The sequence below is a fragment of the Streptomyces thermocarboxydus genome, assembly GCF_024760485.1.
GTDB lineage: Bacteria > Actinomycetota > Actinomycetes > Streptomycetales > Streptomycetaceae > Streptomyces > Streptomyces cellulosae.
Genome location: NZ_CP058273.1, coordinates 3,715,026 through 3,827,399 on the forward strand (window position 1 = coordinate 3,715,026; position 112,374 = coordinate 3,827,399).

Genomic DNA, 112,374 nt, shown 5'->3' on the forward strand with positions numbered 1-112,374 from the left:
GTGTACTGACGGACCCTCCGGCCTGCCGCCGGGGTCAGTTCCGCTACGGCGCACACAGGGCGAGGCCACCCCCTGCCGCCCGCGCGACCCGGGCAAACAAAGAACCCCCGGGTCGAAGACCAAGGGGTTTGGATTGGAGCGGGTGACGAGAATCGAACTCGCGTTCTCGGCTTGGGAAGCGATGGCGCTTGCGTGGCTGTATGGCTGCTGACCTGGGCAGATTCGTTGTGCTGCGGCAGGAGTGAGGGACTGGTGGCACCGCTGTTGACCGTAGTTGCCCGCTCTGAAGGGCACGCTGTGGGCACGAGGTCACGAGGTCACGAGGTGGAGGAGTGTCGTCCCTGCGTCGCCATCTCTGTGCTCGGGGCTCGTCGGCACGTAGGCCGACTGAGGGAAGTCGTCACGACTGCACATGGATGCCGATCCTCTGCCCTGGTTCGGGAGATCACAAAAAGCTGGTTTTACGCTGCAGACTTCGATCTCCATGGCGGGCAGCTTGGTGCCCAGGGTGGTGAGCGCGGCGAGATGCCGCGACTCAAGACCGAGAGATTCACCTTCCAGGTGAAGACTCAGTCCTCAACGTGAGGACCCTGCTGTCCGAGGTGAGGAGGCAGCGCGATGGAGTGGATCACCGCAGGATGCGGCGCCCTCGCGGGACTGTTGGTGATTCGCGTGCTGCTCCACCAAGTGCGAGCACTCCTGATGGACGTGGGTGCCATTGTTCGCGCGTGGCGTGAGCTTCTGAGTGTGGTGAGGATTCAGGACCTCCCACCCGGATTGGTGGTTCAGGAGAGCCCTGTTGGTGGGGTCAACGCCGGAACAGTCGGCTTACCGCTGTTTAAGGAAAACCTTAAACTCATGATGCTGGTGTCGAGGGGAGCCGTCTTGAGCTGGGCGATCAAGGCCACCGATGAGTATTGCGGAACGGTTCAGGCAGCTGATCAAGGAGAATCTCGGTTCCGCCTCCCAGGTCGCCCAGGCCGTTGCCGCTCTGCGTGACGCAGGCCCCACCCTGGGGCGTCCCCTCGTGGACCGGCTGAAGGGATCGGAACTGCATCACCTCAAGGAGCTGAGGCCGGGGTCAGGTGGCCGGTCCGAGATCCGGATCATCTTCGCCTTTGATCCGACTCGTTCAGCCCTGCTACTCCTCGGGGGAGACAAGGCAGGAAACTGGGAGCGCTGGTACCGCGACAACATTCCTCTGGCTGAACAGCTCTACCGCGACTACACCGGTGACACGGAGGACTGAGGAGTAAGCATGCCCAAGAAGACCCCGCAGGACTGGGAGACCCTGGAGCAGGAGCTGTACTCGGCCGGTGTGGATCCCGCTGAGGTGGAAGCCGGTTCACGTCGACTGCTGGCGGAAGCCCGTGGTCATCAACTCGCTGAGACGCGCAAGCAGTACGGGCTGGCCCAGAGGGATGTGGCTGCCCGTATGGGTGTGAGCATCGCTCGCGTGTCCCAGATCGAGCACGGCGAGGGCGCCACTCTCGATGTCATCGCACGTTACGTCGAAGCGCTCGGTGGCAGGTTGGACTTGGTTGCCGACTTCGGTGATCACACGCTGCGGATGCCGGCAAGTGGTGATCAGGGCAGTGCGGCGGCGTAGTCGGACCGAAAGCTTTGTGTGCGGTGCATGCGACGCACCGTCCGGCAGCGTTTCCAGGGAACATCAGGCTGAGGGATCTCCCCGTTCGTTCTTGCATAGCTTGACGTGAAACCGCAGGCCCAGCGGCGTGCACTGGCGTGAGGAGCAGTGGTTGACGGGCCTCAATTGAGCACCCGTTCCCTCCGTGTGCCCCATCTTCGAGTGCACGGCGGATTTGCGCTTCTTCGGTGCCGCGCCGTCCCGTCAGGGGAATGCAAACCTCAGACCACTGACCTGCTCCCGAACCCGGCCGCCAAACGGCGCGCCTGCCACGTCGCCTGAGGTGCGAGCACCCGGCGCACGGGTGGGAACCGTACGTGCCGCGGTGCCAGCCGAAGTCCTGCCTGCGGGGACGGCTTCATTGTCCGGGGAAGAGTCGGGGCTGCCTGCGGCGTGCGATGTTGTGTCCGCCACCTGCGAATGTCGCGACACAGTCGGCCTCTGCGAAGTCGATCAGCCCAGTGATCGCCGAAAGGAGTGACTGAGGGCGGCATTGTTGACGACGGGGTGGAAGCGCCCAGGAAGTGTGGCAGGCACCCAGGTGATCGTTGTGCTCAGATGGGGCGTGCTCGCGTATCGTCCGTGGGGTGATTGATGCCACCGTGGCAGCCCGAAGCGACATCCCCGACAGTGCGCTCTCAGAGTTGATCGATGCCTTCGATCTCGGAGGCGTGCGGGAGCGTCGCTATCTCGCCGATGGGCTGATGAATGCGAACTGGAGGCTGGACACGCTTGCCGGGCAGTTCGCTTTGAAGCGGGTCACGGATGTCTCGCCGGAGCGGTTGCAGCGCAATCTCCGGGTGCTGGCGGCCCTCGCCGCCGACGGAGTCCCGGTGAGTGCCGCAGTACCCTCGGCCTCGGGGTCGCTGGTGGCGCAGGTCGGAGGTGGCGCCTGGTGCCTGTTCCCGTGGGTGGCCGGCTCACATGTCCGAGGTGTCGACCTCGGCCCGGCGCTGGTGAGTGCGCTGGGCGCGCACCTGGGGCGCCTGCACGTGAGCCTAAGCAGGGCTTGTGGCCGAGGGCTGCTGCCAGGGGTGCCCGAAACGATCATCGCGGACATCACCTCGCCGGAGCGAGCGGTGGAGAAGGCCGAGCGGCTGTCCGCAGCCGTACGCGACAAGGGCACCGGCAGCGACTTCGACCAAGCAGCCGCTGCTGCCTTGGACCACCGGAAGGCCCTCATCTTCAAGCACGCCGATCGCCGTCCGCGATCTACGACACCTCAGGGTGACCACGGGTGGACGCATGGCGACGTGCAGTACCGCAATCTGCTCTGGGAAGACGGGGCACTTGCCGCCGTCCTGGACTGGGACCGGATCGCGGTGCGCCCGTACGCGGAAGAGGTCGTACGGACGGCGCAGGTGCAGTTTGGAGTGGGCGGGGTGTTCGACCTGGCGCGGGTGTCTGCCTTCGTCGGCGGGTATCGGTCGGTGGTGCCGCTGGAGCCGTCTGCGCTGGTGGACGGTGCTCGTCGGCTGTGGTGGAAGCGGATGACGGACTTCTGGCAGCTGGAGTTCCACTACGACCGCGGTGACTTCTCCTTCGATGAGCTGTTCACCGCGGACGAGGCGCTGCTGCACTGGTGGACTGACCGGCTGGATCAGGTCGAGGACGCGTTCGCCGCAGGGTAGATCCCGAGGCGTTCGAGGTGCGGCAGGCGGGGGCGGGTGAATGCCATCGCTCGTCGCCGCGCCTGCTCCCCCAGGGTGTGGTGGTCAGCGGTGCGTATGGCCTGCGCCCACTCTTCCACGCCGGCCTCGGCGGGAAGCACGATGCCCGCGTCGCCTATGGCTTCCGGGATGCCGCCCCGGTCGCTGCCGACGCTCGGAGTCCCGTGCAGCGCGGCTTCGATGATGACGCGGGGGAAGGCGTCTCCCACCGCGGACGGCACGAGCAGGAGGCGGTGGCTGCGGTAGAGGGGACTCATGTCGTAGACCCTGGGCACATAGGTCACGTTGGGGTAGCCGGCGAACTGCTCGGCGGTGTTCCACCAGCCTTCGACCAGAGTGAAGTGCTGTTCGGGAATGCGACGGATCAGCTGGTGCAGGAGGTCGGCGCCTTTTGGCGGGATCGGGTTGACCATGAGCACGGCATCGGTTCGCCCACGCCGGTGGTGCCCTGGCTCCGGCAGTGTGAAGGGCGGGTACAGGACGGACAGCCGCGTGCCGTCGGTCGGAGGCGCTTGCCGGAGAACGAATTCGGAGACGGCCAGACCATGATGGGGGCTGCCGGAGAGGACCCCGAGTCCCGTCTTGGAGATCGAGTGCAGGATTCCTGCGACGAGGGCGGCGGGCCGGGCTTGAGCGGCGATGTCGGCCGCGCCTTCCTGTGAGGTGAACACCACATCCGGTCGTGCCTGGGTCAGCAGGCTCCGGAGAGCTGTCGTGATTCTCTGCTGCGGTACGGCGAGGCAGTCCACTCCGTTCCAGCTGTAGCGCAGCTCCTCCTGGGATTCCTCGTACGCGGTGTCGTGCTCGTCCAGGCAGGTCCGCATCTGGGCGGCCTGTGGGGCCTGGTCCCAGGGCGCTTGGTAGGAGCCGAGGTAGATGATGCGCCATCCGGCTACCGCGAGTTCCTCGGCGAGGAGTTGCTGGGTGACCTCGGCTCCGCCGATGAGGAACGGCGGTGGGGTGCGTCGCCACGCGAAGAGGGCTGTGGGCATGAGTCGGTCACCTGGTCCAGTACGTGACGAGGGCCTCCACCGCATGCGCGACCGCATCGGGATTGGTGTCGGCGGGGATGACGGTCACTTCCCTCGACACGGGTGGCTGCCCTGCGGAGACGAAGTAGTCCCGAGCGTGGGCGAGGAACGCTGGCTCGTGAAGGAAGTACTCGGACTCGGCCGCCGTGTGCCCGGCCGCCTTGCGTCGCAGGGCCAGCTCTTCGGCCGGCACGTCGAGGTAGAGGGTGTGGTGGGGGCGCAGGAAAGAAAGCTCCTGGAGGCGGTCGCGCAGACGGTGGTGGACGTCGTAGCCGAACAGGGCGTCCAGCGCGTGCGCGTGGGCCAGGAGGGTGTCCACCGAACGGTCCAGGAGGACGACGGGCTTGACGCTGACGAGTGCCTTGCGCACGCGAGCGCCTTCGATGCCCATGAACGTCTCGAACGCGGCGAGCTGTTCGGCTGCGGATGCGGTGCGGGCGGGCGGGATGTCGGCGCGGCGGTCGATGTGCTGGACGTAGCAGTCCGAGACGAAGGCCCGCTCCTCGATGCCGCGCGTGCGCAGGTGGCCAATGACGGTGGACTTCCCGGCGTACGAGGGGCCTTCGAGCGCGATGATCTTCATAGAGACTCCGTCCGGTAGAAGCGTTCCGCGAACATCCCCGTGCCGCTCAGGAGGCCGGCCGCCGTGGTCCATGCGTGCCGGATCGGCCGGTACATCTTCCGGGCAGGGTGCATCTGAGAGCCGTGCATGTGCAGCACCGTGACCTTGTCGAGCACGACGTCGGTGATGTCGACCAGCTCGGGTACGAGCGCGTGGCCGGTACGCGCTCGGAAGAGGTGCTGGTCGCAGCCGGCCAGGGCGTAGGTGGCCCAGAATCCGAGGTCTTCCCAGAACCAGCGGCATCCGAGTCGTACTGCTGCCGCGTGCACGAGGAGATGGTCGGGGTGGCGGGTGACGGCGGCCGGGGCGAGGAGTTCGGCGTCGGGGTGGGCTTCGACGATCTCGCGGAGTGCGTCCGTGATCCGGTCCAGGCGGTCCTGGTCGAAGGGGTGGTACGGGGGCTCGGCGTCCTTGTGGCCGAGGAGGATCCGGTCGGCGGCCAAGGGTGCCAGGGCAGCCGCGCCTTCCCGGCTGCGCAGGTCGGATACGACGGTCTCGGTGCCGTAGGTGTCCTCCAGGGTCGGGTGGACGCTGGTCGAGCGGGTGAAGACCGTGGCCACGGTGAGCGGCCGGGGATGGCCCAGGAAGGTTCCGGAGGCGGACAGGGCGAAGTCGTCGTGGTGCGGTTCGATGGCGAGCACAGGGCGGCCGGTCGGGCGCCGCATCTCGATGAAGTAGCGGTGCCCGCTGTGCGGCGCCCTGAGCTCGATGATCTGGCGGTCCTGCGCGCGGTGGCGTTCGGACAGGTGCTCGGTCCACTGGTGGTGGGCGTGCATGAGGTCGTCGGGGAAGGTGTAGATCCCCCCTGCATCCGGTACGGGCAGCGTCACGGTCATGGCGGGCTCCGGGGTCATCGGACGGTGGTCTGGTACCAGTGGCGCCACATGTGCGGGGAGTTGAGCCGCAGCCGGGCGGTGACGGGGTTCTGCCACCACAGCATCCGGAGGCTGGACCACTGGTCGTAACGGCGGGTGGAGGGGCGTACGCGCAGCTCATCGAGGATCACGACCGGTGCGTTCTTGATGCGGCCGTGGGCCGTCAGACGGTGGAAGAACTCGACGTCCTCGCTCATGAACAGGTCGTCGCGGTATCCGCCGACCGCGCGGAATGCTGCTGCGGTGGCGAACTGGGCGACGCCCTGTGCGCCGCCGTGGTTGGTGCGGTAGTGGTCCCAGTAGGCGCACAGCAGTCGTGCGCCGAGCCGCTTGGGTGTGTAGAGGGGTGGGATGGCCCCGCCGGCGGCGCCGTTGTCCATGGCGGTGGCCGCGGCGGTGATCGCCTCCATGGGCAGGGCGACGTCGGCGTCCGTGAAGAAGAGCCTGCGGCCTTCGGCGGCAGCCGCGCCGGTGTTGCGTACCCGGCCGATGTTGCGGACGGTCTCGCTGATCACTCGGACGCCGTAGGAGGCGGCCATGTCGGCGGTGGCGTCGGTGGAGGCGTTGTCCACCACGATCACCTCTCCTCGTTCGCCGCTCGTCTCCTGCCATCGTTCGAGGGAGGCGAGGACGGTGGGGAGGTAGCGGGGCAGGTAGGTGGCTTCGTTGTGGGCTGGAATGACCACCGTCAGTCCAGGGCTGGTCATCGAGGTGTCCCTTCGCTGCGTAGCGTGCGGAAGAGGTGCGGTGTCTGACGGGTCAGGTCGGTCAGGCGGTCCGACCACAAGCGGCGGCTGGTACCGGGCGAGGCGTGGACCCAGCAGCGGGCGGTGTGAACGACCACCCAGGCCGAGAGCCGGGTGTTGTCCAGGGGCGCCGCGTAGGCGTCGAGCAGCGTGCGGCGGTCCCATGGGGTGTGGGCCGCGGTCATGACGAGGGCGTGGGCGACGTCTGCCTCCCGCCGGCCCGGCGCGGCATCGGTGAAGTCGACCAGGTAGCGCGTGCCGCGCGGGCCGGAGAGGACGACGTTTTCGAAGTGGATGTCGCCGTGGCACCACACGCTGGGTGCTCGCTCCGGCGTGTCGGCGATGACGGCGAGGGCGGGACCGATCCGGTTCAGCAGGTCGGGTGGGCAGCGGCGGGCCAGGGAGGAGACCGAGTCGAAGAACGGGCGGCGGGGCACCGTCTGCTCGACCGGTGCTCGGTGCAAGCGAGCGAGAAGGCCACCGAGGTCTTTGAGGGCTTGGGCATGTGGGATGTCACCGGAGCGCACGGTGGCACCCAGGGTGTGTCCGCCGAGGTCAGAGGTGATGAGCGCGGTGGTCCCCTCGCTGGAGATGGTGCCGCTGCCGAGCACCTGCGGGACAGGCACAGCGACACCAGCCGCACGGATGGCGGCGGCCTCGGTCAGCGCGTTGCGGCGAGCAGTGTGGTCGTACAGCTTCACGATCACGCTGCGGCCGTCGCGGAGGCCGGCTCGGAACACGGCCGTCCGGGAGGCCGCCGACAAGCGCCCCGCGGTCCGGGCGGGTGTTCCGAGCAGGGTGCTGCACGCGCGGGAGACCATCGCGGGCGGCGCGTTCATCGAAGCCCCGCCGGCTCGGGATGTGCCGCGCCCAGCGCGCGGACGTGCCGCAGGGCCCGCTTCAGGACAGTGCGGTACTCCCGCACGTCGTCCGTATCGGGACAGTCCGCCTGCCAAGGTTTCTCCGGGCCGACGAAGTGGATGAGGCGGGCGGCCGGATCCGGTCGCAGGGGGCGGGTGACGACGCGGCGTACCCAGTCACCGCGTTCGAGGTACCGGCCCACCTCGAACCGGTTGTACGCGGCGTCGACCGCCCGCACGCGGCCGGCGTGGAGGAGCCACAGGTTCAGGGCGTCTTGGTCGTTGTGGAGGATGTGCTGCCGATGTCTGCCCAGGGCCTGCTCGACACCGTGGCGAATACGCGGCAGATCGGCGGTGTGAGCCCACAGGAGACCGGCGTTGTAGTAGGGGCGGTCCCTCAGACGCGGCCAGCGTTCCGCGGCGCCCGGTAGGGCCGGGCAGCGGCCGACTGCCGGGTTGAACTCGTCGCGTACGGCGCCGACCTCGCCGGGGCGGAGAGCGTCGAGCGGGGCGGTCAGGTCGCCGCGGACCAGGACGTCGGCGTCCACGTAGATCAGGTACGGGCGGCGGACGAACTCGGGAGCGAACTCGAAGCGCAGATAGGTGGTGACCGTGATGTACGAGGTGTCCGCCATCCGCGCGGAGCGCAGCGGGGAACGGTGGGCCAGGGCAAAGGAGCCGAAGCCGACCCGTTTGGCGAGGTGGGCCAGGAGCTGCACCTGGGGCGCTCCGAGGTCGAAGGTGAGGAAGCGCAGGGCTGCCGCCTTGCGGGCGCGGGGGCTGAGGCTGTCCGCCAGGGAAGTGATCGTGGCGAGGCCGGGGGTGAGGTAGTGCCGGTCGATGCAGATGCCGAATGCGTACATGGCGGGTCCGCCTTCCGGGCGTGGTCTGGGGAAGTGATCTGGTGATGAGCTGTGAGCCGTCAGCGCCCGCCCAGCGGCTGAGCTGGCAGCGAAGCGCAGGGGGGCTAGAACGCGCGGTCGGCCTCGTCCGGGCTGGCGTCCGGTTGGCTGACCGTCGGTCGCTGGCTGGTGGCGAGGTCCTGATGGTCGTTGGTAATCAGCGTGCTGAGCGTGACTGCGGCAGCGAGGTGGCCGGTGAACCACACGCCGACGCAGAACCGCTCGACGGAGTCAACGGCTCCGCCACGGGGCTTGTGGCGGCTGCGCATCAGGTGGTCTTCTCTCGGCTCAGGCGGTCTGCGCGCGTCTCGATGACGTCGAGGGTGCCGGGCTCGCCCGTCTCCCACTCAGTCGTGGGGCTGCCCGACTCCGGACGCAGGACCCAGTCGGTGCTCTGCCTGATGTCGGTGACGATGGCGCGACGTCCGTTAGCGTCCGAGACCAGGTCACCGACCTCCGCCCGTGCCCGGGTCACGAGGCGGCTCCCGGCACGAGGTCTCCCCACAGCCACCAGCCCGAGGAGACTTCGAGCAAGATGCGGCGGCGTTCGTGCTGCCCCGGCGTCTGGCGGGCCGGCGGTGACGTCGCCTCGGCGAGGAAGCCGCCACGGTCACGGATGAGGACGCCGAGCGCAGCGAACTGACCGGCGTCTTCGGCGAGGTGGGTGATTCCGGCGACGACGATGCCGCGGATCAGACCGGAGGACAGTGCGCTCGTGACGGCCGCCCAAGCCGGGCGGGCGTCCAAGGCCGTGCTCGGGTCGTCATCGGACCAGGTGCCGGCCACATGCCAGTGCCGGGTATCAGCGTAATGGCGTGCACGCCGCTCGGCCTCGCGGATAGCGGCCGACTCGGCCGCACAGGAGTAGACGGCGACCGGCACGTGCCCGATGCCGCCGGATGGGGATTTCGGCATGCGCTCAGCGTGCTGTCGATCCTGTGCGCGGGACAGGCACGGCTCGTGGCGGCGCCAGCAAGTCGTGTGGCGCTGGGCTGCCATGTCCCGTGCTGCTGCGCTGTCGTCCTGCGGCAGGACTGCCATGGAGCGTGGCAGTGGGCCTGATGGCGGCTCCCGGGGCTGCTACGGGGCGTGGCGGTGGGCAGTCAGCGCACGGCGAGGGGTACACCGGCTGCGTGGGCGAGCCCGCGGAGCCGCGCGACGGACACGCCGGCGAGGCGAGAGATGATCACTCCGGGCAGCATTTGGTGCCGTACCCACCCCGGCGCCATGCCGCAGACCTTTTCCAGGGTGTCGGCAGCCTGATCCCACCGACGGCACTCCGCGTGTGTTAACGCCACGTCCAGGCCGTACCTGGCCCGAGTGGCGAGGGGCACCGTGTCGTCCAGCCGGATCGTGTCCATGAGCCGGAGCGCACCGCCGGTGTCGCCGAGGGCGACGGCGATACTCATCGCCTGCGTGGCGGCGTAGAGCGGCCCGAATGGTTGGGCATGCCGACCCCGAGCATGCTCCGCCCCGAGGCGGGCGCCGACTGCGTGCGCCTGGGAGAGGTACTCCCGCGCGGTGTCCGGCGCGGCGCCACCCCGGGACGCGGCCACGGCAGCGTTCGTGACGAGCTGCCCGTACACCGACAGCCGGTCCGGATCGTGCTCGGACATCTTCGGCTCGATCCGGTCGGCCTGGGCCGCGGCGAGCGCGAGGCCCTGCGCGGTCCGCCCATCCCGGAGATTCACCCACGCTGTGGTAGCGGCCAGGTGGGCATCCCGCAGATCGTCGCCGGCCTGGACGGCGATCTGCCGACCGTAGGTGAGCGCCGCATAGGCCAGGTCCCGTGAACCCCACACGTTCGCGGCCATACCGGCAGTCTGGAAGACATCGGCCAGGACGCCGGCCGCGGCCTCCCGCTCATCGGCGTCTGCAGCGTCGTATCGGGCGCGAGCTTCGGGCAGCAAGGCACCGAGCAGCGCGCCGAGCTCGGTGTAGCGGCCGGCCCAATACGCCGCGTCAGCACGACGAACGACACCGCTGAGTTCTTCGACGGTTCCCGGCTCAGTGTCGGTGGGGATGCCGATCGCGGCATCGTGGGTGGCAGCAGACAGCGCGCGCAGCGCTGCACGCTCGTCACGGTCCATGGCGCGACGAGGCGCCTGTTGGCCGAGGAGCACGGCGATGTCCGTCCCAAGCGCAGAGGCGATGGACAGAAGCGAAGGAAGGGAAGCGGTGCCACCCCGTTCCAACTTCCGCACAACACCCACGGAGACGTTTGCCGCTTCAGCCAACTGCTCCTGCGTCATGGCACCGCGCAGCCTCTTGAGCCGTTCAGCGGTGCTGTACTCGGACCACTGCATCGCAGCAACTCCCTCCCCGACCGGCCAGGCACGGACCGTACCCACTGCATTACGACCGGCAACACCCATGGACACCGCCTGCACAGTGAGTTGGCTGGAAGTCGCCGCTAGACGGAAAGCGCGGCGCTCACGCCGAGCAGTGCCTCAAGCTCGGCCACCGTTGTGGATTCATCCGTCGCCAGGACGGTAGTGATGCCCAGGGCTTCGGCAGGTGGCAGATTCCGAGGGTGGTCATCGACGAACACGCACGCCTGCGCAGGAAGCCCGAGACGCTCCAACGTCAGCTCATAGATGGCAGGGTCGGGCTTCGCGATGCGGACCTGCTCGGAGATGACGTGCACATCGAACAGGTCCCAAATGCCTGCCTGCTCGTATGGGTTGAAGGGGTTCGTGCCGAAGCTGTTCGACAGGAGAGCGAGACGGTACCCCGCGCTCTTGGCAGCTCGTGCGAGCGCGGCCATCCGCCGAGCTGGGGGCACCGTGGCCCAAGCGCGCCCCATCAGGTTGTCCGGTGCGACATGCGCACCGAGAAGGGCTGCGGTGCGTTTGTTCCACTCCTCCTGGCCGATCTCACCGATCTCCAGTGCCGTGTAAAGCCGCCGGCCTTCAGGGTCGTCGTTGAGGGTGGCGCGCCATGCTTCCGGGGGAAGCCCTTCCGACTCACACCAGGCGCGGTGCACGGCGAGCGGATTGGCGGTCAGCACCCCGGCGAAGTCCAGGATGAGCCCTTGCTTGGCTTGGCGGTCCGCGGTCTCGACGGGCTGCGGCATGCTGCGTGCTCCCTCTCGCTCGGCCTCTTGAAGACGCTACCGCGTGACGGCCGTACGGATGCTGTACAAGCCGCAGGGCTCGTACGGCGCGCGGGGCCCGCTTCGGGTGGCGTGCAGAAGGACGCACTCAGCACTGCCGGACTCCGGCATGGCCGCACTCTGGGGGTCGGAATCCCTGCCCCTGACGGCTCGGAATCCGTATCCCCCCGGGGGGGCGAATTCCGTTGCCCGGGGCCGAATTCCGGTCCCCCTTTTAGGGGATCAGCAGGGCCGGATTCCCGCCCCCAGTGGGCCGCATTCTGATCCCCCGGCAGGGTCGGATCCTGTTCCCCCGCGGCGGCCTGTTCCGCCAGGTACCGGTCGGCGGCCGGGAGGTGGTAGTACGTCTCTCCACGGGGTCCTTTGCGGCCGGCGAGCTGCACCAGTTCGCCGTCGGCGATCAGCTTGGCCAGGGCGTCGCGTACGGCGGTACGGGAGGCGTTGGCGCGTTAAGCGCACCGTCTATCTGCCGAACTTCCTGCTGCCGGAGCTACGCCGGCACTTTCAGTGGTTCGCGGAGAAGGAGCCGGGCGGCCTGCTCATCGTAGGTGAGAAGGGCGCCCCGTTCCGCCGTTCGACCTTCGGCCGGAAGTGGCGCAAGGCCAGGAGGAAGGTCGGCATGCCGGACACCTTCCGCTTCTACGACCTCCGCCACACCGGCAACACCCTCGCCGCCGACACCGGTGCCAAGCTGAAGGACCTCATGGTCCGCGCGGGCCAGTCCTCGGAGCGGGCGCAGCTGATTTACCAGCACTCGACGGCGAAGCATCAGCGCAGATTGGCTCAGGGGATCGATGCCGAGGTGCGGGCTCAGATGCGTGCGACCGGCACCGATGAGGCGGGGGCCTATGAGGCGTGACGTCGGCCCGTCCGAGTCGACAACGGCCACCATGACCAGCCCTGCTTCTTGATTTTCCACCTCATATGAGGGAGAGTTTCCGGAAGTCGGTAGGGTGAGCCAGGAGGGCTGGTCATGGCTGTCGTGCACGCGGAGAACCCTCGGGTCCGTGATCGGCTTGCCGAGCTCGGGCTGTCGGTCGAGGCGATCGAGGACGCTCTGCGTCGGGCCGAAGCGGAGCGCAGTTTCTGCACGCCGCTGGACCCGGTCTCGCTGCCCGGCAACATCTTCTGGGGCCGCACGATCCGTTTCCTGCGGGAGACCTACATCCCGAAGGGCTGGACCAGTGCCAGCCCCAGCAATGTCCCGCTCCTCGTCGCACCCTCTGGCGAATTCGCGATCACGGCCTCCAGCGGAAGCGCGGAGACGGGGTACGCAGCGCTGACGCCCTCCACGCGTTACCCGAAGGGCAACGCGGTGATGAAGAGGGTGGAGGCCAACCGGCAACTGCTGTTGTTCGGCGAGCGTGATGCGGAGCCTGAGCAGCAGGACGTCGGTGACGGCATCCCGACCTGGTTCCTGCTCTATCACCACGCAAGGACCGACCAGGGGACGCGGCTCCACGCCGAGCTCTCGTTCCCGAACGCTCCAGGCAACCGTGGCAAGATCAGCAGCTGGCACGAGCGGATCATTCTCCCCTGGATCGACTTCGAGGGCTTCACCCCGTTCGTCGAAGACATCGACGACGACCAGGGGGGCATCGACATTCCGATCGAGCGCCTGTCCTGACGACCCAGCACCACCACACCACTTGGCTCCTCCCATGACCACCGCATCCCGGCTGGTCCTGGCGCGCAAGCGTCGAGGACTGACCGTCACCCGGCTCGCCCAGATGGCCGGCCTGACGCCGCGCAGGCTGTCCGACTACGAGAACGGGCGGGCCGCGCCCAGCCCGCCCTCATTGAAGGCGATCGCAGCGGCCTTGGAGTTTCCGCCCTCCTTCTTCGACGCCGACGAGGTCGCCGAGCTGACCGTCGGCTCGGTCAGCTTCCGGGCTCTGAGCAAGATGACCGCCTCACAGCGGGACATCGCCCTCAGCTCTGGACGGTTGGCGCGCGTTCTTCAGGACTGGATCGGCGGACACTTCCGCCTGCCCGCTCCCGACATCCCGTCGCTCACTTCCTTCAGCCGCCTCGGCTTGGGCGAAGAGCAGATTCCCCACCCCGGAGAGGCGGCGGGTGCCGATGTGCCGGCGGAGGAAGCCGCGATGCTGGTGAGGGCTCGCTGGGGTCTCGGCAATGCGCCGATCCCGAACGTCGTGCATCTCCTTGAGGCGCATGGCGTACGAGTCTTCTCGCTGTCCCGCGACTGCCCCGAGGTCGACGCTTTCTCCTTCTGGGATCGCGGGCTACCGTTCGTGCTGCTGAGCACCGAGAAGACCGCAGAACGTGGGCGTTTCGATGCGGCCCACGAACTCGGACACCTGGTCCTCCACGGCGAAGAGCAGATGCCGCACGGCCCTCAGGCTGAAGCCGAGGCCCACCGGTTCGCGGCAGCCCTCCTCATGCCACGAGCGGACGTCCTCGCCCACGCCCCACGCGGCGCGAGCACCAATTGGATCCTTCAGGCCAAGCGCCGCTGGAAGGTGGCTGCCATGGCTCTGGCTCATCGGCTGCACGAGCTTGGCCTGACCACCGAGTGGCAGTACCGGACTCACTGTGTGGAACTCGGGCGCCTCGGCTACCGCAAGTCCGAGCCCAACAGCGGTGTGATCCGCGAGAGCTCCCAGGTGCTCGGCAAGGTATTCACGGCCCTGCGGAGGGAAGGCATGCATCTCACGGACATCGCCCGCGAGCTGCATCTCCAGCCGGCCGACCTCAATGACCTTGTCTTCGGCCTGGTCGTCACCACGCAGGCAGGAGAGGGGCGGCATCGCGTCGGCAAGGCCGACCGATCCCACCTGTCGGTCGTGCGGTGAGTCGTGCGAGCGGAGGCCCAGCCAGCTGACTTGGTAGGGCCTCCGGCACCGTGTCGATACGCCGCGATTCTGGCTGCTGGCCTTACCCGCTGTGGCCGTGAGCGCAATTGCTTTGCGGGAGTGACTTCCCGCCCATGAGCGACACAAGTGGCGCGGATCACACGAAACGCGTCTCCCTATTCGAGACGATGCGACCTCGACTCGGCTGAGCCGGCGCACGAAAGCTTCGACAGGGGCCGTTGGCCTGCACTTAGGGCACGCAGAGGGCCACGCCACCCTCAAATTGGACTGGACAACAAAGAACCCCCGGGCCGATGGCCTGGGGGTTTCGCGTGGAGCGGGTGACGAGAATCGAACTCGCGCTCTCAGCTTGGGAAGCGAGGGCGCTTCACGGGTGAGACCACCTCTCACCTGCGGCTACGTATTCTGGAGCGCGCTTTCGGCTACCTGTTCCGCGCCGCTGTTTACCGTTGTTGTCCGGTCGTATGGGCACGCTGTGGGCACGAGGCTGGTCGGCGCTGCTTCGCGGAGGGCCGCTGGGCACTTGGCGATGAGGAATGCCTGGCGGGGGAGCACTGCTGCCACGGTGACTTGCGTGTGCACACTCCTAACCGAGGATGCCAAGATCACAAAAAGCGTCTCTTTGGGTACAGACTTCGATCTTCGCCGCAGGCAGCCTGGGGTTCTGGGCGAGGAGGCGGCCGATGTGGTGGATCGGGATGGGGCTCGGAAGCGTCGCGGGTGTTGTGGTCCTGCGCGTTCTGCTCCGGCAGGTCCGGGGGCTGTTGCTGGACATCGGTGACTTGGTGTGTGCGTGGACCGAGGTTTTGTCGAGTATCGGCAGCAAGGCGGGCCGAGGGGGTGGATGCTGCGCTGCCCGCTATCGGTGTTCCGGCGTCGCAGAGGCTCCGAGGCGCTTGCGTAGGCTCAGGTAGACGATCAGCGTGATGCCATGGTCGGTCTGAGCGGCCCCGTCTTCGCGTGGTGGACGGTACCGGTGTGACGGTCGACGACGAAGATCGCGCTCCGACCTCGCCCACGACACCGAACTGACCTGGGTGACCCAGCGTCCGCCCCGGTACCTTGCCGACGACATCGACGGCCGCGCCCTGTTCGACGCGGCCACCGCCCGACGCCGTGCCCTCGGCGAGGGCCGCACCGACACGGGAGGCGTCGCCTCGCTGGGGGACATCGTCGCCGTACCGCCGGTGCGCGAGGCCCGGGAGGCCGGGCGGCTCAAAGCGTCGCCCATGTTCGCCCGCATCGACCGTGACGGCGTCGCCTGGGCCGACGGCACGCGCGCGCCCGCCGACGCCGTAATTTGGTGCACCGGTTACCGGCCTGCCCTCTCGCACTTGCCACCCCTGGGTCTGCGCGGCACGCGCGGTTGCCGCCTTCGGCGCGGGGCTGCGGTCCGCGGTTGGTCAGCGCGTTCCTTGCGGTGGGGGGAGTACGTCGTGGTGGCGGGCGTTGGTATTGCGCCGACGCAGGTAGCGGTGCAGTGCCTGGGTTTGTCGCGGGGCGGCTGCGGTGGTGGTGGGTGGGGGAGGAAGCACAGCTCGACCTTGTTCTTCTACGCGTATGCGGCGGTGACGGTGAGTGCCCCGGTGATCGTGGAATCCCGGCCGTCGTCGGCCGAGGAGTACCGTGAAACCAGGAGGCTTTCGGTTTGCCGTCCCCGGTAGGCAGGCGAGTGCGATGTCCGACCCCGACCCCCCGCGGGTGAGCAGGCTCCTGCCCGACGCTGTGCATCAGGCGGTTTCGCGACCTGGAACCGCGGTGGTGCGGCTTGAGACGACGCATGACCGGAAGGGTGCGCTCGACGGGGCGTGGTGGCCACGCTCCCGCGACATCGCCGGTGAACTGCCCGGCCTCGTCTCCGCGCTGTCCGAGTACCTCGGGCCGATCACACGTGTCGGTCTGGACACCGACGCCTGGGACGAGCTGCCGACGCGGCTGACGATCGACGGTCGTGTCGTCCGCATCGACTCCTTCCCGGTCGGAGACGACACCGTTCTCATCACTCGGGGCAGCAATGATCTCTTTTCGCTGCTGGTGGTTCCGCCGCACACCGCGGCCGACGCGGCCCGCGCGGCCATGGCCGCGGCCGTGCGCGCCGGCAGTCAGACGTCGGCGGAACAGATCCTCGTCGACACCGGCACGGAGCGTGTGGGTCCGGGGCATGCACGCGCCGCTGCGCTACGCCACGGCCGCCATGAGCCGGGCTGCTGACGACGCGCTCGTCGGGGGCGGCACCACGAGGAGATCCCAGCGGCCCGCGGTGTAGGACTGCAGCAGGATCCTGTGCGGGTTGAGCACCTCGGTGAATCGGTCGACCGCCACCTCGTAGCCGTTGACGACGACCAGGCCGTGCGGGAGAGGCTGCCAGTGGCGGGGATTGACGGCCACGTGGGTGAGCCGGCCCCACAGCGGATCGATCACGTCGGCCAGTTCGCCGAGTTCTCGTGCCAGGTCGCGGGTCCGTGGCCACCAAGCGCCGTCCGGACGGCCGAAACGGCTGGCGGATCCGAGGACGAGGCGCGCGGCACGTGAGCGGAACGGTGCCGCGTGCGGACGCAGCTGAGTGGAGTTCATGATCATGAGGAAGAAGCCTGACTGCGGGCCTGCGCTGGCTGACGGAGCGCCCGGTGGTTGGGTGACCGAGGACGGGACCGGCGGCGCCGGTGCACGAAAGCCCTCGAAGTCCTCAGGCTACTCCTCGACGAGCCCCGACGAGAGGCTTCGGCCTCATCGGGTGGGCTGCTCCCGGCGTACGGCCTGCTCGGGCGCCGCGAAGAGTAGGCTGGAGGTACCGGGAACACTCCGCGCACGGACATTTCGCGTCTGTGCCGTTTTCGGTGATCGAATACGCCGGGTCGGCTCAGGCCCGCCCGGGGCAGGGTTCGCGTCATGACTGCGACCGTCTCCCCTCCGACGACGTCCGAAGACCGGCGTCCCATGTCCCCCGTACGCCTCTCGCTCGCTCCCGCCGGTTCGGCACCGCTTCTGCTGGACGGCGCCTGGTGGCCACGCTCGCGTGATCTCGCCGCCGAACTGCCTGCCCTGGCGTCCGTTCTCGATCCGCTGTGGGGGCGGGTCACCCGGGTCACGGTGAACCCCGCCCAGTGGCCGGTCGTCCCGCGCAAGGTGCCTGTCGCCGGGCACGTGGTGAAGGTGGGCTGGTTCCGCTTCGAGCAGGACGAGCACGAGTTGCTGCTGCTCTCCTACCACGTGGGCCGCTGGAACCTGCTGGTCGTTCCCCCGCAGACGCCTCCGGCCGCGGCCGCCTGGCTGATGGCCGCTGCGAGCGACCCGCGCCGGATAGCGACCGCGAGCAGCCTGCTGGCGGATGCCGCGCGTCTGACGGTGACCGCCGAGGCCGACCGCACCAGGGAAGCGGTGTGGGAGTCCGAAGGAGGACATGGAGCCGGTGCTTCCGTCACTTCTCCATGGCTTCGAGTCGCCGTCGCCACACCGGAGGACCGGCCGGAAAGGGTGTGAGGGCCATGGACATCCTGGTGACGGTGTTCGTGCTGCTGGCGGTGATCGCGGCAGGCGCGTTCCTCATCCACCGGCTGAACTCTCAGCACGGGGACAGAAGCGCCGCCTTCCACTACGGCCGCAGCGGTGTCGTCGCACCAGACCGGAAGACCGACGAAGGGCCGGCGGTACGCCGACGGTCCCCGGTTGCCAACGACGGCGGCGAGCGCCGGGGCTCCTGGTACGGCGGACGCGGACGGCTGCGTCCTGGACGCCGCCGTACCCACGGCGGCGTCTCGCCCCGCTAGGTGGGGACGCGGGTCCGTCGGAGCGGGGCGCCGGCGTCGTGGAGGCTGGTGAGTGCCAACCGGTAGGAGGCGACCAGGCCCGTTTCCGCGTAGTCGACGCCCAGGTCCCGGCAGTACCGCCGGACGATGGCGCGGGCCTTGCGCAGGTTGGGGCTGGGCATGCTCGGGAACAGGTGGTGCTCGATCTGGTGGTTCAGGCCGCCGAGCGCCAGGTCGGTGAACCGGCCGCCGTTGACGTTGCGTGAGGTCAGCACCTGGCGGCGGAGGAAGTCGGGGCGGTCGTCGGCCGTCAGGATCGGCATCCCCTTGTGGTTGGGTGCGAAGGCCGAACCGAGGTAGACGCCGAACAGGCACTGGTGGACGGCGAGGAAGGCGATCGCCATCCCGGGCGGCAGGACCCAGAACAGGGCGGCCAGGTAGACGGCGCAGTGCCCCAGGAGCAGAGCGCCGTCGACCGCCCGGCGTTTGAGCCGGCGGTTGGCCATGGCCCTGCAGCTCGCCACGTGCAGGTTGAAGCCCTCCAGCGTGAGCAGGGGAAAGAAGAGGAACGCCTGCCAGCGGCCGAGCAGGCGGGGCAGTCCGGTGGCGGCGCGGGCCTGGTCCGGGGACCAGACGAGCAGGTCGGGTCCGATGTCGGGGTCGAGGTTCTCGGTGTTGGGGTTGGCGTGGTGACGGGTGTGCTTGTCCTGCCACCAGCCGTAGCTCATGCCGATCGACGCGCCGGCGATCCGTCCGGACAACTCGCTGGCCCGGCGGCGGCGGAACACCTGCCGGTGGGCCATGTCATGGGCGACCAGGGCGACTTGCCCGTACATCACGGCCAGGAACGCGGCGATCGCCAGTGTCCAGCAGGAGGCGCCGACGAGGACGAACGCGGCCCATCCGGCGGCGTAGAGCCCGGTCACGGCGGTGATGCGTAACGTGTAGTAGCCGGGGCGGCGCCCCAGCAGTCCGGCGTCCGCGATCTTCTTCGACAGCCGGGCGAAGTCGCTGCCGGGAGTGTCGGAGCGCGTGGCGGTGGTGGTGGCCATGGTCATGAGGACGTCTCTCTCAGAAGCGGGCGGATGACTCGGGGCGGCCCCAGGGCGAGTTGGGCGCGGGGAGCGGGTGCGTACATGGACGTGCCCGCGGCGGCTCCTACCACCGAGGGGCCCGGGTGCCCCGCCCGGTGGGCCCCACACGGCCGTGGGGACCTGCCGCCGCCGTCGGGGTCGGGGGCCGGGCTTCTCCGTCGGCGCCGGGCCGCCGGTCGTCCAGGGCGGCGGCCGTGAGGAGAGCGGCTGCTTCCTCCGTCGCGTCCGGCGGGATCACCTGCAGATCCCAACGGCCGAGCCCGGGGGAGAGCAGGACGACCCGGTCCGGAGCGTGCGGAGAGGCGGGGGCCTTGTGCAGGCGGACGACCTGGTTGGCGACGAACATGCGCCCCGGTGCCGCCGACCAGGCCGCGGCGTCCACGGTGACGCCGGTGATGTCGCCCCACGCTCTCGGCAGCGCGGCGAGCATCTTCGGGAGCTGTGTCAGAAGATCGCGGGAGTACGGCCACCACACCCCGTCGATCCGGCGCGGCAGCGCGCCGTGTGGCGCGAGACGCAGGCGGACGAGGGGCAGGGGCGGGGGCGGAGGCGGGGTGGACGGTGCGGTGGGGACTGTGGTGATCACGTGGGTTCTTTCTGACGAGGTGGTTGCCGGCCGGTTCGGCAGGGCACGGCGGCCGACGGTCCGCGGGCTGTCGGGCAGCGCCGGACGTGGCCGGTGGATCCGGGTGCTGGAGGTCGTGCCTGGCCGCTCTTGCCGGAAAAAAACGCCGACGACCGCCGCGAGTTCGCGGGAAGGGAGTTGGCGGGCGTATGCGGGGTGAAGGGGGAGACCCTTCCGCGTGACGAACGCCGGTGGATACCGGGGTGGAGCCGGTCCGCCACCGGCGTGCCTGATGCCCTCGGTCTCCTCAGACTACTCCTCGGCGCGTAAAGGCGGCGTGACAGCAGGTCATCAGTGGCGTGGCAGATGGTGGGCGCCTCCGCGGCACCGGCCCGGTCCGACGGCCACCACGTCTCATGGCGGCGGTACACGCAGGGCGAGCAGAGCCACGTCGTCGGTGCTGCCGGGCGGCAGGTGGGCGAGGACCTTTCCGCACAGCCTGTCCAGCGGTTCGTGGACGAGAGTGAGGGCGTGCCGGAGCAGCCGGTCCAGGCCCGTGTCGAGGTCGCTGCCCGGTGTCTCGACGAGCCCGTCCGTGTACAGCAGCAGGGTGGAGCCGGGCTTCAGGGGATGCGTGGCGTCCGGTCGGTCCGCGTCGCCGACGGATCCGGTGCCGAGGAGCAGCCCCTGGCCGGCTTCAAGAAAGCATGCGGTGCCGTCCGGGGAGAGGAGCAGCGGGGGCGGGTGCCCCGCGCTGGTCCAGCGGAGCGTCCACGGTCCCGTGTCCGGGTCGCCCTCGACGCGGGCGAGGATCAGGGTGGCCAGCGGGACGGTGGTGATGACCGGCATGGCGGCGTCGAGGCGGTCGACGACGGCGCCGGGCGGTCCCGTGTGGTCCCAGGCCAGCGAACGCAGAATGCCGTGCAGTTGGGCCATACCGGCCGCCGCGGTCAGGTCGTGGCCCACGACGTCACCGATGACCAGGGCGAGCGCGCCGTCCTTCAGGATGAAGGCGTCGTACCAGTCCCCACCGACCTGCGAGCCCGCAGGTGCGGGCTGGTAGCGGGCGGCCAGCCGGAGATGGCCGTGCTGCGGCAGCGGGGCGAGCAGGTTGCGCTGCATCGCCTCGGCGACGGCGCGCTGACGGCCGTAGCGGCGGGTGTTGTCGATGACCACGCCGACCCGGCGGCCGACGTCACTCACTGCCGCCAGGTCGTCCTCGTCGAAGGGATGCGCCGGGTCGGTGCGCACCACCGTCAGCGCCCCGGTGATCCGGTCCCGGGCGCCGAGCGGCACCGTGATGGCGGAGCGCGCACCCACCGCGGCCAGGAAGCCACTGTGGAGAGCCACCAGAGGCGGATGTGCGGCGGCCGGGGTGACGGCAGCCACCCGGTCCTGGAGCACGGATTCGCCCCCGGTCAGCGCACGGCCCAGCGGCGAGTCCTCCCCCTCACCGGCTCCCTCCGCGCCGAGTACGCTCCGGCCCTGGAATCCGGCGTCCCGTCCCTCCGGACCGGTCACCGTCACCCGGTGGACCTCGCCGGAACCGGTCCGCAGGTCCACCGCGGCCCAGTCGGCCAGACGGGGCACGAGCAGCCGCACCAGGCGGGCCAGCGCCTCGTCGGTCTCCAGAGTCTGCCCCAGGACGCCCGTGATCTCCGCGACCAGGGACAGCCGCTCGTTGAGGTCCTCCAAGGCGCGCGTGCGCGCCGTTCGCTCCCGATGGACGCGGCGGTCCCCCGTGGCGTCCGTGAACAGCAATGCCATGCCTTGCACGGAGCCGTCCTCCGTCAAGGGGGACGCGGACCAGGAGACAGCCAGCAGACGACCGTCACCGCGCAGATACGTGCCGCCCTCCCCTCGCGCCCCCTGCCCCTCGGCCAGCGCGTGGAGCAGTGGGCACCGGTCTCGCGGCACCTTGTTGCCGTCCGCGTCCCGGTGCAGCAGATCGTGTGCGTCGGCGCCCCGCATCGCGGCGGCGGTGCGGCCCAGCAGCCGCTCGGCCGCCGGGTTCGCGGCGATCACCCGTCCGGCTGTGTCCAGCACCAGCACCGCCGTGCCCAGCCGCTCGACGACCTGCCGCCAGAAACCCGGTTCGTCCGCCGGCCACGGCCCCACGTCATCACCCACCGCATCGCGCACGGACCCTCCAGTGGCTGCCTTCCCGTCGATGGTGCTCCGACGCGGCCCTGCTCGCACGGCACCGGGGCAGTCGGCGCACACCGCGCGGGCACGGCCCACGGGCCAGCCAGGTATGTCCGGACCAGGGGCAGTCGTCATCCCGCTGTCTGTCCAGACGCAGTGTCTCCCGGGCGGTTGGTCGGCTCGTCTCCGGCGAGCCGTACTCAGCGCCGTCCTCGCCCCGGTCCGCGAGGAGCGCAGCTCCGCCCGGGCACGGGCGTCGGATGCTCAGGACCACGGACGCGGCCAGGACCGTGACGAGGACGGCGAGGCCAGCAGGTGGCGGGATCCCCGGGATGCTGCTCGATGAAGGCGTCGTCGCCGACCGTCAGGACGGCGAGCACACTGTTTACGGCTACGACGGTGTTGCAGCGGCTGACGGGCTGGCCACGATGGTGACAGTCAAAGCCTCGGCGGTCGTGGGGGAGGAAGCCCGTCCCGAGTCGGGACAAGAGGTTTGTCCCGAGTCGGGACATGACGCCCGTCCCGAAAAGGGACAACCAGAAACCCCGCAGAACAGTTCGGAGCCGCGCGCATGCTCAGCAGGATCCGCCCGCTGTCCGGCCCCCTCGCCGCGCCGGTCCCACAGGAGCTGAACCGTGACGCGGCGGTCGGAAACGAGCCGCGAAGGGAGGGCCGATCGACGCCGTAGGAAGCCCGGCGGTTGCGCAGGCCGACTTGAATGGCAGTCCCGTGCGACTACTTCAGAGCGTCCTCGATCGCCTCGAAGATGTCCGCGTCGGTCTCCTTCTGCCAGTCGGGCAGGGCAGCCCAGTCGGCGACATAGCCCGGCTTCGGGTTCTCGAAGTGCTTGTACATCTGCGCGGTCCAGCAGGTGGCGACAAAGCGGCTCTTCTGCTCGCGGGTGAGGCGGGAGGCGTGGCGGTCGCTGAGGTCGAGGAACTGGCGCACCTGGTCGTGGACGGCGCCGGCGGCCTGGCGCTCCCACTCGGGTGTCTCTTCCCAGGGGGTGACGTAACCGGGCTTGGGCTCGCCGGGGAAGTGCTTGCGCACTCCGGTGATCCAAGCCTCGCGGAACAGTCGGGCGCCCTCGGACTGCGACATGCCTTCCCCTCTCGTCACGTCGTGCACAGTGCGTCGATCTCGGCGCCCAGCTCCGCCACACGAGCGTCGCGGGTGAGCGGGCCGAGGTCGGTTCGCAACCCCAGAAGCTTACGGGCGACGTAACCCGAGGAGGTCGTGCGGGCGAGTCGCAGCGCCTCCCCGCCGTAGGCGATTACTTGGTCGGGGTCCTGGCGCCGGGCGCCGACGGCCGCGAGGTCGGTCAGGACCGCACCGCGTCGGCGGAAGGACTGGCTGGAAGCGAGGATGTCCTGGCTGAGCGCGCTGCTGAGTGCCTTCTCGGCGAGGTCGAGGCGACCGAGCTGGAGGTAGCGCGCGCCACGCTCTTCTGCGAGGCGGGAGCCGTCGAAACGCAGCCAGCCACCGTTGTGGGCCGCCCCGCTCAGGCCGGTCACCTTCTCCGCCTCGTCCAAGGCGCGTTCGCAGGCGGAGAGGTCGCCGAGGCCGGCGTACGCCTCGGCCTGGACGGCAGCGACCCAGTAGCGGGTGGACAGGGAACCGTCCCCGCGCCTTGCCACCTTCTCTGCGGCCGACAGCGCGCCGACCGCGTCGGCGTACCGGCGTTCGTACAGATCGACGTAGGCGTGGCGGACGAGGGCACACGCCCACAGGTCGTAGGACTTCGCCTCCTGGCTGGCAGAGGCGGCGAGCGTGTAGGAGGCGGCGGCGTCGGTGTAGCGGTTGCCGTCGAAGGCCAGTTCTCCGGCGAGCTGGAAGAGGTCACCGGCCGCGCCGCACAGGGCCTGTGCTTCGACCTCGGGCCGTCCGCCGAGGGTCTCGTTCAGGGCGGTGAGCTGGTCGCGGACGACCGGGTAGACGGAACGCTTGGCGCGGGCGAGTTGGTAGACCTGCCACAGGTGTCCGTTCATGCGCAGGAAGTCATCGGACATCCCGCGCAGCGCGCCCTCCGCGAGGGCTGCGCCCTCATCGGGGGGGCAGGGCCACCAGGGCACTGGTGACGGTGATGGCGCGCAGGAACTGGCGTCGGATCATGTCGTCGAGGTCCCCTGAGCCATGGTGGTCGCGAGGCGGCGGCCCTGCCGACTCCGGTCGGACTGCTTGTGGCTGTCCCACCAACGCGTCGAGTTCGTCAAGGTCGAGGTGGGGCAGCTCGGCCAGCCGTGGTCTCAGCGGCGGCTGCGGCGTGGTGGTGCGGCCTTCCCAGCGGCCGACGGTTCGTCGGTCCACGCCGAGGGCGTGCGCGAGCTCTTCCTGACTGTAGCCCAGCGCCCTGCGCCTCTCCGCAAGCCCCATGCCGCCCCCTTTCCACGCATCAACCCGCGTCTAACCCGACGGCACCGGGCTGTCCCAGAAGTGACCCAGGACTGGCCCGTGGATGCCGTGGTCTGCGCCAACGCGAGCCGCTTTTCTGGACGTTGTCAGAAACGACAACGGTGGAGGCCGGAGAAGGGGTGCGGACATGGCAGCAGGAAGCGTCACGTCGTCCGAGGTGGCTGGAGCGTCGATTGTCCTGGAGGCGGTCGACGAGGCCGTGGAGACAGCGCTGGCCATCCGGCTGTCGATGCCCGAGCGCCCGGTGATCGACGCCACGACCCGAGACCTGGTCAGCCACCTGAGAGTGCTGATGGCCGAGGAACTCGGCTTTGACGAGGACCCGGCCGTCCAGGCGCTGTTCCGGGAGGGCTACCGGGTCCTCGACCTGACGCGTCGGCCGACGGAGCAGTCCCCCCACTTCATCGCCTACCAGTACATGCGCGACGTCGGCGCGCTGACCAGACGCTTCGCCGACGTCTACCGCGCGACCCGGAAGAAGGACCAGAACGATGGCTGACCAAACCCCGGCCGAGCCGCCGGTGTGCCGGATCGGCGCCACCCTGCCCGACCAGGAACGAGCACGACGCGTCTTCGTCGGCCGACCTGGCCTCGCGCCGACCGTGGGGCAACAGTGTGGCAAGGACCAGGGCGCGCGGTGAAAGGCCAGGTCACGGCTCAGGTCATGTACATCGCGTGCGTCATGGTGCTCGGGGGATCGATCGTGGTGGCGGTGTCCCGGGGATGGTGAGCCGGCGGCGCAGCAGGCGAGGTCGCCCCTATGGCTGGCGGCAGTGGCTGCCGTCGGCCCTGATCATCGTCTCTACTACCCCGGTCGCCTGGGCTCTGTGGCACCTCGCCCCCGACTGAGAGAGACCACCGGTCCACTCCGGACCTACCGACTCCCGCTCTGGCCGAGCGAGCCCTCGGGAAGACCCGGTCCCCACCGGGGAAGGGCTCAGCCGCTCTCTCCCCTCGGCCAGAGCGGGCCCCCACCCAACGAGCTCCCGTCCAGTTCGCCGTGAACGCCGGCGGCAGGGACGGGTCCGGGCTCCGCAGCTCGCGGGGCCCGTCCACCCACTCCGCAGGAGGAAGGAACAGCCATGATCATCGACGAACTCTTCACGGGAGACCTGGTCACCGGCGTCCCCAGCATGGACGCGGCGCTGCTCGACAAGATGCCCGGCGGCGGCGACAACAACGGCGACCACTGCAGCTGACCGGCCGGTGAACGCGGCGGAGCAGGGCCTGGCGTCCTGCTCCGCCGCTCCGTAGAGGAGGGGAGCGGAGTGCTCTCGTTTCGTGTGCGACTGGCAGACACCCGGGACGCCGGCTGGCGATGGGACACAGACCGCTGGGTCAAGGGGGAGAGCTGGATCCGACCCGCTCACGCAACCGTCCTGGTCGCGGACCTCATACCGGGCGACGGATCGAGCGTCTGTGTGCTGGTGCGGGAAGACAGAGACGGTGAAGCCGACTACACGTCGCTGCTCGTCCGGCCCGACGAGATCCAGGTCTCGGCGGGAATGCTGGGTACCGTCCCGCTGTACCTCACAGCTGTCGGCGACGAGATCTTCGGGTCCTGGGACATCGTCGACCTCCGGCCGCACCTGCGACCCGACCGGCTCAATCCACGAGCGGTCGCCCGCACCTTGAGCCGCCAACACCGCTACAGCACCGACACCCTCTTCGACGGCGTGTACCGACTCACCGAACGCGCTACCGCGGTCTTCACGCCGGCAGGGCTCTCCATCCTCTACCCCGAGCCCGCCCAACACGTCCTGGAACCCCGCAGCCTCCGTAGCGGAGTGGACCCCGTGACCGTGTTCGACGCACTGCTCACCGAGGCCGTGGCCGAGTGGCGATCGACGGCCGGCCGCGTCGGCGTCGAGGTGTCAGGCGGAGCGGACTCGGCCAACGTGGCACTGTCCGCCGTCGCGGCCGGATTCGGCTCCGTGCACACCATGGGGCTGCTCATGGGCGGCCGGATCGGCCAGCTCCAGCGAGACCGGCGCCGCTCACTGGTGGATCACCTGGGGTTGCGGGACACCGCCGTGCCGGCGATGCAGCACCCGCCCTTCGTGCCTGGTGGCGTGAGGGAACGCAGACAGCCGCACGATCCGGCAGGCGCCTTCTACCAGGAAGCGTTCGACGTCGTGCGCGGGCACGTGGCCGCACACGGCTGCGAGCTGATCTTCACAGGTGGCGGCGGGGACGAGGTCAACGCCCACCACTCGCGTACGGAAGCCGGACTCCCGCCGATGGAGCCGGTGCCATGGCTCGGCGACAAGGCCACCGCGGCGCTGGCCCAGGTGAACGAGAACCTCGCTCCCATCCCGGTCCTGCCTGTGCCGACGCTCATGGCATTCGGCCTGCACAATCCGGCGTACGTGAGACTCGGTATCTGGCCGGTGGCCCCGCTCGTCCACCCCCGGATGATCCGCTTCATGGAACAGCTGCCGTACGAGTACAAACGCGACAAGAGGATGTTCCGCGACCGACTTCGGCGGACGGGTCTGCCCGAGTCCGTCGCGGCTCCGACCGAGCCGGAGAACTTCCTCGCGGTCATGGAGTCGGGACTGCGCACTTACGGGCTCCCTCTCCTGGACGAGATGCTGACCGATTCCCTGCTGATCGATCTCGGCTACGTTGATGCCGACGCCCTCAGCCGGGCCCGCGACCACGCCGAGCGGACTCCCGCGGTGCCCGACCTGCTGTGCGACACACTCGCCCTGGAAGTCGGACTGCGGAGCCTCGCATGAGCGGCCTGGACATCGCCGAACCCAGACACCTGGCAGCCTCCAACCTCTTCTACCGAGACCCCGCCCTGTACGACAGAGTGCAGTCCGACAGCACCAGCGCGAGCAGCTGTCGGGCGCTCGTCCATCGGCACCGCCCGGACGCCCGCACTCTGCTGGATCTGGGCTGCGGAACCGGGAGAGACCTGGAGCTGCTGGCCCGCCACTTCGACTGCATCGGTGTCGAGTTCCAGCCCGGCCTGGTCGACTACGCCCGCCGCACACGGCCCGGCCTCGACATCCGCCTCGGCGACATGCGCACCATCCGACTCGACCACACCGCTGACGTGCTGACCTGCCTGGGAAACTCCCTCTCCTACGTGCACGACAACCAGGACATCCAGGCGGTCTTCCGGACCTTCGCAGCGCACGCCCGTCCCGGGACGCTCCTTGTACTCTGCTGTTCCGTAGCGCCGATCGAGCGTGATGAGCCGCAGGAAGCAGAGGTCGAGACCGGATCGGGCACGGCCCACGTGACCATCAGCTATGAGTGGGACCTGCGGACCCAGATGAACACCATGCGTCGGCAGTGGGTGTTCAACTCTGGTGAAGAAACACGGGACGTGATCCGTCGGCGTGTTCTCGGGCCGCGTGAGCTGGAGCTGTACGCGACGCTCGCCGGCTTCGACGTCCTCCAGATCACCGACGGGATCGGAGCAGGCACCTTGCACGGGCCTACCGCGTACACCGTGGCCCGGTACAGGTGATCAGGACGCGGTCGTCAGCGCCCACGGCGGGGATCATTCCCTGTCGGGCCGGGCACCGACTGCGTGGTGGGCGCCGAGTGCGAGGTGTGCCGGTTGGCTCGGAGGGCCGTGGCGTTGCGGTCGTCGGGTAGTGCGGGCAGGTGAGCGCTGCGGCGCAGGCGCCAGACGAGGACGTCGCTCATGGATCCGGCGGAGCGTAGTTCGCGCCGTGCCGTGGCTTCGGTCAGCAGGGCGGCCGGGTCATGGCCGGCCCTCCGGGCGTCGTCCAGTGTGGCGGCCAAGGCGGGCCAACCGGACTCGGCTTGGATCTGGTCGGCCAGCTCCGGCAGCACTTGGTGGAGCAGGTTCGCCTGCTGTTGCCGAACACGTTGAGTCAGCCGCCGGCCTCGCTGGCTCAGTGCGGTCATGGGCTGGACTGAGGCGGCCTGGTAGGCGGCGCGGAGGTGCTCGGCGGCTTGCTGGGCTGCTGTGGCCTGCTGGGTGTGATGCTTCCTGGCGTGCCACTTTGCCGCGGCGGTCACGACGAAGAAGGCCATGTCGATGAGCATGGCCGTGCAGGCGCCGTCTTCGCCCCGGCCCAGGACCGGCCCGCTGTGGACGAGATCACGGGCGGCTTGTCGCAGGCCCCGGTCGTGCCCGCGTACCGCCTTCACGTGGGAGCGGCTCGCGCGCTCGAACGCGGAGGCTGCCTCGCGCAGTTCGGCCCGGGTGTGGGCGGCGGAGGTCTTGGCCAGCGCGTCCAGGACCTCTCCGGTCGCGGCGATCTGGGCTGCTGCGGTGCCGTCGTCGCCGTGGTCGATCACCAGCAGGGCCTGCCACGTGGCAGCCGCGGCCCGCCGCCGCGCGAACGCGGGGCCTGTCACGGGCGGCAGTGCAGGCTGATCCGGCCATGAACCTCCGATGGCGGTGGGCGTCTCCGAGGGCCGGCTCCAGCGTTCGCGGACACGGGGCAGGGACAGGTCGGGCGCCAGCTTGGAGCCTGAGTAGAAGACCGGCTCGCCGTCCTTGTTCCGGTCATCAGGGAGGGCGACCTTGTACCCGAGGAGATCGCCGGAGGGCGCGAGACGCTTGCGGATCAGCAGACCGGCGGCGGCCAGGCGGTCGAAAAACTCGTCCGTCGAGGCAGCACCGGCCACTGCCCGGCGCACGGACTCACGAAGTTCCTCCCGCGCTGTGCGCTCCCGGCCTTCCCGCTGGGCCTTGTGCCGTTCGGCGCTGGTCGGACGACGGGCTGCGGTGCCATCGCCGGTGGCGAGGCGGCGCAACCCGTAGTCGATCTCGATCACGCGGGCTTCCGCTTGGGAACGCTTACCGTCCTGGCGGATACGGGCTTGGCGGCCGTCCTCTCGTACGACGGTGGCGATGATGTGAATGTGGTCGTCGGCGTGCCGAATCGCTGCCCAGCGGCAGGCGGCGTCGTCACCGTCGGGAGCGATGCCGGTGGCGGCGACCATTCGGCGCGCAATCTCGCCCCACTGCTCGTCCGACAGGACCGGGTCCTCAGGAGCAGCGCGTACCGACAGATGCCATACGTGCTCGGCGGGCCGGCGGTTCTTCGGCAGGGCGTTGACCGGCTGGTCGAGCAGCCGCTGGAGATCGCCGTACGTGGCATCGGAGTCGCGCCCGGGATCAGGGGCGAGGCTGTCCCAGGCGGCCACCAGGTGCGGGTCTGTGTGCTCTTCGTGCGTGCCGGGCCCGTACAAGTAGTGGAGCAGGCCGATGGTGCGCGTGCCTCTTGCGTGGACGCGGGGGATCACCCGGCTGTCCTGTTGTCCAAGTGGTGCTGGGTGAAGGCGTCGACGCGCTTGGCGGCGCGCTGGACGGTGGCGAGGACCGCCTCTGCCTGCGATGCGTCGGCGCCGGAGTTCAGCGCCTTGGCGACCTGGTTGAGGTTGTTGCCGAGTTGCCCGAGGTGGCGCCGCAGCGCGAACAGCTCGTGCAGCATCTCTCGCTCGCCTGCGATGTCCGCGGCGGTACGGCCGAGGTCGTGGGCGGCGTCGAGAGCGGAGCGGGCGAGGAAGCCGGCGATGCTCATGTGGCACGTGGCGGCTGCTCGGGCGAGCAGTTGGTACTCGGCGTCGTTCATGCGGCAGCTGGGCTGGTGCAGGCGCTTGTTCTCGTCGCGCAGGCGTTCGCGCTGCTGTATGCGGGGCTGCGACGGAGAGGTGCGCGCGCAGTCGATGCTGTGGTTCGCGTGTAGCTCTTCCCCGCCGGTTTGCGATCCGTCCTCGGTCGCTTCCGGGCCCGCCGCTCTCGGGGCGGGAGACGCAAGAGCATTGCTCCCGTCGGGAGCAATGCTCTTGCACCAACTTGCTCCGTCGGAGGCTGAGATGGTGGCCCCCTGACGCACGTCGTCAGGAGTGTGCTGATGTGGTTGGTGCATGGGTCGCTTTTCTGGGTGGGTGTTCCACGGTGAGAACCCGTAGCGGCGGCCGTGCGCGGCTGGCACCGGGCGGGCTCGTTACGGGACCGTGTGGGGTGGGCTCCAGGTTGGAGCGGTCCGCGGGGACCTGTCCTCTCTTCCTCTGCGCATCACGCTTGGGGACCGCGGGCCGCGTTGTGCGGGTCTTCGGTCCTCGGCAGGACCGGGACCTGGCAGGGCTCGGTCCTCCCTCACGATTGACTGTCATTCGCGGTGCAGGACCGTTGTTTCCGCCCACCTGGGGGCTGTGACCTGCTGCTTTGCCAGGAGACCGTTTTCGTGTCCGACGGGACCGTCGGGGACCGGTCCCCGAGACGTACGGGACCGGTCCCCGATGTCTGGTGAGGACCGGTCCCCACCTCGGGCGGCCACGGTCCCGGGACCGGGATGCTCGGTCCTCGCATGTGCCATCCGGTCCCCGGCCATTGAGGACTGGTCCCCGACACCCTCGCTCGGTCCTCGACGCGGCACGCGGCCGGTCCTCCTGGTGAAAGGACGCGCGCTCGCAGACTGCCCTTCCGTCGTCCGGTCTTCTTCCTCCATCGTCAGGGGGAGCGGTGACGTCGTCTGTCAGGGCCCTTGAGGATGACGCGGTCGGTCATCTCCGCGAGGCGGGAAGCGACGCGGTCACCGAGGGTGGTGCGCAGCTCGGCGGTGGGGAGGTTGGTCGTGATGAGGGTGGGGAGCATGTGCTCGTACCGGTGGTTGATGAGCCGGTAGGTCAGCTCCTCGGTCCACTCGCTGGTCTTGGCCGCACCGAGGTCGTCCAGGAGCAGCAGTGGGCTGCGGGCCAGGGTCTGCAGGTCGCGTTCGGCGTCGTGGCCGGCACGGGGACGCAGGCGGGCGTACAGGTCGGCGGTGGTGACGGCTTCCCAGCGCAGGCGGACCCCGCGGGTGAGGAGTGCCCGGACGGCGCCGTACGCCTGATGCGTCTTGCCCGTGCCGGTGGGGCCGGCGATCAGCAGGGAGGGACCCTCGGCGATGCCGGGCCCACTGGGGCCGGGGCGTCCGGCATGGGCGATGTGGTCGGCCCAGGTGATGATCTGAGGGTGGTCGGCGAGGGCGCGGCGGTAGCGGGCCGGGATGCGGGCGTCGGCCAGCTCCAAGGCGGTGACGGGTTCGGCGGGCGGCTCCGTGGCTACGGCGCCGGGGTCGATGCCGCGGCCCGCCAGTATGCCGTTCAGACGGTCGGCGAGCAGGCCGACGGGCTGGGGTTCGCGGGTGAGGGTGGAGGTCAGAGCTGTTCTCCGTAGGCGGCTTCGGCGTCGGCGGGGTTTGTCCACGGCCTGTGGATGACGGGCTGGGCGAGGGCGGCGTTCATGGCCTCGTGCACCAGGCTCGGCAGGATGCTGGGGTGCTTGCCCTTGGTCCTGTGGAGGACGAGCCCTGCCCTGATGTGGTCGGGAGCGATGCCTTCGGCGAGCAGCTTGCGCACCTCTCGGCCGAGATGGCCCAGGACGTCCTGGGGCGGGCGGTGGGCGCATGCCGCGCTGTATTCGGCGATGAGCTGCTTGGCCGAGACGGTGCTGGCCGCGGGGGCGCTTGCGCCCCCCGAAGGGGTAGATCCTAGATCCATGATCCTAGGTCCTAGATCCGGACCGTGAGGTGTCACCGCGGCCTCAAGCACGAGTCCATGAGGTTCAGGTGAGGGCTCACTGACTGCCTCCTGACCTGCGGTTTTGTTGGTGGTTTCCGTTTGGTTCGAGGGATCGTGTGGGTTCCGTGCCCCTTCACTGTCACCTCCGTGAGGGTTCGGCGCATGGTCCGCGACGGCTCCGTGCGTTACGGACGGCGCGGGTGCCACGGCCTCGACAGTCTTGGTGCCGCCCGGGGCACCGTTCGGATCGTTGTGGCGAGGGCAGGCCGGGATGCGGCTCTTGCTGGCCCGGTTGATCTTCTGGTGCTTGTGCCACGTGACGATGTGCAGGTAGCGCTTGTCGTCCGGGCCCTTGTACCGGCAGACCAGGCCGGCGTCGGCCAGCTGGGCGAGATCCTTCTCGACCTCGGCGGGAGTGTGCTCCGGACGCAGAACCCACAGCTGACCGGCGATGATCGCCGCGTGGTCGCGATAGCGGCCTTGGTCGTCGGCCTGAGTGAGCAGGCCGAAGAAGGTGCGCTCGGCGGTCAGGGTGACGACGGTGAGGGATTCGGAGACGAAGGCTTCGGGCTTGATGGTGCGGATCCGTGCCAAGAGCGGAGTGTTCCTCACTCGGTGGCCGATGGGCGGGCACCCATGGCTCACCGTCGGTCGTGACGGCAAAGGCGGGGGAGTTGGCCGGCCGTGGACGCGAGGCTGGCTGAGAGCCGGTCGCGCTTTCCGGGGGTGTCGTCAACATAGCCACACCCGAGCGGCACAAGTCCAGCCCTGACCTGTCGAATCTCTGTCGGCAGAAAGGCCGTCGGGAATCGGGGCGGCGAGGGCGGCGTGAAAACGGTAGGTCACGATCGGCGGTTGACCAAATAGTTGTTCTGGGCGTCAAGCCAGAAGGATCACACCGGCAAGGCGTTGACGTCCGGTGAGTGGCGAAGCTACAACACAACACCCCACGTCAGAGACGCTGTCGAGCACTGCTCGGGCCGCCGTCACAGGGAACCCATCGACGAAATGGCCACCCGCCTGCCAAACGCACGGCGGCGCAACATAGCCGACGATCGCCGGTTAACCAAACCGGCGAACACAGCCGAGAATTGGAGTCATGGCAGCACGTTCACTGGAAATCGGCGCAGCCGGGATAAGGGCCGCCCGCACGATCGAAATTCTCCGCACCGAGCGCGGCCTCTCCCAGCGAGAGCTGGCCGCTCGCGTCACCGCCCTTGGCCGGCCAATGTCCAACACGATGCTGTCCCGCATCGAACGCGCTCAGCGCCGCTGCGACGTCGACGACCTGCTCACCCTCGCGCAGGCACTTCGCGTCCCGGCCCGCGCCCTGCTCCAGGACTCCGCGACCTGTTGAAGCCACCACCGGTCCGCCGTGCCCGCTCCAGTTTCGACCTCGGTAAGGAAGTCTCACCGTTGCACCGACTCGCAATAGCCCCGGCCCGTTGCACTCAGCAGCACAGCCGAAAGGGGGCGGTCGCCCATGACTGACCGCCTCCTGACGGTGGCCGAAGCCGCCGAACAGCTCGGTACCGGCGAACGCTTCGTTCGCCGTCTGATCGCCGAGCGCCGCATTCGCTACGTCAAGCTCGGACGTCCCGTGCGCGTCCCCGAGAGTGCCGTCACCGAGTACATCGAGGCGCGCACGGTCGAGCCGACCCGGCGCACCCGCACTCGGTACGGGCGGGCCGCCTGATGCCGACACGCAAGCTCCAGCGTCGTCGGGAGTTCGGTACCGTACGCAAGCTCCCGTCCGGTCGATGGCAGGCCCGCTACCTGGGCCCGGACGGGCAGCGCCACAAGGCCCCCGAGACCTTCGACACGAAGACCGACGCGCAGGACTGGCTGAACCTGGTCCGCGCCGACATCGAGCGTGACCACTGGCGTGACCCGGACGCCGGCGCGATCAACTTCGAGAAGTACGCCCTCCGCTGGATGGAGGAGCGCGGTCTGGCCCCGACCACGGTCGACCGCTACGACGGCCTGCTACGCCTGCACCTCCTGCCGGTCTTCGGCAGCAAGGACCTGGACGAGATCACACCGCCTTCCGTCCGCACCTGGCGAGCCGAGCGGCTCAAGGCAACGGGTGCCACGACGGTCGCCAAGTCGTACCGGCTGCTGAAGGCCATCCTGCAGACCGCGGTCGATGACGACCTCCTGCGGACCAACCCGTGCCGGATCAAGGGCGCCGGTCGGGAGGAAGCCGACGAGCGGCCGACCGCCACCGTGGAGCAGGTCTTCGACCTCGCCGACGCCATGGGTCCGCGCTGGCGCCTGATGGTCCTGCTCGGTGCCTTCGCCTCGCTTCGCCCCGAGGAGCTGGCTGAACTGCGCCGCCGCAGTGTCGATCTCGACGAATGCTCCCTGCGGATCACGCATGCGTCACCGGAGCTGACCAACGGCAGGAGGGTCACCGGCGATCCCAAGTCCCGAGCGGGCAAGCGCACCGTTTACTTGCCCGACTTCCTCCTGCCCGAGCTGCGACGCCACGTGCAGTGGTTCGCCGAGAAGGAGCCGGATGGTCTCCTCTTCGTCGGGGAGAAGGGCGCTCCATTCCGCCGCTCGACGTTCGGACGGAAGTGGCGCAAGGCCAGGACGAAGGTGGGGCTGCCCGACAACTTCCGCTTCTACGACCTCCGGCACACCGGTAACACCCTCGCCGCCGACACCGGCGCCAAGCTGAAGGACCTCATGGTGCGCGCCGGCCAGTCCTCGGAGCGCGCCCAGCTCATCTACCAGCACTCGACGGTCAAGCATCAGCGGAGGCTGGCCCAGGGGATCGACACTGAAGTGCGCGAGCGCTTGCGTGAGGCGGGTGCCGATCGGTCGGAAGCCAATTAGGCGGACCGGTATCGGGGCTACGAGTCCGGCGGGACGGTTCCATCGGCCGGACTCTGGAGGCAGGCGACGGTCTCCGCAGCACCGTGCGCCCCTCGTGCCCCCTTGAGGGATGGCAGCAACTGAGATCAGCTTCTCCCTGTATGCAGTGACAGGGGAGTTGTGGCCGGTCGCGATCAGCCACAGCTGGAGGGGGTAGTAATGGCGATCAAGCTGGTGTCCGTTTCGCCCGCGCAAGAAGAGTTGATCGTTAAGGCCATAGCCCTGGGGGACCGGTACACGAAGACGCTGGGGCTTCTGACGCCTCCTGCCTATGAGAAGGCAGCTGAGGACGGTGGCCTTCTGGTCGCGGTCGAGGCCGGCGAAGTGATCGGCTACGCGCTGTTCGGGCTGCCGAAGAGGAGCGCGCGTATCCGACTCGCGCACCTGTGTGTGGCTGAGGAGGAACGGGGGCGGGGAATTGCGGGCCGTCTGGTGGAGGGCATCAAGGAGCGGTATCCACAACGCCTTGGGATCAAGGCCAAGTGCCGTCGGGACTATGACCTGAGCGGGATGTGGAGGAGTCTGGGCTTCGTTCCGGACGGTGAGGTCCGTGGGCGTGGTCGTGACGGGGAGATCTTGGACGGCTGGTGGCTGGACCTCGGCCATCCGGACCTGTTCACGGAGATGGAGAGCGACGCGCTCCTCGTGGTGACGGTCGACCATGGTGTGTTCGCCGATCTGCGCGGCCTCACGGACACCACCGGTGCCGAGGAGTCCCGTGCGCTCGAAGCCGGATGGATGGCGGATCTCGTTGAGTTTGCCTACACCCCGCAGTTGGTCCATCAGATCCGGGACCTCACGGACACGGCAGAGCGTCAGCACCAGCAGGCGGCGCTGACCGGGCTCCACAAGCTCTCTACCGGCTCCGCGGCCGTGGAGGAGCGAACCCGCGAACTGGTGCAAGCCGCTACGCAGGCGGTTCCCGGCCTGGCTGCCGACCCAGCACTTCTGCGAGGCATGCGGTATGTGGCCGAGACCTCGTGTGCTGGTCTACAAGTCCTGGCGACCCGTGATCCGCTGCTGTCTCGCCTGACAGATGTGGCCTGGGAGGTGGCTCGCGTCCGGGTCGTCTCACCGTCGACCGTGACGCTTCACGTCGATGAGCTGCGGCAGGCCCAGGTGTATCGCCCGGCTGACCTGATGGGGACGGAGTTCCGGTCCGCGGAGGTGGCGCCGGGCGCGGAGGATGAACTGGTCGCCTTCTTCGAGCAGTCGGGCGCTGACGACGGCTCAGCCTTTTCTGAGCGGCTGCGGTCGCTGAACGAGGGCGGGATCGCATGGCGTCGTGAGCTTCTCCGGGACGGCCAGGGCCGACCGGTCGCCCTCTACGCGTGGTCGCTGGACGGCCGAACCCTGGTTGTACCCGTCCTTCGCACAGCTGGCCACCCCCTGGAAGAGACCCTGGCCCGGCAGCTCCTCTTCCTGCTTAAGCGGCTCGGGAGGGATTGCGGGGCCGAGATCGTCCGCATCAGTGATCCGCACCCCTCCGAGGCGGCGCGGGCCGCGGCCGGTGACGACGGCTTCTTCGAGCACAACGGCGAGCTCGTCGCGCTCCTGGTGAACGTGTGCGGGACCGCCGCCGAGGTGGAGGTGGTGGCCGGCGGGTTGGCCCGAGAGCTTGCTGTCGATGCGACCGTGCTCGACGTCGGCATGCCGGCGGAGGTGACCGCCGTGCTGGAGCGTGCGTGGTGGCCGGCCAAGGTCATCGACTCCGAGCTGCCGTCCTTCATGGTGCCCATCAAGCCGCGCTGGTCGACTGAGCTGTTCAACGTCCCGGCCATGCTCATCGCGCGGAGCGACGCCCTGGGCATCAGCAGGGAACACGTCTACTACCGATCTTCGCAGCGTCGAGGAGAGAGCGTCCCGGCTCGACTGCTCTGGTACGTCAGCGACGGCAACTCCACGGGAGAGGGTCAGAGGGTGGTGGGCAGCTCGCGGCTCGACGAGGTGCTCATCGACACTCCGGATGTTCTGTTCTCGAAATTCGAACACCTGGGCGTATATGGTCGGGCTGAGGTCGAGAGGGCTGCAGACGCGTCCGGTCACGCCATGGCGCTGAGGTTCTCGGACACTGAGATCTTCCCGAAGCCGGTGACGCTGCGCCGATTGACCTCGCTGGCCAGGGGCCGGGGGCTAACGTGGTCGCCTGGCTCGCTGATCTCGCTGTCCAAGATCAGCAGTGAGCTGTTCCAGGCGGTTTACCAAGAGGGGCACCGAACGACGTGAGCGATCCGGAACGCGCGATGCTGCTGTCCGTCCACCCGCGCTTCGCCAACGCGATCCTGGCCGGCAGCAAGACGGTGGAGGTTCGCCGCCAGCGCGTCGCCGCGCCTCCGGGAACGCCCGTCCTCTTGTACGCGACCGCGCCCACCATGGCGGTGGTGGGCATGGCGCGCATTGCCGCCATCTACGTCGCCACGCCCAGCGAGGTCTGGTCGGCTCATCGGGGACAGACCGGGATCACCCGGCGGGAGTACGACGCCTACATGAGCGGCGCGAGGCAGGCGAGCGGTCTCACGATGGAGAATCCTGTCTCCTTCGATGAGCCGGTATCGCTCAATGCGCTGCGCTCCGCCGGGTCCTTCCACCCTCCGCAGAGCTACCGCTACATGAAGGGCGACGAGCTTCGACAGGTGGCCGTGGCGGGACCTGTCGTGGGCACGGCGCTTCGCGAGGCGCTGGGAGACCTGGTACCCGCCTAGTGCTGCACTCGCCGCCGGCGGGGCCGAAGCACCGGACGGGGCTTCAACGCAGGGCGTGGCGAATCTTCAAGCGTCCGTATCCCATGACCCCGGAGATTCGAATCGTCGGCCCGCCGGGCCGGGGCTGTCGCGGGATCTTGTAGCGCAGGTCCTTCCATCCCGTGCTCAGTCCTTCGACGTCGACCACCGCGTCCCGGGGCACCGTGATCCGGGCCCCGCCGGTTCCCAGTTGCAGCTCGATGTCGACGATCGGGTGCTCGATGACCGCCCGGGACAGGTCCAGGCGCACCCTTCCATATGCTGACTCGACCTTGAGGACCCGAGGCACCCGCCACGCGCCACGCCGCTTGATCCGCCCACCGGCGGCGGCGATCGTGGCAGTGCTTCCCGGTTGCTCCTCCGGGAGCGCGACCAGAGCGGACGCGAGTTCGCTCCGCGTCTTGGCGCTGAGCACCTGGTGGAGGTGCTCGTCCAACACCTCGTGTGGGATGAGCCCTTCCGCGTACGCCTCCTGCAGACGTCGCACGGCTGCCTCGCGGTCGCCTTCACGGATCAGTGAGGGCGATTCTTCCGGTAAGGAGGTCACGGGTTCACCGTACTGCCGAGTCGGCGAGGTAAACCCGTCAAGGCAGGCCCGGAGACCGGGGCGCCACCCGTCCCGCAAACCACCCTTTGCGTATGCGTCTTGGTGACCCTTTGCGCCCTGTGTGGCGCAGGTCATACGAATTGCGTCTCGCGATATGGGACGCCGGGGCAGGTTGATGCCTGCTGGGCACCCGAATGGCGCTGGTGTGGCGGCCTGGACTCGACTTAGGGCACGCCGAGGGCACGCCGCCCCCTGATTGGACTAGACAACAAGTAAGGCCCAGATCGGTGATCTGGGCCTTCTTCGTGGAGCGGGTGACGAGAATCGAACTCGCGCTCTCAGCTTGGGAAGCTGATGTTCTACCATTAAACTACACCCGCGCAAGATCCAGAACCGCTCCACCGGGAGTGGTCCGGACGCTCGCTCACTGTACCTCATCGCAGGCCCCCGGTGTCCAAGACCCGGGGGCCTGACGGTGTTTCAGGGTGTGGAAGCGGCTGCGGCGGGCACACGGCGGGGCGTACGGTGAAGGCGTTGTGCGCGACCGGGGTGCCGCCTGGAGCGCCGTTCCTTTCATCCCGTAACGTGGCTTTTGTCGTCAGGGCAGCAAGCCAGACGCGGCTCTTGGGGAAGGGACTCTTGGACTTGATGGAGCGCACCGTCGTCCGCTGTGCCGATGGGCACGTGTTCACCGCCGCCTCGTTCCCGATGCAGCAGGCCGAGCGCCTCGGCCCCGGCCGGCTGCTGCGTTGTCCGCGCTGTGCGCGGCTCCGCAGCGTCGTGCCGGTGACCTTGCAGAAGCGGTAGCGGAGACACACGGGGCACAGGACACCCGACGCGGCAGCCAGCGGCAGCGAAGCCGCAGACAGAGGGCACAGGCGCGCGGGGCGGCCGGTTTCGGCCGTCGCGCGCGCCTTGCGTATTCTCGGGGCGTGCTTCTCTCAGACAAGGACATCCGGGCCGAGATCGACGCCGGGCGGGTGCGGATCGATCCCTACGACGAATCCATGGTGCAGCCGTCCAGCATCGACGTACGTCTCGACCGCTACTTCCGGGTGTTCGAGAACCACCGCTACCCCCACATCGACCCCTCGGTCGAGCAGGTGGACCTCACCCGGCTCGTGGAGCCGGAGGGGGACGAGCCGTTCATCCTGCACCCGGGCGAGTTCGTGCTGGCCAGCACCTACGAGGTCATCTCGCTGCCCGACGACCTCGCCTCGCGCCTCGAGGGCAAGAGCTCCCTCGGGCGGCTCGGACTGGTCACCCACTCCACCGCCGGCTTCATCGACCCCGGCTTCTCCGGTCACGTGACCCTGGAGCTGAGCAACCTCGCCACGCTCCCCATCAAGCTGTGGCCGGGTATGAAGATCGGGCAGCTCTGTATGTTCCGGCTCAGCTCGCCGGCCGAGCACCCGTACGGCAGTGAGCGGTACGGCTCCCGTTACCAGGGGCAGCGCGGGCCCACGGCCTCGCGGTCCTACCTCAACTTCCACCGGACGCAGGTGTGAGCGGCATGCGCGAGAACCTCAGCTACGAACAGTTCGGCGTCGCCGTCCGCGAGCTCGCCCAGACCATCGCCGACGACGGCTACCAGCCGGACGTGGTGCTCAGCATCGCCCGCGGCGGCGTCTTCGTCGCCGGCGGTCTCGCCTACGCGCTCGACTGCAAGAACATCCACCTGGTGAACGTCGAGTTCTACACCGGCGTGGGGACCACCCTCGAGATGCCCGTCATGCTCGCGCCGGTCCCCAACGCGATCGACTTCACCGACAAGAAGGTGCTGATCGCCGACGACGTCGCCGACACCGGCAAGACCCTCAAGCTGGTCCGGGACTTCTGTCTCGACGCCGTGGCCGAGGTGCGCAGCGCCGTCATCTACGAGAAGACGCAGTCGCTGGTGAAGTGCGAGTACGTGTGGAAGCGCACCGACGAGTGGATCAACTTCCCGTGGAGCGTCCTCCCGCCGGTCACCCCCTCCGGTGAGGCCCCCGCCTTCAACAAGGAAGCTCTTTAAAGCTCGTCACAGCACCACCACCATCTTCCCCCGCACATGCCCGCCCTCCGAGTGGGCGTGTGCCTCCGCGATCTCCTCCAGCGGGTACGTCCGCTCCACGCGCGGCGTGTAACGGCCCTGCGCGCCGAGCGCGGCCGCCTCGGCGAGGTACGTCGAGTCGTTGACCGCGTCGGCCGCCTGTACGCCCAGGCGCTCCGCGTCCCCGTGGTCGGCGACCGTCACCACGCGGGACGGGTCGCCGGCGATCTCCACCCGTTCCCCGAGCGACCCCGACGCGGCCGTGTCGAGCACCAGGTCGATCCCCTGCGGCGCCACGTCCGCCAGAGCGTCACGGCCCGGGATCGCCGGCAGGTCCACGGGGAGGAAGTCCCGCACCGCGCTGCTGCGCACCTTCCAGTCGACCGGGTTGACGCTCGCCGCGGCGACCCGGATCCGTATCTCTCCGGGGCCCGGAGCCGGGTCCGGGGCCTCCTCGACGGTGAGCACCGTCGGGTCGCCGTACCGGTGGTAGCGGGCTGCGCGCATGATGATCTGCCTCCTGCACACAACGGGACGGTCCCCGGCGTGATGTTCACGCCGGGGACCGTCCCTGTCTTCCGCGCTCGGGTCAGTGCAGGCCCTTGAACGAGTTCCAGCCGCCCGAGCCGACCAGCACCCGGCTGCTGTAGGAGCCCTTTCCTGTGGACGCGTACCGCCACAGCTTCCCGGCGGTGTCGCGGGCCAGCAGGTCGGTGCGGCCGTCGCCGGAGAGGTCGCCGGTGCCGACGAGGGCGGAGTAGGCGTTCCAGCCGCCGCCGACCCGTTCCCGCTTGGTCACGCTGCCGGCGGCGGTGCCGTAGTACCGCCACAGGACACCGGCGGAGTCCTGGCCGAGCAGGTCGCCGCGTCCGTCGCCGTTCAGGTCACCGGCGCCGATGATCCGCTTGTACAGCTTCCAGTTCAGCTGGATACGCACCCGCGCCTTGAGATGGTGGTCCGCCGTGCCCGCGTAGAAGTAGATGTCACCGGTCGTGGTCTGGCGGGCGATCAGGTCGATGTGTCCGTCGCCGTTGAGGTCGCCGGGTGACGTCAGCTGGTCGTACTGGCCCCAGCCCTGGCCGATCACCGTGTACGGCGACGAGGCGCCGACGACCTTGCCGCAGCCGGGGCGGTAGGCCCGCAGCTCGTTGCCCAGCCGGACCAGTACGTCGGAGCACCGGTCGCCGTCCACGTCGCCGACGGGCACGATCACCGCGCCGGCGGGAAACGCCCCTGCGGTCCCGGCGGTGCGGGAGTTCACTCCGCCGGTCCCGGTGCCCCGGTACATCCACACGACCCCGGCGGAGTCCGTGGCCAGCAGGTCGCCGAAGCCGTCGTCGCCCGCCATGTCCCGCCACACGGTGGCGCCGCCGGTGACCTTCACGGTCCCGGAGACGGACAGGTCGGCGCCGGTGCCGTCGGCGGGCTTCGCGGTCAGGGTCCAGGTGTAGGCGCCGTTCGGGACGTACCGCCCGGCCGCGTCCTTGCCGTCCCAGGAGGACGACAGGCGGCCGCGGGCCTCGCCGCCCGACAGGGTGCGCACGGCCTTGCCGCTCGCCTTGTTCTTCCAGGTCAGCGTCCAGGAGGCGGCGGGCTTCGACAGCCACCAGCGGGACGTCCAGGTCTGCCCGGCCTTGATGTCCAGGGCGGACGACGACGTCTCCGCGTCGATGACGGCGAGGGGGGAGGCCGGGACGCCCGAATAGACGATCCGCACCCGGCGGTCCGCGCCCGCGTAGGCGACGTGTCCGCCGAAGCGGTCCACGGTCCATCCGGCCCGGGGCACGGTCCGGGCGCCCAGTTCCGCCGCGGTGACGATGACGCGCTGGGGCAGGTCGGCCTCGGTGGCGCCCGCCGGGAGGCCCTCGTGCAGGTCGACGAGGGTAAGGCCGGTCGTGTCCGACTGACGGACCAGGTAGCCGTCCCCGAGGAGCGCCTTGTCGGTGCCGAGCTCCAGGGAGCGCTTGGCCTGCCGGTCGTAGACGCCGCCGCCACGGTAGTTGGGCCAGGAGTCGTCGCACTGCCAGTACACCCAGCGCCCCACGGCCTGCAGTTCGCGGGGGACGCACCCGGCGTCGAAGGTCTCGCCCGCGGCGCCCGTCGACAGGTTCTTCGCCGTCACCGTGGTCGGGAGGTTCTGACCGGGGTCGTCCCAGCCGGCGGTGGCGCTCCACAGGGTGCTGCCCCAGACGGCCGACGCCACGGTCTTCCGCTTCTCGAGGACGCTTCCGGTGTCGCCGTCCTCGAAGCGCAGGACGGCCTGCGAGCCGCCCCAGGCCTGATTCACCACGCCGTACCGGCCGGACAGGTCGACGAGTTCGGGGGCGCCGAGCCCGGAGGTCACCCGCGGGCCCCAGGCGGAGTCGCCGTTGCGGTAGAGCATGGTGACGTCCTGCTCGGTGCCGGCATGGCGGCCGTGGTGCCCGTCGCCGGAGGCGAACATGGTCACGCAGTAGCCGTTCTCGCTGTCGCCGCAGTCGCTGTCGCCGCCGCTGACGAGGCCGTCGACGGTCGAGTGCAGCTCCTCGGGGCGGCCGGAGGTCTTCAGCCAGGTGCTGCGGTAGGCGCCGACGTAGGTGTGCGGCATGAAGAGCTTGGAGTCGTCGGCCGTGGTGAGGATGCCGCTGCCCAGCGAGATGCCGAACGGTTCGGCCTCCCGGTCCTCGATGTCCGCGACGCGCCTGCGGGTGACGGTGCCGTCGGCGGCGGGCGTGAGGAGGTGGTAGCCCCAGTCGAGCGGGCCGTAGTCGGTGTCCTTCTCGGCGCCGGCCACCAGCAGCGAGCCGTCGGGCGTGCGGTGCACCGAGGGGGAGGCGACGGTCAGCAGCGACTTCCAGTTGCCCTCGGTGTCCTCCAGGGCCAGGTGGTTGCCGCGGTACTCGTTGTCGCCGGGGTTGGGCGGGGCCACGGTGGCGAACCGGCCGGCGAAGGGCAGGATCGTGTAGTCGTGCGCGCCCACCTCCCGCAGGTCCAGGGTGGTCGGCTCCGCGTCCAGGTCGTCCCGCCGGTACACCTGGGCGGCGTAGGGCTCCGGGGCGCCGAGGTGGAAGACGGTGTCCTGGTCGAAGGTGACGCTCTCGCCGTGGGGGGAGAGTGCCGTCACCGTGCCGGTGGCGAGGTCGACGACCCACCACCCCTGGTGCATCGTGGTGTCCTCCCACTTGATCGCGCGGACGGCCACGGACCGGGAGTCGCCGGTGCCGACGGTGAGGTTCCAGCCTTCCGGCAGGCCCTCCAGCTTCTGGTCCCGCACCTGGCCGTTCTCCGTGCGCAGCAGGTGCAGGCTCGTCTCCGCGTTCTCGGCGCCGGTACGGGTGATGACGGTGTCGCCGTACGTGGCGACGTACGACTGGTCCTGTGGGATCGGGACCGTGACCGTCGGTCCGTCGCCCGCCCGCTGCTGGAGCGTCACGTGCGGGGACGGGGACGCCGCGTAGAGGGCGACGGTGTCGGAGCCGTGGCCGAACTCGCCGGGGTACCGGTCGAAGCGGAAGTCGTCGACGTCGTAGGCGAGTGGCTTGGGCAGCCGGTGGTCGAGGACGGTCGTCGTGCCGGTGGCGTAGTCGATCCAGCGCAGGCGGTCGTCGCCCTCCTGCGCGGTGAGGAAGCCGGTCTCGCCGGTGTTGAGGACGAGGGTGGCGCGGGGCACGAAGCGGGCGCCGGGGCTGATGACGACGGGTTCGGCGGACGCCGTGGCCGGGTCGGCGGCGGTGGCCGTCCCCGTGGTGGCGCCGATGCCTGCGGTCACGGCGAGCGTGACGACGAGAGCTGTACGGCCGAGCGCACGCCGACGGCGCACGGCCCGCTTGTCCGGCGGACGATTCACGTGTGAAGTCCCTCCCCAGGGCGCCGCGCAGGGGGGCGTGTCACGATGTCGCCGCTCGTCCTGCGCGAGCAGGGGCGACAGTAGCAGGAGGTGATCACGGCGCGGCAGGGGAAGGACCCCGGCGTGACGCGCACACCGGGGCCCGGCCGGGACGGTCTAGAACGTGCCGAGCTTCACGATCGACAGCAGCGCGATCAGCTGGATGGACGACGCGCCCAGGGCCTTCGGCCAGGGGAGGTCGTGGGAGCGGCTGACCATCAGGGTGAGGAGGGCGCCGCCCGCCACCCAGGTGGCCCAGCCGAGGAGCTGCACGAAGGTCGCGTCGCCGCCCGCGAACATGGCGAACACCAGACGCGGGGCGTCGCTGATGGACATGATCAGCATCGACAGGCCGACCGTGGGCTGCCAGGCGCCGTTGCCGCCGAGCTGGCGGGCCAGCGTATGGGTGACCACGCCGAGGACGAACGCGCTGATCACCATCGCCACGGCCGTCGTCAGCACGATCGGGATCGCGTTGGACAGCGTCGCGTTGATGGCGTCCTCGCGGGCGCCGTCGAAGCCGAACACGGCGAGCAGGCCGTAGAGGAACGTCACGACGAGGGCGGGGCCCCACATCGTGTAGTCGCGCATCTGCAGGAACGTCTGCTGCGGCGACAGGACGATGCCCTTCAGCAGGGCCTTCCAGTGCAGCCGGGGGCCGACCGGGCCGGCGGGCGGCTGGTAGACGTCGTCCTGGTGGTACTGGTCGTCGATCGAGAACGCCTGCGTGTGACCGGGGTTGTTGGCCGCGTACGGGTCGTGCGGGGCGCCCTGCGGTCCGGTGGGGTAGCCGCCGTCGCCGAAGTACTCCGGCTCGCCGTGACCGCCGTGACCCCCGTAGCCGCCCGGGCCGCCGCGGCCGGCGTGCGGCTGCGGCCAGGGGCTTCCGCCGCCCGCGCCCTGCCCGTAGGAGGGCGGCTGCGGTGCCGGCGGGTAGCCGTACGACGGCGCGGGCGGTGTCTGCCGCCCGTGCGGGGGGTGGGGCGGCCGCCCCTGAGGCGCACCGTCGTTGTTCCGTCCGCGTCCGATCCTGAATCCAGCCACGTAACTGAACGTACCTGGTCCGGGGCGGCCGTGTGCCGGGCCCCGGCCACGCGGCCGGGCATTGCTGCCGAGCTGTGACATCCCCTAAGGGGAGTACCCGCATCACCCGGAAGGGGAGTGTCCGGAGCCCTCGGACGGGTCTGCCCGGAGACTCCGGGAACGCCGAAGGGGCCGCCCCTCAGGACGGCCCCTTCACCACTCGGCGTGCCTTACTTCACCGGCTCCGGCTCAGGCGCCGGCTCCGACTCCTCCTCGCCCGCCGGGTCGACCGGGGTCTTGACCGACTCCAGCAGCAGCTGGGCCACGTCGACGACCTGGGTCGACTCCTTGGCCTTGCCGTCGTTCTTCTTGCCGTTGACCGAGTCGGTCAGCATGACCAGGCAGAACGGGCAGGCGGTGGAGATGATGTCCGGGTTGAGGGAGAGGGCCTCGTCGACGCGCTCGTTGTTGATGCGCTTGCCGATCCGCTCCTCCATCCACATCCGCGCGCCGCCGGCGCCGCAGCAGAAGCCCCGCTCCTTGTGGCGGTGCATCTCCTCGTTGCGCAGGCCCGGGACCTTGCCGATGATCTCGCGCGGAGGCGTGTAGATCTTGTTGTGGCGGCCCAGGTAGCACGGGTCGTGGTAGGTGATCAGGCCCTCGACCGGGGTGACCGGGATGAGCTTGCCCTCGTCCACCAGGTGCTGCAGCAGCTGCGTGTGGTGGATGACCTCGTAGTCGCCGCCGAGCTGCGGGTACTCGTTGCCGAGGGTGTTGAGGCAGTGCGGGCAGGTGGCGACGATCTTCTTCGCGGACCGGGGCTTCGCCGACTCCGGCGTCACCTTGCCCTCGTCGTCCATCTCCTCGCCGAACGCCATGTTCAGCGCCATGACGTTCTCCATGCCGAGCTCCTGGAACAGGGGCTCGTTGCCGAGGCGGCGGGCGGAGTCACCGGTGCACTTCTCGTCGCCGCCCATGATCGCGAACTTGACGCCCGCGATGTGCAGCAGCTCGGCGAAGGCCTTGGTGGTCTTCTTGGCGCGGTCCTCCAGGGCGCCGGCGCAGCCGACCCAGTAGAGGTACTCGACCTCGGACAGGTCCTCGATGTCCTTGCCGACGACCGGGACCTCGAAGTCGACCTCCTTGAGCCACTCGAGGCGCTGCTTCTTGGCCAGGCCCCAGGGGTTGCCCTTCTTCTCCAGGTTCTTGAGCATCGTGCCCGCCTCGGACGGGAACGCGGACTCGATCATCACCTGGTAGCGGCGCATGTCGACGATGTGGTCGACGTGCTCGATGTCCACCGGGCACTGCTCGACGCAGGCGCCGCAGGTGGTGCAGGACCACAGGACGTCCGGGTCGATGACGCCGTTCTCCTCGGCGGTGCCGATCAGCGGGCGCTCGGCCTCGGCGAGGGCGGCGGCGGGCACGCCGGCCAGCTGCTCCTCGGACGCCTTCTCCTCGCCCTCCATGGTCTTGCCGCCGCCGGCCAGCAGGTAGGGGGCCTTGGCATGCGCGTGGTCGCGCAGCGACATGATCAGCAGCTTGGGGGAGAGCGGCTTGCCGGTGTTCCACGCGGGGCACTGCGACTGGCAGCGGCCGCACTCGGTGCAGGTGGAGAAGTCCAGCAGGCCCTTCCAGGAGAACTGCTCGACCTGGGAGACGCCGAAGACGTCGTCGTCACCGGGGTCGGTGAAGTCGATCGGCTTGCCGCCGGAGGTCATCGGCTGCAGGGCGCCCAGCGCCGTGGAGCCGTCGGCGTTGCGCTTGAACCAGATGTTGGGGAAGGCGAGGAAGCGGTGCCAGGCCACACCCATGTTGGTGTTGAGCGAGACGACGATCATCCAGACGAACGACGTCCCGATCTTGATCATCGCGGCCAGGTAGACCAGGTTCTGCAGCGTGCCGACGGACAGCCCGTCGAAGGCCTGCACCAGCGGGTACGAGGCGAAGTACGCAGGCTCGTAGCTGTCGACGTGGTGCAGGGCGCCCTCGAGGCCGCGCAGCACGTAGATGGCGAGGCCGATGATGAGGATGACGGCCTCGACGAAGTACGCCTGGCCGGACTTGGAGCCGGTGAAGCGGGACTTGCGGCCGGGCCGGGTCGGCAGGCTGAGCAGGCGGATCACGATCAGCGTCGCGATGCCCAGGATCGTCATGACGCCGATGAACTCGATGTACAGCTCGAACGGCAGGAAGCCGCCGATGACCGGGAGCGTCCAGTCGGCCTGGAAGAGCTGGCCGAAGGCCTGGGCGAGGGTCGGCGGCAGGGTCAGGAAGCCGACGGCGACGAACCAGTGGGCGATTCCGACGATGCCCCACCTGTTCATACGGGTGTGGCCGAGGAACTCCCGCACCAGGGTCACACTGCGCTGGTAGGGGTTGTCGGTCCGGGTGCCGGCCGGGACCGGCTGGCCCAGCTTGAAGTACCGGACGAACTGGCCGATCGCGCGTGCGAGCAGCGCAACGCCGACCACGGTCAGGACCAGCGACACGATGATCGCGGCGAGTTGCATGGGGGCTCCTCGGGCCTGCGAGGGGTTCTGGGGGCGGTTTTTCGGTGGGGCTCACGGGGTGTGCCGGCCGGCCGCCGTGCGGCTTGCGTCCGGCTGCCGTTCGGCTTCCCCGAGATTACTAAGCGGTAACTTATGCAGTCCGTCTGAGACTACCCCCATCTCAGGCCGCACTGTAGCCGGGCACGGGGTGATCTGAATCGCTGAGGGTCGCCTACCAAGGCGCCCTTTCGAGGGTGTCCCGGATGGCGTCCGGGATCCGATCGTGTTATTCACGCCAAATCAGTCCATACGCCCCTAACTTATATCCGTGCTCTACGGGATCGCCGCCGCCGCCACCGCCCTGCTGCTCTCCGCCCTCCTCACCGGGGTGCTGCGGACCCCCGCCCTGCGTCTCGGAATCACCGACCGCAGGCGGCGCCGGCCCTTGCCGCTTTCCGGGGGAACGGCCGTCGCGCCGGCCACCCTCCTGGTCGCGGCCGGCGCCGACCGCGCCGGTCTGCTGCCGCTGGGCGCCGGGGTCGGCCGGGTGCTCGCGGCGGCCGGCTGTGTCGCGCTGCTCGGGCTTGCCGCCGACCTGCGGCGGCTGCGGTGGTGGGTCGCACCGGCCGGCACGGCGGTCGCCGCGGGCTTCGTCGTGCCGTACGAGGAGACCGGCGTCGCCGCCGGAGCGGCCGCCGTGGTGTGGATCGCGGTCGCGACCACCGCCTTCCGGGGGCTGGACCACGCCGACGGGCTGGCCGGCACGGTCGGCGCGGTGGGCGCGTTCGGGGTCGCCGCGTGCGCCACGGCCGAGCTGATGGAGGGCCTGGCCGCACTGCTCGGCGTGCTGGCGGCCGCGCTCATCGGCTTCCTGCTGCACAACTGGTTCCCCGCGCAGGCGGGCCTGGGCGCGGCCGGCGCGCTGTTCACCGGCTTCCTGCTGGCCGCCTCGGCGGTTTTCGTCCGGGCCGGGCAGGGAACGGGAGCCGGGGCGGCCGTGCTGTACGCCCTGACGGCGGTCGCGTGTGCGGACGCGGTCCTGGTGGTACTCGGGCGGCGGCTCGACCGCCGTGGGGTGACCCGTGGACGCCCCGACCACCTCGGGCACCGGCTGCGGCGGCTGGGCCTCGCGCCGCGCGCGGTGCCGGTACTGCTGGGCGCCGCCTCCGCGGCGGGGGCGCTGGTCGCGGTGTGCGTGCACACCGGCAGGCTGTCCCCGGGGGCGGCGTGGTGGGTCGCGGCGGGCGCCGCGGTGCTCGTGCTGATGCTGGTGAGGCGTCCCGTCACCCCTGTTTTCCCTCCGCGTCAACGTGTCGCCAGCGCGTCGCCGCAGGTCAGCGGGCGGTTGCGTGTAAGAAGCGGATAAGAGTTGAGTCTGCTCGACTCAGCTCTGTTGACCCGATGGCGGCCGTCATGCATGCTTGAGTCTGTTCCACTCAAGTCAGTTGGAGGAATCGAAATGGCACGTGCGGTCGGCATCGACCTGGGCACGACTAACTCCGTCGTCAGCGTTCTGGAGGGCGGCGAGCCCACCGTCATCACCAACGCCGAGGGCGCCAGGACCACGCCTTCCGTCGTCGCCTTCGCCAAGAACGGTGAGGTGCTGGTCGGCGAGGTGGCCAAGCGCCAGGCCGTGACCAACGTCGACAGGACCATCCGGTCGGTCAAGCGCCACATGGGCACCGACTGGAAGATCAACCTGGACGGCAAGGACTTCAACCCGCAGCAGATCAGCGCCTTCGTGCTGCAGAAGCTGAAGCGGGACGCCGAGGCGTACCTGGGCGAGAAGGTGACCGACGCGGTCATCACCGTCCCGGCGTACTTCAACGACGCCGAGCGCCAGGCGACCAAGGAGGCCGGCGAGATCGCCGGTCTGAACGTGCTGCGCATCGTCAACGAGCCGACGGCCGCCGCCCTGGCGTACGGCCTCGACAAGGACGACCAGACGATCCTCGTCTTCGACCTCGGTGGCGGTACCTTCGACGTCTCCCTCCTGGAGATCGGCGACGGTGTCGTCGAGGTGAAGGCCACCAACGGTGACAACAACCTCGGTGGCGACGACTGGGACCAGCGCGTCGTCGACTACCTGGTCAAGCAGTTCCAGGCCGGCCACGGCGTGGACCTGGCCAAGGACAAGATGGCGCTGCAGCGTCTGCGTGAGGCCGCCGAGAAGGCGAAGATCGAGCTGTCCTCGTCCACCGAGACCTCGATCAACCTCCCCTACATCACGGCTTCCGCCGAGGGCCCCCTGCACCTCGACGAGAAGCTGACCCGCGCCCAGTTCCAGCAGCTGACCGCGGATCTGCTCGAGCGCTGCAAGACCCCGTTCAACAACGTGATCAAGGACGCCGGCATCTCCGTCAGCGAGATCGACCACGTCGTCCTGGTCGGCGGTTCGACCCGTATGCCCGCCGTCGCCGAGCTGGTCAAGGACCTCACCGGCGGCAAGGAGGCCAACAAGGGCGTCAACCCGGACGAGGTCGTCTCCATCGGCGCCGCGCTCCAGGCCGGTGTGCTCAAGGGCGAGGTCAAGGACGTCCTCCTGCTGGACGTCACCCCGCTGTCCCTCGGCATCGAGACCAAGGGCGGCATCATGACCAAGCTGATCGAGCGCAACACCACGATCCCGACCAAGCGCTCCGAGATCTTCACGACGGCCGAGGACAACCAGCCGTCGGTGCAGATCCAGGTCTACCAGGGCGAGCGCGAGATCGCGGCGTACAACAAGAAGCTCGGCATGTTCGAGCTGACCGGTCTGCCGCCGGCGCCGCGTGGCGTCCCGCAGATCGAGGTCTCCTTCGACATCGACGCCAACGGCATCATGCACGTCACGGCGAAGGACCTCGGCACCGGCAAGGAGCAGAAGATGACCGTCACCGGCGGTTCGTCGCTCCCGAAGGACGAGGTCGAGCGCATGCGCCAGGAGGCCGAGAAGTACGCGGAGGAGGACCACGCCCGCCGCGAGGCCGCCGAGACCCGCAACCAGGGCGAGCAGCTCGTCTACCAGACCGAGAAGTTCCTCACGGACAACGCGGACAAGGTGCCCGGCGAGATCAAGACCGAGGTCGAGGCCGCCGTCGCCGAGCTGAAGGAGAAGCTCAAGGGCGAGGACACCGCCGAGATCCGCACGGCCACCGAGAAGGTCGCCGCCGTCTCGCAGAAGCTGGGCCAGGCGATGTACGCCGACGCCCAGGGCGCGCAGGCCGCGGGCGGCGCCTCCGCCGGCGCCGGTGAGGCCAAGGCCGACGACGACGTCGTCGACGCCGAGATCGTCGACGAGGACCGGAAGGACGGTGCGGCGTGACGGAAGAGACCCCGGGCTTCGACGAACAGCAGCAGCCCGATGTCCCTTCCGGCGCACCGTCCGAGGACGCCGAGCCGCAGGCCGCCGCTCCCTCTCGCGAGGAAGAGGCGGCCCCGGCCGGGGACACCGAGCAGAACGCCGCTCTGGTGGCCCAGCTGGACCAGGCCCGTACGGCGCTGAACGAGCGCACCGCGGATCTCCAGCGCCTCCAGGCCGAGTTCCAGAACTACCGCCGCCGTGTCGAGCGGGACCGGGCAGCCGTGAAGGAGACCGCCGTGGCGAATCTCCTGACCGAACTGCTCCCGGTGCTCGACGACATCGGCCGCGCCCGTGAGCACGGCGAGCTCGTCGGCGGCTTCAAGTCGGTCGCGGAGTCGCTGGAGACCACGGCGGCCAAGCTGGGCCTCCAGCAGTTCGGCAAGGAGGGCGAGCCCTTCGACCCGACGATCCACGAGGCCCTGATGCACTCCTACGCGCCGGACGTCACCGAGACGACGTGCGTGGCGATTCTGCAGCCGGGGTACCGCATCGGCGAGCGCACCATCCGCCCCGCGCGGGTGGCCGTCGCCGAGCCGCAGCCCGGCGCGCAGACGGCTCTGCCGGCCGAGGAGGGCACGGAGCAGGCGGACGGGGAGAACAAGGAGAACGGTGGCCCGGAGGAGGGCTGACGTTACGGCTGACGCAGGAAAGGAGGGACGTCGGGGATGAGCACCAAGGACTTCATCGAGAAGGACTACTACAAGGTCCTCGGCGTCCCCAAGGACGCCACCGAGGCCGAGATCAAGAAGGCGTACCGGAAGCTCGCCCGCGAGTACCACCCGGACGCCAACAAGGGGAACGCCAAGGCGGAGGAGCGGTTCAAGGAGATCTCCGAGGCGAACGACGTCCTCGGCGACCCCAAGAAGCGCAAGGAGTACGACGAGGCGCGCGCCCTCTTCGGCAACGGCGGGTTCCGTCCGGGGCCGGGCGCGGGCGGCGGCTCGTTCAACTTCGACCTCGGCGACCTCTTCGGAGGTCAGGCCGGCGGCCAGGGCGGCTTCGGCGGCGGGCTCGGTGACGTCTTCGGGGGCCTGTTCAACCGGGGCGGCCCGGGGACCCAGCGGACCCAGCCGCGCCGGGGCCAGGACATCGAGTCCGAGGTGACGCTCAGCTTCACCGAGGCCATCGAGGGTGCGACCGTCCCGCTGCGGATGTCGTCGCAGTCGCCCTGCAAGGCCTGTTCGGGCACCGGCGACAAGAACGGCACACCGCGCGTGTGCCCGACCTGCGTCGGCACCGGACAGGTGGCGCGGGGCTCGGGCGGCGGTTTCTCGCTGACCGACCCCTGCCCGGACTGCAAGGGCCGTGGCCTGATCGCGGAGGAGCCCTGCGAGGTCTGCAAGGGCAGCGGCCGGGCCAAGTCCTCGCGGACGATGCAGGTGCGCATCCCCGCGGGGGTCAGCGACGGCCAGCGGATCCGGCTGCGCGGCAAGGGGGCGCCCGGCGAGCGGGGCGGCCCCGCGGGCGACCTGTACGTCGTCGTGCACGTCGGCAGCCACCCGGTGTTCGGCCGCAAGGGCGACAACCTGACGGTCACGGTGCCGGTGACGTTCCCCGAGGCGGCTCTCGGGGGCGAGATCCGGGTGCCGACGCTGGGCGGTCCGCCGGTGACGCTGAAGCTGCCGCCGGGCACACCCAACGGACGCACCCTGCGCGCCCGCGGCAAGGGAGCGGTCCGCAAGGACGGCACCCGCGGTGATCTGCTGGTCACCGTCGAGGTGAGTGTTCCCAAGGACCTGTCGGGGAAGGCTCGTGACGCCCTGGAGGCGTATCGCGAGGCAACCGCGGACCAGGATCCGCGGGCGGAGCTGTTCCAGGCCGCGAAGGGAGCTTGATGCGATGGACGGCCGTCGACGCAACCCGTACGAACTGACCCAGGACACCCCGGTCTACGTCATTTCGGTGGCGGCCCAGCTCTCCGGCCTGCACCCGCAGACGCTGCGTCAGTACGACCGTCTGGGGCTTGTGTCGCCGGACCGTACGGCGGGCCGGGGCCGGCGCTACTCGGCCCGTGACATCGAACTGCTCCGTCAGGTGCAGCAGTTGTCGCAGGACGAGGGCATCAACCTGGCCGGAATCAAGCGCATCATCGAACTGGAGAACCAGGTCGCCACCCTCCAGGCCCGTGTGGCCGAACTGGAGGACGCGCTCGACGGCGCGGCGGCGGCCATGCGTCAGCGCGAGGCCGCCGTGCACGCCTCGTACCGCCGTGACCTGGTGCCTTACCAGGAGGTGCAGCAGACCAGCGCGCTGGTGGTCTGGCGCCCCAAGCGTCAGCAGCAGTCCGACTGACCGCGCGCCGAGGCGAAGAGGGGCCCGTGGGTTCACAGAACCCACGGGCCCCTTCTCTTATGTACGAGCACACCTGTGGCTATGGTATGCCTGCGTGTCCAGGTGATCCCCGCGCGATGTCCGCAGGACTTTCACGAGTTCAGCGCACCGTGTCGTGTTCATCTCGTTAAGTGGCTTCCTCTTGACGCGGTGGGCGCCGAAGCGTTGGCTTTTCAGTCACATGGGCCGCATAGCTGTGCCCACGTCCAATACGCACCTGAAGTGAGCCCTCGCATGCGTCGTTTCGCCATATCCGTGGCCGCCGTCTCCATGTCCGTCACGCTCGCCGGCTGCGGCATGCTCGACGCGACGGGCGGCACCGACGACGCGAGCCCGGCCAAGGGCGACGACATCACGGTGGGCCTGCTCCTCCCGGAGAAGGCCAACACGCGCTACGAGCAGTTCGACTACCCCATCTTCAAGAAGAAGGTGGAGGAGCTCACGAGCAGCAAGGGCAAGGTCGAGTACGCCAACGCCGAGGCGGACGCCGACAAGCAGGCCGGCCAGATGCAGCGCATGATCGACAAGAGGGTCGACGTCATCGTGCTGGACGCGGTGGACGCGCACGGCATCGCGGAGAGCGTCGCCAAGGCGAAGGACGCCGGCATCCCGGTCATCGCCTACGACCGGCTCGCCGAGGGCCCGATCGACGCGTACATCTCCTTCGACAACTCGCTCGTCGGCGAGGTGCAGGGGCGTTCCCTGCTGGAGGCGCTGGGCGGCGAGCTGAGCATCACCGACAAGATCGTGATGATGAACGGCTCGTCCACGGACCCCAACGCCAAGCAGTTCAAGGCCGGTGCGCTGTCCGAGCTCAAGGGCAAGGTCACCATCGCCAAGTCCTTCGACACCAAGGACTGGGACCCGAAGAACGCCGAGAAGAACATGAAGGAGGCGATCGGCGAGATCGGCCTCGACAACATCAAGGGCGTCTACTCCGCCAACGACGGCATGGCGGGCGGCATCGTGAAGGCGCTGCGCGCCGCCGGCGTGACCAAGCTGCCGCCGATCACCGGCCAGGACGCGGAACTCGCCGCGGTGCAGCGGATCGTGACCGGCGAGCAGTACATGAGCGTCTACAAGTCCTACCCGGAAGAGGCCGAGAACGCCGCCGAGATGGCCGTGGCGAAGGTCCAGGGCCGGGACATCCAGTTCGACGCGCTCACCCGCGACCGCGTCGACAGCCCCACCGACCAGGACATCCCGGCGCAGCTGGTGCCCGTGGTCGCGCTGACCCAGGACAACCTGGAGGACACCGTCCTCGCCGACGGCTTCTATGAGATGTCCGACATCTGCACCGGCGACTTCAAGGACGCGTGCGCGGAGATCGGGCTCAAGAAGTAACCCTGTGCACCCTCGTACGCCTCCGTACGAATTCGGCCACCGGCCGGCCCCCGGGCCGGTGCGGTGGCCGGTCCCGTGTTGCACAGCAGGTTCCGGCCGCGCATAGTTGCGCTGCGGAAGACGCTGATACCGGGGGTGGGATGGGCGATGGCCGGGCACGGGGCGGACGAGCATCCGCACGGTGCTGACCGACTGTGCGAGGCCGGGGACCGCGTGTACTCCCGGGCCGTACGGCGCGGACGGCTGCCGCGCCGGGAGGCCGAGCGGGTCCCCTGCCTCATGGAGCTCGCCCTGCTGCACCCCGACCCGGACGACATGGACTGGCTGGTCCCGACCTCCCCGCAGGAGGTCATGACCCGGTTGCTGCGCGGCATGTACGACGAGGTGAGGGCGAGTCAGCGCCGGGTCGGCTCGGCGGTCGCCGCCTTCGAGTGGTACGCCGGTCTGGGCAGCCAGGTGCCGGCCCCGGGCGGCTTCTCGGAGGGCCCCGCGATCCGTGTGCTGGACGGACTGGCCCGCATCCAGGCCGCGATGGACGAGGCGACGCAGGCGTGCACCACCGAGGTGCTGACCGTCCAGCCCGGCGGCATCCGGCGCGAGGCCGAGCTGTCGGAGGGCCTGCACCGGGCGATGGCGCTGCGCGGGCGGGGCGTGCGGATGCGGGACCTGTACACCCATGTCGCCCGGCACGGGCACGGGTTGCTCAGCTATCTGGAGCTGATGGGCGACGCGGTGGAGGCGCGGACGCTGGACGAGGTCATCGAGCGGCTGATCCTCTTCGACCGCACGGTCGCCTTCATCCCCGCGAACTCCGAGCGCACGATGGCGCTGGAACTGCGGCACCCTGCGCTGGTGGAGTACCTGGGCACGGTCTTCGAGCGCCTGTGGCGCCTCGCCATCCCGCTGACCGCGCCGCTCCCCGACACGGGCATCGAGGGCATCTCGCACCGCGAGCAGTCCATCGCCGCGCTCCTCGCGGAGGGCCACCAGGACGCGGTCATCGCGGAACGCCTGGGCATCAGCGTCCGTACCTGCCGGGCCCACATCGCGCGCCTCTCGGAGACGCTGGGGGCGGCGAGCCGGACGCAGCTGGGGGTGCGGATCGCCCAGGCGGGGCTGGACGGCGCACAGACGCCGGTGGTCATCCCCCCTGGTCGAGGATCCCCGACCTCCCGATGAGGTAGCCGAGCTGGGCGCGGCTGCTGCTGCCAAGGACCGCGGCGAGCTTGGCGATGTGCTCCCGCGCGGTGCGGATGTTCATGCCGAGCCGGTCGGCGATGACGGCGTCCGTGTGTCCCTCGACGAGCAGCGCGGCGATGGCGCGCTGGCGCGGGGTGACGCCGTTGAGGGTGGGCTGCCGGTCCGCCTCCGGGTACATGGGCGAGGCGAGGTGCCACAGCCGGTCGAAGGTGGTGACCAGGAACGCCACGATCGCCGGGTGCCGGATCTCCAGGGCGGTGGAGCGTTCGGGGCCGGCCGGGATGAAGGCGACCTCGCGGTCGACGACGACGAGGCGGTCGGTGATCTCGTCCAGGGAGCGCGCCTCGACGTCGCCGCTGAGGCGTTCGTAACGCCAGGCCAGCGAGGGCGCGTGGCGCAGGGTGTGCTGGTACAGGGCGCGGATGCGGCCGCCGCGGTCCAGCAGGGCCTGGTCGCGCCGGACGGCGGGCTCGTGGACGGCCGGGTCGAAGCGGACGTAGCTGCGGTACGGCTGGACCGCGAGGAGTTCCGTCGCGTCGGCCATCGCCTCGCCGATGACCCGCCCGATGCGCTCCATGCCGTTGTGCCGGGTGACGAGGGAGGACTCCTGCTCCGCCGGCTCACGGGCGCGCAGCAGCGGGGTCAGGGTCTCCGCGAGCCGTTCCTGACGCCGCCGCTCCTCGGCGACGCGGTCCTCGGAGGCGCGCAGCAGCCGGTGCAGGGCGAGGTGCGGCGGGACCGGCTCCAGGCGCTCGGGGTCGTCCTGGGCGGGGCGGAGGAGGCCGAGGCGGAGCAGGAGGGGGGCCTCCGCGTCCGTCGCGGCGGGCAGGCGGCCCTCGTCCAGGGCACGGGCGTACAGGTCCAGTGCCTCCGCCCGGAGGGCCTCGGTGGCCTCGTGTGGCGCGTCGCCGCTCATGCTGGTCGCCCCCCGGTCAGTGGTCCTGCTCGAGAATGCCCGACTGTGCGATCAGATACCCCAGTTGGGCACGGCTTCCGCTGCCGAGCGCGGTGGCCAGTTTCGCTATGTGCGCCCGGCAGGTGCGGACGTTCATGCCGAGGCGGCGCGCGATGGCCTCGTCGACGTGTCCCTCGACGAGCAGCTTGGCGATCGAGTGCTGGATGTCGGTGAGGCCGTCCGCCGCGGTCTCGTAGGGGGTGCCGGCGGTGAGCGGGACCGCCCGGCCCCACATGAACTCGAAGACCTTGATGAGGTAGCGGACCAGCCCGGGGTGGCGCAGTTCGAGGGCGACCTGGCGGTCGTCCCGGACGGGGATGAAGGCGACGGTGTCGTCGCAGATGATGAGGCGTTCGACGAGTTCGTCGATGGTGCGGTACTCCACCTTGCCGTCGGCGAACTGCTCGGTCCAGGCGATGCGTTCGGGGTTGTACCGTGCGGTGTGCTGGTAGAGCGTCCTGATGCGCACCCCGCGTTCGATGAGGGGCCGGTCGCGCTCCAGCGCCTCGATCAGGCGCTGCTCCGGGTGACGGTTCTTCGGCTGGACGGTGAGGACTTCGTGCCGGCATTGCGAGGTCGCCAGGTCGAGCGCCTCGTTGATCCTGTCGAGTCCTTCGAGCACGGTGATGGAGTGTGCCGGTTCCGTCAGGGGCGCGCCGAGTCCTATGAAGGGCTCGAACGTCTCCGCCAGTTCCATGGTCAGCCGTCTGCGTTCGGTGATCTCGCGCTCGATCGGGTCGAGGCGCTGCGCCAGGACGACGGACGGCGGGACGGGGCGCAGCCAGTCGGGGTCGTCGGGATCGGGGTGGAGCAGGGAGAAGTCGACCAGGCAGGGTGCGGCTTCGGCCTCCGCCCGGGGGATACGTCCCGTGCGCAGAGCGTTCGCGTACAGACGACTTCCTTCCGCGCACAGCTCCGTCATGGGATGGGGATGCACGGTTTTGGTCCGATTCGTTGACAAATCTCCACCCCCCAGGCTCCTGAACATGCAGGAACATGATGCACCGATCGTGTGGCCATGACGTGCCCGAATGAGCCATCGTCTTACTTGACGGGGGAAAAGGGGACCTTCGAGTGAGGACGAAGCCGACTATGCGTAAGAGAATGCTTCGCTCGGTGCTTGTCGCCGCCTTCTCCGCCGTTGTGGCCTTCGGTGCGCTGAGTGGCCCTGCCGGCGCACAGAGCGGCGTGGAGGGTGACACGGTCTGGTCGAGTGAGGCCGTGGGCGCGGGTGACGGCGAGGACGTGGTCTACCGCCCGGCAGACACTGTCTGGAGCTGACGTGACCACCCCACCTGACGACCGCTCCTTCCGGCGCGAGATGGCCACCGCCTACCGGTCCGGATGGCACTTCATCGACCTGGTCACCGCCATCCCCCACAGCGGTGACTCGTTGATGGTGACCGTCTTCGGTGAGCCCGTGGTCGTCACCCGCGACGAGGACGGCGACGTGCGGGCGTACCGGTGCCTGCGCCGGCCCAGGGGGGCGCCCAAGCCAGTCCGGTGCGCCATCCGGTACGGCATGATCTTTGTGAACCTGGACCAGCGGGACCACCGGCAGGTGGAGTCCGACTCCCCTGCCCCCCGTACCATCTCGGCCACCCCCCGCAGTGCCTGACGCGATTCCCCCGTCGTAAAAGATCGCGCAGGTGCTTCCCCCCGCAGCGGCGTCACCGTGACCTGAACACGGTGACGCCGCTGCAGTTTTGGGCGACATTTCGGGGTATCACCCAGGTCGGCTGATGGCCGGAAGCCATCGCTTTCCGGTGATGATCACACCGCTCCTCACCCCCGCCCCATCGCCCGCGTGAGGGCGATCTCGATGACGACCCGGTCCGGGTTGGGCCCCGGCATCCGCCCGTACCGCTCCGCGTACCGCTCCACCGCGTCCTGAACCCGCTCCGGCTCCGTGCGTACCCGCGCGCGTCCCTCCAGCGTCGCCCACCTCCCGCCGTCCACCTGGCAGACCGCGACGGGCGCGCCCTCGTCCCCGGCCGCCCGGATGTGGCGGACCTTCGCGCTGGTCCGGTTGGTGATCACCCGCGCGAGCAGATGCTCAGGGTCATAGGTGACTCCTACGGGTACCAGATGCGGCGTGCCGTCCGGGCGGAGCGTGGTCAGCGTGCACAGGTGCCGCTCGCGCCAGAAGCTGAGATAGGAGGCGTCCGGATCGCCCGGATCGACCGCGTACGTGAGGGTCATGCCCCGGAACTTAGCCCCGAAGCCCTCGCCGGTACGACCTTGAGTGAACTAGACTCAAGTTTGTGGACGCTGGCACAGTCAGCCAGACGCATGCCGATGGTCGTCGAAGGGCACCAAGGAGGAGAACGGACACGTGGACGCCGAGCTGACCAACCGGAGCCGGGACGCACTGGCCGCCGCCGGCAACCGGGCCGTGACCGAGGGGCACCCCGACCTCACCCCCGCGCACCTGCTGCTCGCCCTGCTCGCCGGGCAGGAGAACGAGAACATCACGGACCTGCTCGCCGCGGTGGACGCCGACCAGGCCGCCGTGCGCGCCGGGGCCGAGCGTGTCCTCGCCGGGCTGCCGAGCGTCACCGGATCGACGGTGGCGCCGCCGCAGCCCAACCGTGAGCTGCTCGCCGTCGTCGCGGACGCGCAGTCCCGCGCGAACGAACTCGGCGACGAGTACCTGTCCACGGAGCATCTGCTGATCGGCATCGCCGCCAAGGGCGGGGCCGCCGGAGAGGTACTGTCCCGGCAGGGCGCCACCGCGGACAAGCTGCAGGAGGCCTTCCAGAAGGCGAGGGGGACGCGCCGGGTGACCACTCCCGACCCGGAGGGCCAGTACAAGGCCCTCGAGAAGTTCGGCACCGACCTGACCGCCGCCGCCCGTGAGGGCAGGCTGGACCCCGTCATCGGACGGGACCAGGAGATCCGGCGGGTGGTGCAGGTGCTCAGCCGCCGTACCAAGAACAACCCCGTGCTGATCGGTGAGCCGGGCGTCGGCAAGACCGCCGTCGTCGAGGGGCTCGCCCAGCGGATCGTCAAGGGCGACGTGCCCGAGTCGCTGAAGAACAAGCGGCTGGTCGCGCTGGACCTGGGCGCGATGGTCGCGGGCGCCAAGTACCGCGGCGAGTTCGAGGAGCGGCTGAAGACCGTGCTCGCGGAGATCAAGGAGTCCGACGGGCAGATCATCACGTTCATCGACGAGCTGCACACGGTCGTCGGCGCGGGCGCCGGAGGCGACTCCGCGATGGACGCCGGCAACATGCTGAAGCCGATGCTGGCGCGCGGCGAGCTGCGCATGGTCGGCGCGACCACGCTCGACGAGTACCGCGAGCGGATCGAGAAGGACCCGGCGCTGGAGCGGCGCTTCCAGCAGGTGCTGGTCGCCGAGCCGTCCGTGGAGGACTCCATCGCGATCCTGCGCGGACTCAAGGGCCGTTACGAGGCGCACCACAAGGTGCAGATCGCGGACAGTGCGCTGGTCGCCGCGGCCACCCTCTCCGACCGGTACATCACCTCCCGCTTCCTGCCGGACAAGGCCATCGACCTGGTCGACGAGGCCGCCTCCCGGCTGCGCATGGAGATCGACTCCTCGCCCGTCGAGATCGACGAGCTGCAGCGCGCCGTGGACCGGCTGCGGATGGAGGAGCTGGCCCTCAGCAAGGAGACGGACCAGGCGTCCAAGGAGCGCCTGGAGAAGCTGCGCCGCGACCTCGCCGACAAGGAGGAGGAGCTGCGCGGTCTCACCGCCCGCTGGGAGAAGGAGAAGCAGTCCCTCAACCGGGTCGGTGAGCTGAAGGAGAAGCTGGACGAGCTGCGCGGCCAGGCCGAACGCGCCCAGCGCGACGGCGACTTCGACACCGCGTCCAAGCTGCTCTACGGCGAGATCCCGGCCCTCGAACGCGACCTGGAGGCCGCCTCGGAGGCCGAGGAGGAGGTCGCCAAGGACACCATGGTCAAGGAGGAGGTCGGCGCGGACGACATCGCCGACGTCGTCGCCTCCTGGACCGGCATCCCGGCCGGCCGGCTGATGGAGGGCGAGACGCAGAAGCTGCTGCGCATGGAGGAGGAGATCGGCAAGCGGCTGATCGGGCAGTCCGAGGCCGTGCGCGCCGTCTCCGACGCGGTGCGGCGTTCGCGGGCCGGCGTGTCCGACCCGGACCGGCCGACCGGCTCCTTCCTCTTCCTCGGCCCGACCGGTGTCGGCAAGACCGAGCTGGCCAAGGCGCTCGCGGACTTCCTCTTCGACGACGAGCGGGCGATGGTCCGCATCGACATGTCGGAGTACGGCGAGAAGCACAGCGTCGCCCGGCTGGTCGGCGCGCCCCCCGGCTACGTCGGCTACGAGGAGGGCGGCCAGCTCACCGAGGCGGTGCGGCGCCGTCCGTACAGCGTGGTGCTGCTCGACGAGGTGGAGAAGGCGCACCCGGAGGTCTTCGACATCCTGCTCCAGGTGCTGGACGACGGCCGGCTCACCGACGGCCAGGGCCGCACGGTGGACTTCCGCAACACGATCCTGGTGCTGACGTCGAACCTGGGCAGCCAGTACCTGGTGGACCCGGTCAGCTCCGAGGAGGAGAAGCGGGAGCAGGTGCTCGAGGTGGTCCGGGCGTCGTTCAAGCCGGAGTTCCTCAACCGCCTGGACGACCTGGTCGTCTTCTCCGCGCTCACCAAGGCCGAGCTGGAGCGGATCGCGGCGCTCCAGATCGACGCGCTGGCCCGGCGGCTCGCTGAGCGGCGGCTCACCCTGGACGTCACGCCCGAGGCGCTTCAGTGGCTGGCCGAGGAGGGCCTGGACCCGGCGTACGGCGCGCGGCCGCTGCGCCGGCTGGTGCAGACCGCGATCGGCGACCGGCTCGCGAAGGAGATCCTCTCCGGCGAGATCAAGGACGGCGACACGGTCCGGGTGGACCGCTTCGGGGACGAGCTGATCGTCGGCCCCGCCACGGGCAAGACACTCTGAGTCACGCTTCCGCCTGCCGGGCCCGATGTGATGTGCGGATCTCCCGCGCGCACGTTGGGCCCGCGGCCTTTCCGGGTACCCCGGACCTGACCGGATCGAGTCAGCCCTCGGCTGACAGGCCCCGTCGGGGCTTGCCACCCCCCTCCCCGCATGGGGGAGGATGGCGGGATCCGTACGAAGGGAAATACACGGTGACCATCGACCCGTCCTCGATTCCGAATTTCGGGGGCCAGCAGCCCGAGCCGCAGCCCCAAGGACCGGCGGGCCCCGTCGTCCCGGATCAGGACCTCGTGAAGCAGCTCCTCGACCAGATGGAGCTCAAGTACGTCGTCGACGACGAGGGTGACCTCGCGGCGCCGTGGGAGCAGTTCCGCACGTACTTCATGTTCCGTGGGGAGGGCGACCAGCAGATCTTCTCCGTCCGGACGTTCTACGACCGGCCGCACCAGATCGACGAGAAGCCCGCGCTGCTGGAGTCCATCGACGACTGGAACCGGCGCACGCTGTGGCCCAAGGTGTACACGCACACCCACGACGACGGCACGGTCCGTCTCATCGGTGAGGCGCAGATGCTGATCGGCATGGGCGTCAGCCTGGAGCACTTCGTCTCCTCGACGGTCAGCTGGGTGCGGGCCGCCATCGAGTTCGACAAGTGGCTCGTCGAGCAGCTCGGCCTGGAGCAGGAGATCAACGACGCGGACAAGCCCGACGACGACGCGTAGGCGCCCACACGCGCGAACGGCGACGCCGGCCAGGCGCCCGCCGCAGGGGAGCCCAGCCCGGCCCGAAGACCGGCCCACCCGGCCGGTCACGGTGCCGGGCTCTCTCATGCCCTGGGTTCAGTCCTGTCCGCAGCGGTCGAGTGCGGCGCGGACCCGGTTGAGGCCCTCCCCCCTCCAGCGGGCCCGGTCGGGCATCTGGTCGTCCCGGCGCCAGCGCCAGGCGGAGAACAGCGCCCAGTTCAGGGCGCGGCACCGGTGGATCAGGTCGTGGTCGGCCCCCTCGTAGTGCTCCGCCACTTCCTCGGGTGCGTGGGCGAGGTCGAACTCGACCGGTCCGCGGCAGCAGGTGGCGAGGTCCACGAGAAGCGGGCCTCGCCTCGTGTTCAGGAGGTTGCCCGGGTGAGGCTCGCCGTGCAGCAGCTGGTCCCCGGCCTTGCCGCCGCTGATCGCGGCGCTCAGCCCGCCGAGTGTGTCGCTGAGGAACGCCCGGTCGTCATCGGTCAGCTCGGGGGACCGCTCCCGGTCGTTCACCTCTCTCAGCGCCGCGGCGACCCGGTCGGTGAAGTGCGGCGCGTCCAGATCGACCCGCCGCAGGGCGGCATGGTGCCGCCGGAACGCGTCCGCGTAGTCGGCCGGCGCGATCTCCGCTCCCAGGGACTCGTAGTAGGTCCAGAGCGAGACGGCGAAGCCGTCCCGTACGAAGACCCGGGGCTCGACCCGGGGATCCAGCTCCGCCACCGGCGCGTCGACGGCGGCGAGCCGGCGGGCGACCTCCACCTCGAACTCGGAATCAGCCAGATGCCCCGGCGGCGCGACCCTGGCGAGGACATCGCACGGGAGCAGGCGCAGCGCGACACGGTCCGAGTTGTGGACGACGACCGCCTCGCCGACCTGAAGGCCCAGCTCCGAGGCGGTCGCCCGGCCTGCCGCGACGGCGCGGCGCAGTTCTGATGGCTCCATGCCGGTACTTCCCCTCGTCGTCCGTCGTGGCCATCATTCGGCGGCCGCTCCCGTGCCGTCCAGCGCTGCTGCGTGTCGACGGAGCGCCACCGGAGGTCCGCCGCATCCTCGCGGCCCGCCTCCCGGGCCGCCCGTCCCCGGCCGTCACCGCCGTCCTCCGCCCTCACCGCGGCCTGACGGGCGTGGCGGGCCTGGTGGTGCGGCGCCTCGGGGTCAGCCGCGGGCCGCCGGGCCCCCGATCCTGCGGGTGAGGCGGCCGATCAGCACGGCGTTGACCAGTCCGGCCAGGACGATGCCGGCGGTGAAGACCAGCGTGCTCATCCAGGGGAGCCCGAACTCGGCCGGCAACGACACCGCCGCGGCGAGGAAGCTGAGCGGCGCCGCCGCGAGGAGCGGCCAGATGCCCGCGAACCCGGGGTCCGGCGACAGCAGCACGGCGTACAGGAAAGTGCCCAGGGCCGCCGCGACCACGGCGACGTAGATCCGCGCGGGCCAGTTGTCGACGGCGGCCGCGAGCAGCGCGCGTCGCGGGCGCGCCGGGGGCGTCTGGACCGGGGCCCGGTCCGGCGCCAGGTCCGGTCTGCGGTCCGGTATGCGGTCCGGTCTGCGGAGGAGCGCACCGAGCGCGGCGGCGTTCGCCAGGGCGCACAGCAGCATCCACCCGACGAACACCACGGCTGCCGCCACCTCGGCCGCCCCGCCTCCCGCCACACCGGCCCCGACGGGCACGAAGACGGGCAGGAAGGAGAGCGGCGCGGTGAGCACCATCGGCGCCATGGCGAGCGGGCTGTCCGGGGCGAGGAACATCGCCGCGAAGCCGAGGGCGACAAGGCCCAGGTAGGCGCGGGCGGCCAGGCTGTCCGTGGCGAGTGCGAGGAGTCGCCGCGGGCCGAAACGGGGAGAGGTCGGCATCGAAGGCCCTTCCTGAGCCGGTACGGGTGGGTGATCCCCACAGTGACCGGCAGGGCCGTGCCCCGGCATGAGTACCGGTACTCACCACCGGCGTCACGGCACTCATCCGCCCTTTCCAGGGCAGGCCGTACTCACCAGCGCGCACTCCGCCCACACCGTCTTGCCCACGGGTTGGCGCGGCTCCCAGCCCCAGCGCTCCGCCAGGACGTCCACCAGCAGAAGGCCACGCCCGGACTCGCCCTCGGGCGGCGTCACGGGTGTGGCCAGGGGCGGCCGCTTGTCCGTGGCGGCGTCCGACACTTCGGCCCGTACCAGGCCCGCCGTCACGTCCAGCACGAGCCGCACGCCGAAGTCCCGGCCCGGGACACGTCCGTGCTGTACGGCGTTCGCCGCCAGCTCCCCGACGACCAGGGCGACCGTGCACGACACGTCCGACGCCGACTGGTGTCCCCACCCCTCCAGACACCGCACGGCGAACCGCCGGGCGAGCCGCGCGCCGTGCGGCGAGGAGGGGAACTGCGCTGCGGCCGTGGGGGCGAGGGGTTCTGTCAGCACGGCGTGGTCCGTCCTTCTCTGTGAGTGACTTGTCACGTTCCGTGGTCAACGTTCGGTGGTCCGGCCTACTCTCAAAAGAGGGTGCGGGCTTACCTTTCAGGCCATAAGGAACGGAAGTGACGCTTTGGCCAACGGAATTGACCCCAGTACGTCGATGGCCGCGCTGTTCGGCGCACGGGTGCGGAGACTGCGGACGGTGGCCGGGCTCACGCAGGCCGAACTCGGCGCGCTCACCCACGTGGTGAGCACCCGGATCACCCAGATCGAGCGGGCCTCGGGCGCGAAACCGACGCTGGAACTGGCGCGGGCGCTGGATGCGGCGCTCGGTGCGGACGATCTGCTCGTGGAGCTGTGGCCGTACGTGTACCGGGAGGCGTTTCCGGACTGGTCGCGGAAATTCATGGAGTACTCGGAGAGGGCGGTCGCGGTACGGCAGTACGCGGCGCATGTGGTGCCGGGTCTGTTGCAGACGGAGGACTATGCGCGGGCCGTGCTCAAAGTCGGCCGAACGCTCAGCAGCGAGGCGCAGTTGGAGGAGCGGGTCGCCCTTCGCATGGGACGACAGGAACGCCTCGGCGCACCGGATCGGCCGGAGCTGTGGGTCGTACTCGACGAGGCGGTACTCCGGCGCCCGGTCGGCGGGTTGCCGGTGATGCGTGACCAGTTGACGCGGCTGCTCGCTTCGGCGACGGAGCCCCACATCACCGTGCAGGTACTGCCGTTCGACCAGGGAGAGCACGAAGTCATGGGCGGCTCCCTGACGGTCCTCACCATGCCGGACGGCAGGGAGGTGGCCTACACGGAGGGGGCTCACTACGGCCAACTCGTCGAAGAACCAGACGAGGTCGCGAGTCTCGCGCTGACCTACGATCGGCTGCGGGCGGCAGCTCTGCCCCCGCTCATGTCGCTCGACATGATCCGATTCGTGAGGGAGGACAACCATCGTGGAGCGAACGTCCCGTCCCGATCTGAGCGTCGCCGTGTGGCGCAAGAGCAGCTACAGCAATCAGGAAGGGGGCGACTGCGTGGAGGTGGCCGACGGCCTCCCCGGCCTCGTCCCCGTACGTGACAGCAAGGTCCCGCAGGGGCCGACCCTCTGCTTCGCCGGCGCCCCCTGGACCGCCTTCATAGGCGACCTCAAGTCCCGCCGTCACTAGGCCGGTCCGCGCCCACCGATCCCTCGTCCGCGGGGGCCCGGTGGGCCGCTGACCTCCCCAAAGAACCGGGAGAAAGAACTACCCACCCACCCACCCTCCCCGCCGGAGAGCGGCGCTTCACTCGTGCGAGTGACCGGCTTGCAGGGGCGGGACACGGGCCGTTACGTTCGCCGCGACAACCGCAAACAGAGACGGCCCCCGGCCGGGACGGGCATCCCGGACGAGGGCCTGACCGATCAGGAAGAAGCACCTTCCCGATGGCTGACTCGCAGTCTAACGCGCGCCTGCGCGCCGACGCCGGTGCTCCGCGCTCCGGTGTGATCCACGTCCGCACCCGTCTCACGGCCGACTTCACCGTGGTCGCCAACGCCCTCGCGCAGCGGCGTGGCAGCGCGGTCACCGTCGGCGTCGCGGTGTACATCCTGTCCCTGCCCAGCGGCTCCCCGGTGACGATCGCGGCCCTGTGCGCGCACTTCACCGAGGGCGAGATCCTGATCTCGCGGGCGCTGAGGGAGCTGGAGGCCGCCGGGTACCTGGAGCGCCGCCGCGAGCGGACGCCGTCGGGGCAGATCCGTACGCGGACGTACTTCTACGACGTGCCCGGGAGTACCCCGGACCCGGACCCGGACCCGGAGCCGGACCCGGACGGTCCGCCGGACCCGCCCCGCCCTGGTAAGCAGCCCGCAGCCGACGAGACCCCCGCCGAGGAACCGTCGGCGGCGCTCACGGAAGCGGACCCGCAGGCCATCTCCGTCCTGGCGTCCCTCCGCCACGTCGACCCACGCCTCGTGCTGTCCGGACGGGAGGCCGTGCGACTGGCGCCCGCCGTCACCGCGTGGCTGGCGGCCGGTGTCGCACCCGCCCAGATCACCAGAACGCTGACGACAGGCCTCCCCGACCGCTTCCTGACCCGCCCGGCGGGCCTCCTCGCGTTCCGCCTCCGCGAGACCCCACTGCCCGCGCCGCCACCCCCGGAGCCCGTCGCCCGCCCGGTCGTACCGCCCCTCCAGACCTGCGACGGCTGCGACCGCGCCTTCCGCGCCCCGCAACCAGGCCGCTGCCGTGACTGCCGCCCGGCCGGGACGATGTTCCCGGCCGCCGCCTGACCCTCGGTCCAGCACGCTTGACCGGCCCGGACACAGGGCGGAGACTGGATGTATTACATCTGTCATACATGAGGGGAGGCGAGGATGGCCGCCAAGACGGAGCGAAAGGGTCATGCCGCGACCGGCACCCCGGGAAAGCGCGGTCCGGCCGCACCCCGGACGTCGCAGACGCGCCGGAAGCAGGGTGACAGCGGCGCGACCAGCGTGGCCCAGGTGCGGCTGCGCCCGGACGAGTTGGAGGATCTGCATCGGGTGATGCGGACGCTCCAGCTCGGCTCGCTCTCCGAGGCGCTGCGCGAAGGCCTGCGCCTGCTGTCCCGAGAGGCTGCCGAGGTCGCCGCCTCCCAGGAGATCCGCGACTTCTACGAGGGTGCTCAGGCACCCGTTCCCGAGGGCGTGCGGCCTGCCACGGAGGACGAGCTGGCGGCAGCGGACGAGATCGAGTGGTGACCGTCGGCTCCCCGCTCCGGGGGGAGGTGTGGGGGTGCGTGCTCCCCACGCCCATCGGCCCGCACCCCGTGGTCGTCCTGACGGTGAACCGGTTGGCCGAGCCGTTGTCGGCCCTGACCGTCGCCATGATCACCGGCACGTCCGGCCCGGCCGCCACACACGTCCCGGTCGGGCCCGACTGCGGGGTCACCAAGTACGACGAGTCATACGTCAACTGCACCGACCTGCACACCGTCGACAAGCCGAGGCTTCGCCGGCGCCTCGGCCTGCTGACGCCGAGCGAGCTGCGGAGCGTGGAGGACCGCCTGCGCGTCATCCTCGGCCTGGTTTAGGGACGGTTCAGCGCGTGCCCGCGCTCTTGAGCCGCGCCGCGGCCTCCTCCAGTACATGCCGCTGCTTGCAGAAGGCGAAGCGGATGAAGGGCGCGCCCATGTCCTGGTGGTCGTAGAAGACGGCCGTGGGGATGGCGACGACGCCCGCGCGTTCCGGGAGGGCGCGGCAGAAGGCGATGCCGTCGGACTCGCCGAGGGGGCGGATGCCGGCGGTGATGAAGTAGGTGCCGGACGGGCGGTAGACGGTCAGCCCGGCCTCCTCCAGGCCCGCCGTGTGCGATCAGGACGGGGGCTCAGCTCCCGTCCGTCCAGTACTCCTGGAGTCGCGCGACCGCCTCGTCCTTGGTCATCCCGGCCACGGTGTCCTCGCCGACGCCCACACGGTGGATGAGCAGATGCACCAGGTCTGCGGGAAGGGCCTCGCTCGGCGGCTCGGGGGCACCTCGGTCAGGCAGTTCGCCGTGCTGGGCGCAGGCCCAGAACTCGTCCTCGGTGACGTCCAGTTGGTCCCGCAGGATGTGTCGCCACATCGCGGCGCCGTACGCGGTGCGGTCCACCGGGTGCGAGATTCTGGTACGCAGGATCCGGCCGTCGTGCAGGGTGAGTTCGTAGGTCACGTGATGGGTACCGGTGCGCCCGCGGGCGTCCCGAACGCGTTCCCACTTCTCGGCACGGCAGAAACGGTCATGATTCTCGCGGTCGGGCTGGGGCCAGGTCACCGTGGAGCACCCACCAGCCAGTCGCGCAACTGTCCGTCGTCACTGAGAGCGATCAGCTGCACCAGGCCCCAGTTGTCCGCGTGGTTGGGTGCGGTCCGCAGCCTGTCCTGCCAGTCCTCGGCATACTCGCGAAGGACCTGGACCATCTCCCCTATGGCTTCGTCGAAGGTGGCCCCGTCGGCGGCCAGCGGCAGGCCTGGCAGAAAGACGGACCAGCCGCCCGCCTCGGCGACCACCTCCGCCTTTGAGGGGCACACCAGCGACAGATAGTGGCGCAGCCGCTCCACGTCCACGACTGCCGAGCGCCCGGAGTCACGGCGTACGGTCGCGACCCGTCCCTCGTCGGCCGCGTCAAGGAGGTCCTTCAGGTGTGCGCGCGCCTGGGTGTAGCTCTCGTAGTGCACAGCGGGCATGACCTGCCTCCTCGATCGTCCGGCCTTCCCAGCGTGCACCCCTCCGTCACGTACGTCAAGTACTTCACGTACGTCAAGTACCTCACGTACGTGACGGAGGGTGCGGTCGCTAGAGGCGGGAGCGCTCCAGAGCCTCCTGTCGCCCGCCTCGTCCCGGCGCAGCGTCCAGCTGACCTCGGACGGCCTCGCGGCGGCGGTGAGATCCACGTGAGAGACCGCCCAGGACCAACCGCAAAACGGCATAACCAACAGGTAGGTGGCCGGCCCGACCTCATTCAGGACGCGAGACGCTGCAGGCGGCTCGTGGCTTCGTCGAGAATCTCGTCCCTCTTGCAGAAGGTGAAGCGGACCTGGCTGCGGCCGGCGTCAGGGTCGTCGTAGAAGACGGAGTTGGGGATGGCGACGACGCCGCAGCGTTCGGGGAGGGCGCGGCAGAAGGCGTAGGCGTCCTTTTCGCCGAAGGGGGTGATGTCGGTGGTGATGAAGTACGTGCCCTGGGGCTGGTAGACCTCGAAGCCGGCCGCGCGCAGGCCGTCTCCGAGCAGGTCGCGCTTGCGGCGGAGGTCGGCGCGGAAGCCGTCGAAGTACGAGTCCGGCAGCCGCAGGGCCTCGGCGATCGCGTACTGGAAGGGGCCCGCGCTGACATAGGTCAGGTACTGCTTTGCGGTCCGGACGGCGGTTACGAGTTCCCGGCTGCCGGTAGCCCAGCCGACCTTCCAGCCGGTGAAGGAGAACGTCTTGCCGGCGCTGGAGATGGTGACCGTGCGGTCGCGCATGCCGGGGAAGGACGCGAGGGGGATGTGCTCGGCGTCGTCGAAGACCAGGTGCTCGTAGACCTCGTCGGTCACGACGAGGAGGTCCCGTTCCACCGCCAGCTCGGCGATGGACGCGAGCTCCTCGCGGGTGAGGACGGTGCCGGTCGGGTTGTGCGGGGTGTTGATCAGCAGGAGGCGGGTGCGGTCGGTGACGGCGTCGCGCAGCTCGTCCAGGTCGAGGCGGAAGCGGCCCTCGGCGGGGCGGAGCGTGACGGGGACGCGGGTGCCGCCGGCCATGGCGATGGAGGCGGCGTAGGAGTCGTAGTACGGCTCAAGGGCGATCACCTCGTCGCCGGGCTCGACCAGCGCCAGCAGGGACGCGGCGATCGCCTCCGTCGCGCCGGCGGTGACCAGGACCTCGGTGTCGGGGTCGACGGACAGGCCGTACCGGCGCTGCTGGTGGGCGGCGATCGCGGTGCGCAGCTCGGAAATGCCGGGGCCCGGCGGATACTGGTTGCCGCGCCCGTCCCGCAACGCCCGCACGGCGGCCTCCCTGACCTCCTCGGGCCCGTCGGTGTCGGGGAAGCCCTGCCCGAGGTTGATGGCCCCGGTGCGCAGGGCCAGCGCGGACATCTCGGCGAAGACCGTCGTCCCGAACTCCGCGAGCCGACGGTTGAGAAGAGGACGATCACTGGAGGTCATGCGGGCCATCCTCCGCCGGATCGAGGGCGTCCTCAACTCACCAGCGCCGACGCGCTCGCCTGAAACCTCTGGAGTTGCTCAACTCTGCTTTGGGTGCCGATCGAGGAGGGCATCTCCCCCGCACACCGTGAGCCGGGCACCCACGGGGGGATGCCGACGGGGGATCACGGGGGGACGAAAGGAGGGTGGCGCCATGTTCGTCGGCATCATCCTGATCGTTGTGGTCGTCGCGCTCGTGACGTATGCCGTGCGCGCGTCCCGGGGCGGGGCGGGGTCGTCCTCGGGGAGCGGTGGCTCCGGCGGCTGGTGGGCGGGGAACAGCGGGGGCGGGCACGGCTGTGGATCGTCCTCCGACGCAGGTTCGTCCTGCGGCGGCGGCTCGTCCTGCGGAGGCGGGTCGTCCTGCGGAGGGGGCGGATGCGGCGGTGGAGGCAGCTGACACGGGGCAGCGCGGCTCCACTTCGGGAGATCGCATCCGCGGCAGCGGGGTCCGCACCTGGGGCGGGCCCCGCTGTGGTGTCTCCGGAGGTGGTGAACCCTCCGGTTCCGGATACCGGGTTGTGCGCCGGAGCGCGCAGAAACCCGAGGCGTACGCCGTAGTGGAACACGTGAGCTGTGGAGCCCCCGAGGGGATGGAAAGCCCACGAAGTTGGGTAAAAACGCTGTGGTGGCGGCACAGTTCATGATTCCCTATAAATCAACCAGCGCAGCCGACGGGTCTCCCCGCGGAGCCTTTCCGGCCGGGCGACCGGGCTGACGGGCCGAGTCCCCGGTCCCCGGGGTGCGCGGACCCGTATCTCTCTCCTGTGTGCTTGCGGAGCCGATCCATGCTCACGACCCTGAACACCGCCTATTCAGATACGCGCGCCGCCGATCTCGCCTGGGCTCTGGGCCGCGAGCCACTGCCGGCGCTGGCCACCCTCGACCTGGAACTCCAGGGTTCGAAGCTCCAGTTGAGACTCCTCGGCGCCTCCCACCAGGTACTGCTCGAGGAGGAGCGCGGCCTCTGCTCGGAGACCGTGGCGTGCATCCCGGGCAGCAGCACGCCGCTCCCGCTCGGCGTGGCCAAGCGGGTGGACGACTGGGAGTACGAGTTCGCCGCCCGGGTGGAGGTGCTCCCTCCGGGCGCCTTCGCCGGCCGGGCGCAGGAGCTGCTCGCCCTGGTCTCCGACCACCCGCAGGGACTGGCCGGTGTCTTCCCCGGCAGTCCGCACGCGTTCACGGCGATGCTCGCCCGCTGCCACGAGGGCCAGTTCCACTGGCGCACCTGGCACGCCTACCCGCAGGACGGCCAGCTCGTGGCCACCCGGACCCGGGTCGGAGTACGCGTCGCCGCCCGCGCCGGGGCCGTGCGCGCGTAAACAAATATCACGCGTGTGGGTGACGTTGTGCGATGAGGGCGTGACGTAACGTCCCTGGGGTGATCGATCGGCAGGCCCCCGTTCCGCCCGGCTCCACACAGACCTGGGACGGTCCGGACGGCCCCCGTACGGGCGACCCGGGTGACCCGGCCGGACCGGGCGGCCCGGGGAGCGCGGGCAGCGCGGTCCCGCTGCCCGTGCGGCAGCGCACCGGGCGGTGGCTGGTCCTCGCCGGGGTGTTCGTCTGCGCGGCGTGCGGACTGGTGTACGAGCTGGAACTGGTGGCGCTCGCCGCGTACTTGATGGGCGACTCCGTCGCCCAGACCTCCGTCGTGCTGTCCGTGATGGTCTTCGCGATGGGCATCGGCTCGCTCGCCGCGAAACGGCTGCGGCGACACGCGGCAGCCGGGTTCGGCGCGGTCGAGGCGGCCCTCGCGCTGGTCGGCGGATGCAGCGCGATGGCGCTGTACGCGGTGTTCGCCTGGACCGGCGACTGGGGCGGGATGTGGGCGAGCGGCCCGCGCTGTCTGCTCGTCGCGTTCTCCCTCGCCACCGGGCTGCTCATCGGCGCCGAGGTGCCGCTGCTGATGGAGCTGATCCAGCGGATCCGCCGGCAGGACGCCGGCGGCGCGGTCGCCGACCTGTCCGCCGCGGACTACGTGGGCGCGCTGGTCGGCGGACTCGCCTTCCCCTTCCTTCTCCTGCCCGCCCTCGGCCAGTTGACGGGCGCCCTCATCACCGGCGCGGTCAACGCCGTCGTCGGCGGCGCGCTGGTCCTCGGGCTGTTCCGGCACGACCTCACCCGGCGCGCCCGCCGCCTGCTGTTCACCGCCAACGTGTGCGTGCTCGTCGTGCTCGCCACGGCGGCCGTCCTCGTCGACGACTTCGAACGCGCCGCCCGGCAGGCGCTGTACGGGCCCGACGTACGGGTCGCCGTGCACACCGATGTGCAGGAGGTGCTGCTCACCGGCGGGCGGGACGGACGCCCGCTCAACCTGTTCCTCGACGGGCGGCTGCGGGTCGACGGACGCGACGAACTCCGGTACCACGAAGCCCTCGTGCACCCCGCGATGGCCGGACGCCACGCGCGCGTGCTGGTGCTCGGCGGGGGAGACGGGCTCGCCGTGCGCGAGGTGCTGCGCCATCCCGGCGTACGGCGGGTCGACGTCGTTGAACGCGACGCGGGCGTGGTGTCGCTGGCCCGCACCGACCCGGCCCTGTCCCGGCTCAACGCCCACTCCCTCGACGACCCGCGCGTCCACGTGGTCACCGCCGACGCCTTCGACTGGCTGCGGACCGCGCCGGCCGGGGCGTACGACGTCGTGGTGTCCGACCTGCCGCACCCCGGCATCACCGCCAGCACCAAGCTGTACGCGCAGGAGTTCTACGGGCTGGCCCGGCAGGTGCTCGGCCCGGGCGGGCGGCTCGTGGTGCACGGAGGTGCGGTCGCGTCCCGGCGCCGTGACTTCTGGACCCTCGACGCGACCCTGCGCGCGGCCGGGCTGCGCACCACCGCGTACCGGGTGCGCGGACGGCAGTCCGGGTACGCCGCCGGACCCGACCGGGGGCCCGCGGACACGGCCTCCGCCCACCACGACTGGGGGTTCGTGCTGGCCGCCGACCGGCACGCCCCGCGACCCCGCCTCGACCCGGCCGGGCCCCGGCCCCGCACGCTCACCGACGCGTCCCTCGCCGCCGACGTCCGGGCGGCGGAACACACCCGGGTGCCCGGACTCCCGCCGTCCACACTGGTCCACCCCCGGTACGGCGAGTGACGCGCCGCGACTTCGCGCGGACGGGGGTGCGGTACGGCGTCGCGTGGGTAGGCTCCGCACTCATGGAGCACGAGGTGTTCGTTCCGGTCGAGGCGGAGCGGCTCAGGGAGGTGCTGGACGACCCCGCGAGGGTCGCCCGGGCGGTGCCCGGGCTCCAGCACGACGCCGGTGCGGAACCCGTCACCGGGCGGCTGAAGGTACGGTTCGGCGGCTCCTCCATCACCTACCGCGGGTCGGTGCGGGTGTCCGCGCGGGACGACGGCTCCTACGCCGTCGAGGGCGAGGCGTCCGAGGCGCGCGGCGACGGGACCGTACGGCTGTCCCTGCGGCTGACGCCGCGCCCCGCCGACGCCGGCACGGAACTCGTCGTCACGGGCACCGCCACGGCGGACGGGCGCGTCACGGACCTCGCGCGGGACACGGTGGCCTCGGCGGTCACCCGCCTGCTGAACCGCTTCGCGGAGAACCTGGTCACGGTGGCGGACGAGCTCGTGGAGCCCCCGGCGCCCCTGGAATCCCCGGAACAGCTGGCGGCCGGCGACTTCGAACCCGGCGTGACCACGGACTTCGAGACCACCCCGGAGGCGGAGGACCCGCCCCCGCCGCCCCCGCGACGGCCCGCCGGCGAGCCGGAACCCACGTCCCCGCCGGCCGCCGACGCGGAGGAGGAACCCCCGCCCGGCGCGGAGGACGCCCCGGCCCCCGAGCCCCTGGACGCAGAGCTGTCGGACGCCATCGACGCCCGCCCCCTCCCCGGCGACGACGGCGACGACTCCCTCGCCGAGGCGGCCCACGCACGCCGCACGATGATCGGGCGCAGCGCCGAAGAGGTCGACCACGCACCCCCGCGCGGCCGCTACGCCCCGGTCCCGGCCCCTCAGACGATCACGTCCTCCACACCCCTCCGCTGGGCGGCCCCCGCAGCGGCCCTCGCGGTCGCCTCGGCGGTGGTCGCCATCCGCGCCCTGCGCCGCCGCCGCTGACCCCGCTCCCATCCCCGCCCCCGTGATCGTCCCAGTAGGGTCGAGGCGTGAGTGACGAACACATCACGCTGACCGCGGGTGACGCGGAGGTGGACGTGCTGCCGGGGAACGGCGGGCGGGTCGGGGGGCTGCGGCTCGGGGGTGTGGAGCTGCTGCGGCAGGGCGAGCGGTTCGGGTGCTTCCCGATGGTCCCCTGGTGCGGGCGGCTGCGGGACGGGCGGTTCATGGACGGCGGCACCGTGCGGCAGATGCCGCTCAACGCGCCCCCGCACGCCATCCACGGCACCGCGCGCAACGCCCCCTGGCGCACCGCCCGCAAGAGCACCGACGAGGCCGTGCTGACGTACGACCTCACGGACCCGTGGCCGTACCCGGGACGGGTCACGCAGCAGGTGGCGCTCACCGAGGACGCGCTGACGCTCACCATGAGCGTCGAGGCGCACGGTTCGTCGTTCCCCGCGCAGCTCGGCTGGCACCCGTGGTTCCTGCGCAACCTCGGCGGCGAGGACGTCACCGTCGACTTCGAGCCGGCCTGGCAGGAGGAGCGCGGTGAGGACCACCTGCCCACGGGGCGGCGCATCGACCCGCGGCCGGGTCCGTGGGACGACTGCTTCGGGATGCCCGGGGGCGTCGACGTCACCCTCACCTGGCCGGGGCAGCTCCAGCTGAAGGTGACCAGCCGCGAGGAGTGGGTCGTCGTCTACGACGAGCAGGCCGAGGCCGTCTGCGTCGAGCCGCAGACCGGACCGCCGGACGGGCTGAACACCCACCCGCGCCTGGTCACCCCGCTGGAGCCGCTGGAGGCCTCCACGACCTGGACCTGGACCCGGCTTTAAGCTGACAGGCATGACGGACACTCGCGGCGCGCTGCTGCAGCAGATCAAGGACAAGGCCGTGGTGCACGGCAAGGTGACCCTCTCCTCCGGTCTGGAGGCCGACTACTACGTCGACCTGCGCCGCATCACCCTCGACGGCGAGGCCGCCCCGCTGGTCGGTCAGGTGCTGCTGGACCTGACCGAGGAGCTGGAGTTCGACGCGGTCGGCGGGCTCACCATGGGCGCCGACCCCGTCGCCGCCGCCATGCTGCACGCCGCCGCCGCGCGCGGCCGCAAGCTCGACGCGTTCGTCGTGCGCAAGGCCGCCAAGGCGCACGGTCTGCAGCGCCGCGTGGAGGGCCCGGACATCAAGGGCCGCCGCGTGCTGGTGGTGGAGGACACCTCCACCACCGGCGGCTCCCCGCTCACCGCCGTCGAGGCCGTGCGCGAGGCCGGCGCCGAGGTCGTGGCCGTGGCGACGATCGTCGACCGGGCCACCGGCGCCGCCGAGAAGATCCGCGAAGGCGCCGGGGTGCCGTACCTGTTCGCCTACTCCAAGGACGAACTCGGCCTGGACTGACCGGGCCCCGCCATCCACAGGGCGGACGGCGGGATGGACGTTCCGGCCGAGTCTGGAAGGATGTGACCGACAATGACGTCGCATCCAAGGTTCCAGGTCAGGGCCGACAGTACGCAGCACCCCACACCGCACTCTTAAGGAGCGGACAGATGCCCATCGCAACTCCCGAGGTCTACAACGAGATGCTCGACCGGGCGAAGGCAGGCAAGTTCGCCTACCCGGCCATCAACGTCACCTCGTCCCAGACCCTGCACGCGGCTCTGCGCGGCTTCGCCGAGGCGGAGAGCGACGGCATCGTGCAGATCTCCACGGGCGGTGCCGAGTTCCTGGGCGGCCAGCACAACAAGGACATGGTGACCGGCGCCGTCGCGCTCGCCGAGTTCGCGCACATCGTCGCCGAGAAGTACGACGTCAACATCGCCCTGCACACGGACCACTGCCCGAAGGACAAGCTCGACGGCTACGTGCGCCCGCTGCTCGCCGTGTCCGAGGAGCGCGTCAAGGCCGGCCGCAACCCGCTGTTCCAGTCCCACATGTGGGACGGCTCCGCGGAGACCCTCGCGGACAACCTGTCGATCGCGCAGGAGCTGCTGGAGCGCGCCCGCGCCGCGAAGATCATCCTCGAGGTCGAGATCACCCCGACCGGCGGCGAGGAGGACGGCGTCTCCCACGAGATCAACGACTCCCTCTACACCACGGTCGACGACGCGATCCGCACCGCCGAGGCGCTCGGCCTGGGCGACAAGGGCCGCTACCTGCTCGCCGCGTCCTTCGGCAACGTGCACGGCGTGTACAAGCCGGGCAACGTCGTCCTCCGTCCCGAGCTGCTGAAGGAGCTCAACGAGGGCGTCGCCGCCAAGTACGGCAAGCCGGCCGGCTCCCAGCCGTTCGACTTCGTGTTCCACGGCGGCTCGGGCTCCACCGAGGAGGAGATCCGCACCGCCCTGGAGAACGGCGTCGTCAAGATGAACATCGACACCGACACCCAGTACGCGTTCACCCGTCCGGTCGCGGACCACATGTTCCGCAACTACGACGGCGTCCTGAAGGTCGACGGCGAGGTCGGCAACAAGAAGACCTACGACCCGCGCACCTGGGGCAAGCTGGCCGAGGCGTCGATGGCCGCCCGCGTCCTGGAGGCCTGCAAGCACCTGCGTTCCACGGGCACCCGTATCAAGTAACCCGCGCGCCCGACCCGCACGCACGCACACGAAGGAGCCCGGCACCTGCCCAGGTGCCGGGCTCTTCCGTATGCTCCCGGTATGCCCGATGTCCGACTGGCGTCCCCGCAGGGCAGGTGGATCCTGTTCACCACGGTCCTCGGCTCCGGCATGGCCCTGCTCGACTCGACCGTCGTCAACGTCGCCCTGCCGCACATCGGCGAGGACTTCGACGCCGACCTCGCCGCGCTCCAGTGGACCGTCAACGCCTACCTCGTCACGCTGGCCGGGCTGATCCTGCTGGGCGGGGCGCTCGGCGACCGGTACGGACGGCGCCGGGTGTTCGTCGTCGGGGTGCTGTGGTTCGCCACCGCCTCCCTGCTCTGCGGGATCGCGCCGAACGAGTACGTGCTGATCGCGGCCCGGGCGCTCCAGGGCGCGGGCGGGGCGCTGCTCACCCCCGGCTCCCTCGCGCTGATCCAGGCGTCCTTCCACCCCGACGACCGGGGCCGCGCGGTCGGCCTGTGGTCCGGCTTCGGCGGCATCGGGGCGGCCGTGGGGCCGTTCCTCGGCGGCTGGCTGGTGGACGGGCCCGGCTGGCGCTGGGTGTTCCTGATCAACGTGCCGCTCGCCCTGCTGTGCGCGCCGGTCGCCGTGCGCCACGTGCCCGAGTCGTCGGGCGCCAGGGCGGAGGGACACTTCGACGTGCTGGGCGCGGCGCTCGGCGCGATCGCCCTCGCGCTGGTGACGTACGCCCTGATCGGGGCCGGCGACGGGTCGCCGCTGGTCGTCGTGTCCGCGGTGGCGGGGCTTGCCGCCGCCGTCGCCTTCGTGCGGGTGGAGAAGCGGCGGCCGGACCCGATGATGCCGCTGGAGATCTTCGCCTCCCGCCAGTTCTCCGCGGTCAACGGCGTCACCCTGTGCGTGTACGCGGCGTTCGGCGGGTTCTTCTTCCTCGCCGCGCTCCAGCTCCAGGTCGTCGTCGGCTGGTCCGCCCTCGCCGCGGGGACCGCACTGCTGCCGACGACCGTCCTGATGCTGCTGCTCTCCGCCCGCTCCGGCGAGCTGGCCGACCGGATCGGGCCGCGCCTGCCCCTCACCGTGGGCCCGCTGCTGGCCGCTGCCGGGATGCTGCTGATGCTGCGGGTCGGGCCGGACGCCTCCTACGCCACCGACGTGCTGCCCGCGCTGCTGGTGCTGGGCCTCGGCATGGTCACGCTCGTCGCGCCCCTCACGGCGTCCGTGCTGGCCTCCGTGGACACCGCGCGGGCGGGCCTGGCCAGCGGGGTCAACAACGCCGCCGCCCGGGCCGCGGGGCTCCTGGCGGTGGCCGCGCTGCCGCTGCTCGCCGGGATGGGCCCGGAGTCGTTCCGGCAGCCCGCGCGGTTCGACGCCGCCTTCGACCGGGCGATGCTGCTGTGCGCGGGCATCCTGGTGATCGGCGCGGTCCTCGCCGCGGCGACCGTGCGCCGTCCCGAGCCGGGCTGCCGGCGCCCCGAGTGCCGTACCCACGGCAGCGTGGCCGTGCCTCCGCTGGAGGCCGACCCGCGCCGGGGGAGCAGCATCGCCTGATGTACGAGACTGGACCCATGTCCATTCACGAGAACCTCCTCGGGGGCCCGCCCCCGACCCACCTCCCCGACGACCCGGAGCCGCGCGAGCTGCTGGCGACCGGCGCCACCGCCGCCGAGGTCGCGGGCCGCTACCCGACCTCCTCACTGGCCTGGGCGCGGCTCGCCGACGAGGCGTTCGAGCGGGACAGCGTCGTCGAGTCCTACGCGTACGCCCGCACGGGCTACCACCGAGGCCTGGACGCGCTGCGCCGCAACGGCTGGAAGGGCCACGGCCCGGTGCCGTGGGAGCACGAGCCGAACCGCGGCTTCCTGCGCGCCCTGCACGCCCTCGCCCGCGCCGCGCAGGCGATCGGCGAGCAGGAGGAGTACGAGCGCTGCAGCCAGTTCCTGAAGGACTCCTCGCCGACGGCGGCCCAGGTCCTGGGCTGAACCGGCCGGAAAACGGAACGTGATCACCACGGGGCCCGCCTGTTTCGACAGGCGGGCCTTGCGGTGGTGGGGGACGATTGCGCAGGATGCCCCGTGGGGACCGGGGCCCCCGTGCCGGTAACGGCAGGGGCGGACCGCTACCCGGAGTACATTTCAGGAGACAGCGATGTCCCACGAGGCTCACGAGCCCGAGACCCCGCATCTCGACTTCCAGGGCACGACGCCTTACGAGGACTACGTCAAGGCCGACGTCCTCACCCACCTCCAGCACACCCTCTCGGACGATCCCGGAGAGATGGTCTTCCTGGTCACCACCCAGGTCATGGAGCTGTGGTTCACCGTGATCGTGCACGAGTGGGAGACCGCGGCGCAGGCGCTGCGCCGCGACGACGTGCCGGTCGCGCTCGACGCGCTGCGCCGCTCACGGCGCGAGCTGGAGGCGCTGAACGCCTCCTGGCGGCCCCTGGCCGGGCTCACCCCCGCGCAGTTCAACAGCTACCGGAGCGCCCTCGGCGAGGGCTCCGGCTTCCAGTCGGCGATGTACCGGCGCATGGAGTTCCTGCTCGGCGACAAGTCCGCGTCGATGCTGGTCCCGCACCGGGGCGCGCCGCGCGTGCACGCCGAGCTGGAGAAGGCCCTGCACGAGCCCAGCCTCTACGACGAGGTGCTGCGGTTCCTCGCCCGGCGCGGCCACCCCGTGCCGAAGGACGTGCTGGAGCGGGACGTGTCGCGGAAGTACGAGCCGTCGCGTGAGGTCGAGGAGATCTGGACGGCCGTCTACGCGGGCGACGAGCGGGACGAGGTGGCGCGGCTCGGCGAGGCGCTGACCGACGTCGCCGAACTGGTGTGGCGCTGGCGCAACGACCACCTGGTCGCCACCCGCCGGGCCATGGGGTCCAAGACCGGAACAGGAGGGTCCGCCGGAGTGGCGTGGCTGGAGAAGCGGGCGCAGAAGAACGTCTTCCCCGAGCTGTGGACGGCGCGGTCGTATGTCTGAGCTGACGGTGAAGGCGGAGAAGCTGGACGCGGGCGACGAACTCGCCGCCAAGCGCGCGGAGTTCGTCCTCGACGGACCCGAGGGCGCGGTGTACCTGGACGGGAACTCGCTGGGCGCGCTGCCCGTCGCCGTGCCCGGCCGGGTCGCGGACGTGGTCGGCCGCCAGTGGGGCGAGATGCGCATCCGCTCCTGGACGGAGAGCGGCTGGTGGACGGCGCCGGAGCGGATCGGCGACCGCATCGCCCCGCTCGTCGGCGCGGCGGCCGGGCAGATCGTGGTGGGCGACTCCACCAGCGTCAACGTGTTCAAGGCGCTGGTCGGCGCGGTGCGGCTGGCCCAGGAGAACGGCCCCGGCCGGGACGAGATCCTGGTCGACGCGACCACGTTCCCGACGGACGGGTACATCGCCGGTTCGGCGGCCCGCATGACCGGCTGCACCCTGCGCCCCGTGGAACCCTCGGAGGTGCCCGGCGCGCTCGGGGAGCGCACGGCGGCCGTGCTGCTCAACCACGTGGACTACCGCACCGGCCGGCTGCACGACCTGCCGTCGCTCACGGCGGCCGTGCACGCGGCGGGCGCGTACGCCGTCTGGGATCTGTGCCACAGCGCGGGCGCCCTGCCGGTCGGCCTCGACGAACACGGCGTGGACCTGGCCGTCGGCTGCACCTACAAGTACCTCAACGGCGGCCCCGGTTCGCCCGCGTACCTGTATGTGCGGGCGGACCTCCAGGAGCGCTTCGACTCCCCGCTGCCCGGCTGGAACTCGCACGCCGAGCCGTTCGGGATGCGCTCCGAGTACGCGCCCGCCGAGGGCGCGGTGCGCGGGCGGGTCGGCACTCCCGACATCCTCTCCATGCTCGCCCTGGAGGCGGCGCTCGAGGTGTGGGACGGGGTGACGGTCGAGGCGGTGCGCGCCAAGTCCCTCGCCCTGACCGACTTCTTCCTGGAGTGCGTCGGGACGTACGTCCCCGAGGGCCGCGTGGAGTGCCTGACCCCGCTGCCGCACGAGGAGCGGGGCAGCCAGGTCGCCCTGCGCTGTGCCGACGCGGGTCCCGTGATGCAGCGGCTCATCGGGCGGGGCGTGGTCGGCGACTTCCGCCACCCGGACGTGCTCCGCTTCGGTTTCACCCCGCTCTACGTCGGTTTCGCCGACGTGGAACGGGCCGCGCGGGTGCTGGCCGAGGAGCTGGGTTAGCCGGGCGGGGCCGGGACGGAGGCGTCCCGGCCCCGTTCCCGCCGGTCAGCGGGGGCCTCCTGGTGAGAGGACCGGGCGAAGTGCTGGTACCGTCCCGCCCGAACGGCCGCGTACACGCCCGGTCCGGTCGAACCACGTTGTATCGCTGAGAGGTTGGAGCATGACGGACGACGTCGCAGCCGCCCGGGCCGCCGCCGAGGAGAAGTCGGCCTTCTCCCACCCGCCGGTCGATCCGGACACCACGGCGGCCTACGGCGACGACCCCGACCACGTCATCGACTTCTGGACGCCGCGCGGCGGGAACGGTCCCGCACCCGTGGTCGTCGTCCTGCACGGCGGCGCCTGGCGCGCCCCCTACGACCGGCGTCACGTCAGCCCGTTCGCCGCGTTCCTCGCGCACCGCGGCTTCGCCGTCGCCAGCGTCGAGTACCGGCGCGGCGCCACCCAGGCCGAGGGCGGCGACCCGGTGGCCGGGCGCTGGCCCGACACCTTCGACGACGTCGCCGCCGCGGTGGACGCCCTGCCCGCACTGATACGCGAACACCTCCCGGCGGGCGACCCGCGCCGCATCGTCCTCACCGGTCACTCCGCGGGCGGGCACCTCGCCCTGTGGGCCGCCGCCCGGCACGTCCTGCCCGCCGGTTCGCCCTGGCGCACCGACGCCCCGGCGCCCCTGCGCGGGGTCGTCGCCCTCGCCCCCATCGCGGACTTCGAGGTCGCCGACAAGCTGGGCGTGTGCGGCGGCGCCACCCGCGAACTCCTCGGCGGCGACGACCATTTCGCCGAGCGCAGGCCGCACGCCGACCCGGCGCTGCTGCTGCCCACCGGTATCGCCACCACCCTCGTCCAGGGCCGCGCCGACATCGACGTCCCGCACGCGGTCGCCGAGTCGTACGCGGACGCGGCGGCGAAGGCCGGCGAGGTCGTCGGAGTCACCCTGCTGCCGGACGTCGGCCACTTCCCGCTCATCGATCCCGCGGCGGACGCCTGCGCGGTCGTCGTGGAGGAGATCGCCCAGCTCGCGTGGTGAGTCCAACTCCCGCTGCGGGCAAGCTCCGTCATACCCCTAGTACCTGAGAGCTACCCCGCGGATGAGTCCCCCGGTGGGACGCGGGTTACAGGCCACGCTCCGTAACTTCCCTTTCTGGCACGCCCGATGGCCGGGCGGACGGGAAGGAAGCGGCGACGATGGAGCAGGGGCGCGAGCGGGAGACTCCGGGCACGAGACCGGGCGGCGCGAGGGTCACGGTGCACCGCCTCGCGGGCCGGCTGCGGCGCGGGCTGCTCGCCGCGCTCGTCGCCGCCGCCGTCCGCAGGCGCCCGGCGCCGCCCGCCGCCCCCGGCCGTCGCCGGACTCGACGCGACCTACGCCGCCCACCGGGCCAACGCCGCCGAGGCGGCCCGTACGGCGGCCGAGCACGGGTACCGGGACCGCGCGGCCACCGAACGCGGCCTGGCCGCACGGCGGTTGCTGTACTTCGACGGACGCGGCGCCGGTCTGGTCACCGAGGTGCTCGGCGACCTCGCGCACGCCGGCCGCGTCGCCGTGCTCGTCCCCGGGTCCGACACCGGCATCGACACCTACGCCCGCTTCCGCGCCACCGCCGTGGCCCTCCACCAGCGGCTCACACGGGAAGCGCCCGCGGGGGTGCGTACGGCGGTCGTGGCGTGGCTCGGCTACGAGACGCCCGGCACGGTCAGCCCCTCGGTCGCGACGACCGGCCGCGCGGAGGGCGCCGCCCCCGAACTGCGTGCGTTGGTACGTGACGTGCGCGCGGTCGCCGCCCCTCGCGCCCGCGTCTCCCTCCTCTGCCACTCCTACGGCTCCGTGGTCTGCGCGCGGGCGGCCGCCGGACTCGACGCCGACGACCTGGTGTTCCTCGGCAGCCCCGGCACCGGCGCCGACACCGCCGCCGACCTGCGCACCCGCGCCCGGGTGTGGGCCGCGCGCGGCGCCGCCGACTGGGTCGAGCACGTCCCCCACCTCGACGCCGCCCTGTTCGGCACCACCGTCGGCTTCGGCACCGACCCCGTGTCGGAGGAGTACGGCGCCCGTGTCTTCGCGGCCGGCGACGGCGGGCACAGCGACTACTTCGCCCCCGGCTCCCTCTCCCTGGCCAACCTCACCCGGATCGTCCTCGGACACACCCAGGAGGTGACCCGATGACCCGCCTCACCGTCGCCCTGCGCGACACCGCCGCCCGTATCGACGCGGCCACCCCTTCCCACCGGGACCGCGCCGTCGACGCCTTACGGGCCTTCGCCGTGCTCGGCGTGGTCCTTGGGCACTGGCTGGTCACCGCGCTCGTCGCGGACGGCCGCACCCTGCGCACCGCCAGCCCGCTCCAGCACCTGCCGTGGCTCGCCCCGGTGTCCTGGGCCTTCCAGACCCTCGCCGTGTTCTTCCTGGTCGGCGGGCATGTCGCGACCCGCTCCTACGCCTCGGCGCGGAAGCGCGGGACGCCGTACCGGCGGTGGCTGCACGCCCGGCTGGCGCGGCTGTTCGGGCCGGTCGTCGCCGTCCTCACCCTGTGGACGGCCGTGACGCTCACGCTGCTGCTGTCCGACGCCGAGTACGCGACCGTGCGGACGCTGGTGAAGCTCGCCCTGTCCCCGATGTGGTTCCTGCTGGTCTTCGCCGCCCTCACCGCCGCGACCCCGCTGGTCGCCCGGCTGCACCCGCTGTGGCCGCTGGCCGTCGTCCTCCATGTCGACGTGCTCCGCTTCGGCCTCGGCGCCCCCGACGCGCTGGGCTGGCTGAACCTCGCCGCCGGCTGGCTGGTGCCGTACACGCTGGGCGCCGCCTGGACCCGGGGCGAGCTGGAGGGCCGAAGGTCCGGGTGGGTGCTGCTCGGCGGCGGTACGGCGGCGACGGTGGTGCTGGTCGCGTGGGCGGGTTATCCGGCCGCGATGGTCGGGGTGCCGGGCGCGCAGGTGTCCAACCTCAACCCGCCGACGCTGGCCGCCGTCACCTTCGGCCTGGCCCAGTGCGGGCTCGCGCTGCTGCTGCGGGACCGGCTGCGCCGCGCGATGCGCCGGCCACTCGCGTGGGCGGCGGTGGCGCTGGTCAACCTGTCCGCGATGACGGTCTTCCTGTGGCACCAGACCGCCCTGATGGCCACGACCGCCGCGTTTCTCCCCGCCGGGCCGCTGCCCGGACTGCACACCGTCCCCGACGGCCTCGGCTGGGTCGCCGCCCGGCTGCCCTGGCTGGTCGTCTTCGTCCTCGCCCTCGCGGTGTGCGGGGCCGCGTTCCGCACCTGGGAGCGAGGTGGCGGGCGGCGACGGCGCGCCCGCCCGTCGACGGTGGTCCGCGCACACCGCCCGCTGACCGAAAGGGCCCCGCATGTCTAGGCTGAACGGCGTGGCGGACACGGGGGTGGAGCACATACGGCGGTGGCTGGACGTCCTGCGCGACGACCTGATGACGGCGCGGGTCGATGCCATGCCGCCGTCGACATGGCTGCGGTGGCTGCCCCACGGGGTGGTGTGCCTCGGCGCCTTCGGCGTGTTCGTCGGCGACCTCCCGCAGCTCATGGACCAGGGCAGGGTCCCTTTCGGGCTCGCCTTCCCCGTCGCGCTCGCCCACGGCGGGGCGATGGTGCTCGCGCTGTGGCGGCCGGTCCCGGGCTGGTGGATGTCGACGGCCGCGGCGGTGGTGGGCGCGTTCGCGGTGCGCGCCGAGATGGTCGTGGACGATCCCTTCACCTGGCCGTGGACCTCGGCGGGCCTCATCGGGCACCTGTTCGTGATGCTGCTGCTCGCCCTGAGGGTGCGCACCCGGGTGTCCGTGGAGACGCTGGCCCTGACCGCGCTGGTCACCTGGGTGCTGCAAGGGTGGATCGGCGCTCAGAGGTACCAGTCCACCGGCCTTCTGGCGGTGATCCTCTCCGCCGTCGTGGTCGTCCTCGGCATCGCCCTGCGCGGCCGCCGCGAGGCCCGCGCCGAACTGGAGCAGCAGACCACGCTCACCGCCGAGGAACGCGCCCGCCGCACGCTTCTCGAAGAACGCGGCCGTATCGCGCGGGAGTTGCACGACGTGGTGGCCCACCACATGTCGGTCATCTCCATCCAGGCGCAGGTCGCCCCGCACCTCGTGAAGGACCCGCCCGACGAGCTCAGGGAGAACCTCGCCGGCATCCGGCAGAACGCCGTGGAGGCGCTCACCGAACTGCGCCGCGTGCTGGACGTGCTGCGTTCCGAACACCCCGCCCCCGGCGAGCGCGCGGACGCCCCGCAGCCCACCCTCGACCGGCTGGAGGCGCTGGTGGAGAACACCCGCGCCGCCGGACTCACCGTGACCACCGAGGTCACCGGGGCGCGGCGCCCGCTGCCGCCCGGCGTGGAGCTGTCCGCGTACCGGATCGTGCAGGAGGCGCTGAGCAACGTGCTGCGGCACGCGCCCGGCGCGACCGCGCACGTCACCCTCGCCTACGGGCCGCGCTCCCTCAGGGTGGAGGTGGTGAACACCGCCCCCACCCGGGAGGCGGCGCCGTCCGAGGGGGCCGGGCACGGGCTGCTCGGCATGCGGGAGCGTGCGGTCATGCTGGGCGGCACGCTCACCGCCGGCCCCTGGTCAGGTCGCGGCTACCGCGTCGAGGCCCGCCTCCCCGTGTCCGCGCCCTCCGCCCCCGACCCCCTTCCCCAGGACGGCACCGCATGATCCGCGTACTGATCGCCGACGACCAGCAGATGGTCCGTCAGGGCTTCACCGTGCTGCTGAACACACAGCCCGACATCGAGGTCGTCGGCCAGGCGGTGAACGGTCTGGAGGCCGTCGAGAAGGTCGCCGAAGTCCCCCCGGACGTCGTCTTGATGGACATCCGCATGCCCGAACTCGGCGGCATCGAGGCCACCGCCCGCGTCACCGCCGCCCACCCGGAGGTGAAGGTGCTGGTGCTGACGACCTTCGACCTCGACGAGTACGTGTACGAGGCGCTGCGCGCGGGCGCCTCGGGCTTCCTCCTGAAGGACGCCTCCGCAGAGCAGCTCGCCGAGGCGGTGCGGGTGGTGGCCGCCGGGGACGCGCTGCTCGCGCCGGGCGTCACCCGCCGCCTGATCGCGGAGTTCTCCCGCCTGGACCCGCGGCCCCGCACCCCGCTGCGGCAGAAGGCCGACGGCCTCACCGAGCGGGAGACGGAGGTGCTGGCGCTGATCGCGCAGGGTCTGTCCAACGCGGAGATCGCCGTACGGCTGGTGGTGGCCGAGCAGACCGTGAAGACGCACGTCGGCCGCATCCTGGTGAAGCTCGGCCTGCGCGACCGCACCCAGGCGGCCGTGTTCGCCTACGAGTCGGGGCTGGTGCGTCCCTCCGGTTACTGACCCTGTTCGTACCGTGGCGTAACCCGTCGTGGCCTGCGTAGTACTTCAGACGGACGCCCGGGAACCCCTCTCAGCGGGGACGACCGGGGTCACCCGCCCGGCCTACCGTGTGGGCGTGACCGAGACGACGCACCAGCAGTCCCCGCGTACCGGGGACGGTGACCGCAGCCCGGAGTACCGGCTGGCCCAGAACGCCCTCCAGGGGCTGCGCCAGGACCTCTTCCGCGACCCCTTCGCCTACCGCCCGCTGGGGCGCCGCCCCGCGGACGGCCCGCTGCTGCGCCGGCTGCCCGCGCGGATGCGCACGGCCGCGGAGCGCCTCCCGCACGCTGTGGTGGGGGCGATCGCGCTGCTCACCCTGCTGGTCGGCGCCGTCTCCGGCAGCGAGCCGGGCGGCGACGGGCGGGCCCTGCTGGCCGGGCTGCTGTGCGCGGTCCCCGTGGTCGTCACCCTGTCCCGGCCGATCGGCGCGTTCTGGCTGTCCCTCGCGTCGGGACCGCTGACCGCGCTCCTCAACGGCGACGGGTCCGACTGGCCGTGGATGCCCGGCTCCTTCGTCTCCCACCTCACGGTCCTCGTGGTGGTCGCGCTGCGCACCCGGCCCCGCACCGCCGTGTGGATGTGGGTCGTCACCGCCCTGTACGCCGTGTTCGGGGACATCCTCTTCGGCGGGTCGTACTACTACTCCAACGGCGCCCCGATGCTGGTCCTCTCGGCGTTCGCCCTGCTCCTGGTCTGCCTGTGGCACGTCCGGCACACCGCGCAGCAGGAGGTGACCGCCCAGCAGACCGTCACCGAGCAGGAGCGGTCCCGGCGCACCCTCCTGGAGGAGCGCACCACCATCGCCCGCGAGCTGCACGATGTGGTGGCCCACCACATGTCGGTGGTCGCCATCCAGGCCGAGGCCGCGCCGTACCGGGTGGAGAGCCCGCCGGAGGAGCTGGAGCGCGCCTTCGCCACCATCCGGGAGAACGCCGTCGCCGCCCTCACCGAGCTGCGCCGCATCCTGGGCGTGGTCCGCGCCGAGGACTACGAGGCCCCCGACGCCCCGCAGCCCACCCTCGCCGACCTGGACGCCCTCCTGGTCAACGTGCGGGACGCCGGGCTGACCGTGGAGAAGGTGGTCACCGGCGCGGTGCGGGAGCTGCCGCAGGGCGTGGAGCTGTCGGCGTACCGGATCGTGCAGGAGGCGCTGAGCAACAGCCTGCGGCACGCGCCCGGCGCGAGCGCCCGCGTGGAGATCGGGTACGTTCTCGGCGGTCTCGGGGTGCGGGTCGTCAACGGCCCGATGCCCGAGCCGAGCCTGGTGAAGCCCTCGCCCGGAGCCGGTCACGGCATCACGGGCATGCGGGAGCGGGTCGCCATGCTGGACGGCGAGATGACCGCGGGACCCACCGAGGACGGCGGTTACGAGGTCGCGGTGTTCCTGCCGGTCGCCGCGGTGAACGAGGGTGACGCATGACCATTCGCGTGCTGATCGCGGACGACCAGATGATGGTGCGCGAGGGCTTCTCGGTGCTGCTGAACGCGATGCCGGACATCGAGGTCGTCGGCGAGGCTGTCAACGGACGGCAGGCGGTCGACAAGGTCCGCGAACTCGCCCCCGACGTCGTCCTGATGGACATCCGCATGCCGGAGCTGAACGGCATCGAGGCGACCCGGGAGATCGTCGCCGCGGACGGCGCGGCCAAGGTGCTGGTGCTGACCACGTTCGACCTCGACGAGTACGTCTACCAGGCGCTGCGCGCGGGCGCCTCCGGATTCCTGCTGAAGGACGCCTCCGCGCGTCAGCTCGCCGACGGCGTCCGGGTCGTCGCGGCCGGGGAGGCGCTGCTCGCCCCGTCCGTCACCCGGCGGCTCATCACCGAGTTCTCCAAGCTGTCCGACGCGCCCCGGGTGCTGCCGTCCGCGCAGGGCGCGTACGGGGACCTCACCGAGCGGGAGACCGAGGTGCTGGTGCTGATCGCGCAGGGCCTGTCGAACGCGGAGATCGCCGGGCGGCTGGTGGTCGCCGAGTCCACGATCAAGACGCACGTCAGCCGCATCCTGGTGAAGCTGGGCCTGCGCGACCGCACCCAGGCGGCGGTCTTCGCCTACGAGGCGCGTCTCGTCACCCCGGGATGAGCCGGTGCGGCCTAGGGTGAGGCGCATGGAACAGCGCATCACCCTGATCACGCTGGGGGTCACCGACCTCGCCCGCGCGAAGGCCTTCTACGAGGCCCTGGGCTGGCGGGGCCAGGAGGTCCAGGAGACGGTCTTCTTCCAGGCGGGCGGTCTCGGCCTGGTCCTGTGGGGCCGGGAGAAGCTCGCCCGGGACTGCGGTCTCGAGCCGGGGACGCCGGGCGGGTTCGGCGGCATCGTCCTCGCGCACAACGTCCGCTCCGACGCCGAGGTGGACGAGCTGCTCGCGGCGGCCGACCTGGCCGGGGGCACGGTCACCAGGCCGGGCGTGTTCAACGAGATCGGCTTCTACTCGGGCGCCTTCACCGACCCCGACGGCCACGCCTGGGAGGTCGCCCACAACCCCGGCTTCCCCCTCGCCGAGGACGGCACGGTCACCCTGCCCGACTTCGGCGCCCTCTGACGGAACGCCCGGCACCCCTGGTCAGAGGGCGGGGCGGCGGTCTACCGTCCGTCCATGGCAGCTCCTTTTGACCTCGCATTCGACCCGTGGGACCCCGCGTTCCTCGCCGACCCGTACCCCGCCTACGCCGAGCTGCGGGAGCAGGGCCGGGTGCGGTACTTCGAGCCGACCGACCAGTGGCTGGTCGCCCACCACGCGGACGTCTCGGCGCTGCTGCGCGACCGGCGCCTGGGGCGCACCTACCAGCACCGGTTCAGTCATGAGGAGTTCGGCCGCACGCCGCCCCCGCCGGAGCACGAGCCGTTCCACACGCTCAACGACCACGGCATGCTCGACCTCGAACCGCCGGACCACACCCGCATCCGCCGCCTGGTGTCGAAGGCGTTCACGCCGCGCACGGTCGAGCGGCTGCGGCCGTACGTGGAGCGGCTCGCCGGTGAGCTGGTCGACGGGCTGGTGGCGGCCGGCGGCGGCGACCTGCTGCGGGACGTCGCCGAGCCGTTGCCGGTCGCGGTGATCGCGGAGATGCTGGGCATCCCCGAGTCCGACCGTGCGCCGCTGCGCCCCTGGTCGGCGGACATCTGCGGCATGTACGAGCTGAACCCGTCCGAGGAGGCCGCGGCCAAGGCGGTCCGTGCGTCGCTGGAATTCTCGGACTACCTGCGCGACCTGATCGCCGAGCGCCGCGAGAACCCCGGCGACGACCTGGTCTCCGGCCTGATCGCCGCCCACGACGAGGGCGACCGGCTCACCGAGCAGGAGATGATCTCCACCTGCGTGCTGCTGCTCAACGCGGGCCACGAAGCGACGGTGAACTCCACGGTCAACGGCTGGTGGGCGCTGTTCCGCCACCCCGACCAGCTCGCCGCCCTGCGCGCCGACCACTCCCTGGTCCCCACCGCGGTCGAGGAGCTGATGCGCTACGACACCCCGCTCCAGCTCTTCGAACGCTGGGTGCTGGACGAGATCGAGATCGACGGCCAGGTGATCCCGCGCGGCGCGGAGATCGCGATGCTGTTCGGCTCCGCCAACCACGACCCGGCGGTCTTCACCGACCCGTCCCGCCTGGACCTCACCCGCCGCGACAACCCCCACATCTCCTTCAGCGCCGGCATCCACTACTGCATCGGCGCCCCCCTGGCCCGCATCGAACTGGCCGCCTCGATGACGGCCCTCCTGGACCGCGCCCCCACCCTCCGCCTCGCCGCCGAACCGGCCCGCAAGCCGAACTTCGTGATCCGGGGGCTGGAAGGGCTGGAGGTGGAGGTGGCCTGACGGCCAGGTACGCCGTGCCTAGCGCGACGGGACCGTCAGGCCCCACGCGCCCTCCCGGACCTCCCACGTCCGGGTGCGGACCGGGCCCGAGACCGTCGCGTCGGCGCGGTAGCGGAAGTGGGCGCCGGAGACCGTGATCGTGCGGGCCTCCGCCGACAGGGGGGAGGCCTCCGCGCCGACCGAGGCGGGGCGGACCTCCACGCGGGCCGTTCCCGAGGCGCCGGGGACGACCGAGACGGCCTCCACCGACTGGTGCAGGTCGATCAGGGTCTCCCCGTCCACCTCCACCCGCAGCCGCGTCGGCCCCGACCCGGGTGCGGCGGGCGGCCGGGCGGGGGCCAGCGTGCGTACGAAGGAGCGGCAGGTCTGCAGCCACGGCCAGGTCACCCCGCCGGCCGAGTGCCGTTCGGGGGACGTGGAACCCAGCGGGGGGATCCGCAGCGCGCCCAGCACCACGCCGTCGCTGTCGTCGACCAGCAGGTCCATCCGCCGCTCCGCCCCGTCGAGCACGGCCCGCGCCGCGGCCACCGCCCCGCACGGCACGCCCAGCGCCCGGGCGAGCGACACCGAGCCGCCCACCGGCACCAGGGACAGCGCGCACCCGGCCAGCTCCCGGTGCCGGTGCAGCAGCTCCACCGCCCGCACCAGCGCCCGGTCGTCGCCCACCACCACCGGACGCCGTGAGCCGCGCCGGGCGAGCGCCCGGGCGAACTCCTCGGGGCCGTCCGGCAGGCACACCTTCGCGCCCGCCGCACCCGCGCGGAGCACGTCCCGCGCGATCCGGACCGACTCGCCGTCCGCCCGCCGGGCGACCGGATCGATGACCACCAGGAGCTGATCGGACGTCGCGGAAGAAGTCCCGGATGTCGCCACCTCGGCCATGCCTCGCTTCCTCGGGTAGCATCTTTGTGCAAGAGCCCCTTTGCGCTATTGCGCCAGGGGCTTCGTCTATTCCGGGGCATCCGGTCCGACGGTTGGCGGCCAACGGTGGTCGCGGTGCACACGGCGGAGATCCTCCGTGTGCGCCCCTGACCTTGGACATGCCCCGCCCGGAAGGGGTGTACGCGCGTGCCCGCACTTGTGCTGCTCGGTGCTCAGTGGGGTGACGAAGGCAAGGGAAAGGCGACGGACCTTCTCGGTGGTTCCGTCGACTATGTGGTGCGCTACCAGGGCGGCAACAACGCCGGCCACACGGTGGTCGTGGGCGATCAGAAGTACGCCCTGCACCTGCTCCCTTCCGGAATCCTGTCCCCCGGCTGCACGCCGGTCATCGGAAACGGCGTCGTCGTCGACCCGTCGGTCCTGCTCTCCGAGCTGAGCGGTCTGAACGAGCGCGGCGTCGACACGTCCAAGCTCCTGATCAGCGGTAACGCGCACATCATCACGCCGTACAACGTGACGGTGGACAAGGTGACCGAGCGTTTCCTCGGCAAGCGGAAGATCGGCACCACCGGCCGCGGCATCGGCCCGACCTACGCCGACAAGATCAACCGCGTCGGCATCCGGGTGCAGGACCTCTACGACGAGTCGATCCTCACCCAGAAGGTCGAGGCGGCCCTCGACGTCAAGAACCAGATGCTCACCAAGCTCTACAACCGGCGCGCGATCGCCGTCGGCCAGGTGGTCGAGGAGCTGCTGGGCTACGCGGACAAGCTGGCGCCGTACGTCGCCGACACCGTGCTGGTGCTGAACGAGGCGCTGGAGCAGGACAAGGTGGTCCTCTTCGAGGGCGGCCAGGGCACCCTGCTCGACATCGACCACGGCACGTACCCCTTCGTCACCTCGTCGAACCCGACCGCGGGCGGCGCCTGCACCGGCGCCGGCGTGGGCCCGACGAAGATCAGCCGGGTCATCGGCATCCTCAAGGCGTACACCACCCGCGTCGGCGCCGGGCCGTTCCCGACGGAGCTGTTCGACGAGGACGGCGAGGCGCTGCGCCGCATCGGCGGCGAGCGGGGCGTCACCACCGGCCGTGACCGCCGCTGCGGCTGGTTCGACGCGGTCATCGCCCGCTACGCGACCCGGGTGAACGGCCTGACGGACTTCTTCCTCACCAAGCTCGACGTCCTCACCGGCTGGGAGCAGATCCCGGTCTGCGTGGCCTACGAGATCGACGGCAAGCGCGTCGAGGAGCTGCCGTACTCGCAGACGGACTTCCACCACGCGAAGCCGGTCTACGAGATGCTGCCGGGCTGGAACGAGGACATCAGCAAGGCGAAGTCCTTCTCCGACCTGCCGAAGAACGCCCAGGCGTACGTGAAGGCCCTGGAGGAGATGTCCGGCGCCCCGATCTCCGCGATCGGCGTGGGCCCGGGCCGTACCGAGACGATCGAGATCAACTCGTTCCTCTAGGAGCGGCATCCCTGTGCACCGGCGCCCGGGCGGGCGCCGGTGCACAGTCATAGCCTGGACGTGTACGCGGCATGCACATCGACCTGGAAGAGGGTGAGTGCGATGCGCGTGATGCTCAAGGCGACGCTGGACACGGAGAAGTCGAACGAGGCCATCCGCAGCGGGAAGCTGCCCGAAATGATGCAGGAGACCATCGAGCGGCTCCACCCCGAGGCCGCCTACTTCGGTCCGCTCGGCGGCCGCCGGACCTGCCTGCTCGTCCTCGACGTCGAGGACAGCTCACAGATCCCGCCCATCGGCGAGCCGTTCTTCTCGCAGTTCGACGCCGAGGTCGAGATGACCCCGGTGATGAACGCGGACGACCTGCGGAAGGGGCTCTCCGAACTGCGGTGACCCTCAGCTGAAGACGATCATCGAACCCTGCGCCAGGCTCCGGGTGGCCGCCGCGTGGAGGCCCAGCCAGACGTGGCGTTCACGGGCGAACGGGCTCGGGTCGTAGGGGGCGGCGACGGCCGGTTCCTCCAGCTCGGTGGGGGCCCGCGGCGGCTCGGGCGCGGCCGGCGGGTTCGCCGGGTCGATGCCGATCGACGGGGCGACCACCTCCAGTTCGCGCAGCAGCGCGTGCGAGGACCCCAACGGGCCGCCCCCGGCGAGGAGTTCGTCGCTGGACAGCGGGCTCGGGAAGTCCACGGGCACGTACGCGCCCGCGTGGTCGTAGTGCCACACCAGATGCGACTGCTGGGCCGTCGCCTCGAACATCTCCAGCAACTGCTCGTAGTCACCGCCCAGTTCGTCCACCGGGGTGACCGGAAGTCCGCAGACCTGGAGCAGGTACACGCGCCGCAGAAAGTGCAGGGCGTCGTAGTCGAACCCGGCGACCGGGGCGACGTCGCCGGTCAGTCCCGGCATGTACTGGTACACCGGCACCGGCGGCAGTCCCGCGTCGGCCAGCACCGTGTTGTACTGCGCGAGTTCCTCGGCGAAGGGATTGTCGGGCGTGTGGCACAACACGTCGACGAGCGGTACCAGCCACAGGTCACAGGCCAAAAGAAGACTCCTCGCATCGCGCGGTCGTCGGGTGGGACGTCCGGGTCCGGGAAGACGGTTCGGGACAGCGGTCAGGGAAGCGTATCGGCGTCCCGGTCGGGCGGATCCTCCTGTGCGGGCCGTCGTACAGGTCCCTTACCCGCCGCGTCGGCCGTCAGGCCCTCCAGCAGGGACAGGGAGTACGCGGTGTACGCGTCGAGGATGGCGCGCGCGGCGGCGGTGTCGCCCTCGGTCAGGGCGTCCACCAGCTCGGTGTGACGCGCCCACAGCCGCCCCCGCGGATCCGGCAGCCGCCGCAGGTGCTGCACCACGTACACCCACATCTGCACCCGCAGCCGGTGCAGGAAATCGGTGAGGTACGGATTGCCGAACGCGGACGCCAGCTCCCGCCAGAACCGCAGGTCGTAGCCGATCAGCACGGTGACCTCACCGGCCAGGGCCGCGCGCCGGGCCTCCTCGCCACGCCGCCGCACCCCCGCGAGGTGCGCCGCCAGCCGGGGCTCGTCGGGCCGCAGATGCGGCGCGCCGCCATGGGTGAGCGCGTGGAACATCCCCTCGGTGACCAGGCTGCGCGCCTCGATCATGCCGCGGAAGTCGTCGGCGGAGTACTCGTGCACCCGGAAGCCCCGGTGCTGGTCGGCGTCCAGCAGCCCCTGCGCCGACAGGTCGACCAGCGCCTCCCGCACGGGCGTCGCGGACACCCCGTACTGGTCGGCGATCTCCTTGACGGTGAACTCCTGCCCCGGCTGGAGCCGCCCGGCCAGCACCTCGTCACGCAGCGCGTCGGCGATCTGCTGCCGCAGGGTGCTGCGGGTCACGGCGACGTTGCCGAGGCGGGGCATGGTCGGGGCGTCTCCCTCATCGCGTTCGAGTGGCGTGCTCGCAAAAGTCCACGGGCACGCCACCTTACGCGGTCCGGACGCGGCGCCGGATGTTCGAACGGGCGCGAGGGGAGACCCCTCGCGCCCGCTGCACGGCCGGTGACTCAGCCGGTCACTTCACGTACTCGTCGGCCACCGACAGAGCCGCATCCAGGGCCGCCAGGCCCTCCTTCAGCTCGGCCTCGCTGGTGTTGAGCGGCGGCACCACATGGGTGCGGTTCATGTTCACGAAGGGCCACAGGCCGGCCTTCTTCGCGGCGGCGGCGAACGCGGTCATCGGGGCGTTCGCCTCGCCGGACGCGTTGTACGGCACCAGCGGCTCCCGGGTCTCCCGGTCACGCACCAGTTCCACCGCCCAGAACATGCCGGTGCCGCGCACCTCGCCCACGCTCGGGTGACGCCCGGCCAGCTCCCGCAGACCGGGGCCGACGACGGACGCGCCGAGGGAGGCCGCGTTCTCGACGACGCCCTCCTCCTCCATCACGTTGATCGTCGCGACGGCGGCGGCGCAGGCCAGCGGGTGCCCGGAGTAGGTCAGGCCGCCCGGGTAGGGGCGGGTGGCGAAGGTGGCCGCGATCTCCGCGGAGATGGCGACACCGCCCAGCGGCACATAGCCGGAGTTCACACCCTTGGCGAAGGTCATCAGGTCCGGCACGACGTCGTACAGGTCGGCCGCGAACCAGGTGCCGGTGCGGCCGAACCCGGCCATCACCTCGTCCAGCACCAGGACGATGCCGTACTTGTCGCACAGTTCGCGGACCCCGGCGAGGTAGCCGGGCGGGGGCGGCATGATGCCGGCCGTGCCCGGGATGGTCTCCAGGATGACCGCGGCGATCGTCGAGGGCCCCTCGAAGGCGATCGTCGTCTCCAGGTGCTCCAGCGCCCGCGCGCACTCCTGCTCCTCGGTCTCGGCGTAGAAGCGCGAGCGGTACAGGAACGGCGCCCAGAAGTGCACGACCCCGGCGGTGGCGCTGTCGGACGCCCAGCGGCGCGGGTCGCCGGTGACGTTCACGGCCTGCTGGGTGCCGCCGTGGTACGAGCGGTACGCGGAGAGCACCTTGGGCCGGCCGGTGTGCAGCCGGGCCATGCGCAGGGCGTGCTCCACGGCGTCGGCGCCGCCGTTGGTGAAGAAGATCTTGTCCAGGTCGCCGGGGGTGCGCTCGGCGATCAGCCGGGCCGCCTCCGAGCGCGCCTCGACGGCGAACGCGGGCGCGAACGTCGTCATCCTCGCCGCCTGCTCCTGGATCGCGGCGACGACCTTCGGGTGCTGATAGCCGATGTTCGTGTAGACGAGGCCGCTGGTGAAGTCCAGATAGCGGCGGCCGTCGTAGTCCCAGAAGTACGACCCTTCCGCCCCGGCGACGGCGAGCGGGTCGATGAGCTCCTGCGCGGACCAGGAGTGGAACACGTGCGCACGGTCGGCGGCCTTGACGGCGGCGCCGGCCTCGGGGTTGGGCTGAGGGGTCATGCGCCCGAGCGTAGGCGGCGGTGATGGACGAGCGACATCGGCGGGGTGTCTGCGGTGCGGGGGTTTCCGCGACAGGTTGTCGACACGAGGGAGGGGTGGGGGAGGTGATGCGTGCGGTGGAACACCTGTCCACGGTGATCGACCGCCGGGGCCCGCCTGTTACGGAACCGTAGACGGCGGCCGGCTCACCCGGCACCGGCCCGCCACTATCCTCGATCCGTTGCTCACTGCGGGGGGAAGGCGGCGCAGCGATGGACCAGCTCGGGATCGGGGATCCGCAGACGATCGGGGGCTACCGGCTGCTCGCACGGCTGGGCGCCGGCGGCATGGGCCAGGTCTACCTCGCCCGCTCCGACCGGGGGCGCACCGTCGCCGTGAAACTGGTCCGCGAGGAGCTGGCCCGGCAGGAGGAGTTCCGCGCCCGCTTCCGCCAGGAGGTGCGGGCCGCCCGGCAGGTCGGCGGCGACTGGACCGCACCCGTGCTGGACGCCGACACCGAGGCGGCCGTGCCGTGGGTGGCCACCGGGTACGTCGCCGGGCCGAGCCTCCAGCAGGTCGTGGGCCACGACCACGGGGCGCTGCCCGAGCGGTCGGTGCGCATCCTCGGCGCGGGTCTGGCGTACGCCCTCAAGGACATCCACGCGGCCGGGATCATCCACCGCGATCTCAAGCCGTCCAACGTGCTCGTCACCATCGACGGGCCGCGCGTCATCGACTTCGGCATCGCCCGCGCGCTGGAGACGGTCACCGACGGCGGGCTCACCCGCACCGGCGCGCTCGTCGGCTCGCCCGGCTTCATGGCGCCCGAGCAGGTCCGCGGCGACCGCATCACGCCCGCCTGCGACGTGTTCTGCCTCGGCTCGGTGCTCGCCTACGCGGCGACCGGCGCGCTGCCGTTCGGCACCGCGGGCAGCGGGGTGCACGCGCTGATGTTCCGCATCGCGCAGGAGGAGCCCGACCTGACGCAGGTGCCCGAGGGCCTCGCCGACCTGGTGCGGGCGTGCCTGCGCAAGGACCCGGCGGCCCGGCCCACGCTCGACGAGGTGCTGTCCGCCACCGGTGCGGAGGACACGGTGGCCGACGGCCGCTCCCGCGACCCGTGGCTGCCTTCCGCGCTGGTCGCCCAGCTGGGGCGGCACGCGGTACGGCTGCTGGACGCGGAGGACCCGGAGGCGCCGGGGCCTTCCGGGGAGCCGGTGCCGCTCGGGAAGCCGGTGCCTTCCGGCGGGCCGGGAGGGGACGCGCCCGCCGAGCACGCGCGCGCCGCCGACGACGGCGCGGCCCCGCCCCCGCCGGGCCGGCGTGAACCACCTGCCCACGGTCGTGGTCGGCCAGGGCGGTGGCGACCCGGCCCCGCCGCCGGGACCGGCGCCGGGCGCGGGCAGCGGGGGCGCCTACGGGCACCCGCAGCAGCACCCGCAGCCGCAGCCGGCGTACGGCTACCCGTACGGCGGTCACGGCGCGAACGGCACCCCTCCCTACGGCCCGCCGCCCTACGGTCCGTACCCGCCGCCCGCCCCCGAACCACGCCGCGACACCCGCTCCACCGCGCTGCTCGTGGTGATCGCGCTGGTGGTGGCGCTCGCCGCGGGCGGCAGCGTGTACGCGCTGATGAGCGGCGCCCAGGGCGAGGACCGGGCGGGCGGCGACCCGTCGACGCCGGCCGCGTCGAGCAGCGCATCGCAGAGCACGGACGACGCGGGCACCACCGACGACGTACCGCCGTCGGAGACGCGTTCACCGAGCAGCGACGCGCCTGAGGACGGGACGGTCCCGGAGGAGTTCCTGGGCCGCTGGTCCACCAGCATCGACAACGACAGCGGCTCCCACAGCCGCCGCCTCACCGTGCAGCAGGGCGAGGTCGGCGACACGGTGATGTCCCTGGTCGCCGAGGGCCCCACCGGCAACGGCACCTACCACTGCGTCTTCGAGGCCCGCCTCACCGGCACCTCGGGCGGCGACCTCCGGATCGGCCCCTCCACGGTCACGGTCGGCGAACCCCGCTCCGCCTGCACCCCCGGCTCCCCGAGCGAGATCACCGTCCTCCCGGACGGCTCCCTCCGCCGCACCAGCACGGGGACGGGGGAGCAGCTGACGTACACGCGTGACTGACGTCCCCCCGCCGTCTGCGGGCACCCGTGCCGCCGCGCGCAGACGGCACCCCTGCAACGCCGGGTGCAGACGGCACCCCTGCGACGCCGGGTGCGGGTGGTCCGTGGCTGGTCGCGCAGTTCCCCGCGCCCCTTGAGTGTGCTTCCGCCACCGCCCCTGCAGGGGCACCGCTGCCAGGGTCAGCCCGCCGGGTGCGGGTGGTCCGTGGCTGGTCGCGCAGTTCCCCGCGCCCCTTGGGGCGCCGCAGCTGCGGGCAGTCGTGCCGCTAGGGGCGGCACGGGTGGGCGCAGCGGCACCCCGCACACGCCGGGTTGCGCAACACCCCCGCCCAGCCCCACACCGGCACCGGTGAACGCACCGCGTCTGAGAAGCCGCCCCCGGCGAAACATCACCGCGCCTCAGGCGGCCGCTGCCGGGGCATGTTCGGCCGAGCCCCGTTCGCCGAAGCCGCGAACCGTCCCACCGGAACGACAGCCTCCCCCCGCCCCCCGCCGGCCAAGGCGTTCCGCACGCCCAACGGCGCCCCGCTCCGAAACTCCATCATCCAGTCCGCCGTCTCCACCCGGACCAGCTCCGTCACGTCCTCCGTGAACCGCCGCAGCACCGTCAGACACCGCTCCGCGGCCTCACTGGCCGTCCCCTCCGCGGGCCCCAGCACCTCCCGCACACACTCCGACGCCCAGTCGAACTGGAAAGCCTGCAGCCGCCGCTGCACAGCCTGCGCGGTCGCCACGTCCCGCATCCACCCGGACGTCATCCCGAAGAACCGGTCACCCGCCACACACGCCACGGCGACCAGCAGCGCCAGATACCCCCACGGCGTGACCCCGTCCGCCGCCCCGGTCAGATCCAGCAGCGGCAGCGCGGCCCCGGCCAGCGCCCCCACCGCCGTACCGCCGCGCAGCGCCCACGCGCACCGCCGCTTCCACATCCGGTCCTCGAGGTACCACGCGGCGGTGTCCAGCGCCCCGCGCTCCACCCACCGGTACAGCTCGTCCAGCCGCGCGGCCGGCTCCCCCCAGTCCCCGAGCGGGAACGCCCGGCCGACGGGGTCGCCAGGGCGCAGCCCCGCCGCGCCTTCGCCCCGCCCGTCGTGAGGCCGACCCTCGGGCTGCATCTCCGGCTGACCCACCCGGTATCTCCCCTCCTGAACCGACCTGACCGACCCCGCGCGCCCGCGCTCCGCGCACCGAGCGCGGCCGGCCGGTCACGCGTGGTGCTCGCGCGCCGGGCCCTTCCTACCGCCCAACGGGTGGGCGCGTCGGGGGTTCGCGCGCTTTTACGCCCGGAAGGGGGCCGTGATCAGGTATAGGGCCCCGAAGGGGACTCACCCGAAAGAGTGCCGGGGCGACGGCGGTCCCGAGCACGTAGGCTCGTGCCGAGCGGTGCGTTCACCGCACCCGTACCGTCGCGACCCGACGCAGAGACCTGACGTACCGACCTAGGAGCGAATCGTGATCCCCGGTGGTGGCCAGCCCAACATGCAGCAACTGCTCCAGCAGGCCCAGAAGATGCAGCAGGACCTGGCCAAGGCCCAGGAGGAGCTCGCGCGCACGGAGGTCGAGGGCCAGGCCGGCGGCGGTCTGGTGCGGGCCACCGTCACCGGCTCCGGCGAGCTGCGGGCGCTGAAGATCGACCCGAAGGCCGTGGACCCGGAGGACACCGACACCCTCGCGGACCTGGTCGTCGCGGCGGTCCAGGCGGCGAACGAGAACGCGCAGACGCTGCAGCAGCAGAAGCTCGGCCCGCTGGCCCAGGGCCTCGGCGGGGGCGGCATCCCCGGCCTCCCCTTCTGAGAGGGCTTCTGCGCAGGGCCGCGGCCCTCTACCGTACGTAGTGAAGGAACATCAGGAAGGACGGCAGTCCGTTGTACGAAGGCGTGGTCCAGGACCTCATCGACGAGCTGGGGCGGCTTCCCGGCGTCGGTCCCAAGAGCGCGCAGCGGATCGCCTTCCACATCCTGCAGGCGGAGCCGACGGACGTACGGCGTCTGGCGCAGGCGCTGATGGAGGTCAAGGCGAAGGTCCGCTTCTGCGCGGTCTGCGGGAACGTCGCGCAGGAGGAGCACTGCAACATCTGCCGCGACACCCGGCGCGACCCCGCGGTCATCTGCGTCGTGGAGGAGCCGAAGGACGTCGTCGCGATCGAGCGCACGCGTGAGTTCCGCGGCCGCTACCACGTGCTGGGCGGGGCGATCAGCCCGATCGACGGGGTGGGCCCCGACGACCTGCGGATAAGGGAACTCCTGGCCCGGCTGGCGGACGGCACGGTCACCGAGCTGATCCTCGCCACGGACCCCAATCTCGAAGGCGAGGCCACGGCCACGTACCTCGCCCGCATGATCAAGCCCATGGGCCTGAAGGTCACCCGCCTGGCCAGCGGCCTCCCGGTGGGCGGCGACCTGGAATACGCGGACGAGGTCACGCTCGGCCGCGCCTTCGAGGGGAGACGACTCCTAGATGTCTGACGCCACGCTGCACGCGACCGAGCAGAACCCCGACGACTTCGCGGTCCAGATCGCCGATCAGATCGAGAGTTTCCTGGTGGCCGTCACGGAGGTCGCGAAGGGCGACGAGCCGGACTCGGCGGTGCCCTTCCTCCTCCTCGAGGTCTCCCAGCTGCTCCTGGCCGGCGGCCGGCTGGGCGCCCACGAGGACATCGTCCCCGAGGAGCGCTACGAGCCGGACATGGGCCCCGAGCCGGACGTGGACCAGCTGCGCGAGAACCTGGCGCGGCTGCTCGACCCGATCGACGTCTACTCCGAGGTCTTCGACCCGTACGAGCCGCGCAAGGCCCCGGTCCCGGCCCGCATCTCCGACGACCTCACGGACGTCATCACCGACCTGCGCCACGGCCTGGCCCACTACAAGGCCGGCCGTACGTCGGAGGCGCTGTGGTGGTGGCAGTTCTCCTACTTCTCCAACTGGGGCTCCACGGCGTCGGCGGCCCTGCGCGCCCTGCAGTCGGTCGTCGCCCACGTCCGCCTGAACCAGCCCCTCGCGGAACTGGACGGCCTGGACACGGACCAGGGCCTGGGCGACGAGGCCCTGGAGGCGGAGGCCGGCAGGGTCATGGCCGAGGAAATCGGCACCCCGTTGCGCATGCGCCCGGTCCAGTAACCGTCACCGGCAGCTCTTCACGCCCTTCACCGGCCTCCGGCCCGGGCGGCCTCCACGGCCCGGAGAACCAGTGCGCGGTCCTCGGCCCGCTCCGGTGTCCCCTCCGCGGCCTTGCGCGCGTCCGCCAGTGCCCGCTCCGTGGGCTCGGCACCGCGTGCGAGCAGCAACCGCACCGCTTCGACCTGCCCGAACGAGACGGCCCACTCCAGAGGCGACCGCCCCTTGAAGTCCCGGTCCTCGATGTCGGCCCCGCGGTCCAGCAGCAGTTCCACGACGTCCGGGTGCCCGCAGGTCGCTGCGAGCACCAGCGGCACGTGAGGGCTGCGGACGCGCTGCGCCCCGGTGGACACCCCGGCGTCGATCAGCGCCTCGACCACCGCCGCGCGGCCGAACATCGCCGCCTCGGTCATCGGCGTCAGCTCGTGGTACGGACCCGCGCGCCCTTCCGGGTCGGCCCCGGCGGCGAGCAGCAGCCGGACCACGTCCGCGTGCCCCTCCTGCACGGCGAGATCCAGCGCCGAGCGCCCCTCCCGGTCGATCGCGTCAACACCGACCCCCGAGGCCAGCAGCCGCGCGACCTCCGCCGGACGGTTGTCCTTCGCCGCCAGGGGCAGCGTTTCCGACCTCGCCGTAGGATTCGTCATGCCCCGATCATGGGCCACCCGCGCCGATACCGGGGAACCCCTCGTTGATCGCGAACAGCACCGTCATCAGCGCCGGCAGGGACAGCGGTACGACGACGAACGCCGTTTCCGGGCGCTCCCGTCGTACCGCCTGCCATCCGAGCGCCACGACCGGCCCTGACAGCCCCCCGGCCATCAGGGCCCACCCCGCCTCCCGGCTTCCGACGACGTTGAACGCGACGAACGCTCCCAGCACGAACAGTGCCGGCGACGCCCACAGGTGCCGCAGCACCTGTGGGGTGCCCGGGTCGGTCATGGATGTGTCCCCCGTGCAACGTGCCCCTCGTACCGCCGCGCCGGTCGGGCGACGGCGGCCTGTGCGCGTCGACCTGGCTGGTCAGGCCCGGTGTGTTCGACGCGGCAGGAACGTAACACGATCGGAAATACGGTTATTGCGCACTGAACCACCCGCTGGCCGTGAGGGTGATACCGACCGAAAAGAGCCGGGTGCGGTGTGACGCGGGGCACTTTTCCGAGTGGTGGGCGTGGGGCTGGGCAGGAGCCCCTCGCGGACGGCCGATGTCTCACCATGCGATATCGCGAAGGGTGGATTTTCGGACGTCGATAGACTGAGCGGACCGCAGCGCACACATATGTGGGCGGACTGTGGACAACGACGGACTGAGCGAGGAGCGCACGTGGGCCTTGTCGTGCAGAAGTACGGAGGCTCCTCCGTAGCCGATGCCGAAGGCATCAAGCGCGTCGCCAAGAGGATCGTGGAAGCCAAGAAGAACGGCCACCAGGTGGTCGCCGTGGTTTCCGCGATGGGCGACACGACGGACGAGCTGATCGATCTCGCCGAGCAGGTTTCCCCGATCCCTGCCGGCCGCGAGCTCGACATGCTGCTGACGGCCGGAGAGCGGATCTCCATGGCCCTGCTGGCCATGGCGATCAAGAACCTGGGCCACAACGCCCAGAGCTTCACCGGCAGCCAGGCAGGTGTCATCACCGACTCGGTCCACAACAAAGCCCGCATCATCGATGTCACGCCGGGCCGGATCAAGGCCTCGGTGGACGAGGGCAACATCGCCATCGTCGCCGGGTTCCAGGGCGTCAGCCAGGACACCAAGGACATCACCACGCTGGGCCGCGGCGGCTCCGACACCACCGCCGTCGCCCTCGCCGCGGCGCTCGACGCCGAGGTGTGCGAGATCTACACGGACGTCGACGGTGTGTTCACCGCCGACCCCCGCGTGGTGAAGAAGGCCAGGAAGATCGACTGGATCTCGTTCGAGGACATGCTCGAACTGGCCGCCTCCGGTTCCAAGGTGCTGCTCCACCGCTGCGTGGAGTACGCCCGCCGGTACAACATCCCGATCCACGTCCGCTCGTCCTTCAGCGGACTCAAGGGCACGTGGGTCAGCAGCGAGCCGATCGAGCAAGGGGACAAGCAGGTGGAGCAGGCTCTCATCTCCGGTGTCGCACACGACACCTCCGAGGCCAAGATCACGGTCGTCGGCGTGCCCGACAAGCCCGGCGAGGCCGCGTCGATCTTCCGCACCATCGCGGACGCCGAGATCAACATCGACATGGTCGTGCAGAACGTGTCCGCCGCGTCGACCGGCCTGACGGACATCTCCTTCACCCTGCCGAAGTCCGAGGGCCGCAAGGCCATCGACGCCCTGGAGAAGAACAAGGGCGCCATCGGCTTCGACTCCCTGCGCTACGACGACCAGATCGGCAAGATCTCCCTGGTCGGCGCGGGTATGAAGACCAACCCCGGAGTCACCGCCGACTTCTTCACCGCGCTCAGCGACGCCGGTGTGAACATCGAGCTGATCTCGACCTCCGAGATCCGCATCTCGGTCGTGACCCGCAAGGACGACGTGCCGGAGGCCGTGCGCGCCGTGCACACCGCCTTCGGGCTCGACTCCGACAGCGACGAGGCCGTGGTCTACGGAGGCACCGGCCGCTGATGACCGGGACCGCAGGACCCGGACGTTCCGGGCGGCCGACGCTCGCGGTCGTGGGAGCGACCGGGGCCGTCGGCACGGTCATGCTCCAGATCCTGTCCCAGCGCGCGGACGTCTGGGGCGAGATCAGGCTCATCGCCTCCCCGCGCTCGGCCGGCCGCAAGCTGGCCGTGCGCGGCGAGGAGGTCGAGGTCGTGGCGCTCACCGAGGACGCCTTCGACGGGGTCGACGTCGCCATGTTCGACGTGCCCGACGAGGTCTCCGCCGAGTGGGCGCCCGTCGCCGCCGCGCGCGGCGCGGTCGTCGTCGACAACTCCGGCGCCTTCCGCATGGACCCGGACGTGCCACTGGTCGTCCCCGAGGTCAACCCGCACGCGGTGCGCAGCCGCCCCCGCGGCATCGTCGCCAACCCCAACTGCACCACCCTGTCGATGATCGTCGCGCTCGGCGCGCTGCACGCCGAGTTCGGCCTGCGCGAGCTGGTCGTCTCGTCGTACCAGGCGGTCAGCGGCGCCGGTCAGGCCGGTGTGCGGACCCTGCGAGAACAGCTCTCCCTGGTCGCCGGCACGGAACTGGGCACCCACCCCGGCGACGTACGGCGGGCCGTGGGCGACAACACCGGGCCGTTCCCGGAGCCCGTCGCGCTGAACGTCGTGCCGTGGGCCGGGTCGCTGCGCGAGGACGGCTGGTCGTCCGAGGAGATGAAGGTGCGGGACGAGTCCCGCAAGATCCTCGGCCTGCCCACCCTGCCGGTCGCCGTCACCTGCGTCCGCGTCCCCGTGGTCACCGTGCACTCCCTCACCGTCCACGCCCGCTTCGAGGGCGAGGTCACCGTCGACAAGGCGCGCGAGATCCTCGCGACCGCCCCCGGCGTGGTCCTCTTCGACAACCCGGCCGCCGGGGAGTTCCCGACGCCCGCCGACGTCGTCGGCACCGACCCCACCTGGGTGGGCCGGGTGCGCCGGGCCCTGGACGACCCCACGGCGCTGGAGCTCTTCGTGTGCGGGGACAACCTGCGCAAGGGCGCCGCGCTCAACACCGCGCAGATCGCCGAGCTGGTGGCGGCGGAGCTCCGGGGCGCCTGACGCGCGCCTGCGCCGCCCGGCGGCCGGACGGAAAAGTCCTGGATCACAGAGGATTCATTTGTAGGATCTGTGAGGTGCCTGTGCGCCGGGAGGGGCCTGTGCGCCGGGCCGGTCGGTCCAAGCCACTTGAACATGCAACTTCCTGGGCCGAGGATTGCAGACGAGGATTCACCTCCCCGCCAGCCGCAACCGAGCGGAGGGCGGGGAGCGTCTTTGCGGTCACCCTTATCCGGGACTTGGGGACGCTGCTTTTTCGGACGTGGGGACGTCTGGAGCCGGGCGTGGGGACGTCCGTACATATGAAACACAGGGGAAGAGCGGGACGCATGAGGGCATTCGATGCGCTGTCGGTGGTGCTGCCCGACGCGGGTGGGCGGTGGACGGCACGGGTCGGCGCAGACGTGACGCCCGGCACGTACAACCCTTACGGGGGGAAGCGTGTCCAACTGGCGTGGCAGAGGTACTCGACTTCACAGCGCCCCGTGGCACGGCGTTCCGGCCGCCTCGCGGCACGCTCCGGCCCCGCGTGGCCGGCGCGTCCGGTGGCATGCCGGTGATCGCGCCCATGCCCGCAGCGCGGCCCGCCCGCATCCCCGGTCAGCGTGACGGCGCCGACGAGACCGTGGCGGCCGGCACCACGGTCGACCACCTCACCGAGACCTACCGCGCGCACTACCGCTCGCTGCTGGGCCTCGCCGCGCTGCTCCTCGACGACACGGCCTCCTGCGAGGACGTCGTCCAGGAGGCGTTCATCCGCGTCCACTCCGCCCGCAAACGCGTCCGCGACCCGGAGAAGACCCTGGCCTACCTGCGCCAGACGGTCGTCAACCTGTCCCGCAGCGCGCTGCGCCGCCGCATCCTCGGGCTGAAGCTGCTGTCCAAGCCCATGCCCGACATGGCGAGCGCGGAGGAGGGCGCGTACGACCAGCTCGAACGCGACTCCCTCATCAAGGCGATGAAAGGGCTTCAGCGCCGCCAGCGCGAGGTGCTGGTGCTGCGCTACTTCGCGGACATGACGGAGGCCCAGGTCGCCGAGACGCTCGGCATCTCGCTCGGCTCGGTCAAGGCGTACGGCTCACGCGGCATCGCCGCGCTGCGGGTGGCCATGGAGGCGTCGGCATGAGCGACGGCCAGGACGCGCGGGACCCGCGCCCCGAGGAACGCGAGCCCGAGGGCTCGCGGGGCTCCTCCGGCGGCGCGGAGGACCCCGCGACGGGCGGCCACGAGCCCGCGGACAGCTCTGACGGCTGGGACAGCTCCGAGGGCTTGGACAGCTCGGAGGGCTTGGACAGCTCGGAGGGCACGGACAGCTGTACGGCCGGATCCGGACGTTCCGCGTTCGCGGTGGGGGAGGATGACACCGCACCGGAACCGGAGGCCGAGGACGGGGGCGACTCCGAGCCACGGCCGATGGCCGAGGACGCGGACGACTGCGCACCGGAAACGGAGGCCGAGGACGCGGACGACCCGGAGCCGGACGCCGCGGACCGGCGTCCGGAACCCGTACGGGATCCGGAGCACGGGGGCGTGCCCGAGGGGGACGGGCTCGCGCGGCTGCGCGCGCTCGTGACACCGCACGGGCAGAACCCGACACACACGCACGCTGGGAACGGAACTGTGAACGACGGCCGGGACGAACAGAGCCCCGACGGGCTCGACTCGGACGAGCTGCATCTGCGCACCCTGCTGCACCAGGCCGTCCAGGACGTGGAGCCGAGCGACGGCACCCTGGACTACCTGCGCCGGGCGGTCCCCGCCCGCCGCGCGCGCAAACGCCAGGCACTCGTCGGAGCGGCCGCGGCGGCCCTCTTCCTCGGCACGGCCGTCCCCGCGCTGGTCCACGTCTCCAGCACCTCCGGCTCGGACGCCAACCCGTCCGCCGTCGGCCACGCCTCGCAGGCCCAGGGCGGCACCGGCCAGGGCAAGGACGCCGGCAACGGCGAGACCACCGCGGGCGGCGCCTCCGACGAGGTCGGCGGCGACAAGAAGGACCCCACGAAGGAGGGGGACAAGGCCGGCGCGAGCACCGGTACGAGCACGGGCGCGTCCGAGGGCGGTGACCCCTCGGCCGGAGCCCAGGCGGACGCCCCCGCCTGCACCGCCGCCCAGCTCGGCCCGGCCGGCGCGAGCACCGCGGCCCCCGACTCGGCGGGCGCGGTCTACGGCTCCTTCCGGGTCACCAACGTCTCGGGCGCGACATGCGCCGTCGAGGGCGCGGGCGGCGTGAGCGCGACCCCGCAGGGCGCGGCGGACGCGGCGAAGATCGGCACGGCCCGGCATGTCGCGGGCGACGCGGCGGCCGCCCTGCCGGACCCGTCGCTGGAGGCGGCGGCCCTGGTCCTGAAGCCGGGTGAGGCGTACGAGGTGCGGTTCGCGTGGGTGCCGTCGGAGACCTGCCCGGTCCCCGGCGACACCGCGGGCGGTGGCACCGGCGGCCCCTCGGCGGACCCCACCCCGACCGGAGAACCGACGAACACGACCGGCGCGTCCACCGGCACGGGCGCCGCCCCCGGCACGACGACCCAGCTCATCCGCGAGGACGGCGGCACCGAGGGCAGCGTGGCGGTGACCTACACGACGTCCACGGGCGGCGCGGCCACCGCCACGGTCACCAACGCCTGCGCGGGAACGGTCTACTGGACGGGGCTGCTCACACCGGCCGCCTGACGCGGGGCGTCGTCACCGTCGTCGCCTGCGTCGGGGCCGTCGGCGTCAGCGTCGCCCCCGTCGGCGTCACCGGGCTTCCCGCCGCCGGCCGCCCCGGCCTTCGGCTCCGCCCCGGCCTCCGCCGCCTCCGGCAGGATCCCCAGCTCCGCGTCGCGAGCGAGCTCCACCTCGCGGCGGAACAGACGGAACCACATGAAGAGCGCGAAGCCGACGAAGGCGAACCACTCAGCGGTGTAGCCGAGGTTCTGGAACGCCTTCAGGTCGAGGCCGGTGCCGCCGGGCGCGGAGGCGGGGACCGCGCGCATGCCTGAGTCGCCCTTGTTCAGCGTGACCCAGGCGTCGTAGACGTCGTACGGGACGAGGTTGATCAGGGAGGCCGCGCTGATCGCGGCGGTCTGGCCCTCCGGGAGGCCGGTGCGGGCGGTGACGCCGTTGCTGCCGGGCGTCTCGGAGGCCTGGAGCGCTCCGGTGACGGTGACCTCGCCGGCGGGCGGCTCGGGCGCCTTCGCCGGGTCGGGCTCGCCGGGCAGCCAGCCGCGGACGACGGGCAGGGCGCGGCCGCTGTCGGTGCGCAGCAAGGTCAGGACGTAGTAGCCGTCCTTGTCGTCCAGCGCGCGGCCGGGGACCAGGAGCTGCCTGTCGTACCGGCCGGTCGCGGTGGCCTGCTTGCCGGAGGTGGCCTTGGTGACGGGCAGCAGGTCGTCCAGCGGCCGTGGCGTGTCCTTCTTGGCGTCGGCGACCTGCGCCTCCGCCTGGCGGTGGTTGTCCACCCGGTCCTCGAACCGGCCGAGCTGCCAGGACCCCATGAACACGCAGAAGGGGATCGAGAGCAGCAGGAAGACGTTGATCGCCCACCAGCGCGGAGTCAGCAGAAACCGGTACACGCCCTCAACGGTACGGGCCCGCGGACGGTTCCCCTCTCTCGGGGTGGGCTGGGGAACGGCCCTCGGAGGGCCTGCGCGGGCGTCCGGTGACGGGCTGTGCGCGGTCCGGTCGTCACATCGTGTGAAGGGTCCGGTGGAAGTTCCGCAGGAAGTTGTCCACAGGCTGGGGACCGAGGACGCGCGATGCCCGTCCGGACGGGCAGTATGGGGTCATGACTGAGAGCAACGGGTCCGACGCGCCGGACCGGGCGGACCACCAGACCGAGCGAGTGCAGCAGACCGGGGAGATGCCGCACTGGGAGAAGCGCTTCCGCGCACCCCGGGTGTCCCTCCCCGACTGGGCGGAGGACGCCCCCGACCGTTCCCTGTTCGTGTCGAACGCGACAGGGACGTACGAGCTGTACGCCTGGGACCGGGCCACCGGTGAGCAGCGCCAGGTGACGGACCGGCCGAACGGCACGACGGACGGGGTGCTCTCCCCGGACGGCGAGTGGATCTGGTGGTTCGACGACAAGGACGGCGACGAGTTCGGCGTCTGGCGCCGGCAGCGTTTCTCCGGCGGCGAGGACGAGCTGGCCGCCCCGGGCCTGGACCCCTCGTACCCGGCGGGCCTCGCCCTCGGCCGCGACGGCCGCACGGCGGTCGTCGGCCGCTCCACCGACGAGGACGGCACGACGATCCACCTGGTGCGTACGGGCGAGGCGCCGGTGGAGCTGTACCGGCACCGTGAGTCGGCGGGCGTCGGCGACCTCTCCCACGACGGCTCGCTGATCGCCGTGGAGCACACGGAGCACGGGGACGCGATGCACTCCGCGCTGCGCGTGATGCGCCCCGACGGCACGACGGTCGCCGAGCTGGACGACACCCGCGGCGGCACCGAGGAGCTCGGCCTGGAGGTGCTGGGCTTCGCGCCCGTGGCGGGCGACACCCGGCTGCTCATCGGGCACCAGCGGCGCGGACGCTGGGAGCCGATGGTGTGGGACGTGGCGACGGGCGAGGAGACCGATCTGGAGCTGGACCTGCCCGGCGACGTCAGCGCCGAGTGGTACCCGGACGGCAGCGCCCTGCTCATCGCGCACGGCTTCGAGGCGCGCGGCGAGCTCTTCCGCTACGACCTCGCCGGGCGCCGGCTGGAGAAGATCCCCACGCCGCGCGGCGCGGTCTCCGGCGCCACGGCCCGGCCCGACGGCAGCGTCGAGTACCTGTGGTCGTCGGCCGCGCAGCCGCCGGCGGTGCGCTCCACGTCCGGCGGTGTCGTCCTGGACCCGCCCGGCATGAAGTCGCCCGGCTCGGTGCCGGTGGAGGACGTGTGGGTGGACGGCCCGGGCGGCCGCATCCACGCGCTCGTGCAGAAGCCGGCCGGCGCGACCGGCCCGCTGCCCACCGTCTTCGACATCCACGGCGGCCCGACCTGGCACGACAGCGACTCCTTCGCGGCGGGCCCGGCGGCCTGGGTCGACCACGGCTACGCGGTGGTCCGCGTCAACTACCGCGGTTCCACCGGGTACGGCCGCGCCTGGACGGACGCCCTGAAGCACCGGGTGGGCCTGATCGAGCTGGAGGACATCGCGGCGGTCCGCGAGTGGGCCATCTCCTCCGGCCTGGCCGACCCGGGCCGGCTGATCCTCACCGGCGGCTCCTGGGGCGGCTATCTGACCCTGCTGGGCCTCGGCACGCAGCCGGAGTACTGGGCGCTGGGCATCGCGGCGGTCCCGGTCGCGGACTACGTCACGGCGTACCACGACGAGATGGAAGCGCTGAAGGCCATGGACCGCACCCTGCTGGGCGGCACGCCCGAGGAGGTCCCGGAGCGCTTCGAGGCGTCGTCCCCGATCACCTACGTCGACCAGGTGAAGGCCCCGGTCTACATCTCGGCGGGCGTGAACGACCCGCGCTGCCCGATCCAGCAGATCGAGAACTACGTGAAGCGGCTGGAGTCGCGCGACGCGGTCCACGAGGTCTACCGCTACGACGCGGGGCACGGCTCGCTGGTGGTGGACGAGCGGATCAAGCAGATCCGCCTGGAGCTGGACTTCGCGGAGCGGCACCTGCCGAAGTGACGGGCGCGTCCCGCGCGCCGGGGGAGTCCGGGTTCACCCCTCGGCGCGCGGCGGCTCCCGCACACCCCGTCATGTGGGGACGGGCACCGTTGGCGCGGGGGCGCGCGGCGGCCCCGGTGTCCGTCCCGTCGGGTCGGGCTCACCGCGTACTCCGCGTCCGCCTCCCCAGCAGTTCCGCGAGCCCCCGCCGGGTCGCCGCCAGGACCACGCGGTCGCCCGTCTGCAGGACGTACGTGTGGGGGAGGTCCCACACCAGGCCGGAGCCCGGCGGTTCGGTGCCCGTGTGGTCGCCCCTGGCGGCCGTGTCCAGGGCCAGCACCCGCCAGGCGCCCGGCCGGAACGCCTCCGCGACCGTGCGCCCCTCCAGCTGCGGATGCCCGTCGACGACGACCGCCGCGAACAGCAGCACCCGCCGCTCCACGGGGATGGCCCCCAGGATCTGGCGGCCCATCATCGCCCCGGCGAAGGCGGGCGCGGCCAGGTGGGACACGGACCGGCTCCGGGTCAGCGCGGCCGGGTGGGCGGTGCGCAGCGTCCGGTAGACGGCCTTGGCGAAGTCGTCGTCGTACAGCCGCAGCACCGCCCGCAGGTCGGGGCGTACGGAGCGGGCGTAGAGGACGGCCTCCAGGTTGGTGGTGTCGATGCTGGTCAGCGCGAGCAGCGCGTCCGCGCGGTGGATCTTCGCCGACTCCAGGACGCCCTCCTGCGTGACGTCCCCGACGACGACCGGTACGCGTAACCGCCGGGCGACGGCCATGCCCCGCGCCTCGGGGTCGGCCTCCACGCACACCACGGGGATGTCCTGTTCACGCAGCCTGGTCAGCACCCGGGTGCCGATCTTGCCGAGCCCCAGCAGCACCACGTGCCCGCTCAGCCCGCGCGGCGGTTTCCGCAGCGCGGAGGCCGTGCGGAAGGTGCCCAGCGCCTCCAGCACCGCGGCCAGCAGCACCGGCAGCAGCAGCAATCCGACCAGCCCGGACAGCAGTTGGAGTATCTGCTGCCCGGTCGGCGCCCCGATCGCGGGCTCGTTGATGGCGAACAGGTCGAGCAGCGTGATGTAGATGGCGTGCAGCGGATGGTCGTCGGTCACCACGATCAGCGCCACCGCGAGCGCCACCACCGCGGCCACCAGCCCCGCCAGCGACCAGCGCAGCCGCGCCGAGAACAGCGAGGCGAACGGCATCACCCCGGTGCGCCGGGCCGGCAGCGGGGGACCGGAGTACGACACCTGCTCCAGCACCACCGTGCCGCGCCCGGTCGCCGCCGCCACCGCCTCCGCGTCCGGCAGCATCTGAGGCCCGTCGCCACTGTCCTCCGAACCCTCCGCGCCCGCCGGGTCGTTGCTGGTGGCGGAGAGCAGCGCCAGCGTGCACAGCCCCGGGTCGGCCACCTCTCCGGGCCGCGGCGGCCGGCGCTCGACCGCGCGCAGCAGCAGCCCCTCCGCGTCGACGACCTTGCTGGTGCCGACGAGGGCGGTGGCGACGAGCGCGGGCGCGGTGGTGTCGGCGTCGGACAGCACGGTGGTGGCGATGTCGGCGCCGTGACCCCCGCGTCCCGCGGCCGAGCCGCCCGCCAGTTCGGCGGCCTGGTCGAGGAGTTCCTCGATGTGCTGGCCGAGCCGCCGGTTGTAGAGGCGCAGGACCAGACGCAGCCGGGGGTTGAGCCGGCGGGCGGTCAGCGCGGCACGGATGTTGGTCTCGTCGTCGTCGTAGACGAGGGCGAGCGCGGCGGCCCGGTCCACGCCCGCGTCGGCGAGCACGGCCTCGGTGGGCTCGGCGGCCTCCATCAGCCGTTCGTCGGGGACGAGGGTGTC

Annotated in this window: 109 protein-coding genes, 1 tRNA gene and 4 pseudogenes (1 of these 114 cut by a window edge); 67 read left to right on the forward strand and 47 right to left on the reverse strand. The window is 71.1% G+C overall.

Annotated elements, in window-relative coordinates:
• Window positions 1-910 precede the first annotated feature (910 nt).
• From AY578_RS17120 to AY578_RS17130, 3 genes are all read left to right on the forward strand, one after another.
• The gene (locus AY578_RS17120) at window positions 911-1,249 is read left to right on the forward strand and encodes a type II toxin-antitoxin system RelE/ParE family toxin (RefSeq protein WP_206310405.1); all 339 of its coding nucleotides are present in this window, start codon (window positions 911-913) and stop codon (window positions 1,247-1,249) included.
• A 9-nt stretch (window positions 1,250-1,258) separates the two neighbouring features.
• On the forward strand, window positions 1,259-1,609 hold the full coding sequence (locus AY578_RS17125; RefSeq protein WP_019524234.1) for a type II toxin-antitoxin system RelB family anti-toxin: 351 nt from the start codon (window positions 1,259-1,261) through the stop codon (window positions 1,607-1,609).
• A gap of 626 nt (window positions 1,610-2,235) precedes the next feature.
• Window positions 2,236-3,279 carry a phosphotransferase gene (locus AY578_RS17130; RefSeq protein WP_240801071.1) on the forward strand — a complete coding sequence of 348 codons (1,044 nt, stop codon included), beginning with the start codon at window positions 2,236-2,238 and terminating at the stop codon, window positions 3,277-3,279.
• On the opposite strand, the gene AY578_RS17135 is transcribed toward AY578_RS17130, so the two are convergent.
• The 11 genes from AY578_RS17135 to AY578_RS17185 all read right to left on the reverse strand — a co-directional run bounded on the left by AY578_RS17135 (window position 3,249) and on the right by AY578_RS17185 (window position 11,430).
• Window positions 3,249-4,310 (reverse strand): glycosyltransferase family 4 protein, encoded by a 1,062-nt coding sequence (locus AY578_RS17135; protein ID WP_136238922.1) that lies wholly within the window; start codon window positions 4,308-4,310, stop codon window positions 3,249-3,251. The two genes, AY578_RS17130 and AY578_RS17135, sit on opposite strands and share 31 nt — an antisense overlap.
• A gap of 7 nt (window positions 4,311-4,317) precedes the next feature.
• Window positions 4,318-4,932: a hypothetical protein gene (locus AY578_RS17140; RefSeq protein WP_258902941.1), complete on the reverse strand. Its 615-nt coding sequence runs from the start codon at window positions 4,930-4,932 to the stop codon at window positions 4,318-4,320.
• A complete protein-coding gene (locus AY578_RS17145; RefSeq protein ID WP_240801072.1) occupies window positions 4,929-5,825 on the reverse strand; it encodes a PIG-L deacetylase family protein in 897 nt (298 codons plus the stop codon). Before AY578_RS17145 ends, AY578_RS17140 begins: the two co-directional genes overlap by 4 nt.
• The gene (locus AY578_RS17150) at window positions 5,822-6,553 is read right to left on the reverse strand and encodes a glycosyltransferase (protein WP_136238924.1); all 732 of its coding nucleotides are present in this window, start codon (window positions 6,551-6,553) and stop codon (window positions 5,822-5,824) included. Before AY578_RS17150 ends, AY578_RS17145 begins: the two co-directional genes overlap by 4 nt.
• Window positions 6,550-7,431, reverse strand: a complete 882-nt coding sequence (locus AY578_RS17155; protein ID WP_251143071.1) for a phosphotransferase family protein — start codon at window positions 7,429-7,431, stop codon at window positions 6,550-6,552. Before AY578_RS17155 ends, AY578_RS17150 begins: the two co-directional genes overlap by 4 nt.
• The gene (locus AY578_RS17160; RefSeq protein WP_136238925.1) at window positions 7,428-8,315 is read right to left on the reverse strand and encodes a glycosyltransferase family 8 protein; all 888 of its coding nucleotides are present in this window, start codon (window positions 8,313-8,315) and stop codon (window positions 7,428-7,430) included. The genes AY578_RS17155 and AY578_RS17160 overlap by 4 nt, the downstream gene beginning before the upstream one ends.
• 104 nt (window positions 8,316-8,419) lie before the next feature.
• The gene (locus AY578_RS17165; RefSeq protein ID WP_136238926.1) at window positions 8,420-8,623 is read right to left on the reverse strand and encodes a hypothetical protein; all 204 of its coding nucleotides are present in this window, start codon (window positions 8,621-8,623) and stop codon (window positions 8,420-8,422) included.
• Window positions 8,623-8,829, reverse strand: coding sequence for a hypothetical protein (locus AY578_RS17170; RefSeq protein WP_136238927.1), 207 nt, complete (start codon window positions 8,827-8,829; stop codon window positions 8,623-8,625). Before AY578_RS17170 ends, AY578_RS17165 begins: the two co-directional genes overlap by 1 nt.
• A complete protein-coding gene (locus tag AY578_RS17175; RefSeq protein ID WP_215188130.1) occupies window positions 8,826-9,269 on the reverse strand; it encodes a recombinase family protein in 444 nt (147 codons plus the stop codon). The genes AY578_RS17170 and AY578_RS17175 overlap by 4 nt, the downstream gene beginning before the upstream one ends.
• A gap of 188 nt (window positions 9,270-9,457) precedes the next feature.
• Window positions 9,458-10,660 (reverse strand): helix-turn-helix domain-containing protein, encoded by a 1,203-nt coding sequence (locus AY578_RS17180; protein ID WP_136238929.1) that lies wholly within the window; start codon window positions 10,658-10,660, stop codon window positions 9,458-9,460.
• A 107-nt stretch (window positions 10,661-10,767) separates the two neighbouring features.
• Window positions 10,768-11,430, reverse strand: a complete 663-nt coding sequence (locus AY578_RS17185) for an HAD-IA family hydrolase (RefSeq protein ID WP_136238930.1) — start codon at window positions 11,428-11,430, stop codon at window positions 10,768-10,770.
• A gap of 487 nt (window positions 11,431-11,917) precedes the next feature.
• Between AY578_RS17185 and AY578_RS17190 the strand changes: the two are divergent.
• The 5 genes and pseudogenes from AY578_RS17190 to AY578_RS17210 form a co-directional block, all read left to right on the forward strand.
• Window positions 11,918-12,328, forward strand: a pseudogene (locus AY578_RS17190) (tyrosine-type recombinase/integrase); the annotation flags it as partial.
• A gap of 114 nt (window positions 12,329-12,442) precedes the next feature.
• The gene (locus AY578_RS17195) at window positions 12,443-13,096 is read left to right on the forward strand and encodes a hypothetical protein (protein WP_136238931.1); all 654 of its coding nucleotides are present in this window, start codon (window positions 12,443-12,445) and stop codon (window positions 13,094-13,096) included.
• A 34-nt stretch (window positions 13,097-13,130) separates the two neighbouring features.
• Window positions 13,131-14,285 carry a helix-turn-helix domain-containing protein gene (locus AY578_RS17200; protein ID WP_136238932.1) on the forward strand — a complete coding sequence of 385 codons (1,155 nt, stop codon included), beginning with the start codon at window positions 13,131-13,133 and terminating at the stop codon, window positions 14,283-14,285.
• 1,025 nt (window positions 14,286-15,310) lie between these two features.
• A pseudogene (locus tag AY578_RS17205) lies at window positions 15,311-15,673 on the forward strand (pyridine nucleotide-disulfide oxidoreductase); the annotation flags it as partial.
• Between the two features lie 310 nt (window positions 15,674-15,983).
• Window positions 15,984-16,517: a DUF5994 family protein gene (locus tag AY578_RS17210; protein ID WP_258902942.1), complete on the forward strand. Its 534-nt coding sequence runs from the start codon at window positions 15,984-15,986 to the stop codon at window positions 16,515-16,517.
• Here the strand turns inward: AY578_RS17210 and AY578_RS17215 are convergent.
• Window positions 16,485-16,880 carry a DUF5994 family protein gene (locus AY578_RS17215; RefSeq protein ID WP_203550461.1) on the reverse strand — a complete coding sequence of 132 codons (396 nt, stop codon included), beginning with the start codon at window positions 16,878-16,880 and terminating at the stop codon, window positions 16,485-16,487. The genes AY578_RS17210 and AY578_RS17215 overlap by 33 nt on opposite strands.
• Window positions 16,881-17,195: 315 nt before the next feature.
• Here AY578_RS17215 and AY578_RS17220 point away from each other — a divergent pair, with 315 nt between their 5' ends.
• Together AY578_RS17220 and AY578_RS17225 are read left to right on the forward strand one after the other, a co-directional pair.
• Complete coding sequence (locus AY578_RS17220) at window positions 17,196-17,786, forward strand: DUF5994 family protein (RefSeq protein ID WP_033276641.1); 591 nt, start codon at window positions 17,196-17,198, stop codon at window positions 17,784-17,786.
• Window positions 17,787-17,791: 5 nt separating this feature from the next.
• Window positions 17,792-18,073, forward strand: coding sequence for a hypothetical protein (locus tag AY578_RS17225; protein WP_033276642.1), 282 nt, complete (start codon window positions 17,792-17,794; stop codon window positions 18,071-18,073).
• Here AY578_RS17225 and AY578_RS17230 read toward each other — a convergent pair.
• The 6 genes from AY578_RS17230 to AY578_RS34270 form a co-directional block, all read right to left on the reverse strand.
• Entirely contained in the window at window positions 18,070-19,110 is a 1,041-nt protein-coding gene (locus tag AY578_RS17230; protein ID WP_033276643.1) for a fatty acid desaturase family protein, read from the reverse strand. The genes AY578_RS17225 and AY578_RS17230 overlap by 4 nt on opposite strands.
• A 100-nt stretch (window positions 19,111-19,210) precedes the next feature.
• Window positions 19,211-19,732 (reverse strand): DUF5994 family protein, encoded by a 522-nt coding sequence (locus AY578_RS17235; protein ID WP_037640747.1) that lies wholly within the window; start codon window positions 19,730-19,732, stop codon window positions 19,211-19,213.
• 393 nt (window positions 19,733-20,125) lie between these two features.
• Window positions 20,126-21,853, reverse strand: a complete 1,728-nt coding sequence (locus AY578_RS17240) for a SpoIIE family protein phosphatase (protein ID WP_168713452.1) — start codon at window positions 21,851-21,853, stop codon at window positions 20,126-20,128.
• A gap of 738 nt (window positions 21,854-22,591) precedes the next feature.
• A complete protein-coding gene (locus AY578_RS17250; RefSeq protein ID WP_007453337.1) occupies window positions 22,592-22,957 on the reverse strand; it encodes a hypothetical protein in 366 nt (121 codons plus the stop codon).
• 14 nt (window positions 22,958-22,971) lie between these two features.
• The gene (locus AY578_RS17255; protein WP_442480568.1) at window positions 22,972-23,865 is read right to left on the reverse strand and encodes an NsdA family TPR-like regulatory protein; all 894 of its coding nucleotides are present in this window, start codon (window positions 23,863-23,865) and stop codon (window positions 22,972-22,974) included.
• 34 nt (window positions 23,866-23,899) lie between these two features.
• Window positions 23,900-24,229 carry a helix-turn-helix transcriptional regulator gene (locus tag AY578_RS34270; RefSeq protein WP_442480569.1) on the reverse strand — a complete coding sequence of 110 codons (330 nt, stop codon included), beginning with the start codon at window positions 24,227-24,229 and terminating at the stop codon, window positions 23,900-23,902.
• A gap of 166 nt (window positions 24,230-24,395) precedes the next feature.
• On the opposite strand from AY578_RS34270, the gene AY578_RS17260 reads away from it, so the two are divergent.
• From AY578_RS17260 to AY578_RS17275, 4 genes are all read left to right on the forward strand, one after another.
• Complete coding sequence (locus AY578_RS17260; protein ID WP_007453357.1) at window positions 24,396-24,767, forward strand: hypothetical protein; 372 nt, start codon at window positions 24,396-24,398, stop codon at window positions 24,765-24,767.
• A complete protein-coding gene (locus AY578_RS17265; RefSeq protein ID WP_158002360.1) occupies window positions 24,760-24,909 on the forward strand; it encodes a hypothetical protein in 150 nt (49 codons plus the stop codon). Before AY578_RS17260 ends, AY578_RS17265 begins: the two co-directional genes overlap by 8 nt.
• 786 nt (window positions 24,910-25,695) lie before the next feature.
• Window positions 25,696-27,009, forward strand: a complete 1,314-nt coding sequence (locus tag AY578_RS17270; RefSeq protein ID WP_258902949.1) for an asparagine synthetase B family protein — start codon at window positions 25,696-25,698, stop codon at window positions 27,007-27,009.
• Window positions 27,006-27,752, forward strand: coding sequence for a class I SAM-dependent methyltransferase (locus AY578_RS17275; RefSeq protein WP_136238934.1), 747 nt, complete (start codon window positions 27,006-27,008; stop codon window positions 27,750-27,752). The genes AY578_RS17270 and AY578_RS17275 overlap by 4 nt, the downstream gene beginning before the upstream one ends.
• A 14-nt stretch (window positions 27,753-27,766) precedes the next feature.
• Here the strand turns inward: AY578_RS17275 and AY578_RS17280 are convergent, their stop codons facing one another.
• From AY578_RS17280 to AY578_RS17295, 4 genes are all read right to left on the reverse strand, one after another.
• On the reverse strand, window positions 27,767-29,509 hold the full coding sequence (locus tag AY578_RS17280) for a relaxase/mobilization nuclease domain-containing protein (protein ID WP_258902950.1): 1,743 nt from the start codon (window positions 29,507-29,509) through the stop codon (window positions 27,767-27,769).
• On the reverse strand, window positions 29,506-29,934 hold the full coding sequence (locus tag AY578_RS17285; RefSeq protein ID WP_370878991.1) for a plasmid mobilization protein: 429 nt from the start codon (window positions 29,932-29,934) through the stop codon (window positions 29,506-29,508). The genes AY578_RS17280 and AY578_RS17285 overlap by 4 nt, the downstream gene beginning before the upstream one ends.
• Before the next feature lie 785 nt (window positions 29,935-30,719).
• Window positions 30,720-31,412 (reverse strand): ATP-binding protein, encoded by a 693-nt coding sequence (locus tag AY578_RS17290; RefSeq protein ID WP_030401442.1) that lies wholly within the window; start codon window positions 31,410-31,412, stop codon window positions 30,720-30,722.
• Window positions 31,409-32,365: a hypothetical protein gene (locus AY578_RS17295; protein ID WP_136238936.1), complete on the reverse strand. Its 957-nt coding sequence runs from the start codon at window positions 32,363-32,365 to the stop codon at window positions 31,409-31,411. Before AY578_RS17295 ends, AY578_RS17290 begins: the two co-directional genes overlap by 4 nt.
• Before the next feature lie 505 nt (window positions 32,366-32,870).
• On the opposite strand from AY578_RS17295, the gene AY578_RS17300 reads away from it, so the two are divergent.
• The 5 genes from AY578_RS17300 (at window position 32,871) to AY578_RS17320 (ending at window position 37,353) form a co-directional block, all read left to right on the forward strand.
• Window positions 32,871-33,128, forward strand: coding sequence for a helix-turn-helix domain-containing protein (locus AY578_RS17300; RefSeq protein ID WP_030401440.1), 258 nt, complete (start codon window positions 32,871-32,873; stop codon window positions 33,126-33,128).
• 126 nt (window positions 33,129-33,254) lie between these two features.
• On the forward strand, window positions 33,255-33,467 hold the full coding sequence (locus tag AY578_RS17305) for an excisionase family DNA-binding protein (RefSeq protein WP_031043819.1): 213 nt from the start codon (window positions 33,255-33,257) through the stop codon (window positions 33,465-33,467).
• The gene (locus AY578_RS17310; protein WP_037640757.1) at window positions 33,467-34,612 is read left to right on the forward strand and encodes a tyrosine-type recombinase/integrase; all 1,146 of its coding nucleotides are present in this window, start codon (window positions 33,467-33,469) and stop codon (window positions 34,610-34,612) included. The genes AY578_RS17305 and AY578_RS17310 overlap by 1 nt, the downstream gene beginning before the upstream one ends.
• Before the next feature lie 198 nt (window positions 34,613-34,810).
• Window positions 34,811-36,877 (forward strand): GNAT family N-acetyltransferase, encoded by a 2,067-nt coding sequence (locus AY578_RS17315; RefSeq protein WP_121546822.1) that lies wholly within the window; start codon window positions 34,811-34,813, stop codon window positions 36,875-36,877.
• Window positions 36,874-37,353 (forward strand): ASCH domain-containing protein, encoded by a 480-nt coding sequence (locus AY578_RS17320; protein WP_224219990.1) that lies wholly within the window; start codon window positions 36,874-36,876, stop codon window positions 37,351-37,353. Before AY578_RS17315 ends, AY578_RS17320 begins: the two co-directional genes overlap by 4 nt.
• 43 nt (window positions 37,354-37,396) lie before the next feature.
• Here AY578_RS17320 and AY578_RS17325 read toward each other — a convergent pair whose 3' ends face one another.
• Both AY578_RS17325 and AY578_RS17330 read right to left on the reverse strand, forming a co-directional pair.
• Entirely contained in the window at window positions 37,397-37,939 is a 543-nt protein-coding gene (locus AY578_RS17325; protein ID WP_037640758.1) for a DUF1707 SHOCT-like domain-containing protein, read from the reverse strand.
• Window positions 37,940-38,245: 306 nt separating this feature from the next.
• Window positions 38,246-38,319: transfer RNA gene (locus tag AY578_RS17330), tRNA-Gly, on the reverse strand.
• A gap of 268 nt (window positions 38,320-38,587) precedes the next feature.
• Here AY578_RS17330 and AY578_RS17335 point away from each other — a divergent pair.
• The 3 genes from AY578_RS17335 (at window position 38,588) to AY578_RS17345 (ending at window position 39,953) form a co-directional block, all read left to right on the forward strand.
• Window positions 38,588-38,746, forward strand: coding sequence for a hypothetical protein (locus tag AY578_RS17335; protein ID WP_168713453.1), 159 nt, complete (start codon window positions 38,588-38,590; stop codon window positions 38,744-38,746).
• A gap of 125 nt (window positions 38,747-38,871) precedes the next feature.
• Complete coding sequence (dcd, locus tag AY578_RS17340; RefSeq protein WP_019524241.1) at window positions 38,872-39,447, forward strand: dCTP deaminase; 576 nt, start codon at window positions 38,872-38,874, stop codon at window positions 39,445-39,447.
• Window positions 39,444-39,953, forward strand: coding sequence for a phosphoribosyltransferase (locus AY578_RS17345; protein WP_019524242.1), 510 nt, complete (start codon window positions 39,444-39,446; stop codon window positions 39,951-39,953). Before dcd ends, AY578_RS17345 begins: the two co-directional genes overlap by 4 nt.
• A gap of 6 nt (window positions 39,954-39,959) precedes the next feature.
• On the opposite strand, the gene AY578_RS17350 is transcribed toward AY578_RS17345, so the two are convergent.
• From AY578_RS17350 to AY578_RS17365, 4 genes are all read right to left on the reverse strand, one after another.
• Window positions 39,960-40,478, reverse strand: coding sequence for a zinc-binding dehydrogenase (locus AY578_RS17350; RefSeq protein ID WP_215187870.1), 519 nt, complete (start codon window positions 40,476-40,478; stop codon window positions 39,960-39,962).
• 82 nt (window positions 40,479-40,560) lie between these two features.
• Window positions 40,561-43,797, reverse strand: a complete 3,237-nt coding sequence (locus AY578_RS17355; protein ID WP_215187871.1) for an FG-GAP-like repeat-containing protein — start codon at window positions 43,795-43,797, stop codon at window positions 40,561-40,563.
• 156 nt (window positions 43,798-43,953) lie between these two features.
• A complete protein-coding gene (locus AY578_RS17360; protein WP_215187872.1) occupies window positions 43,954-44,961 on the reverse strand; it encodes a Yip1 family protein in 1,008 nt (335 codons plus the stop codon).
• Between the two features lie 128 nt (window positions 44,962-45,089).
• Window positions 45,090-47,372: a (Fe-S)-binding protein gene (locus AY578_RS17365; protein ID WP_028959540.1), complete on the reverse strand. Its 2,283-nt coding sequence runs from the start codon at window positions 47,370-47,372 to the stop codon at window positions 45,090-45,092.
• A 307-nt stretch (window positions 47,373-47,679) separates the two neighbouring features.
• On the opposite strand from AY578_RS17365, the gene AY578_RS17370 reads away from it, so the two are divergent.
• The 7 genes from AY578_RS17370 (at window position 47,680) to AY578_RS17400 (ending at window position 55,548) form a co-directional block, all read left to right on the forward strand.
• Window positions 47,680-48,717, forward strand: coding sequence for an MraY family glycosyltransferase (locus AY578_RS17370; protein ID WP_258902953.1), 1,038 nt, complete (start codon window positions 47,680-47,682; stop codon window positions 48,715-48,717).
• 93 nt (window positions 48,718-48,810) lie between these two features.
• Window positions 48,811-50,655, forward strand: a complete 1,845-nt coding sequence (gene dnaK / locus AY578_RS17375; protein WP_006134637.1) for a molecular chaperone DnaK — start codon at window positions 48,811-48,813, stop codon at window positions 50,653-50,655.
• On the forward strand, window positions 50,652-51,323 hold the full coding sequence (gene grpE / locus AY578_RS17380; RefSeq protein WP_019524248.1) for a nucleotide exchange factor GrpE: 672 nt from the start codon (window positions 50,652-50,654) through the stop codon (window positions 51,321-51,323). The genes dnaK and grpE overlap by 4 nt, the downstream gene beginning before the upstream one ends.
• Before the next feature lie 36 nt (window positions 51,324-51,359).
• Entirely contained in the window at window positions 51,360-52,529 is a 1,170-nt protein-coding gene (gene dnaJ, locus AY578_RS17385; RefSeq protein WP_019524249.1) for a molecular chaperone DnaJ, read from the forward strand.
• A 4-nt stretch (window positions 52,530-52,533) separates the two neighbouring features.
• Window positions 52,534-52,986 (forward strand): heat shock protein transcriptional repressor HspR, encoded by a 453-nt coding sequence (locus AY578_RS17390; protein ID WP_136238942.1) that lies wholly within the window; start codon window positions 52,534-52,536, stop codon window positions 52,984-52,986.
• Between the two features lie 273 nt (window positions 52,987-53,259).
• The gene (locus tag AY578_RS17395; RefSeq protein WP_234008038.1) at window positions 53,260-54,369 is read left to right on the forward strand and encodes a sugar ABC transporter substrate-binding protein; all 1,110 of its coding nucleotides are present in this window, start codon (window positions 53,260-53,262) and stop codon (window positions 54,367-54,369) included.
• Between the two features lie 147 nt (window positions 54,370-54,516).
• Complete coding sequence (locus AY578_RS17400; RefSeq protein WP_019524252.1) at window positions 54,517-55,548, forward strand: helix-turn-helix transcriptional regulator; 1,032 nt, start codon at window positions 54,517-54,519, stop codon at window positions 55,546-55,548.
• Here AY578_RS17400 and AY578_RS17405 read toward each other — a convergent pair.
• Window positions 55,511-56,485, reverse strand: a complete 975-nt coding sequence (locus tag AY578_RS17405; RefSeq protein WP_215187874.1) for a helix-turn-helix transcriptional regulator — start codon at window positions 56,483-56,485, stop codon at window positions 55,511-55,513. The two genes, AY578_RS17400 and AY578_RS17405, sit on opposite strands and share 38 nt — an antisense overlap.
• A 16-nt stretch (window positions 56,486-56,501) precedes the next feature.
• Complete coding sequence (locus AY578_RS17410) at window positions 56,502-57,446, reverse strand: hypothetical protein (protein WP_019524254.1); 945 nt, start codon at window positions 57,444-57,446, stop codon at window positions 56,502-56,504.
• Between the two features lie 360 nt (window positions 57,447-57,806).
• On the opposite strand from AY578_RS17410, the gene AY578_RS17415 reads away from it, so the two are divergent.
• Window positions 57,807-58,142 carry a Rieske (2Fe-2S) protein gene (locus tag AY578_RS17415; RefSeq protein ID WP_019524256.1) on the forward strand — a complete coding sequence of 112 codons (336 nt, stop codon included), beginning with the start codon at window positions 57,807-57,809 and terminating at the stop codon, window positions 58,140-58,142.
• Between the two features lie 167 nt (window positions 58,143-58,309).
• Here the strand turns inward: AY578_RS17415 and AY578_RS17420 are convergent, their stop codons facing one another.
• On the reverse strand, window positions 58,310-58,726 hold the full coding sequence (locus tag AY578_RS17420) for a pyridoxamine 5'-phosphate oxidase family protein (protein WP_137207544.1): 417 nt from the start codon (window positions 58,724-58,726) through the stop codon (window positions 58,310-58,312).
• A gap of 133 nt (window positions 58,727-58,859) precedes the next feature.
• Here AY578_RS17420 and clpB point away from each other — a divergent pair, with 133 nt between their 5' ends.
• Together clpB and AY578_RS17430 are read left to right on the forward strand one after the other, a co-directional pair.
• Window positions 58,860-61,457 (forward strand): ATP-dependent chaperone ClpB, encoded by a 2,598-nt coding sequence (clpB, locus tag AY578_RS17425; RefSeq protein ID WP_019524258.1) that lies wholly within the window; start codon window positions 58,860-58,862, stop codon window positions 61,455-61,457.
• Window positions 61,458-61,648: 191 nt separating this feature from the next.
• Window positions 61,649-62,179: a YbjN domain-containing protein gene (locus tag AY578_RS17430; RefSeq protein WP_020700092.1), complete on the forward strand. Its 531-nt coding sequence runs from the start codon at window positions 61,649-61,651 to the stop codon at window positions 62,177-62,179.
• A gap of 117 nt (window positions 62,180-62,296) precedes the next feature.
• Here AY578_RS17430 and AY578_RS17435 read toward each other — a convergent pair whose 3' ends face one another.
• From AY578_RS17435 to AY578_RS17450, 3 genes are all read right to left on the reverse strand, one after another.
• The gene (locus AY578_RS17435) at window positions 62,297-63,139 is read right to left on the reverse strand and encodes an aminoglycoside phosphotransferase/kinase family protein (RefSeq protein WP_258902955.1); all 843 of its coding nucleotides are present in this window, start codon (window positions 63,137-63,139) and stop codon (window positions 62,297-62,299) included.
• A 213-nt stretch (window positions 63,140-63,352) separates the two neighbouring features.
• Window positions 63,353-64,051 (reverse strand): SCO4225 family membrane protein, encoded by a 699-nt coding sequence (locus tag AY578_RS17445; RefSeq protein ID WP_258902956.1) that lies wholly within the window; start codon window positions 64,049-64,051, stop codon window positions 63,353-63,355.
• 102 nt (window positions 64,052-64,153) lie between these two features.
• The gene (locus AY578_RS17450) at window positions 64,154-64,606 is read right to left on the reverse strand and encodes an ATP-binding protein (protein WP_215187878.1); all 453 of its coding nucleotides are present in this window, start codon (window positions 64,604-64,606) and stop codon (window positions 64,154-64,156) included.
• Between the two features lie 154 nt (window positions 64,607-64,760).
• On the opposite strand from AY578_RS17450, the gene AY578_RS17455 reads away from it, so the two are divergent.
• From AY578_RS17455 to AY578_RS17475, 5 genes are all read left to right on the forward strand, one after another.
• On the forward strand, window positions 64,761-65,675 hold the full coding sequence (locus tag AY578_RS17455) for a helix-turn-helix domain-containing protein (RefSeq protein ID WP_258902958.1): 915 nt from the start codon (window positions 64,761-64,763) through the stop codon (window positions 65,673-65,675).
• Window positions 65,638-65,763 carry a DUF397 domain-containing protein gene (locus AY578_RS17460; RefSeq protein WP_234008040.1) on the forward strand — a complete coding sequence of 42 codons (126 nt, stop codon included), beginning with the start codon at window positions 65,638-65,640 and terminating at the stop codon, window positions 65,761-65,763. Before AY578_RS17455 ends, AY578_RS17460 begins: the two co-directional genes overlap by 38 nt.
• A gap of 257 nt (window positions 65,764-66,020) precedes the next feature.
• Window positions 66,021-66,869: a hypothetical protein gene (locus AY578_RS17465; protein WP_258902959.1), complete on the forward strand. Its 849-nt coding sequence runs from the start codon at window positions 66,021-66,023 to the stop codon at window positions 66,867-66,869.
• Between the two features lie 84 nt (window positions 66,870-66,953).
• The gene (locus AY578_RS17470) at window positions 66,954-67,319 is read left to right on the forward strand and encodes a hypothetical protein (RefSeq protein ID WP_161232939.1); all 366 of its coding nucleotides are present in this window, start codon (window positions 66,954-66,956) and stop codon (window positions 67,317-67,319) included.
• A gap of 26 nt (window positions 67,320-67,345) precedes the next feature.
• Complete coding sequence (locus AY578_RS17475) at window positions 67,346-67,651, forward strand: type II toxin-antitoxin system PemK/MazF family toxin (protein ID WP_258907383.1); 306 nt, start codon at window positions 67,346-67,348, stop codon at window positions 67,649-67,651.
• A 7-nt stretch (window positions 67,652-67,658) separates the two neighbouring features.
• Here AY578_RS17475 and AY578_RS17480 read toward each other — a convergent pair.
• The 4 genes and pseudogenes from AY578_RS17480 to AY578_RS17495 form a co-directional block, all read right to left on the reverse strand.
• Window positions 67,659-67,922, reverse strand: a pseudogene (locus AY578_RS17480) (aminotransferase); the annotation flags it as partial.
• 22 nt (window positions 67,923-67,944) lie between these two features.
• Window positions 67,945-68,268, reverse strand: a complete 324-nt coding sequence (locus AY578_RS17485) for a cytotoxic translational repressor of toxin-antitoxin stability system (protein ID WP_205526745.1) — start codon at window positions 68,266-68,268, stop codon at window positions 67,945-67,947.
• 98 nt (window positions 68,269-68,366) lie between these two features.
• Complete coding sequence (locus tag AY578_RS17490) at window positions 68,367-68,783, reverse strand: prevent-host-death protein (RefSeq protein ID WP_028959527.1); 417 nt, start codon at window positions 68,781-68,783, stop codon at window positions 68,367-68,369.
• A 275-nt stretch (window positions 68,784-69,058) separates the two neighbouring features.
• Window positions 69,059-70,249, reverse strand: coding sequence for a pyridoxal phosphate-dependent aminotransferase (locus tag AY578_RS17495; protein WP_161108924.1), 1,191 nt, complete (start codon window positions 70,247-70,249; stop codon window positions 69,059-69,061).
• An 818-nt stretch (window positions 70,250-71,067) separates the two neighbouring features.
• Between AY578_RS17495 and AY578_RS17500 the strand changes: the two genes are divergently transcribed.
• The 19 genes from AY578_RS17500 to AY578_RS17590 all read left to right on the forward strand — a co-directional run bounded on the left by AY578_RS17500 (window position 71,068) and on the right by AY578_RS17590 (window position 90,290).
• Window positions 71,068-71,601 carry a DUF2617 family protein gene (locus AY578_RS17500; RefSeq protein ID WP_019524272.1) on the forward strand — a complete coding sequence of 178 codons (534 nt, stop codon included), beginning with the start codon at window positions 71,068-71,070 and terminating at the stop codon, window positions 71,599-71,601.
• Window positions 71,602-71,660: 59 nt separating this feature from the next.
• Entirely contained in the window at window positions 71,661-73,376 is a 1,716-nt protein-coding gene (locus AY578_RS17505) for a polyamine aminopropyltransferase (RefSeq protein WP_258902960.1), read from the forward strand.
• A 62-nt stretch (window positions 73,377-73,438) separates the two neighbouring features.
• A complete protein-coding gene (locus AY578_RS17510) occupies window positions 73,439-74,359 on the forward strand; it encodes an SRPBCC family protein (protein WP_258902961.1) in 921 nt (306 codons plus the stop codon).
• Window positions 74,360-74,406: 47 nt separating this feature from the next.
• Window positions 74,407-75,195, forward strand: coding sequence for an aldose epimerase family protein (locus AY578_RS17515; protein ID WP_019524275.1), 789 nt, complete (start codon window positions 74,407-74,409; stop codon window positions 75,193-75,195).
• A gap of 10 nt (window positions 75,196-75,205) precedes the next feature.
• Entirely contained in the window at window positions 75,206-75,754 is a 549-nt protein-coding gene (gene pyrE / locus AY578_RS17520) for an orotate phosphoribosyltransferase (protein ID WP_019524276.1), read from the forward strand.
• A 149-nt stretch (window positions 75,755-75,903) separates the two neighbouring features.
• The gene (gene fbaA, locus AY578_RS17525) at window positions 75,904-76,935 is read left to right on the forward strand and encodes a class II fructose-bisphosphate aldolase (protein ID WP_019524277.1); all 1,032 of its coding nucleotides are present in this window, start codon (window positions 75,904-75,906) and stop codon (window positions 76,933-76,935) included.
• 81 nt (window positions 76,936-77,016) lie between these two features.
• Window positions 77,017-78,486 (forward strand): MFS transporter, encoded by a 1,470-nt coding sequence (locus AY578_RS17530; RefSeq protein WP_258902962.1) that lies wholly within the window; start codon window positions 77,017-77,019, stop codon window positions 78,484-78,486.
• 17 nt (window positions 78,487-78,503) lie between these two features.
• Window positions 78,504-78,917 (forward strand): DUF3151 domain-containing protein, encoded by a 414-nt coding sequence (locus AY578_RS17535; RefSeq protein WP_019524279.1) that lies wholly within the window; start codon window positions 78,504-78,506, stop codon window positions 78,915-78,917.
• Window positions 78,918-79,083: 166 nt separating this feature from the next.
• Window positions 79,084-79,914: a tryptophan 2,3-dioxygenase family protein gene (locus AY578_RS17540; RefSeq protein ID WP_136238954.1), complete on the forward strand. Its 831-nt coding sequence runs from the start codon at window positions 79,084-79,086 to the stop codon at window positions 79,912-79,914.
• On the forward strand, window positions 79,907-81,109 hold the full coding sequence (gene kynU / locus AY578_RS17545; protein ID WP_258902963.1) for a kynureninase: 1,203 nt from the start codon (window positions 79,907-79,909) through the stop codon (window positions 81,107-81,109). The genes AY578_RS17540 and kynU overlap by 8 nt, the downstream gene beginning before the upstream one ends.
• Before the next feature lie 160 nt (window positions 81,110-81,269).
• Window positions 81,270-82,139 (forward strand): alpha/beta hydrolase, encoded by an 870-nt coding sequence (locus tag AY578_RS17550; protein ID WP_137207529.1) that lies wholly within the window; start codon window positions 81,270-81,272, stop codon window positions 82,137-82,139.
• 126 nt (window positions 82,140-82,265) lie between these two features.
• A complete protein-coding gene (locus tag AY578_RS17555) occupies window positions 82,266-83,276 on the forward strand; it encodes an alpha/beta hydrolase (RefSeq protein ID WP_258902964.1) in 1,011 nt (336 codons plus the stop codon).
• Window positions 83,273-84,463, forward strand: a complete 1,191-nt coding sequence (locus AY578_RS17560; protein WP_136238765.1) for an acyltransferase family protein — start codon at window positions 83,273-83,275, stop codon at window positions 84,461-84,463. Before AY578_RS17555 ends, AY578_RS17560 begins: the two co-directional genes overlap by 4 nt.
• Entirely contained in the window at window positions 84,456-85,772 is a 1,317-nt protein-coding gene (locus tag AY578_RS17565) for a sensor histidine kinase (protein ID WP_168713446.1), read from the forward strand. The genes AY578_RS17560 and AY578_RS17565 overlap by 8 nt, the downstream gene beginning before the upstream one ends.
• On the forward strand, window positions 85,769-86,431 hold the full coding sequence (locus AY578_RS17570) for a response regulator (protein ID WP_028959518.1): 663 nt from the start codon (window positions 85,769-85,771) through the stop codon (window positions 86,429-86,431). The genes AY578_RS17565 and AY578_RS17570 overlap by 4 nt, the downstream gene beginning before the upstream one ends.
• A 115-nt stretch (window positions 86,432-86,546) precedes the next feature.
• A complete protein-coding gene (locus AY578_RS17575) occupies window positions 86,547-87,893 on the forward strand; it encodes a sensor histidine kinase (protein ID WP_240318736.1) in 1,347 nt (448 codons plus the stop codon).
• Window positions 87,890-88,555 carry a response regulator gene (locus AY578_RS17580; protein WP_019524288.1) on the forward strand — a complete coding sequence of 222 codons (666 nt, stop codon included), beginning with the start codon at window positions 87,890-87,892 and terminating at the stop codon, window positions 88,553-88,555. Before AY578_RS17575 ends, AY578_RS17580 begins: the two co-directional genes overlap by 4 nt.
• A 25-nt stretch (window positions 88,556-88,580) precedes the next feature.
• Window positions 88,581-89,015: a VOC family protein gene (locus tag AY578_RS17585; RefSeq protein WP_028959516.1), complete on the forward strand. Its 435-nt coding sequence runs from the start codon at window positions 88,581-88,583 to the stop codon at window positions 89,013-89,015.
• A 54-nt stretch (window positions 89,016-89,069) separates the two neighbouring features.
• A complete protein-coding gene (locus AY578_RS17590; RefSeq protein ID WP_136238764.1) occupies window positions 89,070-90,290 on the forward strand; it encodes a cytochrome P450 in 1,221 nt (406 codons plus the stop codon).
• A gap of 18 nt (window positions 90,291-90,308) precedes the next feature.
• Here AY578_RS17590 and AY578_RS17595 read toward each other — a convergent pair whose 3' ends face one another.
• The gene (locus AY578_RS17595) at window positions 90,309-91,172 is read right to left on the reverse strand and encodes a diacylglycerol kinase family protein (RefSeq protein ID WP_019524291.1); all 864 of its coding nucleotides are present in this window, start codon (window positions 91,170-91,172) and stop codon (window positions 90,309-90,311) included.
• A gap of 186 nt (window positions 91,173-91,358) precedes the next feature.
• Here AY578_RS17595 and AY578_RS17600 point away from each other — a divergent pair, with 186 nt between their 5' ends.
• The gene (locus AY578_RS17600) at window positions 91,359-92,642 is read left to right on the forward strand and encodes an adenylosuccinate synthase (RefSeq protein ID WP_026243734.1); all 1,284 of its coding nucleotides are present in this window, start codon (window positions 91,359-91,361) and stop codon (window positions 92,640-92,642) included.
• Between the two features lie 102 nt (window positions 92,643-92,744).
• A complete protein-coding gene (locus AY578_RS17605; RefSeq protein ID WP_019524293.1) occupies window positions 92,745-93,035 on the forward strand; it encodes a DUF3303 family protein in 291 nt (96 codons plus the stop codon).
• 3 nt (window positions 93,036-93,038) lie between these two features.
• Here AY578_RS17605 and AY578_RS17610 read toward each other — a convergent pair whose 3' ends face one another.
• From AY578_RS17610 to AY578_RS17620, 3 genes are all read right to left on the reverse strand, one after another.
• On the reverse strand, window positions 93,039-93,689 hold the full coding sequence (locus AY578_RS17610; protein ID WP_019524294.1) for a putative DNA-mimic protein: 651 nt from the start codon (window positions 93,687-93,689) through the stop codon (window positions 93,039-93,041).
• Between the two features lie 71 nt (window positions 93,690-93,760).
• Window positions 93,761-94,531 carry a GntR family transcriptional regulator gene (locus tag AY578_RS17615; protein ID WP_019524295.1) on the reverse strand — a complete coding sequence of 257 codons (771 nt, stop codon included), beginning with the start codon at window positions 94,529-94,531 and terminating at the stop codon, window positions 93,761-93,763.
• A 151-nt stretch (window positions 94,532-94,682) separates the two neighbouring features.
• Window positions 94,683-96,038 carry an aspartate aminotransferase family protein gene (locus AY578_RS17620; protein WP_028959513.1) on the reverse strand — a complete coding sequence of 452 codons (1,356 nt, stop codon included), beginning with the start codon at window positions 96,036-96,038 and terminating at the stop codon, window positions 94,683-94,685.
• A gap of 251 nt (window positions 96,039-96,289) precedes the next feature.
• Between AY578_RS17620 and AY578_RS17625 the strand changes: the two are divergent.
• A pseudogene (locus AY578_RS17625) lies at window positions 96,290-98,150 on the forward strand (serine/threonine-protein kinase).
• Window positions 98,151-98,538: 388 nt separating this feature from the next.
• On the opposite strand, the gene AY578_RS17630 reads toward AY578_RS17625, so the two are convergent.
• On the reverse strand, window positions 98,539-99,282 hold the full coding sequence (locus AY578_RS17630) for an SLATT domain-containing protein (protein ID WP_019524298.1): 744 nt from the start codon (window positions 99,280-99,282) through the stop codon (window positions 98,539-98,541).
• A gap of 322 nt (window positions 99,283-99,604) precedes the next feature.
• Here AY578_RS17630 and AY578_RS17635 point away from each other — a divergent pair, with 322 nt between their 5' ends.
• The 3 genes from AY578_RS17635 (at window position 99,605) to AY578_RS17645 (ending at window position 101,269) form a co-directional block, all read left to right on the forward strand.
• Window positions 99,605-99,946 carry a YbaB/EbfC family nucleoid-associated protein gene (locus AY578_RS17635; RefSeq protein ID WP_026243735.1) on the forward strand — a complete coding sequence of 114 codons (342 nt, stop codon included), beginning with the start codon at window positions 99,605-99,607 and terminating at the stop codon, window positions 99,944-99,946.
• Window positions 99,947-100,017: 71 nt separating this feature from the next.
• Window positions 100,018-100,617: a recombination mediator RecR gene (gene recR / locus AY578_RS17640; protein WP_019524300.1), complete on the forward strand. Its 600-nt coding sequence runs from the start codon at window positions 100,018-100,020 to the stop codon at window positions 100,615-100,617.
• Window positions 100,610-101,269 carry a DUF5063 domain-containing protein gene (locus AY578_RS17645; RefSeq protein WP_019524301.1) on the forward strand — a complete coding sequence of 220 codons (660 nt, stop codon included), beginning with the start codon at window positions 100,610-100,612 and terminating at the stop codon, window positions 101,267-101,269. Before recR ends, AY578_RS17645 begins: the two co-directional genes overlap by 8 nt.
• A 26-nt stretch (window positions 101,270-101,295) precedes the next feature.
• On the opposite strand, the gene AY578_RS17650 is transcribed toward AY578_RS17645, so the two are convergent.
• Complete coding sequence (locus AY578_RS17650; RefSeq protein ID WP_215188474.1) at window positions 101,296-101,913, reverse strand: ankyrin repeat domain-containing protein; 618 nt, start codon at window positions 101,911-101,913, stop codon at window positions 101,296-101,298.
• A 7-nt stretch (window positions 101,914-101,920) separates the two neighbouring features.
• Complete coding sequence (locus AY578_RS17655) at window positions 101,921-102,208, reverse strand: hypothetical protein (RefSeq protein WP_258902965.1); 288 nt, start codon at window positions 102,206-102,208, stop codon at window positions 101,921-101,923.
• Between the two features lie 382 nt (window positions 102,209-102,590).
• On the opposite strand from AY578_RS17655, the gene AY578_RS17660 reads away from it, so the two are divergent.
• From AY578_RS17660 to AY578_RS17675, 4 genes are all read left to right on the forward strand, one after another.
• On the forward strand, window positions 102,591-103,868 hold the full coding sequence (locus tag AY578_RS17660) for an aspartate kinase (protein ID WP_019524303.1): 1,278 nt from the start codon (window positions 102,591-102,593) through the stop codon (window positions 103,866-103,868).
• Window positions 103,868-104,950 carry an aspartate-semialdehyde dehydrogenase gene (locus AY578_RS17665; RefSeq protein WP_028959511.1) on the forward strand — a complete coding sequence of 361 codons (1,083 nt, stop codon included), beginning with the start codon at window positions 103,868-103,870 and terminating at the stop codon, window positions 104,948-104,950. The genes AY578_RS17660 and AY578_RS17665 overlap by 1 nt, the downstream gene beginning before the upstream one ends.
• A 547-nt stretch (window positions 104,951-105,497) precedes the next feature.
• Entirely contained in the window at window positions 105,498-106,073 is a 576-nt protein-coding gene (locus tag AY578_RS17670) for a SigE family RNA polymerase sigma factor (RefSeq protein WP_019524305.1), read from the forward strand.
• Entirely contained in the window at window positions 106,070-107,617 is a 1,548-nt protein-coding gene (locus AY578_RS17675) for a hypothetical protein (RefSeq protein ID WP_258902966.1), read from the forward strand. Before AY578_RS17670 ends, AY578_RS17675 begins: the two co-directional genes overlap by 4 nt.
• Here the strand turns inward: AY578_RS17675 and AY578_RS17680 are convergent.
• Complete coding sequence (locus AY578_RS17680; protein WP_258902967.1) at window positions 107,584-108,501, reverse strand: SURF1 family protein; 918 nt, start codon at window positions 108,499-108,501, stop codon at window positions 107,584-107,586. The two genes, AY578_RS17675 and AY578_RS17680, sit on opposite strands and share 34 nt — an antisense overlap.
• 212 nt (window positions 108,502-108,713) lie before the next feature.
• Here AY578_RS17680 and AY578_RS17685 point away from each other — a divergent pair, with 212 nt between their 5' ends.
• Window positions 108,714-110,561 (forward strand): S9 family peptidase, encoded by a 1,848-nt coding sequence (locus tag AY578_RS17685; RefSeq protein ID WP_258902968.1) that lies wholly within the window; start codon window positions 108,714-108,716, stop codon window positions 110,559-110,561.
• A 139-nt stretch (window positions 110,562-110,700) separates the two neighbouring features.
• Here AY578_RS17685 and AY578_RS17690 read toward each other — a convergent pair whose 3' ends face one another.
• Window positions 110,701-112,374 carry the 3' portion of an NAD-binding protein gene (locus tag AY578_RS17690; protein WP_258907385.1) on the reverse strand. Its footprint extends 201 nt past the window's final position, so only the last 1,674 of its 1,875 coding nucleotides appear in the window; its start codon lies off the right edge, out of view; its stop codon occupies window positions 110,701-110,703.

Bases quoted from the DNA above. Each gene is read 5' to 3' on its own strand.
- AY578_RS17120 (WP_206310405.1), top strand. From the start codon at position 911: ATGAGTATTGCGGAACGGTTCAGGCAGCTGATCAAGGAGAATCTCGGT.
- AY578_RS17125 (WP_019524234.1), top strand. From the start codon at position 1,259: ATGCCCAAGAAGACCCCGCAGGACTGGGAGACCCTGGAGCAGGAGCTG.
- AY578_RS17135 (WP_136238922.1), bottom strand. From the start codon at position 4,310: ATGCCCACAGCCCTCTTCGCGTGGCGACGCACCCCACCGCCGTTCCTC.
- AY578_RS17140 (WP_258902941.1), bottom strand. From the start codon at position 4,932: ATGAAGATCATCGCGCTCGAAGGCCCCTCGTACGCCGGGAAGTCCACC.
- AY578_RS17145 (WP_240801072.1), bottom strand. From the start codon at position 5,825: ATGACCCCGGAGCCCGCCATGACCGTGACGCTGCCCGTACCGGATGCA.
- AY578_RS17150 (WP_136238924.1), bottom strand. From the start codon at position 6,553: ATGACCAGCCCTGGACTGACGGTGGTCATTCCAGCCCACAACGAAGCC.
- AY578_RS17155 (WP_251143071.1), bottom strand. From the start codon at position 7,431: ATGAACGCGCCGCCCGCGATGGTCTCCCGCGCGTGCAGCACCCTGCTC.
- AY578_RS17160 (WP_136238925.1), bottom strand. From the start codon at position 8,315: ATGTACGCATTCGGCATCTGCATCGACCGGCACTACCTCACCCCCGGC.
- AY578_RS17165 (WP_136238926.1), bottom strand. From the start codon at position 8,623: ATGCGCAGCCGCCACAAGCCCCGTGGCGGAGCCGTTGACTCCGTCGAG.
- AY578_RS17175 (WP_215188130.1), bottom strand. From the start codon at position 9,269: ATGCCGAAATCCCCATCCGGCGGCATCGGGCACGTGCCGGTCGCCGTC.
- AY578_RS17180 (WP_136238929.1), bottom strand. From the start codon at position 10,660: ATGCAGTGGTCCGAGTACAGCACCGCTGAACGGCTCAAGAGGCTGCGC.
- AY578_RS17185 (WP_136238930.1), bottom strand. From the start codon at position 11,430: ATGCCGCAGCCCGTCGAGACCGCGGACCGCCAAGCCAAGCAAGGGCTC.
- AY578_RS17195 (WP_136238931.1), top strand. From the start codon at position 12,443: ATGGCTGTCGTGCACGCGGAGAACCCTCGGGTCCGTGATCGGCTTGCC.
- AY578_RS17200 (WP_136238932.1), top strand. From the start codon at position 13,131: ATGACCACCGCATCCCGGCTGGTCCTGGCGCGCAAGCGTCGAGGACTG.
- AY578_RS17210 (WP_258902942.1), top strand. From the start codon at position 15,984: ATGTCCGACCCCGACCCCCCGCGGGTGAGCAGGCTCCTGCCCGACGCT.
- AY578_RS17215 (WP_203550461.1), bottom strand. From the start codon at position 16,880: ATGAACTCCACTCAGCTGCGTCCGCACGCGGCACCGTTCCGCTCACGT.
- AY578_RS17220 (WP_033276641.1), top strand. From the start codon at position 17,196: ATGACTGCGACCGTCTCCCCTCCGACGACGTCCGAAGACCGGCGTCCC.
- AY578_RS17225 (WP_033276642.1), top strand. From the start codon at position 17,792: ATGGACATCCTGGTGACGGTGTTCGTGCTGCTGGCGGTGATCGCGGCA.
- AY578_RS17230 (WP_033276643.1), bottom strand. From the start codon at position 19,110: ATGACCATGGCCACCACCACCGCCACGCGCTCCGACACTCCCGGCAGC.
- AY578_RS17250 (WP_007453337.1), bottom strand. From the start codon at position 22,957: ATGTCGCAGTCCGAGGGCGCCCGACTGTTCCGCGAGGCTTGGATCACC.
- AY578_RS17255 (WP_442480568.1), bottom strand. From the start codon at position 23,865: ATGTCCGATGACTTCCTGCGCATGAACGGACACCTGTGGCAGGTCTAC.
- AY578_RS34270 (WP_442480569.1), bottom strand. From the start codon at position 24,229: ATGGGGCTTGCGGAGAGGCGCAGGGCGCTGGGCTACAGTCAGGAAGAG.
- AY578_RS17260 (WP_007453357.1), top strand. From the start codon at position 24,396: ATGGCAGCAGGAAGCGTCACGTCGTCCGAGGTGGCTGGAGCGTCGATT.
- AY578_RS17265 (WP_158002360.1), top strand. From the start codon at position 24,760: ATGGCTGACCAAACCCCGGCCGAGCCGCCGGTGTGCCGGATCGGCGCC.
- AY578_RS17275 (WP_136238934.1), top strand. From the start codon at position 27,006: ATGAGCGGCCTGGACATCGCCGAACCCAGACACCTGGCAGCCTCCAAC.
- AY578_RS17300 (WP_030401440.1), top strand. From the start codon at position 32,871: ATGGCAGCACGTTCACTGGAAATCGGCGCAGCCGGGATAAGGGCCGCC.
- AY578_RS17305 (WP_031043819.1), top strand. From the start codon at position 33,255: ATGACTGACCGCCTCCTGACGGTGGCCGAAGCCGCCGAACAGCTCGGT.
- AY578_RS17310 (WP_037640757.1), top strand. From the start codon at position 33,467: ATGCCGACACGCAAGCTCCAGCGTCGTCGGGAGTTCGGTACCGTACGC.
- AY578_RS17315 (WP_121546822.1), top strand. From the start codon at position 34,811: ATGGCGATCAAGCTGGTGTCCGTTTCGCCCGCGCAAGAAGAGTTGATC.
- AY578_RS17335 (WP_168713453.1), top strand. From the start codon at position 38,588: ATGGAGCGCACCGTCGTCCGCTGTGCCGATGGGCACGTGTTCACCGCC.
- AY578_RS17350 (WP_215187870.1), bottom strand. From the start codon at position 40,478: ATGCGCGCAGCCCGCTACCACCGGTACGGCGACCCGACGGTGCTCACC.
- AY578_RS17360 (WP_215187872.1), bottom strand. From the start codon at position 44,961: ATGTCACAGCTCGGCAGCAATGCCCGGCCGCGTGGCCGGGGCCCGGCA.
- AY578_RS17365 (WP_028959540.1), bottom strand. From the start codon at position 47,372: ATGCAACTCGCCGCGATCATCGTGTCGCTGGTCCTGACCGTGGTCGGC.
- dnaK (WP_006134637.1), top strand. From the start codon at position 48,811: ATGGCACGTGCGGTCGGCATCGACCTGGGCACGACTAACTCCGTCGTC.
- dnaJ (WP_019524249.1), top strand. From the start codon at position 51,360: ATGAGCACCAAGGACTTCATCGAGAAGGACTACTACAAGGTCCTCGGC.
- AY578_RS17390 (WP_136238942.1), top strand. From the start codon at position 52,534: ATGGACGGCCGTCGACGCAACCCGTACGAACTGACCCAGGACACCCCG.
- AY578_RS17395 (WP_234008038.1), top strand. From the start codon at position 53,260: ATGCGTCGTTTCGCCATATCCGTGGCCGCCGTCTCCATGTCCGTCACG.
- AY578_RS17400 (WP_019524252.1), top strand. From the start codon at position 54,517: ATGGCCGGGCACGGGGCGGACGAGCATCCGCACGGTGCTGACCGACTG.
- AY578_RS17405 (WP_215187874.1), bottom strand. From the start codon at position 56,485: ATGAGCGGCGACGCGCCACACGAGGCCACCGAGGCCCTCCGGGCGGAG.
- AY578_RS17410 (WP_019524254.1), bottom strand. From the start codon at position 57,446: ATGACGGAGCTGTGCGCGGAAGGAAGTCGTCTGTACGCGAACGCTCTG.
- AY578_RS17420 (WP_137207544.1), bottom strand. From the start codon at position 58,726: ATGACCCTCACGTACGCGGTCGATCCGGGCGATCCGGACGCCTCCTAT.
- AY578_RS17435 (WP_258902955.1), bottom strand. From the start codon at position 63,139: ATGGAGCCATCAGAACTGCGCCGCGCCGTCGCGGCAGGCCGGGCGACC.
- AY578_RS17445 (WP_258902956.1), bottom strand. From the start codon at position 64,051: ATGCCGACCTCTCCCCGTTTCGGCCCGCGGCGACTCCTCGCACTCGCC.
- AY578_RS17455 (WP_258902958.1), top strand. From the start codon at position 64,761: ATGGCCGCGCTGTTCGGCGCACGGGTGCGGAGACTGCGGACGGTGGCC.
- AY578_RS17465 (WP_258902959.1), top strand. From the start codon at position 66,021: ATGGCTGACTCGCAGTCTAACGCGCGCCTGCGCGCCGACGCCGGTGCT.
- AY578_RS17470 (WP_161232939.1), top strand. From the start codon at position 66,954: ATGGCCGCCAAGACGGAGCGAAAGGGTCATGCCGCGACCGGCACCCCG.
- AY578_RS17490 (WP_028959527.1), bottom strand. From the start codon at position 68,783: ATGCCCGCTGTGCACTACGAGAGCTACACCCAGGCGCGCGCACACCTG.
- AY578_RS17495 (WP_161108924.1), bottom strand. From the start codon at position 70,249: ATGGCCCGCATGACCTCCAGTGATCGTCCTCTTCTCAACCGTCGGCTC.
- AY578_RS17500 (WP_019524272.1), top strand. From the start codon at position 71,068: ATGCTCACGACCCTGAACACCGCCTATTCAGATACGCGCGCCGCCGAT.
- AY578_RS17510 (WP_258902961.1), top strand. From the start codon at position 73,439: ATGGAGCACGAGGTGTTCGTTCCGGTCGAGGCGGAGCGGCTCAGGGAG.
- pyrE (WP_019524276.1), top strand. From the start codon at position 75,206: ATGACGGACACTCGCGGCGCGCTGCTGCAGCAGATCAAGGACAAGGCC.
- fbaA (WP_019524277.1), top strand. From the start codon at position 75,904: ATGCCCATCGCAACTCCCGAGGTCTACAACGAGATGCTCGACCGGGCG.
- AY578_RS17530 (WP_258902962.1), top strand. From the start codon at position 77,017: ATGCCCGATGTCCGACTGGCGTCCCCGCAGGGCAGGTGGATCCTGTTC.
- AY578_RS17535 (WP_019524279.1), top strand. From the start codon at position 78,504: ATGTCCATTCACGAGAACCTCCTCGGGGGCCCGCCCCCGACCCACCTC.
- AY578_RS17540 (WP_136238954.1), top strand. From the start codon at position 79,084: ATGTCCCACGAGGCTCACGAGCCCGAGACCCCGCATCTCGACTTCCAG.
- kynU (WP_258902963.1), top strand. From the start codon at position 79,907: ATGTCTGAGCTGACGGTGAAGGCGGAGAAGCTGGACGCGGGCGACGAA.
- AY578_RS17550 (WP_137207529.1), top strand. From the start codon at position 81,270: ATGACGGACGACGTCGCAGCCGCCCGGGCCGCCGCCGAGGAGAAGTCG.
- AY578_RS17555 (WP_258902964.1), top strand. From the start codon at position 82,266: ATGGCCGGGCGGACGGGAAGGAAGCGGCGACGATGGAGCAGGGGCGCG.
- AY578_RS17560 (WP_136238765.1), top strand. From the start codon at position 83,273: ATGACCCGCCTCACCGTCGCCCTGCGCGACACCGCCGCCCGTATCGAC.
- AY578_RS17565 (WP_168713446.1), top strand. From the start codon at position 84,456: ATGTCTAGGCTGAACGGCGTGGCGGACACGGGGGTGGAGCACATACGG.
- AY578_RS17570 (WP_028959518.1), top strand. From the start codon at position 85,769: ATGATCCGCGTACTGATCGCCGACGACCAGCAGATGGTCCGTCAGGGC.
- AY578_RS17580 (WP_019524288.1), top strand. From the start codon at position 87,890: ATGACCATTCGCGTGCTGATCGCGGACGACCAGATGATGGTGCGCGAG.
- AY578_RS17585 (WP_028959516.1), top strand. From the start codon at position 88,581: ATGGAACAGCGCATCACCCTGATCACGCTGGGGGTCACCGACCTCGCC.
- AY578_RS17590 (WP_136238764.1), top strand. From the start codon at position 89,070: ATGGCAGCTCCTTTTGACCTCGCATTCGACCCGTGGGACCCCGCGTTC.
- AY578_RS17595 (WP_019524291.1), bottom strand. From the start codon at position 91,172: ATGGCCGAGGTGGCGACATCCGGGACTTCTTCCGCGACGTCCGATCAG.
- AY578_RS17605 (WP_019524293.1), top strand. From the start codon at position 92,745: ATGCGCGTGATGCTCAAGGCGACGCTGGACACGGAGAAGTCGAACGAG.
- AY578_RS17615 (WP_019524295.1), bottom strand. From the start codon at position 94,531: ATGCCCCGCCTCGGCAACGTCGCCGTGACCCGCAGCACCCTGCGGCAG.
- AY578_RS17620 (WP_028959513.1), bottom strand. From the start codon at position 96,038: ATGACCCCTCAGCCCAACCCCGAGGCCGGCGCCGCCGTCAAGGCCGCC.
- AY578_RS17645 (WP_019524301.1), top strand. From the start codon at position 100,610: ATGTCTGACGCCACGCTGCACGCGACCGAGCAGAACCCCGACGACTTC.
- AY578_RS17650 (WP_215188474.1), bottom strand. From the start codon at position 101,913: ATGACGAATCCTACGGCGAGGTCGGAAACGCTGCCCCTGGCGGCGAAG.
- AY578_RS17655 (WP_258902965.1), bottom strand. From the start codon at position 102,208: ATGACCGACCCGGGCACCCCACAGGTGCTGCGGCACCTGTGGGCGTCG.
- AY578_RS17665 (WP_028959511.1), top strand. From the start codon at position 103,868: ATGACCGGGACCGCAGGACCCGGACGTTCCGGGCGGCCGACGCTCGCG.
- AY578_RS17670 (WP_019524305.1), top strand. From the start codon at position 105,498: ATGCCGGTGATCGCGCCCATGCCCGCAGCGCGGCCCGCCCGCATCCCC.
- AY578_RS17675 (WP_258902966.1), top strand. From the start codon at position 106,070: ATGAGCGACGGCCAGGACGCGCGGGACCCGCGCCCCGAGGAACGCGAG.
- AY578_RS17685 (WP_258902968.1), top strand. From the start codon at position 108,714: ATGACTGAGAGCAACGGGTCCGACGCGCCGGACCGGGCGGACCACCAG.